Origin of the sequence: Paenarthrobacter sp. AB444 (assembly GCF_028736865.1) — a bacterium.
GTDB classification, from domain to species: domain Bacteria; phylum Actinomycetota; class Actinomycetes; order Actinomycetales; family Micrococcaceae; genus Arthrobacter; species Arthrobacter nicotinovorans_B.
Genome location: NZ_JAQZBY010000003.1, coordinates 55,021 through 166,217, shown reverse-complemented (window position 1 = coordinate 166,217; position 111,197 = coordinate 55,021). Strand labels below are relative to the sequence as shown.

At 63.6% G+C, this 111,197-nt stretch carries 110 protein-coding genes (2 of these 110 only partly in view); 61 read left to right on the top strand and 49 right to left on the bottom strand.

Annotation, left to right across the window (positions count from 1 at the left end; all coding sequences use genetic code 11):
• Nucleotides 1-111: the 3' portion of a VOC family protein gene (locus PQ627_RS05990; RefSeq protein ID WP_274259289.1), read on the top strand. 324 nt of this gene lie to the left of the window's left edge; only the last 111 of its 435 coding nucleotides appear in the window; its start codon lies off the left edge, out of view; it ends in the stop codon at nucleotides 109-111.
• A 26-nt stretch (nucleotides 112-137) separates the two neighbouring features.
• Here PQ627_RS05990 and PQ627_RS05985 read toward each other — a convergent pair whose 3' ends face one another.
• The 4 genes from PQ627_RS05985 to PQ627_RS05970 all read right to left on the bottom strand — a co-directional run bounded on the left by PQ627_RS05985 (nucleotide 138) and on the right by PQ627_RS05970 (nucleotide 4,115).
• Nucleotides 138-1,679 (bottom strand): FG-GAP-like repeat-containing protein, encoded by a 1,542-nt coding sequence (locus PQ627_RS05985; RefSeq protein WP_274259287.1) that lies wholly within the window; start codon nucleotides 1,677-1,679, stop codon nucleotides 138-140.
• A 72-nt stretch (nucleotides 1,680-1,751) separates the two neighbouring features.
• Nucleotides 1,752-2,525 carry a biotin-dependent carboxyltransferase family protein gene (locus PQ627_RS05980; RefSeq protein ID WP_274259285.1) on the bottom strand — a complete coding sequence of 258 codons (774 nt, stop codon included), beginning with the start codon at nucleotides 2,523-2,525 and terminating at the stop codon, nucleotides 1,752-1,754.
• A gap of 38 nt (nucleotides 2,526-2,563) precedes the next feature.
• A complete protein-coding gene (locus PQ627_RS05975; RefSeq protein WP_274259284.1) occupies nucleotides 2,564-3,313 on the bottom strand; it encodes a LamB/YcsF family protein in 750 nt (249 codons plus the stop codon).
• Nucleotides 3,297-4,115 carry a hypothetical protein gene (locus PQ627_RS05970; RefSeq protein WP_274259282.1) on the bottom strand — a complete coding sequence of 273 codons (819 nt, stop codon included), beginning with the start codon at nucleotides 4,113-4,115 and terminating at the stop codon, nucleotides 3,297-3,299. Before PQ627_RS05970 ends, PQ627_RS05975 begins: the two co-directional genes overlap by 17 nt.
• 195 nt (nucleotides 4,116-4,310) lie before the next feature.
• Here PQ627_RS05970 and PQ627_RS05965 point away from each other — a divergent pair, with 195 nt between their 5' ends.
• The gene (locus PQ627_RS05965) at nucleotides 4,311-4,478 is read left to right on the top strand and encodes a hypothetical protein (protein ID WP_186313619.1); all 168 of its coding nucleotides are present in this window, start codon (nucleotides 4,311-4,313) and stop codon (nucleotides 4,476-4,478) included.
• A gap of 70 nt (nucleotides 4,479-4,548) precedes the next feature.
• The gene (locus PQ627_RS05960; protein ID WP_274259278.1) at nucleotides 4,549-5,844 is read left to right on the top strand and encodes an MFS transporter; all 1,296 of its coding nucleotides are present in this window, start codon (nucleotides 4,549-4,551) and stop codon (nucleotides 5,842-5,844) included.
• 15 nt (nucleotides 5,845-5,859) lie between these two features.
• Here the strand turns inward: PQ627_RS05960 and PQ627_RS05955 are convergent, their stop codons facing one another.
• Nucleotides 5,860-6,846 carry a LacI family DNA-binding transcriptional regulator gene (locus PQ627_RS05955; RefSeq protein ID WP_274259276.1) on the bottom strand — a complete coding sequence of 329 codons (987 nt, stop codon included), beginning with the start codon at nucleotides 6,844-6,846 and terminating at the stop codon, nucleotides 5,860-5,862.
• Between the two features lie 479 nt (nucleotides 6,847-7,325).
• Between PQ627_RS05955 and PQ627_RS05950 the strand changes: the two genes are divergently transcribed.
• Both PQ627_RS05950 and PQ627_RS05945 read left to right on the top strand, forming a co-directional pair.
• On the top strand, nucleotides 7,326-8,459 hold the full coding sequence (locus PQ627_RS05950; RefSeq protein WP_274259275.1) for a Gfo/Idh/MocA family oxidoreductase: 1,134 nt from the start codon (nucleotides 7,326-7,328) through the stop codon (nucleotides 8,457-8,459).
• Complete coding sequence (locus tag PQ627_RS05945; protein WP_274259273.1) at nucleotides 8,456-9,250, top strand: TIM barrel protein; 795 nt, start codon at nucleotides 8,456-8,458, stop codon at nucleotides 9,248-9,250. Before PQ627_RS05950 ends, PQ627_RS05945 begins: the two co-directional genes overlap by 4 nt.
• 58 nt (nucleotides 9,251-9,308) lie before the next feature.
• On the opposite strand, the gene PQ627_RS05940 is transcribed toward PQ627_RS05945, so the two are convergent.
• On the bottom strand, nucleotides 9,309-10,304 hold the full coding sequence (locus tag PQ627_RS05940) for a Gfo/Idh/MocA family protein (RefSeq protein WP_274259271.1): 996 nt from the start codon (nucleotides 10,302-10,304) through the stop codon (nucleotides 9,309-9,311).
• Nucleotide 10,305: 1 nt separating this feature from the next.
• A complete protein-coding gene (locus PQ627_RS05935; protein WP_274259270.1) occupies nucleotides 10,306-11,490 on the bottom strand; it encodes a Gfo/Idh/MocA family protein in 1,185 nt (394 codons plus the stop codon).
• Nucleotides 11,491-11,739: 249 nt separating this feature from the next.
• Between PQ627_RS05935 and PQ627_RS05930 the strand changes: the two genes are divergently transcribed.
• Nucleotides 11,740-12,786 carry a LacI family DNA-binding transcriptional regulator gene (locus PQ627_RS05930; protein ID WP_274259269.1) on the top strand — a complete coding sequence of 349 codons (1,047 nt, stop codon included), beginning with the start codon at nucleotides 11,740-11,742 and terminating at the stop codon, nucleotides 12,784-12,786.
• A gap of 41 nt (nucleotides 12,787-12,827) precedes the next feature.
• On the opposite strand, the gene PQ627_RS05925 is transcribed toward PQ627_RS05930, so the two are convergent.
• The gene (locus PQ627_RS05925; RefSeq protein ID WP_274259268.1) at nucleotides 12,828-13,667 is read right to left on the bottom strand and encodes an EamA family transporter; all 840 of its coding nucleotides are present in this window, start codon (nucleotides 13,665-13,667) and stop codon (nucleotides 12,828-12,830) included.
• 68 nt (nucleotides 13,668-13,735) lie between these two features.
• Between PQ627_RS05925 and PQ627_RS05920 the strand changes: the two genes are divergently transcribed.
• Together PQ627_RS05920 and PQ627_RS05915 are read left to right on the top strand one after the other, a co-directional pair.
• Entirely contained in the window at nucleotides 13,736-14,605 is an 870-nt protein-coding gene (locus PQ627_RS05920; RefSeq protein ID WP_274259267.1) for a LysR family transcriptional regulator, read from the top strand.
• Nucleotides 14,606-14,655: 50 nt separating this feature from the next.
• Entirely contained in the window at nucleotides 14,656-16,464 is a 1,809-nt protein-coding gene (locus PQ627_RS05915; protein ID WP_274259266.1) for a thiamine pyrophosphate-requiring protein, read from the top strand.
• A gap of 13 nt (nucleotides 16,465-16,477) precedes the next feature.
• Here PQ627_RS05915 and ilvD read toward each other — a convergent pair whose 3' ends face one another.
• On the bottom strand, nucleotides 16,478-18,340 hold the full coding sequence (gene ilvD, locus PQ627_RS05910; RefSeq protein WP_144661748.1) for a dihydroxy-acid dehydratase: 1,863 nt from the start codon (nucleotides 18,338-18,340) through the stop codon (nucleotides 16,478-16,480).
• An 86-nt stretch (nucleotides 18,341-18,426) separates the two neighbouring features.
• Here ilvD and PQ627_RS05905 point away from each other — a divergent pair, with 86 nt between their 5' ends.
• The gene (locus tag PQ627_RS05905; protein ID WP_144661747.1) at nucleotides 18,427-19,260 is read left to right on the top strand and encodes a helix-turn-helix transcriptional regulator; all 834 of its coding nucleotides are present in this window, start codon (nucleotides 18,427-18,429) and stop codon (nucleotides 19,258-19,260) included.
• Between the two features lie 17 nt (nucleotides 19,261-19,277).
• Here PQ627_RS05905 and PQ627_RS05900 read toward each other — a convergent pair whose 3' ends face one another.
• From PQ627_RS05900 to PQ627_RS05890, 3 genes are all read right to left on the bottom strand, one after another.
• Nucleotides 19,278-20,228: a cation diffusion facilitator family transporter gene (locus PQ627_RS05900; RefSeq protein ID WP_144661746.1), complete on the bottom strand. Its 951-nt coding sequence runs from the start codon at nucleotides 20,226-20,228 to the stop codon at nucleotides 19,278-19,280.
• A gap of 106 nt (nucleotides 20,229-20,334) precedes the next feature.
• Complete coding sequence (locus PQ627_RS05895; protein ID WP_274259265.1) at nucleotides 20,335-21,441, bottom strand: EAL domain-containing protein; 1,107 nt, start codon at nucleotides 21,439-21,441, stop codon at nucleotides 20,335-20,337.
• Between the two features lie 131 nt (nucleotides 21,442-21,572).
• On the bottom strand, nucleotides 21,573-22,160 hold the full coding sequence (locus tag PQ627_RS05890; RefSeq protein WP_274259263.1) for a MarR family winged helix-turn-helix transcriptional regulator: 588 nt from the start codon (nucleotides 22,158-22,160) through the stop codon (nucleotides 21,573-21,575).
• Between the two features lie 85 nt (nucleotides 22,161-22,245).
• Between PQ627_RS05890 and idi the strand changes: the two genes are divergently transcribed.
• Genes idi through PQ627_RS05860 form a run of 6 tightly spaced genes read left to right on the top strand, consistent with a single transcriptional unit; the run spans nucleotide 22,246 to nucleotide 28,006 of the window.
• The gene (gene idi, locus PQ627_RS05885; RefSeq protein WP_274259261.1) at nucleotides 22,246-22,800 is read left to right on the top strand and encodes an isopentenyl-diphosphate Delta-isomerase; all 555 of its coding nucleotides are present in this window, start codon (nucleotides 22,246-22,248) and stop codon (nucleotides 22,798-22,800) included.
• Nucleotides 22,797-23,894 (top strand): polyprenyl synthetase family protein, encoded by a 1,098-nt coding sequence (locus PQ627_RS05880; RefSeq protein ID WP_274259259.1) that lies wholly within the window; start codon nucleotides 22,797-22,799, stop codon nucleotides 23,892-23,894. The genes idi and PQ627_RS05880 overlap by 4 nt, the downstream gene beginning before the upstream one ends.
• Nucleotides 23,891-24,796 carry a phytoene/squalene synthase family protein gene (locus PQ627_RS05875; protein ID WP_274259257.1) on the top strand — a complete coding sequence of 302 codons (906 nt, stop codon included), beginning with the start codon at nucleotides 23,891-23,893 and terminating at the stop codon, nucleotides 24,794-24,796. The genes PQ627_RS05880 and PQ627_RS05875 overlap by 4 nt, the downstream gene beginning before the upstream one ends.
• The gene (gene crtI / locus PQ627_RS05870; RefSeq protein WP_274259255.1) at nucleotides 24,793-26,442 is read left to right on the top strand and encodes a phytoene desaturase family protein; all 1,650 of its coding nucleotides are present in this window, start codon (nucleotides 24,793-24,795) and stop codon (nucleotides 26,440-26,442) included. Before PQ627_RS05875 ends, crtI begins: the two co-directional genes overlap by 4 nt.
• Entirely contained in the window at nucleotides 26,442-26,792 is a 351-nt protein-coding gene (locus tag PQ627_RS05865; RefSeq protein ID WP_144661739.1) for a lycopene cyclase domain-containing protein, read from the top strand. Before crtI ends, PQ627_RS05865 begins: the two co-directional genes overlap by 1 nt.
• Complete coding sequence (locus tag PQ627_RS05860; protein ID WP_274259253.1) at nucleotides 26,789-28,006, top strand: prenyltransferase; 1,218 nt, start codon at nucleotides 26,789-26,791, stop codon at nucleotides 28,004-28,006. The genes PQ627_RS05865 and PQ627_RS05860 overlap by 4 nt, the downstream gene beginning before the upstream one ends.
• On the opposite strand, the gene PQ627_RS05855 is transcribed toward PQ627_RS05860, so the two are convergent.
• Nucleotides 28,001-28,522: a MarR family winged helix-turn-helix transcriptional regulator gene (locus PQ627_RS05855; protein WP_274259250.1), complete on the bottom strand. Its 522-nt coding sequence runs from the start codon at nucleotides 28,520-28,522 to the stop codon at nucleotides 28,001-28,003. The two genes, PQ627_RS05860 and PQ627_RS05855, sit on opposite strands and share 6 nt — an antisense overlap.
• 112 nt (nucleotides 28,523-28,634) lie before the next feature.
• Here PQ627_RS05855 and PQ627_RS05850 point away from each other — a divergent pair, with 112 nt between their 5' ends.
• A complete protein-coding gene (locus PQ627_RS05850; RefSeq protein ID WP_274259248.1) occupies nucleotides 28,635-29,426 on the top strand; it encodes a tryptophan-rich sensory protein in 792 nt (263 codons plus the stop codon).
• A 72-nt stretch (nucleotides 29,427-29,498) separates the two neighbouring features.
• Nucleotides 29,499-30,860: an HNH endonuclease gene (locus PQ627_RS05845; RefSeq protein WP_274259246.1), complete on the top strand. Its 1,362-nt coding sequence runs from the start codon at nucleotides 29,499-29,501 to the stop codon at nucleotides 30,858-30,860.
• Nucleotides 30,861-30,884: 24 nt separating this feature from the next.
• Here PQ627_RS05845 and PQ627_RS05840 read toward each other — a convergent pair whose 3' ends face one another.
• A complete protein-coding gene (locus tag PQ627_RS05840; protein ID WP_274259244.1) occupies nucleotides 30,885-31,637 on the bottom strand; it encodes a class I SAM-dependent DNA methyltransferase in 753 nt (250 codons plus the stop codon).
• Between the two features lie 145 nt (nucleotides 31,638-31,782).
• Here PQ627_RS05840 and PQ627_RS05835 point away from each other — a divergent pair, with 145 nt between their 5' ends.
• Both PQ627_RS05835 and PQ627_RS05830 read left to right on the top strand, forming a co-directional pair.
• A complete protein-coding gene (locus tag PQ627_RS05835; protein ID WP_274259241.1) occupies nucleotides 31,783-32,169 on the top strand; it encodes a hypothetical protein in 387 nt (128 codons plus the stop codon).
• On the top strand, nucleotides 32,170-32,361 hold the full coding sequence (locus PQ627_RS05830; protein ID WP_274259239.1) for a YegP family protein: 192 nt from the start codon (nucleotides 32,170-32,172) through the stop codon (nucleotides 32,359-32,361). It begins immediately after the preceding gene.
• 5 nt (nucleotides 32,362-32,366) lie between these two features.
• Here the strand turns inward: PQ627_RS05830 and PQ627_RS05825 are convergent, their stop codons facing one another.
• From PQ627_RS05825 to PQ627_RS05810, 4 genes are all read right to left on the bottom strand, one after another.
• Complete coding sequence (locus PQ627_RS05825; protein ID WP_274259237.1) at nucleotides 32,367-34,721, bottom strand: glycoside hydrolase family 65 protein; 2,355 nt, start codon at nucleotides 34,719-34,721, stop codon at nucleotides 32,367-32,369.
• Between the two features lie 31 nt (nucleotides 34,722-34,752).
• Nucleotides 34,753-35,484 carry an HAD family hydrolase gene (locus tag PQ627_RS05820; RefSeq protein WP_274259235.1) on the bottom strand — a complete coding sequence of 244 codons (732 nt, stop codon included), beginning with the start codon at nucleotides 35,482-35,484 and terminating at the stop codon, nucleotides 34,753-34,755.
• A gap of 8 nt (nucleotides 35,485-35,492) precedes the next feature.
• The gene (locus PQ627_RS05815; RefSeq protein ID WP_274259233.1) at nucleotides 35,493-36,491 is read right to left on the bottom strand and encodes a LacI family DNA-binding transcriptional regulator; all 999 of its coding nucleotides are present in this window, start codon (nucleotides 36,489-36,491) and stop codon (nucleotides 35,493-35,495) included.
• A 203-nt stretch (nucleotides 36,492-36,694) separates the two neighbouring features.
• Entirely contained in the window at nucleotides 36,695-37,312 is a 618-nt protein-coding gene (locus PQ627_RS05810; RefSeq protein ID WP_144661728.1) for an alpha/beta hydrolase, read from the bottom strand.
• Nucleotides 37,313-37,338: 26 nt separating this feature from the next.
• Between PQ627_RS05810 and PQ627_RS05805 the strand changes: the two genes are divergently transcribed.
• Together PQ627_RS05805 and PQ627_RS05800 are read left to right on the top strand one after the other, a co-directional pair.
• Nucleotides 37,339-37,788 (top strand): helix-turn-helix transcriptional regulator, encoded by a 450-nt coding sequence (locus PQ627_RS05805; RefSeq protein WP_144661727.1) that lies wholly within the window; start codon nucleotides 37,339-37,341, stop codon nucleotides 37,786-37,788.
• Nucleotides 37,789-37,798: 10 nt separating this feature from the next.
• Nucleotides 37,799-38,200, top strand: a complete 402-nt coding sequence (locus PQ627_RS05800; RefSeq protein ID WP_274259230.1) for a VOC family protein — start codon at nucleotides 37,799-37,801, stop codon at nucleotides 38,198-38,200.
• A 71-nt stretch (nucleotides 38,201-38,271) separates the two neighbouring features.
• Here the strand turns inward: PQ627_RS05800 and PQ627_RS05795 are convergent, their stop codons facing one another.
• The 3 genes from PQ627_RS05795 to PQ627_RS05785 all read right to left on the bottom strand — a co-directional run bounded on the left by PQ627_RS05795 (nucleotide 38,272) and on the right by PQ627_RS05785 (nucleotide 40,891).
• Nucleotides 38,272-39,414, bottom strand: coding sequence for a glutamate--cysteine ligase 2 (locus PQ627_RS05795; protein ID WP_373458808.1), 1,143 nt, complete (start codon nucleotides 39,412-39,414; stop codon nucleotides 38,272-38,274).
• A gap of 32 nt (nucleotides 39,415-39,446) precedes the next feature.
• Nucleotides 39,447-39,857, bottom strand: a complete 411-nt coding sequence (locus tag PQ627_RS05790; RefSeq protein WP_274259226.1) for a hypothetical protein — start codon at nucleotides 39,855-39,857, stop codon at nucleotides 39,447-39,449.
• A gap of 260 nt (nucleotides 39,858-40,117) precedes the next feature.
• Nucleotides 40,118-40,891, bottom strand: coding sequence for a GAF and ANTAR domain-containing protein (locus PQ627_RS05785; RefSeq protein ID WP_274259223.1), 774 nt, complete (start codon nucleotides 40,889-40,891; stop codon nucleotides 40,118-40,120).
• A 276-nt stretch (nucleotides 40,892-41,167) separates the two neighbouring features.
• Here PQ627_RS05785 and PQ627_RS05780 point away from each other — a divergent pair, with 276 nt between their 5' ends.
• From PQ627_RS05780 to PQ627_RS05760, 5 genes are all read left to right on the top strand, one after another.
• A complete protein-coding gene (locus PQ627_RS05780) occupies nucleotides 41,168-41,500 on the top strand; it encodes a hypothetical protein (RefSeq protein WP_260842453.1) in 333 nt (110 codons plus the stop codon).
• Between the two features lie 748 nt (nucleotides 41,501-42,248).
• On the top strand, nucleotides 42,249-43,040 hold the full coding sequence (locus tag PQ627_RS05775) for a DeoR/GlpR family DNA-binding transcription regulator (RefSeq protein WP_144661722.1): 792 nt from the start codon (nucleotides 42,249-42,251) through the stop codon (nucleotides 43,038-43,040).
• Complete coding sequence (locus PQ627_RS05770) at nucleotides 43,037-44,023, top strand: 1-phosphofructokinase family hexose kinase (RefSeq protein ID WP_274259219.1); 987 nt, start codon at nucleotides 43,037-43,039, stop codon at nucleotides 44,021-44,023. The genes PQ627_RS05775 and PQ627_RS05770 overlap by 4 nt, the downstream gene beginning before the upstream one ends.
• Nucleotides 44,024-44,025: 2 nt before the next feature.
• Nucleotides 44,026-46,062, top strand: coding sequence for a PTS fructose transporter subunit IIABC (locus PQ627_RS05765; protein WP_144661720.1), 2,037 nt, complete (start codon nucleotides 44,026-44,028; stop codon nucleotides 46,060-46,062).
• Nucleotides 46,063-46,101: 39 nt separating this feature from the next.
• Entirely contained in the window at nucleotides 46,102-46,380 is a 279-nt protein-coding gene (locus PQ627_RS05760) for an HPr family phosphocarrier protein (RefSeq protein ID WP_144661719.1), read from the top strand.
• A gap of 101 nt (nucleotides 46,381-46,481) precedes the next feature.
• Here the strand turns inward: PQ627_RS05760 and PQ627_RS05755 are convergent, their stop codons facing one another.
• Together PQ627_RS05755 and PQ627_RS05750 are read right to left on the bottom strand one after the other, a co-directional pair.
• Complete coding sequence (locus PQ627_RS05755; RefSeq protein WP_274259217.1) at nucleotides 46,482-47,429, bottom strand: DNA topoisomerase IB; 948 nt, start codon at nucleotides 47,427-47,429, stop codon at nucleotides 46,482-46,484.
• 40 nt (nucleotides 47,430-47,469) lie between these two features.
• Complete coding sequence (locus PQ627_RS05750; protein ID WP_274259215.1) at nucleotides 47,470-47,949, bottom strand: Dps family protein; 480 nt, start codon at nucleotides 47,947-47,949, stop codon at nucleotides 47,470-47,472.
• Nucleotides 47,950-48,260: 311 nt separating this feature from the next.
• On the opposite strand from PQ627_RS05750, the gene PQ627_RS05745 reads away from it, so the two are divergent.
• Nucleotides 48,261-48,431: a hypothetical protein gene (locus tag PQ627_RS05745; RefSeq protein ID WP_186313616.1), complete on the top strand. Its 171-nt coding sequence runs from the start codon at nucleotides 48,261-48,263 to the stop codon at nucleotides 48,429-48,431.
• Nucleotides 48,432-48,515: 84 nt separating this feature from the next.
• Here PQ627_RS05745 and PQ627_RS05740 read toward each other — a convergent pair whose 3' ends face one another.
• Nucleotides 48,516-48,737, bottom strand: a complete 222-nt coding sequence (locus PQ627_RS05740) for a hypothetical protein (protein ID WP_144661714.1) — start codon at nucleotides 48,735-48,737, stop codon at nucleotides 48,516-48,518.
• Nucleotides 48,738-48,847: 110 nt separating this feature from the next.
• On the opposite strand from PQ627_RS05740, the gene PQ627_RS05735 reads away from it, so the two are divergent.
• Entirely contained in the window at nucleotides 48,848-49,360 is a 513-nt protein-coding gene (locus PQ627_RS05735) for a DUF6328 family protein (protein WP_274259211.1), read from the top strand.
• A 2-nt stretch (nucleotides 49,361-49,362) separates the two neighbouring features.
• On the top strand, nucleotides 49,363-50,094 hold the full coding sequence (locus PQ627_RS05730; RefSeq protein ID WP_274259209.1) for a DUF6766 family protein: 732 nt from the start codon (nucleotides 49,363-49,365) through the stop codon (nucleotides 50,092-50,094).
• Nucleotides 50,095-50,105: 11 nt separating this feature from the next.
• Here PQ627_RS05730 and PQ627_RS05725 read toward each other — a convergent pair whose 3' ends face one another.
• The gene (locus PQ627_RS05725) at nucleotides 50,106-50,792 is read right to left on the bottom strand and encodes a FadR/GntR family transcriptional regulator (protein WP_144661712.1); all 687 of its coding nucleotides are present in this window, start codon (nucleotides 50,790-50,792) and stop codon (nucleotides 50,106-50,108) included.
• A gap of 246 nt (nucleotides 50,793-51,038) precedes the next feature.
• On the opposite strand from PQ627_RS05725, the gene PQ627_RS05720 reads away from it, so the two are divergent.
• Genes PQ627_RS05720 through PQ627_RS05705 form a run of 4 tightly spaced genes read left to right on the top strand, consistent with a single transcriptional unit; the run spans nucleotide 51,039 to nucleotide 55,421 of the window.
• On the top strand, nucleotides 51,039-52,253 hold the full coding sequence (locus PQ627_RS05720; RefSeq protein ID WP_274259206.1) for an aminotransferase class V-fold PLP-dependent enzyme: 1,215 nt from the start codon (nucleotides 51,039-51,041) through the stop codon (nucleotides 52,251-52,253).
• A 58-nt stretch (nucleotides 52,254-52,311) separates the two neighbouring features.
• On the top strand, nucleotides 52,312-53,610 hold the full coding sequence (locus PQ627_RS05715) for an ABC transporter substrate-binding protein (protein ID WP_274259204.1): 1,299 nt from the start codon (nucleotides 52,312-52,314) through the stop codon (nucleotides 53,608-53,610).
• A 6-nt stretch (nucleotides 53,611-53,616) separates the two neighbouring features.
• Nucleotides 53,617-54,588, top strand: a complete 972-nt coding sequence (locus tag PQ627_RS05710; RefSeq protein WP_274259202.1) for a carbohydrate ABC transporter permease — start codon at nucleotides 53,617-53,619, stop codon at nucleotides 54,586-54,588.
• Entirely contained in the window at nucleotides 54,585-55,421 is an 837-nt protein-coding gene (locus PQ627_RS05705) for a carbohydrate ABC transporter permease (RefSeq protein ID WP_144661710.1), read from the top strand. The genes PQ627_RS05710 and PQ627_RS05705 overlap by 4 nt, the downstream gene beginning before the upstream one ends.
• A 46-nt stretch (nucleotides 55,422-55,467) precedes the next feature.
• Here PQ627_RS05705 and ku read toward each other — a convergent pair whose 3' ends face one another.
• Nucleotides 55,468-56,334, bottom strand: a complete 867-nt coding sequence (gene ku / locus PQ627_RS05700) for a non-homologous end joining protein Ku (protein WP_144661709.1) — start codon at nucleotides 56,332-56,334, stop codon at nucleotides 55,468-55,470.
• Between the two features lie 38 nt (nucleotides 56,335-56,372).
• Between ku and PQ627_RS05695 the strand changes: the two genes are divergently transcribed.
• Nucleotides 56,373-58,955: an ATP-dependent DNA ligase gene (locus PQ627_RS05695; RefSeq protein WP_274259199.1), complete on the top strand. Its 2,583-nt coding sequence runs from the start codon at nucleotides 56,373-56,375 to the stop codon at nucleotides 58,953-58,955.
• A gap of 56 nt (nucleotides 58,956-59,011) precedes the next feature.
• On the opposite strand, the gene PQ627_RS05690 is transcribed toward PQ627_RS05695, so the two are convergent.
• Nucleotides 59,012-59,272 (bottom strand): hypothetical protein, encoded by a 261-nt coding sequence (locus PQ627_RS05690; protein ID WP_262276937.1) that lies wholly within the window; start codon nucleotides 59,270-59,272, stop codon nucleotides 59,012-59,014.
• Nucleotides 59,273-59,322: 50 nt separating this feature from the next.
• Nucleotides 59,323-59,523: a hypothetical protein gene (locus PQ627_RS05685; RefSeq protein ID WP_144661706.1), complete on the bottom strand. Its 201-nt coding sequence runs from the start codon at nucleotides 59,521-59,523 to the stop codon at nucleotides 59,323-59,325.
• Nucleotides 59,524-59,762: 239 nt separating this feature from the next.
• Here PQ627_RS05685 and PQ627_RS05680 point away from each other — a divergent pair, with 239 nt between their 5' ends.
• Both PQ627_RS05680 and PQ627_RS05675 read left to right on the top strand, forming a co-directional pair.
• Nucleotides 59,763-60,539 (top strand): putative protein N(5)-glutamine methyltransferase, encoded by a 777-nt coding sequence (locus PQ627_RS05680; RefSeq protein ID WP_443192741.1) that lies wholly within the window; start codon nucleotides 59,763-59,765, stop codon nucleotides 60,537-60,539.
• Between the two features lie 291 nt (nucleotides 60,540-60,830).
• The gene (locus PQ627_RS05675; RefSeq protein ID WP_274259192.1) at nucleotides 60,831-62,456 is read left to right on the top strand and encodes an MFS transporter; all 1,626 of its coding nucleotides are present in this window, start codon (nucleotides 60,831-60,833) and stop codon (nucleotides 62,454-62,456) included.
• 127 nt (nucleotides 62,457-62,583) lie between these two features.
• On the opposite strand, the gene PQ627_RS05670 is transcribed toward PQ627_RS05675, so the two are convergent.
• Complete coding sequence (locus PQ627_RS05670; protein ID WP_274259190.1) at nucleotides 62,584-63,999, bottom strand: aminotransferase-like domain-containing protein; 1,416 nt, start codon at nucleotides 63,997-63,999, stop codon at nucleotides 62,584-62,586.
• Here PQ627_RS05670 and PQ627_RS05665 point away from each other — a divergent pair.
• From PQ627_RS05665 to PQ627_RS05655, 3 genes are read left to right on the top strand one after another with little or no spacing between them, the layout of a single operon-like run.
• Entirely contained in the window at nucleotides 63,998-64,930 is a 933-nt protein-coding gene (locus tag PQ627_RS05665; RefSeq protein WP_274259188.1) for a DMT family transporter, read from the top strand. The two genes, PQ627_RS05670 and PQ627_RS05665, sit on opposite strands and share 2 nt — an antisense overlap.
• Nucleotides 64,931-64,955: 25 nt before the next feature.
• The gene (locus tag PQ627_RS05660; protein WP_274259186.1) at nucleotides 64,956-65,579 is read left to right on the top strand and encodes an FMN-binding negative transcriptional regulator; all 624 of its coding nucleotides are present in this window, start codon (nucleotides 64,956-64,958) and stop codon (nucleotides 65,577-65,579) included.
• A gap of 9 nt (nucleotides 65,580-65,588) precedes the next feature.
• Nucleotides 65,589-66,008, top strand: coding sequence for a VOC family protein (locus tag PQ627_RS05655; protein ID WP_274259184.1), 420 nt, complete (start codon nucleotides 65,589-65,591; stop codon nucleotides 66,006-66,008).
• A gap of 17 nt (nucleotides 66,009-66,025) precedes the next feature.
• On the opposite strand, the gene PQ627_RS05650 is transcribed toward PQ627_RS05655, so the two are convergent.
• Nucleotides 66,026-66,541, bottom strand: coding sequence for a GNAT family N-acetyltransferase (locus tag PQ627_RS05650; RefSeq protein ID WP_274259183.1), 516 nt, complete (start codon nucleotides 66,539-66,541; stop codon nucleotides 66,026-66,028).
• Nucleotides 66,538-67,008 carry an SRPBCC family protein gene (locus PQ627_RS05645; protein WP_274259181.1) on the bottom strand — a complete coding sequence of 157 codons (471 nt, stop codon included), beginning with the start codon at nucleotides 67,006-67,008 and terminating at the stop codon, nucleotides 66,538-66,540. Before PQ627_RS05645 ends, PQ627_RS05650 begins: the two co-directional genes overlap by 4 nt.
• 134 nt (nucleotides 67,009-67,142) lie before the next feature.
• Here PQ627_RS05645 and PQ627_RS05640 point away from each other — a divergent pair, with 134 nt between their 5' ends.
• Nucleotides 67,143-68,186, top strand: a complete 1,044-nt coding sequence (locus PQ627_RS05640) for an FUSC family protein (protein ID WP_274259179.1) — start codon at nucleotides 67,143-67,145, stop codon at nucleotides 68,184-68,186.
• Between the two features lie 38 nt (nucleotides 68,187-68,224).
• Complete coding sequence (locus PQ627_RS05635) at nucleotides 68,225-68,779, top strand: TOPRIM nucleotidyl transferase/hydrolase domain-containing protein (protein WP_274259177.1); 555 nt, start codon at nucleotides 68,225-68,227, stop codon at nucleotides 68,777-68,779.
• A gap of 12 nt (nucleotides 68,780-68,791) precedes the next feature.
• Here PQ627_RS05635 and PQ627_RS05630 read toward each other — a convergent pair whose 3' ends face one another.
• The 5 genes from PQ627_RS05630 to PQ627_RS05610 form a co-directional block, all read right to left on the bottom strand.
• Nucleotides 68,792-69,571, bottom strand: a complete 780-nt coding sequence (locus tag PQ627_RS05630) for an SDR family NAD(P)-dependent oxidoreductase (protein WP_274259175.1) — start codon at nucleotides 69,569-69,571, stop codon at nucleotides 68,792-68,794.
• Between the two features lie 96 nt (nucleotides 69,572-69,667).
• Nucleotides 69,668-71,509 (bottom strand): IucA/IucC family protein, encoded by a 1,842-nt coding sequence (locus PQ627_RS05625; protein ID WP_274259173.1) that lies wholly within the window; start codon nucleotides 71,507-71,509, stop codon nucleotides 69,668-69,670.
• Nucleotides 71,506-72,096, bottom strand: coding sequence for a GNAT family N-acetyltransferase (locus PQ627_RS05620; protein WP_274259172.1), 591 nt, complete (start codon nucleotides 72,094-72,096; stop codon nucleotides 71,506-71,508). The genes PQ627_RS05625 and PQ627_RS05620 overlap by 4 nt, the downstream gene beginning before the upstream one ends.
• Nucleotides 72,093-73,427 (bottom strand): lysine N(6)-hydroxylase/L-ornithine N(5)-oxygenase family protein, encoded by a 1,335-nt coding sequence (locus PQ627_RS05615; protein WP_274259170.1) that lies wholly within the window; start codon nucleotides 73,425-73,427, stop codon nucleotides 72,093-72,095. Before PQ627_RS05615 ends, PQ627_RS05620 begins: the two co-directional genes overlap by 4 nt.
• Nucleotides 73,424-74,986, bottom strand: a complete 1,563-nt coding sequence (locus PQ627_RS05610; protein ID WP_274259168.1) for a pyridoxal phosphate-dependent decarboxylase family protein — start codon at nucleotides 74,984-74,986, stop codon at nucleotides 73,424-73,426. Before PQ627_RS05610 ends, PQ627_RS05615 begins: the two co-directional genes overlap by 4 nt.
• A gap of 278 nt (nucleotides 74,987-75,264) precedes the next feature.
• On the opposite strand from PQ627_RS05610, the gene PQ627_RS05605 reads away from it, so the two are divergent.
• Nucleotides 75,265-75,633, top strand: a complete 369-nt coding sequence (locus tag PQ627_RS05605; protein WP_274259166.1) for a hypothetical protein — start codon at nucleotides 75,265-75,267, stop codon at nucleotides 75,631-75,633.
• Between the two features lie 47 nt (nucleotides 75,634-75,680).
• Here the strand turns inward: PQ627_RS05605 and PQ627_RS05600 are convergent, their stop codons facing one another.
• The 3 genes from PQ627_RS05600 to PQ627_RS05590 all read right to left on the bottom strand — a co-directional run bounded on the left by PQ627_RS05600 (nucleotide 75,681) and on the right by PQ627_RS05590 (nucleotide 84,188).
• Nucleotides 75,681-76,109, bottom strand: coding sequence for a hypothetical protein (locus PQ627_RS05600; protein WP_274259164.1), 429 nt, complete (start codon nucleotides 76,107-76,109; stop codon nucleotides 75,681-75,683).
• Nucleotides 76,110-76,204: 95 nt separating this feature from the next.
• A complete protein-coding gene (locus PQ627_RS05595) occupies nucleotides 76,205-82,231 on the bottom strand; it encodes a DUF7507 domain-containing protein (protein WP_274259162.1) in 6,027 nt (2,008 codons plus the stop codon).
• 373 nt (nucleotides 82,232-82,604) lie between these two features.
• Nucleotides 82,605-84,188 (bottom strand): sigma-70 family RNA polymerase sigma factor, encoded by a 1,584-nt coding sequence (locus PQ627_RS05590; protein WP_274259160.1) that lies wholly within the window; start codon nucleotides 84,186-84,188, stop codon nucleotides 82,605-82,607.
• 280 nt (nucleotides 84,189-84,468) lie between these two features.
• On the opposite strand from PQ627_RS05590, the gene PQ627_RS05585 reads away from it, so the two are divergent.
• Complete coding sequence (locus tag PQ627_RS05585) at nucleotides 84,469-84,963, top strand: hypothetical protein (protein ID WP_274259158.1); 495 nt, start codon at nucleotides 84,469-84,471, stop codon at nucleotides 84,961-84,963.
• A gap of 10 nt (nucleotides 84,964-84,973) precedes the next feature.
• Here PQ627_RS05585 and PQ627_RS05580 read toward each other — a convergent pair whose 3' ends face one another.
• Nucleotides 84,974-85,336 carry a GNAT family N-acetyltransferase gene (locus PQ627_RS05580; protein WP_144661680.1) on the bottom strand — a complete coding sequence of 121 codons (363 nt, stop codon included), beginning with the start codon at nucleotides 85,334-85,336 and terminating at the stop codon, nucleotides 84,974-84,976.
• A complete protein-coding gene (locus tag PQ627_RS05575; RefSeq protein WP_274259155.1) occupies nucleotides 85,333-86,676 on the bottom strand; it encodes an acyltransferase family protein in 1,344 nt (447 codons plus the stop codon). The genes PQ627_RS05580 and PQ627_RS05575 overlap by 4 nt, the downstream gene beginning before the upstream one ends.
• A 179-nt stretch (nucleotides 86,677-86,855) precedes the next feature.
• On the opposite strand from PQ627_RS05575, the gene PQ627_RS05570 reads away from it, so the two are divergent.
• Nucleotides 86,856-87,275 (top strand): VOC family protein, encoded by a 420-nt coding sequence (locus tag PQ627_RS05570; RefSeq protein WP_274259152.1) that lies wholly within the window; start codon nucleotides 86,856-86,858, stop codon nucleotides 87,273-87,275.
• A 69-nt stretch (nucleotides 87,276-87,344) separates the two neighbouring features.
• On the opposite strand, the gene PQ627_RS05565 is transcribed toward PQ627_RS05570, so the two are convergent.
• From PQ627_RS05565 to PQ627_RS05545, 5 genes are all read right to left on the bottom strand, one after another.
• Entirely contained in the window at nucleotides 87,345-87,731 is a 387-nt protein-coding gene (locus PQ627_RS05565) for a DUF1304 domain-containing protein (protein ID WP_144661677.1), read from the bottom strand.
• Between the two features lie 38 nt (nucleotides 87,732-87,769).
• A complete protein-coding gene (locus PQ627_RS05560) occupies nucleotides 87,770-88,645 on the bottom strand; it encodes a class II fructose-bisphosphate aldolase (RefSeq protein ID WP_274259149.1) in 876 nt (291 codons plus the stop codon).
• Entirely contained in the window at nucleotides 88,645-90,111 is a 1,467-nt protein-coding gene (locus tag PQ627_RS05555; RefSeq protein WP_144661675.1) for a GntP family transporter, read from the bottom strand. Before PQ627_RS05555 ends, PQ627_RS05560 begins: the two co-directional genes overlap by 1 nt.
• Before the next feature lie 112 nt (nucleotides 90,112-90,223).
• Nucleotides 90,224-91,129 (bottom strand): NAD(P)-dependent oxidoreductase, encoded by a 906-nt coding sequence (locus tag PQ627_RS05550; protein WP_144661674.1) that lies wholly within the window; start codon nucleotides 91,127-91,129, stop codon nucleotides 90,224-90,226.
• A gap of 17 nt (nucleotides 91,130-91,146) precedes the next feature.
• Nucleotides 91,147-92,640 (bottom strand): four-carbon acid sugar kinase family protein, encoded by a 1,494-nt coding sequence (locus PQ627_RS05545; RefSeq protein ID WP_274259146.1) that lies wholly within the window; start codon nucleotides 92,638-92,640, stop codon nucleotides 91,147-91,149.
• Nucleotides 92,641-92,767: 127 nt separating this feature from the next.
• Between PQ627_RS05545 and PQ627_RS05540 the strand changes: the two genes are divergently transcribed.
• The 4 genes from PQ627_RS05540 (at nucleotide 92,768) to PQ627_RS05525 (ending at nucleotide 95,410) form a co-directional block, all read left to right on the top strand.
• Nucleotides 92,768-93,571 carry an alpha/beta fold hydrolase gene (locus PQ627_RS05540; protein ID WP_274259144.1) on the top strand — a complete coding sequence of 268 codons (804 nt, stop codon included), beginning with the start codon at nucleotides 92,768-92,770 and terminating at the stop codon, nucleotides 93,569-93,571.
• Nucleotides 93,572-93,641: 70 nt separating this feature from the next.
• On the top strand, nucleotides 93,642-94,343 hold the full coding sequence (locus PQ627_RS05535) for a FadR/GntR family transcriptional regulator (protein WP_144661671.1): 702 nt from the start codon (nucleotides 93,642-93,644) through the stop codon (nucleotides 94,341-94,343).
• Between the two features lie 66 nt (nucleotides 94,344-94,409).
• On the top strand, nucleotides 94,410-95,030 hold the full coding sequence (locus PQ627_RS05530; RefSeq protein ID WP_274259140.1) for a nucleotidyltransferase domain-containing protein: 621 nt from the start codon (nucleotides 94,410-94,412) through the stop codon (nucleotides 95,028-95,030).
• Between the two features lie 89 nt (nucleotides 95,031-95,119).
• Nucleotides 95,120-95,410, top strand: coding sequence for a hypothetical protein (locus PQ627_RS05525; protein WP_274259138.1), 291 nt, complete (start codon nucleotides 95,120-95,122; stop codon nucleotides 95,408-95,410).
• 12 nt (nucleotides 95,411-95,422) lie between these two features.
• On the opposite strand, the gene PQ627_RS05520 is transcribed toward PQ627_RS05525, so the two are convergent.
• On the bottom strand, nucleotides 95,423-96,388 hold the full coding sequence (locus PQ627_RS05520) for an AraC family transcriptional regulator (protein ID WP_274259136.1): 966 nt from the start codon (nucleotides 96,386-96,388) through the stop codon (nucleotides 95,423-95,425).
• 163 nt (nucleotides 96,389-96,551) lie between these two features.
• Here PQ627_RS05520 and PQ627_RS05515 point away from each other — a divergent pair, with 163 nt between their 5' ends.
• The 7 genes from PQ627_RS05515 (at nucleotide 96,552) to PQ627_RS05485 (ending at nucleotide 104,786) form a co-directional block, all read left to right on the top strand.
• The gene (locus tag PQ627_RS05515) at nucleotides 96,552-96,710 is read left to right on the top strand and encodes a hypothetical protein (protein ID WP_186313612.1); all 159 of its coding nucleotides are present in this window, start codon (nucleotides 96,552-96,554) and stop codon (nucleotides 96,708-96,710) included.
• 115 nt (nucleotides 96,711-96,825) lie between these two features.
• The gene (locus PQ627_RS05510; RefSeq protein ID WP_274259134.1) at nucleotides 96,826-97,614 is read left to right on the top strand and encodes an SDR family oxidoreductase; all 789 of its coding nucleotides are present in this window, start codon (nucleotides 96,826-96,828) and stop codon (nucleotides 97,612-97,614) included.
• Between the two features lie 33 nt (nucleotides 97,615-97,647).
• Complete coding sequence (locus tag PQ627_RS05505; RefSeq protein ID WP_274259132.1) at nucleotides 97,648-98,889, top strand: styrene monooxygenase/indole monooxygenase family protein; 1,242 nt, start codon at nucleotides 97,648-97,650, stop codon at nucleotides 98,887-98,889.
• 26 nt (nucleotides 98,890-98,915) lie between these two features.
• Nucleotides 98,916-100,670 (top strand): flavin reductase, encoded by a 1,755-nt coding sequence (locus PQ627_RS05500; RefSeq protein ID WP_274259130.1) that lies wholly within the window; start codon nucleotides 98,916-98,918, stop codon nucleotides 100,668-100,670.
• Nucleotides 100,671-100,685: 15 nt separating this feature from the next.
• The gene (locus tag PQ627_RS05495; protein ID WP_274259128.1) at nucleotides 100,686-102,314 is read left to right on the top strand and encodes a phytoene desaturase family protein; all 1,629 of its coding nucleotides are present in this window, start codon (nucleotides 100,686-100,688) and stop codon (nucleotides 102,312-102,314) included.
• Nucleotides 102,315-102,321: 7 nt separating this feature from the next.
• Nucleotides 102,322-103,113 (top strand): cyclase family protein, encoded by a 792-nt coding sequence (locus PQ627_RS05490; protein WP_274259126.1) that lies wholly within the window; start codon nucleotides 102,322-102,324, stop codon nucleotides 103,111-103,113.
• Nucleotides 103,110-104,786 carry a thiamine pyrophosphate-binding protein gene (locus tag PQ627_RS05485; protein ID WP_274259124.1) on the top strand — a complete coding sequence of 559 codons (1,677 nt, stop codon included), beginning with the start codon at nucleotides 103,110-103,112 and terminating at the stop codon, nucleotides 104,784-104,786. The genes PQ627_RS05490 and PQ627_RS05485 overlap by 4 nt, the downstream gene beginning before the upstream one ends.
• A 79-nt stretch (nucleotides 104,787-104,865) precedes the next feature.
• On the opposite strand, the gene PQ627_RS05480 is transcribed toward PQ627_RS05485, so the two are convergent.
• Complete coding sequence (locus PQ627_RS05480; protein WP_144663102.1) at nucleotides 104,866-105,297, bottom strand: universal stress protein; 432 nt, start codon at nucleotides 105,295-105,297, stop codon at nucleotides 104,866-104,868.
• A gap of 160 nt (nucleotides 105,298-105,457) precedes the next feature.
• On the opposite strand from PQ627_RS05480, the gene PQ627_RS05475 reads away from it, so the two are divergent.
• Complete coding sequence (locus PQ627_RS05475; RefSeq protein ID WP_274259121.1) at nucleotides 105,458-106,264, top strand: SDR family oxidoreductase; 807 nt, start codon at nucleotides 105,458-105,460, stop codon at nucleotides 106,262-106,264.
• A gap of 107 nt (nucleotides 106,265-106,371) precedes the next feature.
• Nucleotides 106,372-106,581 carry a dodecin gene (locus tag PQ627_RS05470; RefSeq protein WP_274259119.1) on the top strand — a complete coding sequence of 70 codons (210 nt, stop codon included), beginning with the start codon at nucleotides 106,372-106,374 and terminating at the stop codon, nucleotides 106,579-106,581.
• A gap of 53 nt (nucleotides 106,582-106,634) precedes the next feature.
• Here PQ627_RS05470 and PQ627_RS05465 read toward each other — a convergent pair whose 3' ends face one another.
• A complete protein-coding gene (locus PQ627_RS05465) occupies nucleotides 106,635-107,513 on the bottom strand; it encodes a helix-turn-helix transcriptional regulator (RefSeq protein ID WP_274259117.1) in 879 nt (292 codons plus the stop codon).
• Between the two features lie 214 nt (nucleotides 107,514-107,727).
• Between PQ627_RS05465 and PQ627_RS05460 the strand changes: the two genes are divergently transcribed.
• The 4 genes in view from PQ627_RS05460 to PQ627_RS05445 are tightly spaced (at most 59 nt apart) and all read left to right on the top strand, a layout consistent with a single transcriptional unit that may run on beyond the window.
• Nucleotides 107,728-108,549, top strand: a complete 822-nt coding sequence (locus tag PQ627_RS05460) for an aldo/keto reductase (RefSeq protein WP_274259115.1) — start codon at nucleotides 107,728-107,730, stop codon at nucleotides 108,547-108,549.
• Between the two features lie 24 nt (nucleotides 108,550-108,573).
• A complete protein-coding gene (locus PQ627_RS05455; RefSeq protein ID WP_274259113.1) occupies nucleotides 108,574-109,545 on the top strand; it encodes an aldo/keto reductase in 972 nt (323 codons plus the stop codon).
• Nucleotides 109,542-110,579: an NAD-dependent epimerase/dehydratase family protein gene (locus PQ627_RS05450; protein ID WP_274259111.1), complete on the top strand. Its 1,038-nt coding sequence runs from the start codon at nucleotides 109,542-109,544 to the stop codon at nucleotides 110,577-110,579. Before PQ627_RS05455 ends, PQ627_RS05450 begins: the two co-directional genes overlap by 4 nt.
• Before the next feature lie 59 nt (nucleotides 110,580-110,638).
• A protein-coding gene (locus PQ627_RS05445; RefSeq protein WP_274259109.1) for an aldo/keto reductase crosses the window boundary here: on the top strand, nucleotides 110,639-111,197 show its 5' portion. The gene runs 272 nt beyond the window's last position; the window shows 559 of its 831 coding nt (coding positions 1-559); the start codon lies at nucleotides 110,639-110,641; its stop codon lies off the right edge, out of view.

Below are 111,197 nucleotides of genomic sequence, written 5' to 3'. Positions count from 1 at the left end.
GGTTGCACCCCGCTGCGTGGTGTGGCCAACTATCAGGACATCTACAAGCTGACGTACCTTCGCGGTCCCAGCGGCATCCTGGTCATGCTGGCGCAGAAGCTGCAGGGCTGACGGACTTCCAGCCCTTTAGTGAGCGGTCAAAGGATTGCGGTCATGATGTTCCACCCCTGCCCAACCTGCCTGGGTGCGAGCCAACCACCGGACCCGTTGCCGGCGTAGAGCCACAGCGTTCCGTTGGTGTCGCGGGCAAGGACATCCGCAAAGCCATCACCATTGAAGTCCCCCGGACCCGTAATGGAAGACATCACATTCCAGCCCTGCCCCACCTGCCTGGGTGCGAGCCAACCACTGGACCCGTTGCCGGCGTAAAGCCACAACGTTCCGTTGGTGTCGCGGGCAAGGACATCCGCAAAGCCATCACCGTTGAAGTCCCCCGGACCCGTAATGGAAGACATCACATTCCAGCCTTGCCCCACCTGCGAGCGAGCCAACCAGCCACCCGCACCATTACCCGGATACAACCAGAGAGCACCGGCAGAGTCCCGGGCGAGGACGTCAGAATGACCATCTCCGTTGAAGTCGCTTTTCGCTGTCGCCGGTCCCGGCGCCACCTGGACGGCTGACACTGTGTTGCTACCGGAGTTGGCCACGTAAGCAACGCCTGTTACCTCGTTGACCGCCACTGCGAAGGGTTCGGTGCCTACCGGAACCCTCTTTGTGGTGTTGCTGGCACCATCCAGAACTGTAACCGTATTGGTCGAGGGATTCACAGCAAAAATCTGATTGGTTGCTTCATTGACTGCAAAGTCCAGTGCAGAATCACCGAAATCTTTTTCGACCACAGAATTGGTGGCGCCATCGATAATGGCACCCCCGACGTGATAGTTACCAGCAAATATCTTGTTGGTGACCGAATTGACAGCCACTCCCAGCGGATGGAACGGCAGGGTGATCGTGGAGGTTGCGTTGGTGGAGCCATCGATGACGGTCACGGACGAACCATAGCTATTGGCTATGTAAACCTTGCCAGTGGCCACATTGACCGCAGGATCCCTGGCGCCACTGCCCGCGGGAATGGTAACGGTCCCATTTGAGGCTCCGTCTATGACCGTCACAGTACTGTCGTTGTAGTTGGTTACATACACTTTGTTCGTCTTATCATTCACCACAAGGTCCGTAGGCCAATTGCCGGTGGAAACCTTTGTCGTTCCCTGGGTAAGGCCGTCAATGACAGTTACCGAGTTATCGAGGAGATTCGCGACGTAGATCTTGTTTGTTTTAGCGTTAAGAACAATATCGTTTGGCTGTGTTCCCACAGGGACCGTAGCTACGGCGTTGGTTGCACCGTCAATTACAGTCACGGAGTTACTGTCCGCGTTAGCTACGTATGTTTTATTGGTGACCGAGTTAACGGCAAGGGCGATCGGCCTCGTGCCAGCACCCACCGCCTGTGTGGCATTTGTCAGCCCATCAATAACTGTTACAGAGTTTCCAGCGGAATTCGCCACATAGACCATATTGGTCTTGGCGTTGACTGCCACTGCACGCGGCAGTTGGCCTGTTTGTATAGTGGCCGGCGTGACCGGCGCGGCATAAGCCGAGGTACTCAATGTGGACAGCGTTGAGCAGGCGACAGCGATCGCGGTTGCGGCCACAACCGCAGGCAATAAACGGGGCATGGTCCTGAGGCTACTGGAGCCGTTGCACTTTAGGCTCTATTGGCCGTCACAAATCGCCGCGTCGACGGACTTTTACCCCAGCAAATGCACCATCTGCCCCGGCCTGGCCTGCCCGATCAAGTCGAGGTCGTCGTCGCGGACCAGCGCAATCACGGGCGACTTTGCGGTGGCCGGTCGGTCTGCGAGGGCGATGACAGGAAGGCCCGACGCCGGCAACACCACAGAGCCTGCCGCCAACGGTTGGGCCTGGGGTGCTGGAGCCGAGGCCACCTCAAGCGGCCGGCCCGCCAGCCGCGCACCGACGCGGTCGGACTCGGGTGAGAGAGTCCATGGTTCCGTGGTCAAGCGAAGCCACAATCCGGCGTCGTAATTTGGCACCCGCGGTCCGCGGGTAATCCGGGCGACCACCGGCCGTTCGGGGTCGAGTGCGCGCCGGGCCGGCTGATGGATGTGGGGGAATCCTTGGCCTTGAGCCTTGCCGAAGGTCAGGGTCCTGCCGGCTTGAATCGCTCCGCGCCCTGTGAATCCGCCGTGCACTGCAACGTAGTAGCGGATCCCGAACCTGGCGGGACCAAAAGCCAGCACGGCTCCGGGAGCCACACGGATCGGTTTGTTCAGCGGAAGTTCCTCGCCGTTGAGGGTCACAACGCCCTCGGCACCGGTGACGGCGATGGCGGAACCCGTGACGAAGCGCAGCTTCAGGCCACCTACCAGGACCTCAAGTCCCGGCGCCGTGGCGGAGTTGCCCAGCAGGGCGTTGGCCAGGTTCATGGACGCACGGTCCAGGACGTGCTCAGGGTCAAGGACCAGGCTCGAGGACCCGGGATCTACCACTACTGCACCCATGCGGCCTCCCTGCTCACGAATTCTGCCTCTCCATAAAATCAGGCAAAAGCCTCGATGTTCACGCCTGCCTGCTCAAGGCCTTCGCGAACGGCTGCTGCCATGTTGACCGCGCCGGGGGTGTCGCCGTGGATGCACAAGGAGTCAGCTTGGACGGGTACAACGGAACCGTCGATGGCTACGACTTCCTTGCGGGTGGCCAGCCGCACGGCCTGCGCCACGACGGCCGCGGTGTCGTGCAGTACGGCGCCTTCCTGTGTACGGGGAACCAGTGTCCCGTCCGGAAGGTAGGCCCGGTCCACGAATGCTTCCCGGAAGACCGGGTGGCCTGCTTCGTCGGCCAGCGTGATCCAGGCGGAGCCGGGCAGGCCGAGCACGGGAAGACCGGGATCGTAGGCGTGGACGGCCGCGACCACAGCTTCAGCCTGCTCAGTGTCGCGGACGATCCTGTTGTACAAAGCGCCATGCGGTTTCACATAGTCCACCGAGGCACCCACCGCGTGGGCCATCCCGTCCAGGGCTCCGAGCTGGTAGAGCACGTCGCCAAACAGCTCATCGAACGTCATGTCCAGCGAACGGCGGCCAAAACCGGCCAAGTCCCGGTACCCGACGTGGGCGCCCACCCGGACATCGAGTTCGAAGGCGGCACGGCAGCTGTCCAGCATCGTGAGGGGGTCGCCGGCGTGGAATCCGCAGGCCACGTTGGCGCTGCTCACGATGCGGAACATGGAAGCATCGTCGCCCATGGTCCAGGAGCCGAACGATTCTCCCAGGTCAGCGTTCAAATCCACTGTTATCGCCTTCCGATGTCGGGTTCTCAAGGACATTCTTGCGTGCGTTGGGCAGCAGCTCGCCTGGAATGGTGTCCGGCAGGGGGCCGAACGCTTCCTTGGCTGTGGCCACAACAGCACGGCCCATCATCATATTGCCGGCACCGCCCACCACTGCACCTACGCCGAACGGCAGTGCGCGGCCCAGGAAGGCCGTGCCCTGCTTCTTTATGAGGTTCTTCAGGAAGGCCCGTTGAATGGCATCCCGGACGACGCCGAAGCCACTGCCCGGAATCTTCCTGGTCAGCGTCTTGCCCCAGGCGTTGGTCACGCCCTTGCCCCGGCCGAGCGACTGGCCGCTCAGGGCGCCCAGCAGGGAGGTTCCTTCCTCGCCGAGCATGATGGCCATGACCATGGTGCGTGCGCGTTCGGGGTCGGTCAGCCGAATGCCGTGCAACTCCGCCAGCGACGACGCGTACAGCGCGGTGGTCTCAAGGAATCCGACAGTGGCCAGGGCGGAGAGTCCCAGCGATGCCGCGGTCCCCAGGCCAGGTACGACGGCGATGGCCCCTACCCCGGCTCCCCCACCTGCCACTGCGGTCAGGTAGTGGCGCTCAAGTTTGGCGGCCAGCTGCGCCGGGGAATCGTTGGGATACCGGCGCTGCAGCCTGCGAAGATTCGCCAGGACCAGCGGGCGTTGGACTTCCACTGCCTTCAGGAGCACGTTGTGCACTCCGGGCTTGGTGTTGCCTTCGGCATCGAAGACCGCGTTGTGTGCCGTCTCTTGGGCGATTCTCACCGCCGGGTTGGGGCGCTTGGGCATGTTCACCTCTCCTTGGCAGCTCTGATTATTCAGGGAACTGATGGTTTTAGCCTATGCCACACTCCCGCGTTGCGAGGCCCGTTCTGCGCCCTATGTGGACAGTATTCCGCGCAGAGCGGACCCCACAATTGGCATCCCCGGCGTAGACTGGGGGCACTTACGGAAGCAGTCCAGCAAGGACAGGGAGTATCCGTCATGAACGCCCCGGACAAGAACGAACACGTCATCCGGCACCACACCGACGCCCCGGCGGAGGGTGAAACTGAAGGCTGGGAACCGCACGATACCGGCCTGCACAGCCAGGACCCGGCCGAAGGTCCGGACATCGACGACGGCGACGCCCCGCCGTCGGGCGCTTCTTGACCTGACGTCCTCCCGCCCCAGGCGCGGGACAACCTTACGCAGCGTCCTGACCCAGGTCTAGGCTGGTGAAATGGCCGCCCTGAGAGCGCTGCGCCCCTTTGTGCACCGGGACTTCCGGGTGCTGATCTCCGCCCTGTCCATCTCCATTTTCGGATCCGGCATGTGGGCAGTGGCCATGGTCTACGAGGTCATCCACTTGGGCGGCGGCCCACTGGAGTTGTCGTTGGTGGCCACGGCGGCAAGCGTGGGGCTGGTGGGATTCGTGCTGGCAGGTGGCATCGCCGCCGACCGGCTCCCCCAACGCCTACTCATCATCGCTGTGGAAGGCGCCAACCTGGCCGTGATCGCCACAGTCACGCTCCTGGCGATGCTCAATGTCCTCCAACTCTGGCACTTGGCCATTGGCGCCTTCATCCTGGGCGTCGGGCAGGCCTTCTTCTTCCCCGCGTATTCAGCCATCCTTCCGCGTATCCTGCCAGCGGAGGACCTCTTGGCGGCAAACGGCATGGAAGGCACTGTCCGCCCCATCCTCCAACAGGCTGCCGGACCCGCCATCGCCGGCATCCTGGTGGCGGCCTTCTCGCCGGCACATGCCGTTGCAGGAGTGGCTGCGTGCCATTTCCTGGCGTTCGCGATCCTGAATTTCCTGGGCCGGCAGCGCCTGGACAGTCCCGAAAAACCGTCCGAGACAGCCGTCCCACGATCCTTCCTCCGCGACCTCCGCGAAGGGTTCAGCTACACCATCCGCACCCCCTGGCTGCTCTGGACCCTCATTTGGGCCTGCCTGTCAGTGCTGTTCCTGATCGGACCCATCGAGGTCCTGCTGCCTTTCGTGGTCCGCGACCAGCTCGGCGGTGACTCCAGGGTGTTCGGCTTCATGCTGGCCGTGATGGGCGTCGGAAGCGCGGTGGCCGCACTGGCAACCGCGTCGTTCCCACTGCCCCGCCGCTACCTGACGGTGATGGTCGTGACCTGGGGGCTGGGCAGCCTGCCCGTTGCCGCGATCGGTTTCATGGACAATGTGTGGCTGCTCGGAGGTGCCATGCTGATTTTCGGAGTCACCGAGGGCATGGGAACCGTCATCTGGGGCACGCTCCTGCAACGCCGCGTCCCACGGCATCTGTTGGGCCGGATTTCGAGCCTGGATTTCTTTGTTTCCCTGGCCTTGATGCCCGTGTCCATGGCACTCGCCGGACCTGTGGCCGAGGTGGTCCCGATCTGGCTGATATTCCTGGTGGCCGGCCTGGTGTGCCCGATAATGGCGTTCGTGGCTGTCTTCGCGGCCCGGATGATGACGGACGAGATCGAGAATCCACTGACGCCTGCTGAGACCGAAACGACAGACACGCAGCCCGACGCCGTGTAGCAGGGTGCTGTCGCCCTAAACGGGCGCGGGCCCCGTGGTGCGGCGGGTCACCAGGTGCGGTGTCCGCACCAGGTGGGTGGCCGGCGTCGTACCCTCCAAACGGTCGACGGCGCGGTCCACTGCGGCGTGGGCCAGCAGCGGCGCGTCCTGGCTGATGGAGGACAACTGCACGTAACTGAGGCGGGCAAATTGGCTGTCGTCATATCCCAGGACGGACACATCCTCCGGGACCCGCAGTCCGGCGGCCCGGAAACTCTCCCAGACGCCCAGCGCACAGCGGTCGTTGAAAGCCACGACGGCGGTGGGCAGCTCCTGCTGCAGCTCACGGCCGGCGCGCAAGCCGTCTTCTTCGGTGGGGCCGCCGGAGATCACGCGGGCGGGCAGCCCAAGGCGCGCCATCTCCTGTTCAAATGCCTTCCTGCGTTGCGGCCCCGAAACTGCTTCGCCGCCGTCCACGTGCGCGATGTTTCGGTGCCCCAGTGAGGTGAGATGCTCTATCGCCAGGCACATGCCGGCATCGTCGTCGCTGCTGACAGAGTCCACGGAATCGCCAACGTCGTCCCGGAGAAGGCTGACCACGGGCAACCGGGCAGCATAGGCGGCCAGCTCCTGCTCTGCGAGGGTCGGGGAAATCATGATGAGGGCTTCGCAGCCGAGATCCAGCAGCGATTCCACGGCCCGATCTTCGGAGCGCCCGTTGGCCACGGCGCTGAGGGCAATGTCGTAGCCCCGGAGAGTGGCACCGGCATAGGCGGCATCCACGATCTCGGCGTGAAAGGCCTGCGCCGTGGAGAAGCTGACCCCCAGGAGCCTGGTGCGGCTACTTCGGAGAAGGCGGGCACGACTGTCGGGTCTGTAGCCGAGTGCGCGGGCTGCTTCACGCACCTTGAGCCGGGTGGCATCCGACGCGCCTGGGGCATCCCTCATCACGATGGAAACCAGCGCTCGGGAAACCCCCGCCGCCTCCGCTACGTCCATCAGGGTAGGCCGTTTGCCCGTCATGGCTCTCCTCTGTTCGGGAGCCAGTCTATAGAACGATCTACCTTGGTGCGGCCGGGCGCAGGCCTTTGACGAGTCGTGCGGTCGGTCGCGACTCAGACGACCGACCGCACTAGCCCGTTCACGCAGCGATGGCGCCCCGGGCGGGCCCCAGAACCCGCCACACCCATCGCTGCCACTGTGCCGATGACACGCGACGCAGCCGAAAAGGGCAACGGCGCTGTACGCGGTCAATGACATGGGCACTGGATATGTACTCCGATACCCCAAAACATGACGCGAAGTTCTGAAGAATATTTTTCGGCACGGACTTCCTCGCAGAAAAATCGGCGTTACCACGGGGACTGCGGCGTATTTTCCGAATCACGGAACGATCCAGGCATGTTTCCCGACGCTTCACTAGAACGATCTAGACAGTCCGGGCATGATCATGCAACCATGGGCTGAGCTAGAACGATCTAGAACATCTAACAGGAGCCCCAATGACGTACCTCCAGCACCCGGCAGCCGAAGACCGCCCCGTCCGCATCGCTGTGATCGGCGCGGGCTGGATCGGCAGGTTCCACGCCGAGTCCATCGCACGCCGCGTCCCCCATGCCCGCTTGGAAGCCATCGTCGATCCCGTCCTCCCTGCCGTTCAGGAGCTTGCCACAAGTCTTGGCATCACCAAGATCAGTACAGACGTTGCCGATGTGCTGGCGGATCCGGACGTCGACGCAGTGCTCATCGCCTCGCCCCTGCGTTTCCATGCCGAGCTGATCACCGCTGCCGCCCAGGCCGGGAAGGACGTCTTCTGCGAAAAGCCGGGCGGACGGACCATCGCGGAACTGGACGCAGCCATCGACGCAGCGGCGAGTGCCGGCGTCGTTCTTCGCTTCGGCTTCAATCGCCGCTACTCACGCGACTTCGCCGCCGCCCGTCGATTGATCGATGACGGCGCCGTCGGCACCCCACAGCTCCTCCGCTCCCTCACCCGGGACCCCGGAACCGAGGCAGGAATCAGCAATCCGGAACGGATCGCGCCGGGCACCATCTTCCTGGAAACCCTGATCCACGACTTCGACACCCTCAACTGGCTCAACCCCGGCGCAATCCCAGTCAAGGTCCACGCCGTGGCCGATGCCCTGGTGGCACCCGAGGCGAAGTCAGGCGGCCTGCTGGATACCGCCGTCGTGACTACCACGTACAGCAACGGCGCCATCGCAGTGGCGGAAGCGAATTTCAACGCGCTCTACGGTTACGACGTCCGCGGTGAGGTCTTCGGCTCCGCCGGCATGGTCACCGCGGGGACGCCGCAGGCCACCAACGCCACCAGCTACACCGCCGCCGGCATAGCTTCGGACACCACGCGCCTGAACATCCACCTGTTCCACGACGCCTACACCGACGAACTGGCGCACTTTACGGACGACGTCGCCGCACGCCGCGGCTTTGGAAGCACGACGGCGGGCGCCTCGCCTACCGCCGCTCCCGGCGGGGTCGACGCCCGGAACGCCCTGGCCGTGGCCTTGGCCGCTTTTCGCTCGGCTGAAACCGGGCTGCCCGTTGAGGTTGCGGACATTGCTGAACTCCGCGCTGCCGAAGGTGCCGTGCAGTTGCAGGGGGTACAGGCATGAGCTTCCGCCTAGCCGTCTGCGCTGAGATGGTCTACGGGGAACTGCCGTTCATCGACCGCGTGCGCAGGATCCACGAGCAGGACTTCGAGGTGGAGCTGTGGGACACCCGCGGGCGGGACATTGCGGCGCTCGCGGCCACAGGCGCCAGGTTCTCATCCATGAGTGGCTACTTCGGCGGCAGCGTGATCGACCCCTTGACCGCGCATGAAGTCCTGGCCTCTGCGGAAAAGCTGATCCCGACCGCCCTGGAGCTCGGAGTGGAGCGGATGGTGGTCCACCCGGCCGAGCTGGGGGAAGGCGGGCGTGCGGTCCGGCCAATCCACCGTTCTTCGGGAGAAATGTGGCTGACCGGACTCCGCACATTGGAGGAGCTCGGAGCTTTAGGCGAAAAGCACGGCATAACCTTTGCCCTGGAGAACCTCAACACGATCCTTGACCACCCCGGCGTTCCGCTTGCCCGGGCGAAGGACACACTCGCCTTGGTCCGGGCCGTGGATCATCCGAACGTCAAGATGATGCTGGACCTCTATCACGCACAGCTCGGCGAGGGGAACCTGATCGAACTGGTACGGGCCGCGCAGCCGTTCACGGGAGAGATCCAGGTGGCCGACGTACCCGGACGCTTCGAGCCCGGGACCGGGGAGATCAACTACCCGATCATCGCCAAGGCACTCCGTGAGGCTGGATATACGGGCGTGATCGGCATGGAAGCCGCAGCCGTGGGCGGGGAGAGCGTCGAAGCGGGAGATGCAGCCTTGGCCGCCTTCCGCGCCGCCTTCTCCCCCAACTAGGGGACAGCAAACGTCGCTACGAGCACCCAGTGCGACATGTGCTGTCCCCTACTTGGGTTCAGTACTTGATGGGTTCCAGTCGTCCGGAGCGGAGGGAAAGCACGGCAGCCTCGGCAATGGCTTGGGCTTTCAGGCCGTCCTCAAGGGAAGGGGCCGGGGCGGCGCCTCCTTCCAGGGAAGACACGAACGCTGCGAGTGCCGCGGCATACGTCGGCTGCACACGCTCGAACCAGCCCGGGTGGAGCCCGTCGTCCACCACGGATGTCCCCGAATACCGGGACACCGCCCCGTTCCGGTGCCGGCGGGCTTCCACCATCCCCTCGGACCCCATGATCTCGATCCGCTCGTCATACCCGTAGCCCGTGCGGCGCACCGAGTCGATCTGGACCAACGCCCCGCCGGGGAGCCGCAACGTGACCGCGGAGGTGTCGACGTCGTCGTACTTGGCGATGCCGGGCTCCGCCAAAGCCGAGCCGGTGGCGAAAACCTCCACCGGGTCCAGGCCGGAGAGCCAACGCGCCAGGTCGAAGAAGTGCACGGTTTGGTCGCGCATCTGCCCACCGGAGACAGCGATGTAGGACAACGGCGGCATGGACGGGCCCCGCGACGTGAGCTGGATGAGTTCCACTGTGCCGATCTCGCCGGAGTCCACTACGCGCTTGAGCTCGGCGTAGTCGCGGTCGAAGCGGCGGTTGAAGTCCACCATGACAGGCACGCCGCTTTCCTGCGCGAAGGCGGCGGCCTCCCGCGCCCGGTCCAGGTCAAGGTCGATCGGCTTCTCGCACAGGGCTGCAATTCCGACGGCGGCTGCCCGGCGAAGGTGCCCGGCGTGCGTATCGGTGGAGGAGGCGATGAAGACGGCGTCGATCGCCTCAGGATCAAAGACCTCCTCGAGAGTCGTTGCGGCCGAGGCGCCATGCGCGTCGGCGAGGGCTTGTGCGCGCTGCTGGTCGACGTCGTACACCAGCCGGAAGTCGATCCCCGGGTGGGCTGCGAGGTTGGCGGCGTGAACGGAACCGATGAAGCCGGCTCCGATAAGGGCGAAACGGGGCATGTCAGACTACTGCTTTCTGTAAGGCGGATGCTGGGACTTTCCAAGCCGAGTCGTCGTGGTGCGAGGCGGCGACGGCCTCGACGAACTGGACACCGATCAAACCGTCGATGCCGGTGGGGAAGGACAGTTCACGCCCGGGCAGATCTGTGCCGTCGCGTCGGGCGCGCAGCACCTCGGCGAGGTCCGAGTAGAAGTTGGCGAAGGCCTCAAGGAATCCCTCCGGGTGGCCCAGGCCGACGCGCGTGAGCCGGGACGCGTCGTCGTGCAGGGTGCTGAGCCCGTGCGTGAGGATGGTGGTGGCGCCGTCGAGGTCCTGGACCGTGAGGTGGTGCGGGTCCTCGTGCTGCCACTCCAGGCTGCCCTTCTCGCCGTACACCCGGATGCGGAGGCCGTGGTTGTGGCCGGTCGCAGCCATGCTGGCCCACAGACGCGCCGGAACATTGCCTGTCAGTTCCAGCTCCACGGTGGCGTTGTCGAAAACGCGACGCCCCGGCACGAACGTCTGCAGACGGCCGGACAGGCGCTCGGCTTCGAGGCCAGTGAGGTAGCGGAGCAGGTGGAAGGCGTGGGTGCCGAGGTCTCCCACGACGCTCGGGAAGCCGGCAATGTCCGGATTCGTGCGCCACTTGGCCTGTTTGTGACCCCCGTTCTCGAGCGGCGTTGCTGCCCAACCGGAGGCATGCTCGACGTCGACAAAGCGGATGGCGCCCAGCTCGCCATCGCGCACCATCCGGGCCGCCTGGCGGACCATGGCGTAGGCCGAGTAGCAGTGCGGGACAGCCAGGATTGCGTTGTTCTCCCCGGCAACCCGGACCAGCTCGGCAGCGGTTGCGGAATCCCGGGTCAGCGGCTTTTCGCACACCACGGAGATGCCCTTTTGCAGGAACGTCCGCGCGATCTCGAAGTGGCTGTCGTTAGGGGTCGCGACCACCACCACATCCACACCGTCCTCCCGTGCGGCTTCGGCTGCGGCCATCGTCTGGATGTCGCCGTAGTTGCGGTCCGGTTCCACGCCGAGTTCGACGGCGGTGGCCTGGGAACTGCTCTTATCCCGCCCGAAGATTCCGGCCCGGAGATCGTAGTGGCCGTCCAGCCGCATGGCATAGCGGTGGGTCTTGCCGATGTCGGCGCCTGGACCGCCTCCGACCATTCCGGCGACCAATTGCCGCGAATTCGGTGCACTCATTGAAAGATCCTCATTGACTCTTTGGAATTTACTTGGACCGGTCCATAATGGATGCAGAAGACCCGTGACGTCAATCCTTTTCGCTAGGGGCCTGAGCTCAGAGGCATTGCTAGAATGTTGGAGGTTTCACCAGTTTCACCTACTTTCACCCGGGACATAGGTAATAGCCCACCAATTGGATAAGAAGGTGGTAGCCCTCTGCCGCTTCGTGGAGATTGATCCGGTCAGCGCGCCTCAGGAAGGTGGCTCATGGACGCCAAAGAGGAAAGCAGCACAGTGACCGACGTGCCGAAAGCGCAGCCCACCAAGCCCACCATCCGCGACGTCGCGAGCGCTGCGGGGGTCTCCAAATCCTTGGTCTCTCTGGTCCTTCAGGGCTCGCCGAACGTGAGTGAGAGCCGCCGTCGGGCCGTCCTGGAAGCCATGGAGCAATTGGGCTACCGACCCAACAGACTGGCCCAGCGCCTTTCCGGCCCGAGAAGCGGAACCATCGGGGTGATGCTCAACGACATCCGCAATCCCTGGTTCGTGGAGCTGCTGGAAGGGCTCACGGCATCACTGCATGCAGCGGGGGTCTCACCGGTCCTGGCGGACTCCTACACCGACAACCGGGTAGGCCGCAGTTCCGTGGAGACCCTGCTGGAGCAGCGGATTGACGGACTCGTGGTGGTCGGAACTACCACGGAGTCTGCCGCGATTGAGAAGGCCGCCCAGGGCATCCCGGTGGTCCTGGCCGGAACGCGGGAGCCGGTGCTGCCCGGCGTCGATATAGTCGTCAATGATGACGACGCCGGTGCGCGCCAGGCCACCGAACACCTCCTTGCACTCGGGCACCGGAGGATCGCACACCTGCAAGGCCCTGCCGAGGTAGGCAGAATCCGGCGGGAATCGTTCGAACGGACCATGCGCGACGCCGGACTCGAGCCGGTCGTGGTGTCCGGCGGCGTGAGCGAGGAAAGCGCCTACGCCGCCGCCAGTCGGCTCTTGTCCGGAAAAGACAGGCCAACCGCGATCTTTGCCTACAACGACATCGCCTGCATCGGCGCACTGTCCGCGGCCGACGACCTTGGCCTGTCCGTGCCCGAAGACCTCTCACTCGTGGGCTACGACAACACCTACCTGGCCAAGATCCGGCACCTCTCCCTGACCTCCGTGGACAACGGCAACCTGGCTGTGGGCGTCGAGGCCGGAAAGTTCATCCTGGAGCGCCTTGCCGCACCGGAATTGCCCGGAAGGCTTCACCAAGTGCCCTCGCAACTGCAAGTTCGGGGATCCTCGGGTGACGCGCCCTCGTAGCCAAGCTCCCTTCCTGGCCACGCCTCTTCATGGCCGAGCCCCTACCGCCGACCCAACAGCAACACCCCGGCGTTGGCGGCCACGATCAAAGCAATTCCCGCCCACTGCATCCACTCCAGCTCCTGCCCCAGCACCAGCGCTCCGATGACCGCGGCGAACACGGGATTGACGCTCATCAGGATGCCGAAGAGGCTCGCCGGGACACGCCGCAGGGCAATCAGGTCCGCCACGTAAGGCAGAACCGAGGCCAGGACGCCCGCCCCCACGGCGCACAGGACCGCCAGGCCGTCCACTGGCCGGCTCAGGAAAACGACGACGGCGACAGGCAGGAAGAGCGTCGCCGACACCCCCGAAGCGGCAGCCGTGCCCTGGATGCCTTGGATGCGACGGCCCACCACCCGGTTGAGGAGAATGTAGGCAGCCCAACTGCATGCTGCCATCAGGCCGAAGCCAATGCCCACGAAGTCGGTGGAGGCTTCGGGGCGGGTAATGAGCACTACGCCGGCAGCGGCGGCGATGGCACAGACGGCACCCGCCTTTTGCCTCGAGCTGATCAGGGCCACAGCCAGGGGTCCCAAAAACTCCAGGGTCACAGCAAGGCCCAGGCCGATCCTCTGGATGGAGGCATACAGTCCGATGTTCATGGTTCCGAAAGAGAGCGCCAACAGGAGCACGGGCCACCATTGCTGCCAGCTCAGATCGCGCAGCTTGGGTCGCACGGTCGGAAGCAGGACGGCTGCTGCCACGAGCTGGCGGACGGCCACCACGCCCACCGGCCCCATCACGGGAAACGCCAGGGATCCTGTCGCCGCTCCTAGTTGGTTGGAGAGAGCACTGGCCACCAGAGTGGCGGTTCCGCCCGCCGCTGCGCTTCTGTTCATGGTGAGAGTCTGCGCCGTAGAGAATCATTCGCTAAATGCATGAATGGCCCTATTTATACGCAAAATGCATGAATAAGATGGACCACATGGATGTGGAAGTGCGGCAGTTGCGGTGCTTGGCAGCAGTAGTTGATGAGGGGACATTTACGGATGCCGCCATCGCCCTGCGTTTGTCGCAAGCAGCCGTTTCACGCAACATCGCAGCCCTTGAGCAGGCCATCGGCGCTACGCTGCTGGAGCGGACAACGCGCATGGTCAAACTGACCCCGGCCGGTGAGCGAGCACTCGCGAAGGCCCGGCGGATCCTGGCGCTGCTGTCAGAACTTGAACGCGAAGCCCGCGGCGACGCCGGACTGGTGCGGATCGGCTACGCCTGGTCAGCGCTGGGTGAGCACACCACCGCGTTCCAGCGCCAGTGGCGGGAACGCTTCCCCGCCACGGAGTTGCAACTTGTCCGCTCCAACACACCCAGCGGCGGACTGCTGGACGGAACCACAGACCTTGCCATCCTTCGTCGCCTTCCGGTGGCGACCGGCGTCGAACATGTCCGGATCGGCGAGGAAAAGCGCTACTGCGCCCTCTCCGCAGACGACCCCCTGGCCTCACGGCGGAGCGTCGGCCTGGCCCAGATTGCCGCGGGTCCGGTGGCAATGGATATGCGCACCGGAAGCACCACCCTTGAGCTCTGGCCCGCGGAGATACGGCCACAGGAAGTGATTTCCATCAGTGACATCGACGATTGGTTGACGGTCATTGGCAGTGGCTCCGCGCGCGGGGTCACGGCCGAGTCCACAGCTCACCAATACCGCCGGCGCGGCGTCGTTTATCGCCCGGTCAGGGACGCTCCAACGCTCCCCGTGTACGCCGCGTGGCTCAGGAAGGATCCCCCGCGGGAGTGCCCCTCGATTGTGCAGCTCCTGGAGTTCGTCTACGCCTGACCGCCGGCTCGCACCTGCCGCAAATCCATCAGTATGCTTACTATGGGGACATGACTCAGCGAACGGTTTCGGATCTGATCGTGGAACGGCTCAAGGCTTGGGACGTTAACCGAGTGTTCGGCTACAGCGGCGATGGCATCAACGGCTTCATGGGAGCCCTGCGCCGCACCGAAGGCGAGGTGGAGTTCGTCCAAGCCCGGCACGAGGAAGCTGCGGCATTCATGGCCGTGGGCCACGGGAAGTACACCGGGGGCGTCGGCGTGGTCACCTCCACCCAGGGCCCGGGCGCAGTCCACCTGCTCAACGGGCTCTACGACGCGAAAATGGACGGCGTTCCAGTAGTCGCGATCATCGGACAACAGAGCCGGACCGTGCTGGGTTCGGCCTACATGCAGGAAATCGACCTGCTCACGCTCTTCAAGGACGTTGCCGCCCAGTTCGCGCAACTGGCCAGCTCCGCGGAGCAGGTTCCGATGCTGATCGACCGGGCCTTCCGCACAGCCCTCGAAACCCGCACACCGTGCGTCGTCATCGTCCCGCATGACCTGCAGACCGCCGAAGCCCCGGAGCTCGAACCCGAACACGGCATCGTGGTGACAGCCCCCGTGTGGCACCCCTCCCGAGTGATGCCCCGCGAGGAAGAACTGGAGGCCGCCGTCGAAATCCTCTCCCAAGGTGAGCGGATTGCCTTCTTCGTTGGCCAGGGCGCAAGGAAAGCCCAGGACGAAGTGATTCAGCTGGCAGAAAAGCTCAACGCCGGCGTCACCACCAGCCTGCTCGGCAAACCCTATGTGGACGAAACCCTCCCCTTCGCCGTCGGCACCATGGGCCATCTCGGCACCACGGCCAGCGCGTATCTCCTGGAGAACTGCGACACCCTGCTGATCATCGGATCCAATGACCCCTGGACCGAGTTCTACCCCAAACCGGGACAGCCCAGGGCGGTCCAGATCGACATCGACGGACGCAAGATCGCCAACCGCTACCCGGTGGAGCTGGGCCTGGTGGGCGACGCAGCGGAAACCCTGCAACAGTTGTCCGTCCGCCTCGATGCCAAGCAGCAGGAGAAGGAAAGCCAGCGCGCCCAGTGGCGTTCCGACGTCGAAACGCAGGTCAGCGCCTGGCGGCACCTTTCAGAGGAACGCGCCAACCTTCCTGCCGAGCCGGTAAACCCGGAGTTGGTGGTCCGCGAGCTCAGCGGAAGGCTCCCCGATGATGCCCAGCTGAGTATCGACGTCGGCAGTTGCGTTTACTGGTACGCACGCCAATTGATCCTCCCGCCGGGAGTCCCTGCCCACCTCAGCGGAACGCTCGCCAGCATGGGCTGCGCCATTCCGTACGGCCTTGCCGCCAAGCTCGCCCACCCCGAGCGGCCACTCGTGGCATTGGCAGGCGACGGCGGCATGCAGATGCTGGGAGTGGCGGAGCTGATCACCGTGGCGCATCGCTGGCGGAGCTGGGCGGATCCACGGTTCGTAGTGTGCGTCTTCAACAACCGTGACTTGGCCGAGGTCTCCTGGGAGCAGCGCGAAACCGAGGCCGAACCGCGCTTCCCCGCCAGCCAGGAGCTCCCTGATTTCCCCTTCGCCGCCTATGGCGAATTGCTGGGCTTGGCCGGGGTGCGCGTGGAGGACCCCGGCAAACTTGGCGAGGCCTGGGACTTCGCGCTTACTGCTGACCGGCCCGTGATCCTGGAGGTCAGGACGGACCCCAACATCCCCCTGCTTCCCCCCTTCCCGGCAGGAGAGGAGAAGCTTGAGGGCATGAGGTCCGCCCTGTCCCAGGAGGGTCCCCTCGGGGAGCATGCACGCAAACTGCTGGACAGCTATGCCGAGGGTGAGACGAAACTCCGGAGCTAGGGGCTTTCCGGTACTAGAGGTTCTCCACCAGGGAGACGTCGCGAACGGCGCCCTTGTCAGCGGACAATGCCATGGCAGCGTAGGCGCGCAGCGCCGGGGACACCTGGCGGTCGCGGTTCTTGGGCTTGTAGCCGCCGTTGACCAGGAGCTTCTCGCGGCGCTCGGCCAGGATCTCCTCGGAGACCTTCAGCTCCAGCGAACGCTGGGTGATGTCGATGCTGATGATGTCGCCGTTCTCCACCAGGGCGATCTCGCCACCGGAGGCAGCCTCCGGTGAGATGTGGCCGATAGACAGGCCGGAAGTGCCGCCGGAGAAGCGGCCGTCCGTGATGAGGGCGCACTTCTTGCCCAGGCCACGGCCCTTGAGGAAGGACGTCGGGTAGAGCATTTCCTGCATGCCCGGACCGCCACGGGGGCCTTCATAGCGGATGACCACTACGTCGCCTTCCTTGACGGTCTTGTTCAGGATCATTTCAACGGCCTCGTCCTGCGACTCGCACACAATGGCGGGCCCTTCGAACTTCCAGATGGACTCGTCCACGCCTGCGGTCTTCACCACGGCACCGTCCACGGCGATGTTGCCGCGCAGCACGGCAAGGCCGCCGTCCTTGGAGAAGGCGTGCTCCACGGAGCGGATGCAGCCACCCTCGGCGTCGGTGTCCAGGGAGGTCCACACGTTCGACTGCGAGAAAGCCGTGGAAGACCGGACGCCACCGGGAGCGGCGTGCCACAGGGCCTGGGCTTCCTCGGTGGCCTTGCCGCCGCGGATGTCCCAGTCATCCAGCCATCCGTCGAGGTCGTTGGAGTGCACCGAGTGGACGTTCTTGTGCAGGAGGCCGCCGCGGTTCAGCTCACCGAGCAGTGCCGGGATGCCACCGGCGCGGTGCACATCCTCCATGTAGTAGGTCTTGTTTCCGGCGACGTTCGGAGCCACCTTGGCAAGGCACGGCACCTGGCGGGACTTGGCGTCCATCTCGGCCAGGCCGTAGTCCACGCCTGCTTCCTGGGCCGCTGCCAGCAGGTGCAGGATGGTGTTGGTTGAGCCGCCCATGGAGATGTCGAGCGCCATGGCGTTGTCGAAGGCCTCTGCGGTGGCGATGGAGCGCGGCAGTACGGAGTCGTCGTCGCCGTCGTAATAGCGCTTGACGAGGTCGACGATGGTGGCGCCGGCCTTCTCGTAGAGCGCCTTGCGGGCGGTGTGCGTGGCGAGCACCGAGCCGTTGCCCGGCAGGGCCAGGCCAATGGCCTCGGCAAGGCAGTTCATGGAGTTGGCCGTAAACATGCCGGAACAGGAACCACACGTGGGGCAGGCGTTCTCTTCGATGAGGTTGATGTCTTCATCGGAGATCGATTCGTCCACGGCATCGGCAATGGCGTTCACCAGGTCAAGGGAGCGCACGGACCCGTCGGTCAGGGTCACGCGGCCGGCCTCCATGGGACCACCGGAAACGAACACCACCGGGATGTTCAGGCGCAGCGCGGCCATGAGCATGCCGGGGGTGATCTTGTCGCAGTTGGAGATGCAGACCAGGGCGTCCGCGCAGTGTGCGTTGACCATGTACTCAACAGAGTCCGCGATCAGGTCGCGGGAGGGCAGCGAATAGAGCATGCCTGAGTGGCCCATGGCGATGCCGTCGTCCACGGCAATGGTGTTGAACTCGCGCGGCACGGCTCCGGCAGCAAGGATCGCGTCGGAGACGATCCTGCCCACGGGTGCCAGGTGCGTGTGGCCGGGGACGAACTCAGTGAAGGAGTTGGCCACGGCGATGATCGGCTTGCCGATATCGGAGTTGGCGACGCCGGAGGCGCGCAGCAGTGCGCGGGCGCCGGCCATGTTGCGGCCATGGGTAACTGTTTTAGAGCGAAGTGCAGGCATGAGTACCATCCTGCTTGTCGTGGCGGGTCCCGGGAAGACGGTGTCGCTACTAGTACTGAAAGTACCAGAGTAATAGTGTTGTCAGCGTGAAGGACGAGAGGCGCAAGGAACTGGGACTCTACCTCAGGACCCGCCGGAACCAGGCACTGCGCTCGGACTACGGGCTCCCTCCTGTGGGGCGCTCCCGCGAGCGTGGGCTCCGACGGGAGGAGGTCGCCTTTCTCTCCGGGGTCAGCGTTACCTGGTACACCTGGCTGGAGCAGGGCCGCGATATCAGCCCCTCCCGGCAGGTCCTGGAATCGGTCGCCCGCGCCTTGCACCTCTCCGATACAGGATTGGGCTACGTGCTCTCGTTGGGTGGCTACTCCTCAGCGTTGCCCAAGGGGCCCGTGGCCGCTGATGCGCCCGCCCACGTGCAGCGCCTGCTGGACGCTCTGGACCCCAACCCTTCCTACGCTCTTTCCCCTGACTGGGGCGTGGCAGGGTGGAACCGCGCCTATGAGGCGCTGTATCCAAACATCGGAACGTTCGACGCCGCCGACAGGAACCTTTTGTGGCTGGTGTTCACGGACCCCTATGTCCGGGACCTGCTGCCGGACTGGGATGTCACCAGCAAAAGGTTCCTCGCCGAATTCCGGGCCGAAACAGGGCAACGCCTGGGTGATCCGGACGTCGCCTACCAAGTGGAACGGCTCAAGGAGGCCAGCCCGGAGTTCCAGGAGAGCTGGGACCGCTATGACATCCTCGGCTTCGAATCCCGTGAACGGCTCTTCCATCATCCGGCCGTGGGAGTGCTGCAGCTCGAGCACCACCAGGTGTCGCCGTCGGACCGGCCAGACCTGCATATCGTGGTCTACACCCCGGCACCCGGGAGTGACGCCGGCGAGCAGATGCAACGGTTGATGGAGACGGCGTCGTAGCGGTTCCTGAAACAGCGCTATAGCTTCAGCGACACTTCATCCGGGGTGGCCAGCGTCAACACTGCCTCCTCCACGGTTTGATGTCCCTCCAGCTCGCTCTCGATCCTGCGCAGCACGACGGCGACCTCATGTTCCGGATGGTCGCCCTGGAGATCCACAGCTGCCACGAGGTAGAGCTTGCGGGGGCCGACGAACTCCAGATGCAGGTACGTGAGCCGGGCGATGTCCTTGTGCTCCAGCAACTGCCGGCCCATGGAACGTTCGATGTCCGGGGTAACCCCCTGGCCCACCAGGAACCGTCGGTTGCGGTCGATCAGCACCACGGCAACAACCGCCAATAGGACGCCAACCACGATCGAGCCGACAGCGTCCGGGACCGGCGATCCCGTGACCTGGTGGAGGAACACTCCGATAAAGGCGATGACCAGGCCAACCAGCGCGGCGGCGTCCTCGGCGAAAACCGCGCGCAGCGTCGGATCGGAGCTGACCAAAACCTGCTCCAAGGTTCTGCGTTCCAACTCCCTGGCCGCCTTCCGGGTCTGGCGGAAGGCCTGGACGAAGGAAAAACCTTCCAGGACAAAGGCCACGGCCAGCACCAGATAGGCAATCAGGAAGTCCGATGCCGGCTCCGGATCAATGATCTGCTGGATCCCGTGCATGATGGAGACCACGGCCCCTGCGGTGAACAGCCCGAAGGCCGCGAACATGGACCAGACATAGGCTTCGCGCCCATATCCCATGGGGTGGCCCTTATCCCGGGGACGTTGTGATCGGCGCTCGGCCATGAAGAGGAACACCTGGTTTCCGGTGTCCGCCCAGGAGTGCGCGGCCTCGGCAGTCATGGACGCAGATCCCGTGAGTGCGGCCGCCACGGATTTGGCGGCGGCAACCAAGGTGTTCGCCGCGAAGGCAATGATGACGGTCAGCAGGGTGGAACCGGTGTCCGCCTTTTCCCGGGATGCAGCCATAGGGATACCGTACCCATCACAAGCCCGGATAAGCGCCGCACAGGCGAGGACCCGCGCAGGTGGGGCGCCGCCCTGGCGAGGACCGGCGTCGTCGTTAGGCCGATAGTCAGCCCGCGCGCTGAGGTTCCGTCTGCGCGCGGACGCTCCAGGCCGACCAGTCCAGCGGATGGACCGACGGGCGTCCCAGCAAGTAGCCCTGCGCAGCGGTAATGCCCAGGGACGTGACTTCCTGGAGTTCCTCGGCCGTTTCGATGCCCTGCGCGTGGACGTCCGCACCGATCTCGCGGGCCAGCGCCACGATGGCACGGGCACGCAGCTTCTGGCCCTCGTTGCTTGCGATTCCTTCGATCAGGTGGCGGTCCAGCTTGATGATGTCGGGTCGGAGTTGCTCAATGCTGTCCAACGAAACCAGGGCAGCGCCCGAGGCACTGATCGAAACCCGCAGCCCCAGGGCACGCAGCTGTTCGAGGCCTTCACCGTCCGGTTGGGCCGCGATCGCTTCAAGGCCACCGGTCAATTCAACAATAATTCTTTCCGGGGCCAGGGCAGCAGCCGCAAGCAGGTTCCGCACCCGGGGATCGCGTGAGGTGGCCGGGGTCAGGTTCAGCGCGACGAACATGTTTTCCGGGACGTCGTGCGCGGCCATCAGCGCGCAATGCAGTGCAGCTATCTCAAGCTCGGTTCCCAGTCCCGCAGCGGCGGCTTCGCTGAACCAGACGTCGGCACCGGCCCCGTCCTCACCAATGAACCGGGTCAAGGCCTCGACGCCGATCGGCTCGCCCTGGGGAAGGGAATGGACGGGCTGGAAAGCGGTCAAGAGAAGCTTGTCTGCCAGGACGGATTGAATGCCGGCACGGACGTCGTGGCTGACGGGAACCAGGACCGTCTTCGAAGCATCGGACGATTCCAGGTGGAGGTTGGCGTGCTCAAGCTGCACCGGGACTGCAGCTGCAGGCTGTGTTGCCTTGCGGGTGAGCAGCAAGTGCTGCAGCAGGGCTCCCTCGGGATCATCCGGACGGGCCTCGAGCAGCTCACGAAGCCTGTTCCTGGCTCCCTCGCTGCGTGGTTCGGCGTCCTCAAGAATGGACTCGATGATGTCCAGGACCTGAGCCCGCATGGTCATTTCGTCCGCGAAGGGCATCTCCCCCGGGCCCTCCTGTTTACTGCCGTGCGCGTCATTATCCGGTGAAAGAGAGCCCGCTTCTTGAGCCATCAATTATTCCTTTTGTGTGTCCCCCGCTGGTCAAGCCAGACAACTGCCGCCCGCCGCATGCGGGCCTTGCCTCGAATCTTACAGAGAAAAATGTCAGCTGGCTCACACTTCTGACCTAAACCGCAGGGTCGCTAGCCGGAGGTCGCAGCCCAGGACGCGTCTCCGACGTCGATCTCCCCCGCCATGTCATCCAGGAACCGCGTCACGACCTCGCGCTCCTCCGGGGCGAGTCGGGCGGCCGCCAGGAACCGCCCGGCCTGCTGCTTGCCTACCGTCCGCATGGCCGCGGCGTGGGTTTCCGGGGTTATGGCGATAGCCAGGGCCCTGCGGTCGGACGGGTGCGCGCGCCTGGCGACGTGGCCCGCGCGTTCGAGCCGGTCGAGCAGCTTGGTGGTGGACGCCGTCGAAATATTCAGGTGGGAGGCTATCGCTCCAGGGGTGGCGATGACGCCCTGGTTGGCGCAGACAATGAGGTAATGCAGTGCGCGCATGTCGGACTGGTTCAACTTCATGTAACGGAGGGAAGCATCGGCGAGCCGCTGTTCGGCATCGCGGAGCCTTCCCAGCGAGGCCATAAGTGCGCTGATCTGCCGGACATCGGCGTCCGAAAGACCGGCTCGGTCAACCAATTGGTGATGGGGATCGTTCGCGTCCAGGTGATAGATCCCGGCCGGCGCCGGGAAGCCGGAAGGCTCCGGCATTTCTTCAGGACTGGACATGCTGAGTATGTTACACCCAACTTCTTACATGGTAGCCTTTCTTCTAGCTTGTCTAGCAATATCAGCATCGGGAGGAAGGCGCAGGATGAACGCGACAGAGATGGTGGTACTCCTTGACGACGCCGGCAGGCCCATCGGCGAGGCCCCCAAAGCCCGGGTGCACACCCGCGAAACGCCACTCCACCTCGCGTTTTCCTGCTACCTCCTCAACGACGACGGCGAAATCCTCCTGACCCGCCGTTCGCCGGAAAAGAAGACCTGGCCCGGAATCTGGACCAACAGCTTCTGCGGCCACCCCGGCCCAGGCGAAGATCCCCTGGACGCGGTGACGCGCCGTGCACGCTTCGAACTGGGAGTGGATGCCAACAGGATTGAACTCGCCCTGCCCCACTTCCGATACAGGGCCGTCGACCCCACGGGCATTGTGGAGAACGAAATCTGCCCGGTCTACATCGCCAAGATCGGCGGCGAGGTGAATCCCAACCCTGCCGAAGTGGCCGACTGGGCCTGGATGTCCCCGGCATTGGTGGCCACGTCCCTGCAGCGAAGCCCGTCTGTCTTCAGTCCATGGCTTGGCCTGCAGTTCCCGCAACTCCTTGAGGCACGGGTACTCCAGCCCGGGACCGGAGCAAAAGCATGACCGTCACCTCCGGCGCTTTACGCAGCCGCACCGAGCTGTGCACCGCGATCGAAAATGAGTTAAGTGGCCTCATTGGAAAGCGCGCCAGCGCAGCCACCGCCTATGGCCCCCACTTCACCAGGCTCTGGGAACTCGCCGGCAACAACGTCCTGGGTGGAAAATTCGTCCGCCCGCTGCTGTTGATGGAAACTTTTGACGCCCTCCGGCAACCCGGGACCAACCACCGCGAAACCGCGATCAGCATTGCGGCCGCGGTCGAACTCCTCCACTACTCCTTCCTGCTGCACGACGACGTGATCGACGGCGACCTCGTCCGGCGCGGACACCCCAACCTCATCGGCTCCCTCCTCGCAGAAGCCCAGGCTCTTCCCCGAAACAGCGTCGAGGGAACCCGTGAAGGCAGCGACCTCCACTGGGCCCAAACCGGCGGCATCCTCATGGGAGACATGCTCCTCGCGGCCACCCACCAAGCCTTCGCCAGGGCAGACCTCCCCCACGCGCTCAGGTTGCGCCTACTGGACCTCCTGGAACACACCATCAACGAAACCGTGGCCGGTGAGCAGCTGGACGTCGGCCTGGGTGACGGCATCATCGACCCCCAGCTCGAAACCATCCTCGTCATGTGCGGCTACAAGACGGCCACCTACACCTTTGAGCTTCCCTTGCGGGCCGCCGCAGCGCTGGCAGGTGCCGACTTCGCCGTCGAAAATGCGCTCGCAACCGCCGGCCGCCATCTGGGCCTGGCGTTCCAGCTCCAGGACGACCTCCTGTCAACGTTCGGGGATCCCCGCCGGCACGGCAAGGATCCCTTTTCCGATCTGCGCGAGGGCAAGGAAACCGCGATCATCGCCCATGCCCGCACCACTGCCTCGTGGGTGGAGATTGAACCATTCTTCGGCAGGCCCGAACTCAATGGCGCCGAGTGCGAGCGTGTCCGCCGCCAACTGGCCGACTGCGGGGCCGAGACCTTCGTTAACGGACTCATCCGGGAACAGATGCAGGCCTTTACCGACCTCCTGGACAGCAACATTCCGCCGGGCGTGTGCCGGGTCTTGCTGGATCTTGCCGGGCAACTGGAAGGACGGCAGTCATGAGCGTCACCATGGACACCTCTTTTAGCCATTTCACCCGGACTGCCGAGCGGGCCGCCAACCAGGTTATTGCGGCCTACTCCACATCGTTCGGCCTTGCCTGCAAACTGCTGGGGCCGCGGCACCGCCAACATGTGCGCAACATCTACGCCCTGGTGCGTGTTGCCGACGAACTCGTCGACGGCGTCACTGCCGAGGCGGGACTCAGTTACCAGGAACAATGCGACGCACTGTCGCACTTCATTGACGAGACCCACCGCGCCGTGAAACTTGGTTACAGCAGCGACCTCATCATCCATGCGTTCGCACAGACCGCCCGGACGGCCCGGATCGACGGTTCCCTGATCGATCCGTTCTTCGAATCGATGCGCACCGACCTCGGCGAGCGCTCTTCCGCCCCCGCCGCTCCCCTGCGCTTCGACGCCGATGCGCACCAAGGTTACGTCCACGGTTCCGCCGAAGTGGTGGGCTTGATGTGCCTGCGCGTGTTCATACGGGATGAAAACATCGACGCCGGCGACGCCGCGGCGCTGCAGTACGGCGCAAGCCGCTTGGGGGCTGCTTTCCAGAACATCAATTTCCTTCGTGACCTGGCCGATGACACCACCCGCCTCGGCCGGAACTACCTGGGCACCTCGGAGCATCTGGAGGACCAGGACCGCATGGAATGGGTGCGCACCATCAGGGCCCAGCTGGCCGATGCCAACGCCGTCATCCCGCTCCTGCCACGTGATGCCCGGGCAGCTGTCCGCAGCGCCCTTTCGCTGTTCACTGCCCTGACCGACAAGATCGAACAGACCACCGTGGACGAGCTCTACCGTTCCCGGGTCCGTGTCCCCGACACGGTAAAAGCCGGTCTCGCCGCACGGGCCGTCGCCTCAACCTGGATGGAGCTGCACCGATGAAACGGACAGTCGTAATCGGCGGTGGCATCGCTGGGCTTGCCACCGCCGCATTGCTCGCCCACGAAGGACACGAGGTCCAACTCCTGGAGCAGCGCAGCGAAGTGGGCGGCCGGGCCGGAAGCCTCGAACGCAACGGTTTCCGCTTCGATACCGGCCCCTCCTGGTACCTCATGCCGGGCGTTTTCGACCACTTCTTCGAGCTCCTGGGCACCAGCACCGCCGAACAGCTGGACCTGCACACCCTCAATCCCGCCTACCGCGTCTTCAGCGAACCGGACGACGACGGCCGGCCGGAGCCGTTGACCGTCCCCTTGGGCAGCGAACAGGTTCTGGCGACGTTCGAAAAAGTGGAGCCTGGAAGCGCCAAGGAGCTCTCCGCCTACTTGGCATCGGCACGGCACACCACAGAGATGGCCGAGCGCTTTTTCCTCTACAACCCTTTCACCAAGCTCCAAGCCCTGCTCCAGCCCGAGGTGCTGCGGAGCCTGCCCAAACTGGCGCAACTTCTCCTGACTCCCTTGGACAAGTACGTGGCCCATCGCTTCGAGCATCCGGTCCTGCGGCAAGTACTGGGCTACCCGGCCGTTTTCCTGGGCACCAGCCCCTCGGACGCGCCGGCAATGTACCACCTCATGAGTGCCTTGGACCTGGGTGACGGCGTGCAGTACCCCATGGGAGGTTTCCGGGAACTCGTCAACCGCCTTGAGGCCCTGGCTCTCCAGGCAGGCGTCCGGATCCACACCGGTGCCGAAGCCCTCAAGATCACCACCCGCGAAACCACGAGGACCAAAAAAGTGGGCCGTTTTGACGGCGTGAAGCTTCCCGTGGCCCTCTCCGGCAAGGACCACCGCGAAGTGACCGGGGTGGCGTGGCGCGATACCTCGGGGAATGAGCACTACAGCGTGGCGGACCTGGTGGTCTCCGGCGCCGACCTGCACCACACCGAAACCCAGCTTCTGGGCGTGCGGGACCGCAGCTACCCCAATTCCTGGTGGCAGCGGCGCACCAGCGGACCGGGCGCCGTCCTGGTGATGCTGGGAGTCAAGGGCAAACTCCCGGAACTGCCGCACCATTCACTGTTCTTCACCCGGGATTGGGAAGCGAACTTCGCTTCCATCTTCGGAGCGGAAACCAGCATTCCCGATCCTGCGTCGATTTACGTCTGCAAACCCAGCGCCACAGATTCCGCGGTGGCTCCCGCCGGCCATGAGAATCTCTTTGTCCTGGTCCCGGTCCCAGCCGATCCGGCACTCGGTTCCGGCGGCCCGGACGGAACCGGCGACATCCTCATCGAACGAACCGCCGACGCCGCCATCGGGCAGATCGCCGAGTGGGCCAACATCCCCGACCTTCGCGAACGGATCGTTGTCCGGCACACGATCGGTCCAGCCGACTTTGCCCGGGACTACAACTCCTGGCGCGGCGGAATGCTGGGACCGGCACACACCCTGGGACAAAGCGCCATGTTCCGGGCACAGAATGCCTCAAAGCGCGTGCAAGGGCTCTACTACGCGGGAGCCACTACCGCTCCGGGTGTCGGCGTACCCATGTGCCTGATCAGTGCCGAGCTGGTCCTGAAAAGAATCCGCGGCGACCACAGCACCGGCCCTGTCAGCGTCAGGCCCGTAGCCAGCAGGATTGGCTGATGGGTGTCCTTTACCTGGTTTCGTTGTTGCTCGGCATCACCTGCATGCTGCTGCTCGACCACAGATTCCGGCTGTTTTTCTGGCACGACGCAAAAGCAGCGGCGACCGTAACCGCCGTCGGGCTGTTGTTTTTCCTCGGCTGGGACGCGGCCGGCATCGGGCTGGGGATCTTCCTCCGCGGAGAAGGGAACATCGCCACGGGTATCCTGCTTGCTCCGGAGCTGCCCATCGAGGAACCCGTATTTCTGCTTTTCCTGACCCTGTGCACCATGGTGCTGTACACCGGTGCCCGGCGGCTCCTGTCCCCTGTGCCGGGAAAGCGTCGCGAGAGGGAGCGTGAAAACGCATGACCTACCTTTGGCTCGCACTCCTCTTCGTGGCCGCGGCAGTGGTGGCGGGGCTGGCTTTCGCCGGTCATGCGTCAGGCCGCGGTGAATCCCGGCGGCATTGGCAAGCCGTGGGCCTGGCTTTCGCGGCACTCGCTGTCCTGACTGCGGTGTTCGACTCCGTCATGATCGGCATGGAGCTCTTCCACTACGACACCTCCCACCTCGTGGGTATCACGGTGGGCCTGGCACCTATTGAGGACTTTGCCTATCCGCTGGCCGGCGTGGTGGCACTCCCTGGCCTATGGATGTGGCTGACCCGACGACGTGCGAGCGGCGGCAGCGAGCGCCGTCACGCGGAGCCCAGGCTCAAGGGCCTCATTCCCCAGGCGCTGCTCGCATCACGCCCCGTCAGCTGGATCAACACGGCCTATCCGTTCGCCGCGGCCATGCTGCTGACCACCCGCGAGATCGACTGGGTTCTGGTGGTGGGAACGTTCTACTTCCTGATCCCGTACAACCTGGCCATGTACGGCATCAACGACGTCTTCGACTACGAATCCGACCTGAAAAACCCACGCAAAGGCGGCATCGAAGGCGCCTTGCTCCAACCACGGCTCCACCGGCCCATGCTGTGGCTCGCCGCCATCACCAACATTCCGTTCCTGCTGGTGCTGGCGCTCGCGGGAGGCCCGTCGGCGTGGCTGCCGTTGCTGGTGAGCGCTTTCGCGGTGGTGGCATACTCCATGGCCGGACTCCGCTTCAAGGAACGCCCGGTCTTGGACTCAGTGACGTCCAGTACGCACTTCGTAAGTCCCGCCGTCGTCGGTCTTGCGATTGCCGGCGCCGAGGTGACGCCCGGACTCATCATCCTGCTGGCCGCGTTTTTCCTGTGGGGAATGGCCGCACATGCTTTCGGCGCCGTCCAGGACATCGAACCCGACCGGCAGGCCGGCATCGGATCCGTAGCGACAGTCATCGGTGCCCGCCGAACGGTGCGGCTCGCCGTCGTGCTGTGGCTGGTAGCCGGCCTGGCCATGCTGGCGACCCCCTGGCCCGGGCCGCTCGCGGCGGTTATCGCCGTACCGTACATCGTCAACTGCGTGCCGTACTGGAACGTGACGGATACGACGGCGGCGCGCACCAACACCGCATGGCGGCGGTTCATCTGGCTCAACTACGGTTCAGGATTCCTGGTGACGCTCATCCTGATCCTGCACTGGAGCCTCACGTCATGAGCCGGCCGGCTCCTCGGGATCCTCATCAATGGTGTCCATCGCCTCCCGCATGTGCAGGAGGAAGTCCACCACGACCCGGGACTCGTCGGGGCTCAGGGCAGAGGCAGCTTCGAGCATCCGGCGGTGCATCCCGCCCAAGGTGTGGCGCACTTCCTGGTCCGACCCCGGCGTCGCCTTCAGAATCAGTGCACGGCGGTCCGTGGGATGCGGCTCCCGCCGGATATGGCCTGACTCCACCAACCGGTCGATCAACGTTGTCATGGATGCCGACGTTATCCCGAGCTTGTCTCCCAAGTCCTTCGGCTTCATTACCTTGCCGGCAGCTTCTGCCTCAAACAGGTACCGCAGTGCCAGCAAGTCTTTCTCGCCCATCCCCATGGAGGAACGTGTCCGGCGGCGCATCGCTTGTTCGGAGGCCCGGTAATCCCTCAGTGCGTTCAGGACATCGATGGCGATGGCCTTCTGTCCAGGGTCTTTTCCGTACCAATAGCCCCTTGCGTGGCCTTCCGTATCCATCCGATGTTCCTTCGATAAGCGTAAAGCTCGCTTCACTAGCAATTTGATAGTAAGTCACGGACCCCCGTGAATGCATGAAACCGCACATCCGAGAAGGAAAGAGGCTAATCACATGGCAACCGGAAGCCCTGATATCAGGCGGCAAATCACTGTGACAGCCAGCCTGGTTGTCTGCATCGTTGGCTCGATGATCGGCGTCGGCGTCTTTGGTGGGACGCCCATTGCGCAGGCCGCAGGCGGCGCCTTGGCAGCCGACTCCACCCTTCTCGCACCGGCTACGCCCGCCTTCTCGATCTGGTCCGTGGTGTACGCAGGGCTCATTGGGTACACCGTGTGGCAGTGGCTGCCATCGCAGCGCTCAAATTCCCGGCAGCGCGCCCTGGGCTGGGTCGTTGCCGCGTCCATGATCCTCAACGCCGCGTGGATCCTGTCCGTCCAAGCTGGTTGGCTTCTTGTCAGCGTTCTGGTGATTCTGGCACTTCTGGTGACGTTGGTCCTGGCCTTTCTGCGGTACAGCCAGACGCGCTCTTACTCGTGGGTTGAAGCTGTGGTGGTGGACGGAACCCTGGGGCTCTACCTCGGCTGGACCAGTGTGGCTGTTTGCGCCAATATTGCGTCGGCGTTGAAGGCCTTTGGTTTCTCCGGCCTCGGCCTGCGGCCCGAGGTGTGGTCGGTCGCCGTGCTGGTGGTGGTGGCGCTGATTGGTGTGGCTTTGGCCGTCAAAGGCCACGGCAGGCTCGCATTGGCCGCTGCCATCGCATGGGGTCTGGTGTGGATCACCGTTGGCCGCAGCTCCGACGCCCCCGAGTCATTCCCGACGGCGATCGCGGCTGCCGTCGCTGCCGCCCTGGTCCTGGGTGCCACGATCACGGTGCGGGCGCGGGTGGTGTTGGCTGCGGCCTAGGGATTGGCTGGCTTTTCCACATAGGGCGGTTGGTGCCTTTTGGGTGCTGTTGTTGGTTGGAAGAGTTGGGGCATGGAGCAGATACACCTTGGGGAGACGAAAAGAACTGGCGCGCCCCTGTCTGATGTAGCTGATTGCATCGTTGCCATCGGTTCGTTTCCCTTGAGCGCCGATACCGGGGAGCTGATAGCCCAGCTTCGAGAGTTGGAGGCTTTGAAATCTGCGATCTGTGGGTTGCAGGCCAGGGTGGCTGTTGCTTTTGATACAGCCCAGCGCGCCAGCGAGGCCGCGCGGGGTGTTCCCGCGGCGGAGCAGGGCCGGGGCGTCGGGGCGGAGGTGGCGTTGGCGCGCCGGGAGTCCCCGAACCGCGGTGCCCGGCTGTTCGGGTTGGCCAAGGCGTTGGTGGCGGAGATGCCGCACACCATGGCTGCCCTGGAGTCGGGTCAGTTGAGTGAGTGGCGGGCCACGTTGCTGGCGCGCGAGACAGCGTGTCTTTCGGTCGAGGACCGTGCCGGCGTCGATGCCGAACTTGCAGCTGACACCGGGACGTTCGAAGGAGCCGGGGATAAGGTCATTGTCGCCGCCGCGAGGGCCGCCGCGTACCGGCGGGACCCGCGGACTGTCGCTCAACGCGCGGGCCGTGCCGTGTCGGACCGGACGGTAAGTCTGCGGCCCGCCCCGGACACCATGACCGTCCTGACCGCGCTGCTTCCGGTGGCCCAAGGCGTGGCGGTGTTTGCGGCCTTGTCCAAGGCTGCGGACACGGCCCGGTCGCGGCCCGGTGCCGTGGAACGTTCCCGTGGCCAGGTCATGGCCGACACTCTCGTTGAGCGTCTGACCGGCAAAGCCGGCGGAATCAACGGGGTTGAGCTTCAGCTCGTCATGACCGACCGTACGTTGTTCCACGGCGACAGTGAACCGGCCCGACTCCAGGGCTATGGCATCGTCCCGGCCCAGTGGGCAAGGGAACTGACAAACCCCGCCCAGGCGACGGCGGGAGGGGAAAAGCCCGCAGTGGACTCTGAGTACAGTCTGTGGCTGCGCCGGCTCTACACCGCACCGGCCACCGGGGACCTGATCAGCACCGACTCCAAAGCCAGGCTCTTCCCACCGAGGCTCAGACGCTTCATCGAAACCCGCGACCACACCTGCCGGACCCCTTACTGCGACGCGCCCATCCGCCACACCGACCACATCATCCCTTGGCACCAGGGCGGACCCACCACCTTGGAAAACGGCGCCGGGCTATGCGAAGCCTGCAACCACAGCAAAGAAATCCCCGGCTGGACCACCACCCCCGGCGAACCAGGCACGAACACCCGCCACACCCTTACACTCCAAACCCCCACCGGGCACGACTACCAGTCCACAGCCCCACCACTGCCCGGCCGCCAGCGCGATGCGGAAGACAGTCGGGACCTCTCACGCGTCTAAGAACCCGGCAGGTCCGCCCTGGCTTCAGCGATCATTAAGCCGGTACACCGATACATGGCTGCGCGATTCAGCCGTAAATTCGCTCCGGTCCCAGTCCGCCCAACGGGCTTCCACGTGGAACCCCGCCAACCTGGCCATGAGGTCCAATTCGCTGGGCCAGACATAGCGGTGCGGCGTCCGGCCTATCCGCGCCACCCGGCTGGAAAGGTCTTCCTCGAACTGGACGTGGTGCGAGACAACGTGCTGGCGAAGAACGTCATAGGTATCCACCAACAGGTACCCTGGCTGGCTCACTTCCACCGTTGCTTTGTGTCCCTGCGGCAGCGAGCGCAGCTGCGGCACCCAAAGCTCAATAACGAAGCAGCCACCGGGTGCCAAATGCCGTGCCGCGTTCTGGAAGCAACGGACTTGCTCCTCTTGGGTCAGTAGATTCGCAATGGTGTTGAACACCAGATAAGCCAGCGTGAATTCCCCCGGGATCCGCGCCTCTGCCATGTCACCTTGGACCACGGGGATGGTTTGATGGTCTACTTTCGTTCGAAGGCGCCGGATCATGGCATGGGAAAGTTCGATTCCGCTCACCGCGACACCGGCTTCGGAGAGAGGCACGGCCACCCGACCGGTACCTATGGCAAACTCGACGGCGGCGCCCCCGCCCGCAAGTTCTGACAGGAACTGCACGGTAGGACCTAGAACTGCCGGGGAGAACATGCCCTCTCCCGGAGTGTCGTAGCGTTGGGCGGTTTCCTCGTCCCACAACTCCTGCTGGTCGGTCATCCTGCCACTATCGCAGGTTCCGTGCCGCAGGGTAATCCATGATGCCGGCAACCTGGCGTAACGATTGACATGACATAACTCACATTCTGTAAGCTACATTTAAGTCACGCAGCCGGCTTCCTTCGCTTCAAACAGGGAGGTCCTGATGGCCCCCAATCCCCCCAAAGCCACCATTGTGCAAATTCATGGGGCAGCAGCTTCCGCCGCTTCTGTAGCTCGACGAAGAGCAGCAGTTCCCCAGGGAAGGCACAGCGCAGCCAACAAACCCGACGCCCTGCTGGGGGCCTTGGCCGTGAGGCAACTGTTTCACCGCTGGCCCTTGGTACCTTCACGCGAACTCGAGCGGATCCGCCACGTGCTCTTGCATTGCGACCAGTTGGGCTCCCCGGACACCCACCACCTTTCCGAACCAGCCCAAGCGCTCCTGGAATTGATCAACAGCGAGTTGGACCGGCGACGAACCCAGGAAGACCACACGCAGCCGCCGGCAAAAGAAGCAGCGGCGGCTGCCGCCCGCAAGGGGGTCGCCTAGGTGGCCGGGCACTTCGAATTGTTCGAAGAAGCAGACGGAGATTGCCGTGTCCGGCTCGTCGATGATGACGGGACGGAACTTGCCCTCTCCGTCTGCTTCCGGGACCGGAAGTCAGCAGCCATGGCCATCTACTCGCTGCGGGAGATCGCGGCGAGCGGCCTGATTGAGGACCACACCTCGCGGGCCACGTAAGTCGACTAACGGATGATCGGAAGTCCCGCCGTCGGGAAGACGCTGGGGAAGATCGACGGCGGAGGCACCGGAACATCGTCCAGCGCCACAGTGACGGTCTCCGCACCGACGGTGACGTCGGAGTCCCGCACCTTCAACAGCAGCGGCCGGTCGCTGTAACCGGGCCCTCCCACGAGGGTGAGTCCAATGGACCCTTGCGCCAGGTCCACGGCGAGCAGTCGTCCCTGGACTTTGAGCTTAAAGGACAGCCCCTCCCATTCAGCGGGCAGCCGGGGGTCGAAACGCAGGACATCGCCTTGGTCGCGCATACCGGCGAAACCGCACACCAGGGAACTCCAAATGCCGCCAGTGGAGGCAATGTGGACGCCATCGATGGTGTTGCCATGGGAGTTGTCGAGGTCGATGAACAATGCCTCGGTGAAGTGTTTCAGAGCAACATCGCCGTAGCCAACCTCGGCTGCCATGATTCCCTGGACACACGCGGACAGAGTGGAGTCCCCTGTGGTGATGGGATCGTAGAAGTCGAAGGCGCGCTGCTTTTCCTCGGCGGTGAAGTCCTGCCACTGAAGGAACATCGCCAGCACCGTGTCAGCCTGCTTGAGGACCTGGTGCCGGTAGATCACCAACGGGTGGAAGTTCAGCAGCAGCGGGTACTTGGACTTGGGCGTGTTCCAGTCCCAGGGTTCCAGCGTCATGAAGTCGTTGTCCTGGCTGAACACTTGAAGGTGGGGATCATAGGGAAGCGACATCCGTTCGGCGGCCTGCCTCCAGACCATGCGCTCGGTTTCGGCGATGCCCTCATGCTCCAGCGCGGCTGCCGCCCGGAGGTTAAAGCGTGCCATGACGTTGGTGTAGAGGTTGTCGTTGACCACAGCCGTGTATTCGTCGGGCCCGGTGACGCCGTGGATGTGGAACATGCCGTCCTTGCCGAAGAAGCCCAAGGAAGCCCACATGCGGGCGGTCTCGATCAACAGGTCGGCACCGAGCTCTGCGCTGAATGTCTCATCGCCGCTGGCCCACTGGTAACGGTTGGCAGCAAAAGCGATGGCTGCGGCAATGTGGAACTGTGCTGTGCCGGCCGCGTAGTAGGCGCTGGCTTCCAGGCCGTTGATGGTGCGCCACGGGAACAACGCGCCGTCCACACTGAGTTCCTTGGCACGCACCCTGGCATCCGGAAGCATCGCATGCCGTGATTCGAGGACCTTCCTGGCACCACACGGGTTGGTGTACGTCAGGTAAGGCAGGAGGTAGACCTCTTGATCCCAGAAATAGTGGCCTTCATAGCCTGAACCGCTCACGCCCTTTGCGGGAATGCCGGCCACTCCGGCACGGGCGGTGGCCTGCGCGAGTTGGAAGAGGCTCCATCGAACTGCCTGCTGCATCTCCGGCTGACCGCCGATCGAGACATCGGCCGTGGTCCAGTACTCGTCGTAATGTGCCTTGCTCTGCGCAAGGATCTCCGGGAACGGCACCAAGTTGGCTTCTGCGTCCGCGGCCAGTCTTTCGCCCCGGTCTTCCGCGTCAGAAGAGCCGGCCACAACGTAACTGACCGACTTCTCGAGACGGAAAGTGTCGCCGTCGTGGATGGCCAAGACATAACGGACGGATGATTCGTCCTCGGCCACCAGCGTCTCGAACGGCTGGCCCTCGGCAGAAATCCAGTGGTCGACAGCCATGGCTACGCGCTGGCGGGACTCCGAGGTTTCCCAGGCAAGGCGCAGCGAACCATCGGCGCCGTGCAGGTGAAGTGGGAGAAGTACCCGGCCCGCGTGCCGGCCGGAACGCCGCGGGTCGTGGACCGAGTGGTCCTCCACAGGCTGGTCCTGGCGGTTTACGACGCCGGAGGTGATGTCAGCGGACACGTCACGGTCCGCGGACAAGGACAGTTCCAGGCCAAGACACCCGCGGGAATCGAACCCAACAGCGCGGCGCTCAACAGTGGTGACCGTAGCCCCCGAGCGGCAGGACCACACGATGCGTTCCTCGTAGATGCCCGTGGAGAAGTCCACGCTGCGGTGGTAGTCCAGCACCGTGGACTCGGCCAGGCTCAGGGCTTCGCCGTCGATGGAAACCGTGAAGTTGTTGGCATCCGGAACGTAGACGATCCGCTGGCCCGTCCTGGCAAAGCCGTAGGCGTTCTCGGCGTGCTTGATGTCCCAGATTTCATGGAAGCCATTGATGAACGTGCCGGGAAGTTCCCCGTCTCCGGCCGTGGAATGTGAACCACGGATGCCAAGATGGCCGTTGCCAAGCGCAAACAGCGTTTCCAAAGTTCCCTCGTCACCGGGAACGTGGATGTTTTCCACAAGCTTCCAGGGCTCGCAGGGGAAACGCAGCCGATCGGAGCTGATGAGTGCCATGGGCGGTTGAAATCCTTCGAAAAAAGTAGGGTCAGAGAAGTTCGTAGAGGTCATCGACCACGAGCGTGGCGCCTGCGTCCAGCAGGGTTTGCCGGCCTGCTCCGCGGTCAACGCCGATCACGGCATGAAACGGAGCCCCCGCGCCGGCCTGCACCCCGGACACGGCGTCTTCCACCACGATGCATTCCTCCACAGGCAGCCCAAGGAGCCCGGCGGCGTACACATAGGTGGCGGGGTCCGGTTTGCCGGGAAGTCCGACGGCGGCGGCCACCTGGCCGTCGACGACCACCTCGAAGTGGTGGTCCAATCCAGCGGCCTTCAGCACCGCTGGGGCGTTCCGGGAGGAGGAAACAACGGCGACTTTGAGTCCCCGTTCCAGGGCCGCGTTGATGAATTTGACGGATCCTTCGTACGGCTCGACGCCTCGAGTGTCCACGATCTCATTGAAGATCGCGTTCTTGCGGTTACCCAGGCCCTGGACTGTCTGGTTCGTGGGCGCGTCGTCGATTGGACCTTCCGGCAGCGCGATGCCACGGGAGGCCAGGAAGTCCCGGACGCCATCGAAGCGTGGCTTGCCGTCGATGTGGTCGAAGTAGTCGCTCTCCTGGTAGCCATCAAGGTGCCCGATTCCGGACAGGTAGCCGTCGAACAGTTCCTGCCACGCTTGCTCGTGCACTACTGCAGTGGGCGTCAGCACGCCGTCGAGGTCGAACAAAAGGGCTGAGGCGCCTGTCCAGGCATTACGAAGATCAGTCATGTGCATGGTTCCGTTCAGCGCTTGTGGCGCGTGGTTTTGCGTTCGATGAGCTTGGTATCGAGCAAGTGGTTCGAGGGTTGATGGGAGGGTTCGTTATTCAGGAGTCGGTCACACAGCAGGTTCGCTGCGAAGGCGCCTTGGTCGGCGACCGGTTGCGCCACGGTGCTGAGGCCGAGGAACCCGCTCATGGGATGGTTGTCTATCCCGATCACGGACACATTCTTCGGCACGGACAAACCGTACTCGCGCAGCGCGGTCATGGCGCCGAACGCAGCCTCGTCGCAATGGGCGAACACCGCCGTGGGCCGGGCACCACGCGTGATGAGCTCAGCCATGGCGCGTCGTCCGTCGTCGATGCTGGGATCACAGGAGACCACAAGGTCCGGGTGGACGGTGAGGTGGTGTTCATCCAGCGCACGGCGGAAGCCACGGAATCTTGGGACGTCGTTCAGAACGGGTTCAGCACTCGAGAGAACCGCCAGATCCCAATGGCCCAGGTCCAGCAGGTGTTGGGTTGCCTGCCAGGCCGCGTGTTCGTCATCGATACCTACATTGTCCCACGGAACATTTCGCATGCCTACGCTGGCCACCGCCAGTCCGCAGGCTTCCAACGCTTCCATCTCTTCGGGGTCGGGGTCAATATTGAGCAACAGCAGCCCGTCCACCCTTTGGGCGAGGTTTTCCAGGTTCCCGAAGAACTGCCTGCGGACACTGTCTTTGTTCCGGAGGCTGATCAGGACCGTGTCGTACCCGCTGTCACCCAGGACTTCCTCCGCGGCTTCCACGGTTTGGGCGAAGAACCACGACGTGGCGGTGGGTGCAACGATGGCTACGGAACCTGTACTTCCGCCGGCCAATCTGGAGGCAGCAGCCGAGGCTTTGTAGCCTAGTTTGCTTGCGGCTTCGGCCACCCTCAACTGGGCCTTTTCGGAAACGTTGGGGAGCTTCCTGAGTGCCCGGGACACGGTGCAAATCGACAAACCGGACAGGACGGCCACGTCCTGGATTGTCACCCTGTCAGTCCTAACCATGCAACACGGCCTCAACCCTTTCCATTCCCGCCTGACGCCTTGGCATACGTCCCGAAGCGGGACAACAGCCAAAAGTGTAAGCGCTTACAATTTTGTCATTCAATAGAGTGCGGCTGAATGCAAAAATGTGACGCGAATCTCACCATGGGTTTGATTACGGGACGGGAATCCCTTCTAATCCGTCGCTAACCCAGCACGTAGAACTTGAGGAACGCACTGACATCTACAAGTTCCGCCGGCTCGATCCTGTGCCCCATCCCTGGGTAGGTCCGCGCCGTCAGGGCCGTATTCGCGTTCAACCACTCCTCCGTATGGGCGATTGCGTCCTCATTGATGACAGGGTCCGCCTTGTCCCTTCCCCAGAAGAACGGCGGCGGAGTGTCGAACGACTCACTCAGGGCCAGGAGGTCATTGTCCAGGACGAACCCGGACAAGCCCACGGTGGCCTTAAAGGACTCGGGACGCAGACGCAGCAGGGTGCTGGCCATGGCCATGCCCTGCGAATAGCCCAGCAAGCTGACACTGCTGTGGTTGTCCTTCACGGAATTGATCCAGTCGAACACTGCGTTGGTGGACGTGATCACGTCGGCAAAGTCGTTGGTGAGGAAGTAGTCCAGCAGGAACCAGCCGTAGTGGTCACCTATAGCTTTCGGTCCGCGCAGAGCAGCACAGGTGAAAGCCGACGGCAGGCGGTCAAAAAGGTCGACCATGCGCTGTTCACTGGTGCCGTAACCATGAAGCATCACAAGCAGCGGGGTGCCTTTGCGCTGGTTTTCGGGCTTTGACCAGACCACTGAATCCATGGGCATGAGCCTAGTAGACTGACGCCATGACTCCGCAGGAATTGGCCAACCTGGCCCATCTGCGGCGCGCCCGCGATTTCATAGACCGCGAGTACGCGCGTCCTTTGGATGTGCCCACCATGGCGGCCGGCGCCCTCATGTCCCCAGCCCACTTCTCCCGCCAATTCAAGGCCGCCTACGGGGAATCGCCCTACAACTACCTGATGACGCGGCGGATCGAGCGGGCCATGGCCCTCCTGCGCGCGGGAACCAGCGTGACCGACGCCTGCATGGAGGTGGGCTGTACGTCCTTGGGTTCCTTCAGCAGCCGCTTTACCGAAATCGTGGGAATCACACCCAGCGAGTACCGTGCCCGGGAGCACCAAGCGGTCAAGGCCATGCCCAACTGCATCGCAAAGCAGCACACACGCCCGGACAGAAAAGGCAGCAACAACCTGAGCAGGATCGAAGAAGCGCCCACGTCACAGCTGCAATAGCGTGGGATTCATGAACATTTCATTGAAGTACGCACACGTCACTGTCAACGACGTAGATGAGTCGCTCGCCTTCTATCGCGACGCCCTTGGCCTGGAGGTCCGCAACGATGTCGGCTCCGACGGCCAGCGCTGGGTGACCCTGGGCAGCGACGCCCAGCCGGACCTCGAACTCGTTCTCTCCCCACCGCATGCCGGCCGCTCCCAGGCCGACGGCGACGCCATCCAGGAACTGCTCACCAAAGGCGTCATGCCGATGCTCGTGTTCAGCACGGACGACCTCGACGGCACGTTCGAAAAGCTCCGTGCCTCCGGAGCAGAAGTCCTCCAAGAGCCCATCGACCAGCCGTGGGGACCGCGCGACTGCGCGTTCCGCGATCCCTCCGGCAACATGATCCGCATCAACCAGGGCTAACCGCCCTGACCCGAATTAAAAGGTTCGACGACGGCGGCTCACGGGGCCGCCGTCGTCGAACCTTATCGTCGTCAAAGGCTCAGCAGGCCGGCGTCGGAAAGTTCCCCGTCCTGGTGCGTGGACGCGATCGCGGCGGACACGACATCGGACAGCCGCTTGCGCCGCGCATAGGCCTGGCGCTGCAGCCGCTCACCTGAACCGCGGCGGAGGATGGTGGCCACACCGGCCCGGGCGGCAGCCAGGTCCCCGGCTTTGGTCAGTGCCGGCCTGATGTGGCGCAGCAACGCGCCGGCAACCTCCGGAGCGGCAACGGGGGTCTGCTCCAGCGGGTGCAGGAGTTCGCGGTTGATGCCGAAGCGGCTGGCTTTCCAGTTGGCCATGCGGATCACATGGGTCAAAACGCTCGACGGCGGCTCGCCGCGCCGCCACTCAGCCGCCGAAGTCTCCACCAATGCACGCGCGATGACAGCCAGAGTGAGCGCGTCCTCGGCGTAAAGGCACACGTCGGCGATCCTGAGCTCAACGGTGGGATGGCCCCGGGACAAGCGGGCATCGAAGTAGATCATGCCTTCGTCCATGGGAACGCCGGTGCCCAGGAGCGACTCAAGCACGTTCCGGTAACCGTCGCCCGAGCCGAAGACATCCATGGGGCCGGCAGTGGGCCAGCGGTTCCAGATCTGGGTGCGGTAGCTCGCGAAGCCGGTGTCTGCTCCCATCCAGAAGGGCGAATTGGCGCTCAACGCCAGCAGGACGGGCAGCCAGTGACGCATGCGGTCCAGGACCGCAACACCCTCCTCAGCTGACTCGATGGACACATGGACGTGGAAGCCACATGTGAGTTGCTCGCGTGAAATCAGGCCAAACTCCGTACCCATGGCCGCGTACCGCTTGTTTCCCGCAGTGGGTGTCGCATGAAAAACAGGCGGGGTGGCCAAGGCCGCCACCCTTGCGCCCAGCGTTCTTGCTGCCTTGTCGGACAAGGATCGTCCGGCACGGATCTCAGCCCTGAGTTCGGCCGCCGTGCGGCACGGGCGGGAGTTGACTTCGATTTGCTCCTGCTTGAATTCTGATTTCAGCGACGCGGCATCATCCGTGGCATCCCCGTTCTGTGCCGCCGCCACGTCCAGGATCTCCGCCGCCATGGCCAAGGGCATACCGTCCGAAGGATCGGCGATCAGCAGTTCCTCCTCCACCCCAAACGTACGCACGATCACCCCTCCCACCCTGGATTAGTCAGAAGCGGCGGTTATCCAATGTGGCGTGGAACCTCCATTTGGAAACCGCAACGGCAATGCAGCACCTGGGTCTGCAAGTACACCTCAAGAAGATTCGGACCTTCAGGATCGTCCGTGCTCCGGGGAGCCTCAATCACGTGTTCAGCAGGCCGGCCCAGTGTCATGGGATCGCCGCAGTGGGTGCAACTGAACCACAGCCCTGCTGCGGCGGTGGAAAGAAACTCCTGTTGAATTGCCGGCACCAGCGTCGCCAAGCGGACGGGGTGGGCATAGAACGTATCGCATTCGCTGCAGGTGTAGCTGACGTCGACCACTTCCGACTGGTGTGGTTCTGACTCCACCACCGTCTCCACGAAAATGTAGGAATCCGTGGCGCATGCTGTGCACCACGGCCGTGCTTCGGTCACAGGGGGCACAGTCATCGACCCTTGTGAAGGTTTAGGGACAGGAAGGGATCCAAGCGTCATTGCCGTTCTCCTTTGCTACTACAAGGAGCCAGCATGCGTTGAAGCTGCCAGCCGGTCGATAGTGACCTCGGCTGAGAGTGCAGTTTTTGGGCCATTCGGGATGGCACCACGTCATGAGGCTCCAAAGGCTATCTGCTTAACCCACCTAAAATGTAGTTCACCAGTGGCGTGGGTCACAAGTCACGGACTGGCCAAGGGCCTGCGGTGGAAGCGCATCAAGGCTCGAAATGGGCGACCGGCGACTCCTTGGCCACGTTCTTGACCAGCCCCTCGGCAACGTCGCGCAGCTTCTGGTTCCGGCTGCTGGAAGCTTTCTTGAGGATCTGGAACGCCTCGTCCTGGGTGCAGCGGTTTTGCCCCATGATAATGCCGCAGGCCAGGTCGATAACGGTCCGCGATTGCATCGCGTCCTTGAGGTCGTCGGCGTGCTGCTGCTTCACACCGATCCGGACAGCGAGGCGCAGCGAGCGCTCCGCCTGGCTGGCGTACAGCTCGCATTCCTTAATGATGGCATCACTGAAGGCGCCGGCCTGCGGAGCGAAAAAGTTCAGGGCGGCGGTAGCCCCTTCATCCAGCTCCAAGGGAACGCAGAGGGCGGAAAGATGGCCACGGTCCGCGATCACCTTGCAGTAGTCCGGCCAACGCAACTCGGTGGACGTATCGGGCACGTGCACGGTGGAGTGCGTCCGCATCGCCTCGAGGCAGGGACCATCACCGTATGCCTGCTGGACTTCGTCGATCAGCCTGGCTTCATGGGTACTGCCCGCCACTGTGGCCGTACGCCTTCGCCGGCTCAGGGTGATGCCGCAATGCACGTTCAGGCCTACGGCTGCCGATACTGCCGCGGCTGAAAACACAGCGAGATCTCCGAGGAATCCACCGACATCCTCGCTGTCAATAACAAGGTCCTGAAGCCGTTCAGGTACCGAAATATCGTCGGGCGCCGAGGCCGGTTCAGGCAGCGCCAATTCAACGTTCATTTCGTCCATGCCTTAGTTTACGGTCGGGGGGAAGCTCCCCGTCACCCCTTCAGGGAATGACATCAGAATCCTTGCATATGCGGTGCACCTATGTGCACAATCTACCTACAGTCCCGCATTCCCAGGACAGGCTTTACGGCTCATGCAGACGGGCTACCCGCATTTTTGATGCCGAGGTACAGACCCATGCCGGCCCAGCCAGCGTCCAGAGTTCCGGACGAAGCCCACCAACCGCCTGACGAGCCCCTTTGGTGCGCCCGGTGCAATACTGACAAGCATCTTTTGGTGAATTCGATCCAATCCCACTATCCACCGGCGCCCAACATGGTGGACGTGGCATATGAGTGTCACGCCTGCCGGTACTCCTACCAGCAGATTGCCTCGGTCCAACGGGTAGCTGCAGTACTCAACCGGCCCGGCATCACCCAAGGCGTACTTCAGTTCGGCGGTCAGTATCTTCACTGCGGCGAACCCATGAAGACCAGCAGTTGCGAACTTCGGAGGATACAAACCCCTTTGGTGTTGAAGCCCGGGGGCCAGCTGCGGATGTACGAGGTCCTCATCAACACGCGAATCCTTGGATGCCATTGCGGCTTCCGGATGGAAATTCCCGACTGACCGCAACGGTGCGGCCATGGAGAGCAGCAGTAGTTCTGGAGCTACCGAAAGGGACAGCATGCACGCGGAATCACATAAGAGGGAATCATCCAGCAAGGCGCGGAGCCTTGGCCGGTATGGACAGTCCGGCAGGCACAAGCTGCCCGATCCTCCGGATCCGGACAACCTGCCCATCGACTACAGGAGCTCCGGATGGGACTCCAGCCGGTACCCGTCCAGCGCCCCGGAAAGTCTCAGGCCGGCCCACTTGCCCCGGAAAAAGAGTGCTTGATGGAGAGCGGTTTTCCGGACCCGGGCCAACCCACCCCGCCTCGCGGACCCGGGCCGACTCCCGAGCCGGTTCCTTTGCCTGAACCAGGCCCGCCGCCCGTCCCGGAACCCACCCCGGACCCGGCTGTCCCGCCGCCCGCAAGGCCGGGCGGCCCAGGACAGGACAGCCCAGGAACGGGCAGCCCAGGACCGGGGAACCCGCCGTCCACCTAGGACGGTTCGCACCCCAAGGACCGGATCCCGGCAGAATTCCCCCAGTCAGGATCCGATACGAGGGCATGTCGCGCTACAGGGAGCGCGACATGCCCTTTTTCATGCCCGGATACCGTTGCGCACCGCAGCAGCAATCTGTGTTTATGTTGGTTTCTATTGACTTACCAACACAAACAAAGATAGAGTCAATCAATTCCACATCGTTGTGACAGCAATCACGCAAGTGGCTGCATCGAAAATCCGGCTTTACCGCAATGGAGGGTAAGTGTTCGCTGAAGAACGCCAACAACTGATCTCCGCACTCGTCGCAGAGCGCGGACGGGTGAGCGTGACCGACCTCGCCGATCGTTTCAGCATCACCACTGAGACCATCCGCCGCGATCTCGCAGCCCTTGAAGTCTCCGGAAACCTCCGGAGGGTCCACGGCGGCGCCGTGCCCTCCGACCGCCTCAGCACCCGTGAGGAAAGCATCCTCGAGCGAGCCGTACAGCGCCAGGCCGAAAAGCTCCGCATCGCAAGCGCCGCCCTCGCCCTGATTCCCGAGCCCACCACGGGCAGCATCCTCCTTGACGCCGGCTCCACGACGGAGACCCTCGCCGAACTGCTGGCCCAGCGGACCCCTTCGGCCAACAGCACGGAAGAGCTGGTGGTGATCACCCACGCCATCCCCATTGCCGGCAAGCTCTCCTCAACTCAGGGCGTCGCGCTCCAGATCCTCGGGGGTCGTGTCCGCGGACTGACCCAGGCCGCCGTCGGGCAGTCCACAGTCGAAGCCGCCTACCGGCTCCGGCCGGACATCGCGTTCGTAGGCACCAACGGGATCCACCCCGTCTTCGGGCTGAGCACGCCCGATCCCGAGGAAGCCGCCGTAAAGGCGGCCTTCGTCAAGTCAGCCCGCCGCGTTGTGGCCCTGGCCGATTCGTCCAAGCTGGATGCCGAAACCCTGGTCCAGTTCGCCACCTTGAAGGATGTTGACACCTTGATTACTGACCAGCAGCCATCGGCTGAACTCTCGGCGGCTTTGGCCGACGCCGGCGTAGACGTGGTGGTCGCATGATCGTCACCCTCACGGCCAACCCGAGCCTGGACCGCACCGTCGAACTCCCCGGCGCCCTGGCCCGCGGCGAGGTGCAACGCGCCGTCGCCGTCCATCAGGAATCCGGTGGAAAGGGCGTCAACGTGTCGCGGGCACTCGTGGCCTCCGGCCTCGAAACGCTGGCAGTCCTGCCGGGCGCGGATGCTGATCCCGTCCTCGCCGGACTGCACGACGGCGGCGTGCCGTTTGCGGCCCTGCCCATCGGTCAGGCGCTGCGCAGCAATGTCACGCTCACCGAACCGGATGGCGTCACCACCAAGATCAACGAACCCGGCCCGGAGCTGAGCGGTGAACAGCAGGAGGCCCTGATCGGGCTGTTGCTGGAGCGCTCCCGTGGCGCCAGCTGGGTTGTTCTCGCAGGCTCACTCCCACCAGGAGTACCTGCGGACTTTTACGCCACAATCGCACGCCGGCTCCGGTCGGCCGCGGATGGAACGGCTGCTCCCGGCATCGCCATCGACTCCTCCGGAGCCCCGCTGGCGGCGGCCCTGGAGGGCGATGCCCTGGGAAAACCGGACCTCCTCAAGCCGAACGCGGAAGAGCTCGCAGAGCTTGCCGCCGCTGCCGGTTTCACGAACGTCTCCACAGCTGAGCAACTGGAAGCAGACCCGGCCAAAGCCGCCGAAGCTGCTGCCGCCGTCGTCGCCAGCGGTGTGGGTGCCGTTCTCGCAACTCTGGGGTCAAAGGGCGCAGTCCTGGTGACCGCAGACGGAGCGTGGCTTGCCACGCATCCGCCAATCAAAGCGGTCAGCACTGTAGGCGCCGGGGATTCCTCCCTGGCCGGCTACCTGCTGGCCGCAACCCAGGGCGGTTCCGCACAGGACTGCCTCCGTCAAGCCGTGGCACATGGTGCCGCTGCCGCTTCGCTGCCGGGCTCCACTGTCCCGGCAGTCCACCAGACAGCCCCCGACGCCGTAACCATCACGGCCCTCCAGAAGGACTAACAGTGACCCAGCTGATCACACCCCAATTGGTCACCCTCGACCAGAACCTGGGCGACTCCCCTGCCGACGTCATCCGCGTCCTGGCCGGCAAAGTTGCCGCCGCTGGCCGTGCCACCGAGGTCGAAGGCCTGTTCGCCGACGCCTTCGCCCGCGAGCAGAAGACCGCTACCGGCGTCCCCGGTGGCATCGCCATCCCGCACTGCCGCTCCGCCGCTGTAGCTGAGCCCGCCCTGGCCATGGCCCGCTTGTCGCACAAGGTGGATTTCGGCGCCAAGGACGGCCCGGCGGACCTCATCTTCTTCATCGCAGCCCCGGACGGCGCGGACCAGGAGCACCTGAAGCTGCTCTCCAAGCTGGCCCGTTCCCTCATCAAAAAGGACTTCACGGCAGCGCTGCGCGCAGCATCCTCCGAACAGGAGATCGTGGAGCTGGTAGATGGCGCCCTGGCGGACAAGCCTGCTGCGCACGCGGCACCTGCCCCTGAAGCGGCTCCCGCAGCGAGCACGACGGCGGCTGCCGCACCCAAGCGCATCGTGGCAGTGACCGCTTGCCCCACCGGCATCGCGCACACCTATATGGCAGCTGATTCCCTGGTTGCCGCAGCACAGGAAATGGGCGTTGACCTGCAGGTCGAAACGCAGGGTTCCTCCGGCGCCAAGCCTCTGGACCCGGCCGTGATTGCGGCAGCGGACGCGGTGATTTTCGCCGTCGACGTCGACGTTCGCGGCAAGGAGCGCTTCGCCGGCAAGCCGGTGATCAACGCGCCGGTCAAGCGAGGCATTGACGAGCCCGCCAAGATGGTCCAGGAAGCCCTTGCCGCCGCCGAGGACCCGCATGCGCGCCGCGTCCCACACTTCGGTGCCGAAGAGCAGGCGGAGCGTGCCGAAGAGGAAAAGGGTGAGCACATCGGCCAGAAGCTCAAGCGCGCCCTCCTCACCGGTGTCAGCTACATGATTCCGTTCGTGGCCGGTGGTGGTCTCCTGATCGCCCTTGGCTTCCTGATGGGCGGCTACCTGATCACCAGCTTTGCGGACAAGATCGTTGTCGAGAACAGCATCTTCAACCTGCCCACCGAGTTCCCGGACAACGCTTGGGGCCCGCTGGGCGCCTACCTCGGCGCTGTCCTGTTCAAGATCGGCGCCCTCTCCCTCGGGTTCCTCGTTCCGGCGCTGGCCGGCTACATCGCCTACGCCATCGCGGACCGTCCCGGTATCGCGCCCGGCTTCGTGGCCGGTGCGGTGTCCGGGTTCATGGGCGCAGGCTTCCTGGGCGGTATTGTCGGCGGTCTCCTGGCAGGCTACGTCGCTTACCAGATCGGCAAGCTCGATGTCCCACGCTGGCTTCGCGGCCTGATGCCCGTGGTGATTATCCCGCTGCTGGCGTCCCTGGTTGCCTCCGGTTTGATGTTCCTGATCCTGGGCGCCCCCATCGTGGCACTCACCAACGCCCTCAATGCCGGACTCTCCAGCCTCACCGGCGCGGGAGCAATCGTCCTCGGCATCATCCTGGGTCTCATGATGTGCTTCGACCTCGGCGGTCCGGTCAACAAGGTCGCTTACGCCTTTGCTGTTGCCGGCCTTGGCGCCGCGAGCGTCTCCAACCAGGCTCCGTGGCAGATCATGGCAGCCGTCATGGCAGCAGGCATGGTTCCGCCGCTGGCCATGGCCCTGGCAACTGTGCTGGACAAGAAGCTGTTCTCCCTTGCCGAGCGCGAAAACGGCAAGGCGGCCTGGCTCTTGGGTGCCTCGTTCATCTCCGAAGGCGCCATTCCGTTCGCCGCAGCCGACCCCCTGCGCGTCATCCCCGCCAGCATGGTGGGCGGCGCCGTAACGGGTGCACTGTCCATGGCCTTCGGAGTTACGTCCAAGGCACCCCACGGCGGCCTGTTTGTCTTCTTCGCGATCGACAACTTCCTGCTGTTCTTCCTCTCAATCGCTGTTGGCGTAGTCATCACCGCACTGCTGGTCATCGCCCTCAAGCGCTGGGCCGTGAAGAAGCCGGTTGAAGCGGAAGCCACCCCGGCAACCGTCAGCGTCTAGACTTCCCACGAAGCCACCCACCACCACAAAGGAGCACCAATGCCCGAACGTACAGCCACCATCGCAAGCCGCGTCGGCCTCCACGCCCGTCCGGCAGCCATCTTCGCTGAAGCAGCGGGAGACCTGGATATCGACGTCACCATCGCCCGCCAGGGAGAGCCGGCCGACGACGCCATGGACGCGGCCAGCATCCTGTCCCTCATGAGCCTGGGTGCTTCCCACGGTGACGTGGTGGTGCTTCGCGCCGAAGGCGACGGTGCGGACGAAGCACTGGACAGCCTGGTGAAGATCCTGGAAACGGACCACGACGCCGAGTAGGGACACCCAAACCCTCAGCGATACGAAAAGAGCCTGGCGGCACCGGAGATGGGTGCCGCCAGGCTCTTTTGGCTTCCGCCCCACTCCCTGGGGCGAATCGTCTAACTGTTCAAGAATGCTGCGACCGATGCCTCGGTGGGCTTCACGTCCTTCAGTTCTTCCGAAAGGTACGCCTCGATGATCCGGGGATCCACGTACGAGGAGCGGGCCACTGACGGAGTGTTGCCCAGAAGCTCCGACGCTTCCTTGATGGCCCTGGTGATGGCCTGGCGGGGAGTCCCCTTGTGGCCGGATTTGATAAGGCAAAGCGCGGCGGCGGCAGTGCCTTTCCACGTCCGGAAATCCTTGGAAGAGTATGCCTCTCCGGCAATGCCCCGGAGGTATTCATTGATCATGGACCCGTCGACGTTAACCCAGGTTCCGTTGTCCTGGTAGGCAAGCAGCCGCTCCTTCCCTGGACGCTCCGCCAAGGGTTCGAGAAAGGCCGCGAGAGCGGGATCGTGAATGGACGTGTCCCACAGATGTCCGCTTTTGCCAGGGAACTTCAGGAAGACATCCGGCCCTGCCACCCTGGCGTGTCGGCATCGAAGCGTCGTCAGTCCGTAAGAGCCGTTTTGCTTCATGTAGACCTCGGATCCAACGCGGAGCGCTCCCAGGTCCATGAGCCGGACCGCTGCTGCCAACGTCTGCTGCTTCGGGTCGGTCTCATCCTGAAGGTGGACCGTCACATTGCGACGGACTGTTGGCAGGACCAGGCCCAGGGTGGCAGCCCGGATGAACTTCTCTGTGTCCTTCCGTTCCCGCCAGCGGGGGTGGTAGATGTACTGGCCGCGCCCGGCACCATCAACGCCGGTGGCCAGGATGTGCCCATGCTCGTAGGGGCTGATCCATACGTCGGTCCACGCAGGCGGGATCGCCAGCGCGTTGATGCGCTGGCGATCCTCTTTGCTGACCAAACTGCCGTCGGGATGGCGGTAGCTGAACCCCGTTCCAACCTTTCGGCGGACGATGCCGGGCTTGGAAAGGTCACTTCTCTTCAGCCGTGGCACGGTCTGGGCCTTGTCTTTGCTGGGCCGTTGGGCTTCTTGCTCAGGCCTCGTCCGGGTCCGTCACGGCTGCGCCGGCGTTCATGATCTCGGCATTGATCATCCAGACCAGCTGCTCAAGGCGGGCGATGAACGCGTGCAGCAGGTCCGCCGTCGTCGGATCTTCCTCGTCAACCTCGTCGTGAACGTCGCGCATGGTCTGAACCGCGCGCTCCACCCGGTCGGTGACCAGCTTGACGGCATTCTTGGTGCTCACCAGCCCGGCCGGGAATTCCTCAAGACGGGTTCCCTTGGCGATGGTTGCGCTGCGTCCGTCCGGCAGGGCGTGGAGGGCACGCATGCGCTCGGCGGTGTCATCAGCGAACTGCCGCGTTGCCAGGACGAGCTCGTCCAGCTGGAGGTGGAGATCGCGGAAGTTCGGTCCCACGATGTTCCAGTGCGCCTGCTTCCCCTGGAGCTGCAGCTCGATGAGGTCGGTCAGGACGATTTGAAGGTTGTCTGCAAGCTGCTGTGACGCTTTCATGTGTTCCTCTCATGGACGTTCATGTGAGCCAAAAACGTGCCGCAAAACGTCTGCGGCAACTGCCCAATCATCAGGTGACGACTGCGATAAGCCTTTCATAAGGGTGCTTAGTAGTACAATGAGGAGTGTTGCTGTTCACAGCTGGCGAACTTCATATCCTAACGAAGCCCGCCGGCTGGTAACGATACGAAGGCACTTCGAGGCTGCGGAAACGCCTCTTGGTACCGGCATAACCACATCGAAGTAAACCGGAATGCATAATCGGGAATCCCGGATTCACCAAAGATTCCCCGGAAAGGAATGTGCTGACCATGAATACACTTCTGATCATTGCTGGTGTAGTAGCAATTGTTCTTCTTCTTGTGGGCGGTTTCTCGCAGGCCCTGAGCTGGTTGCTGTGGGTAGGTGTTGTCCTCCTCGTTATCGCGGCCATTGGTTGGCTGCTGAGCTTCATGTCGAACCGTCGGGGTCATACGGTTTAGAGCGCATCCGAGGACTTCCAACAGGTCAACGGGGGCTGTTCCCCGCGTTCATCAGCTGGACGCGGAGACGGCCCTCTGGCGCACCTACCCTTCGCCGGACTCCTGCCCTGTCGCCGCGGCAGGTGGAGCGGCATCCGGATCCTTGGGTGTGGGAAAGTCGTCGCCCGGTACGTCGGGAACGCCTTGCGCGGGACGCTCGGGGGTTTCGGCTCCGCTGCCACTGCCTGGGAGTTCTTGCTCGGGAGTCGGCGTACCGTAGCCGCCGGGCTCGCTGTCCGGGTCGACCCGGTGCTCGTCATGACTCATTTGTCCTCCTTGGAATCCGCTTGAGGCCCCGAAAAGTTCGAGGGGTGCTGACAGTCCGACCGTAGTCCGGCACACCCCCGGCGTCCACCAATTGCTGCGGAGGCATACGAATGGCAGAGCAGGAACAAGTTCCAAGGATTGGCAGGAACGAGTCCACGGAAGAACGCATGGACCGCAACTGGATGGAACTCATCCAGGAATTGCGGGTCCTCCAAACCGGCGTCCAGATTCTGGGCGGATTCCTGCTGACGCTTCCCTTCCAATCGCGCTTCGGAGAACTGGACGATTGGCAACGGGGCCTGTACCTCTTCAACGTCATGGTGGCAGCCCTTACCACAGTGCTCATCGTCATCCCCGTCAGCGTGCACCGAAGGCTCTTCCGCCGCGGACTTAAAGCAACCCTCGTTTCCAGCGCTGACGGAGTCACCAAGTGGGCGCTGGGAGGTGTCGCTGTGTTGATTGTTGGCTCCGCGACCCTTGTCTTCGACTTCACGGCCGGGAGGACTGCCGGCATCGTGGCCGGCGGCTTCATAGTCCTGATGCTGCTGCTGTTGGTGGTTGGAATGCCTCTGTGGCTTTACCACCGCGGCATGAACGGCAACGGAAACGCCAAGGAGGAGTGAACATGCCAGGACCCGTCCAAAGCCGTGAAGCTTCCAAGGGGAACCACGGCCAGTTGGGCCGACGCGGACCCGTACGCCAGTGGGTAAAGAACCACGGCCTGTTATTGGCAAACCTCGGCCTGTTCGCCGTCTTCTTCGGCGGCATGATTCTCTCAGGAGCCGCGAACTACAGCGAGGAACAACAAACCCACGGCGGGGCCCCTGTCGGCATCTTTGAATACCTGGGCACCGGCCACTTCGTGGAGGCCGTCTTCGAGAACTGGGAGTCCGAGTTCCTCCAGATGGCCATGTATGTGGTCCTCACTGTCTTCCTCTTCCAGAAGGGTTCCTCGGAGTCCAAGCCCATGGGCAAGAAGGCTCCCCAGGACGAAGACCCCCGTGATGCCAAGCCAACGGCCAAAACGCCGTGGCCCGTCAGGCGGGGCGGCTGGGTCCTGAAGGTCTACGAACACTCACTTTCAGGGCTGCTGGCGCTCTTGTTCCTGGCCTCCTTCACCCTTCACGCCCTCGGGGGTACGGCGGCCTACAACGAGGAACAACTTAGCCACGGCCTGCAACAGGTTTCCACGTGGGAGTACATGGCTTCGAGCCAGTTCTGGTTCGAGTCCTTCCAGAACTGGCAAAGTGAATTCCTGGCCGTCGGGGTGCTGGTAGGAGCATCCGTCTATCTGCGGGAGCGCGGTTCACCCGAATCCAAGCCCGTAGCCGAGCCGCATTATGAAACGGGCTCCTAGAAGCCACAGCTTTATAGCCGGGGTTCCGGCCTGAGCTTTTTGAGCCAGATCTCGGTCTGGGCAATGTGGGCGGCCGTCGCCGTAGCCGCCATGGTCGGATCCCGCCGCGCGATCGCAGCCACGATTGCGCTGTGGCCGGCGGTGCTGTCCTCGCGCACGGCCGCACCGTCCTCGCCGTCGAAAATATGGAAGTGCCCGCCGCGCGAGCGGAAAAGCCTGACCAGTGCGTTGAGCGTCGAATTCCCGCTCGCCCGGCAGATTTCCTCGTGGAACTGAGAGTCGAGTTCGGAGTACTCACTGGGGCTGTCGGTGGCCTCCATCCCCTCCACGAGCGCCGTCAATTTTGCGAGGACTTCCGGCGTGGCGTTGGCGGCTGCAGCAGCAGCGGCATGGGATTCCATGAGCCTGCGGATTTCGAAGAGTTCCAGCAACCCGTCCAGTGGCAGCAGATCCACCAGCAGGGCGAAATTCTGGAGGATCACCGTCGGCTCCAAGGACGAGATATAGGTTCCGGAACCGTGCCTGGACTCCATGACGCCCAGCGCGGACATCGCCCGCACAGCTTCCCTCAAGGAACTTCTTGAGACACCCAGCTGGGCCGACAGCTCAGCTTCGGGAGGACACTTCTGGCCTGCAGCGAGTTCCCCCGAAGCGATCTTGTTCCTCAGGCCCTGCATTGCCGTTTCAACAGCACCCATGCGTCCCCTCCTTCACATCCCGGTATCACGCTACCGCACCGGACCGCCCGGGCATCGGTGTGGACACATTGTCATGCCTTCGCATCAAGACATCGTATCTCTTACCCACAGAAGGCCACTATTGCCGGAAATTCTCCGTGAAGTGGCTCAAGTCATCTTATGACTATTTTGAATTGTCCGTTGTCTATGCCCCAGCTGTGATGTAACTTACAGAGCGTTGTCCCATTCCTCCTGACGAAGGACGCCGTGATCCCAGCACCCCTCACAGTCCCCCGCCCGATGTTGACCCCCGAGGGCCAACCCGCCATGGCCGACTGGAGCCTCACACCGTCCAAAGTCCACCTCAACCACGGCTCCTATGGCTCCGTTCCCCGCGCCGCCCAGGCGGAGCAGCTCAAACTCAAGGAACTCATGGACCTGAACCCCTGCCCGTGGTTCATGAATCAGTTCGAGCTGGTGGCCACGGCGCGAAGGGAGGTCGCAGCTTTCCTCAGTGTCGATCCGCAGCACCTTGCCCTGGTACACAACGCCAGCGCCGGGGTGAGCACGGTGTACAACTCGCTGGACTTTGCTCCCGGTGCGGAGATCGTGACCACCAACCATGCCTATGGCGCGGTGCTGCAGGGCGCAGAACGGATAGCCCGCAGATGTGGCGGCCACGTCCGGATTGCGGAAATCCCCCTCGAAGCGGACGCAGAGACTGCTTGTGACTTGGTGATGGCCGAGGTGACTCCCCGCACAGCACTGATCGTGGTGGACCAGATCACCTCGGCTACTGCCCGGGCCTTCCCTGTCGAAGACATTGCCCGCGCGGCTTCCGTCCTCGGGGTGCCCGTGTTGGTGGACGCAGCCCACGCTCCGGGTGTGCTGGAGTTTCCGGTTCCCGATTTTGAGGGTTTCTGGGTAGGCAATCTCCACAAGTTTGCCTGCGCGCCACGCGGAACGGCAGCCCTGGTGGCACGGGGACCACAGGCAGAGTCGCTGCAACCGTTGATCGATTCCTGGGGCTTTCCCTACAGCTTTCCGGAAAACTTCGACCACGTCGGGACCCAGGATGTGACCTCCTGGATGGCAGCCGGAACAGCCTTCGACACCATCGAAGGGCGATACGGCTGGGGCACTTTCCGGAACTACGCCAGGGAGCTCTGCGACTACGGCCAGTCACTGATCGGCGAGGCGTTCACCAACGCCACGGGCCGCAACGCGGCGGTCGACGTCGGCATGCCGGTAGGGCCGCTGCGCCTCATCCGCCTGCCGGACGGACTCGCCACTACCCACGAGGATTCCCACACCGTGCGCGGCTACATTTCCGAGCATCTGGACATCGAAACAGCCATCACCACTTTCAACGGACAGGGCTACCTGCGGCTTTCCGCCCACCTGTACAACTCCCCCAAGGACTACGAAATATTCGCGGAGAAGGCGGTTCCGGAACTTGTCCGGCTCGCCCGATCCCTCTAGACCCCACCCGCACCCGCTCAGCCGGTGCAAACACTCAACCAATCAACGGAGGACCCACGTGAAATCCAGAATTATGGCGTCTGCGGCAGCAGGCCTGGCGGCAGTTCTTGCACTTGCCGGGTGTGGAGGCGGCCAGCAGCAGGCGGCCGATGGCAAAGTCACCTTGAAGATGGTGGAAAGCCTCACCAACCCCACCCGAACGGAAACCTTGAAGAAGCTCATCTCGGGCTTCGAGCAGGCAAACCCCGACATCAAGGTGGAGCTGATCTCGCCGCCGACGGATCAAGCGGACCAGAAGATCCAGCAGATGCTCCAATCCGGCAAGGGCGTTGATGTTGTGGAGGCCCGCGACATCACGGTGGGCTCGTTCGGCGCCAACAACTGGCTGTACGACATGACCAAGGACCTTGATGGCTGGGACGGATGGAACAACCTGACCGAAAACGCGGTCAAGTATTCCAAGCAGAACGGCAAGACCTACTACATCCCCTACGGTTTCTACGGCCTCTCCCTCTTCTACCGCTCGGATCTGGTCAAGCAGGCCGGCTTCGACGGTCCTCCCAGCAGCTGGGAGGAGATGGCGAAGCAGGCCGAGGCCCTCAACAAGCCGTCCGAGAACAAGTTCGGCTACGCGTTCCGTGGAGGCACCAACGCCAACTCCAACGCCGTAGCGATCATCGAGGCCTACGTGGCTGACGAGATCGACCGCGAGAACGCCTTCAAGTTGAGCAACGGCAAGACCATCTTCTCTTCCCCCAAGGCCCAGCAGGCCATGGATCTCTACATTGACCTGTTCAAGAAGGGCTCGCCGCCCTCATCCGTGGCGTGGGGTTACCCCGAGATGGTCCAGGGCTTCAGCAACGGCTCCACGGCTTTCCTGCTGCAGGACCCGGAAGTGATTGCCACGGTCAAGGAGTCGCAGGCCATCAAGCAGGATCAGTGGAACGTCGCCCCGCTCCTGGTGGGTCCGGGCGGCAAAGCCATCCAGCCCGTCGCTTCGGCTGGCTGGGGTATCGCCGAATCTTCAAAGGCCAAGCCCCAGGCCGTCAAGCTCATCAAGTACTTGGCGCAGGGTGACGCTGCCACCACGTTCAGCAAGGACAACAGCTTGGTCCCCACCCTGAAGTCCGCAGCCCAGGACCCCTTCTACAGCACCGGCCCTTGGGCTGCCTACGTCAAGATGACGGAGAACCCGGACACGTACGTCTCCGCGATCCAGCCGCGCAGCGTTTCCTGGTGGACGGAGTGGATCAAGAAGTCCGACGGCGAACTTCAGCGGGTCCTCACGGGCCAGATGTCCACGACCGAGCTGCTGTCCAGCTGGGACAGCTACTGGACTGAAAAGATGAAGGGGTAACCACCCGTGACTCTCGACGTCAAGCAAGCCGCACCGCCCCCATCGGGGCGGAAAGCCGCGCGGCCGGAGCCGGGCAGGGGCAGCTCGTCCAAAAGACGGTTCAATGGCCGGACAGCGTTGACCCTGTTGGCCTTCCTGGCACCGGCAGCGGTGTTCGTGGGGATCTTCACGTACTACCCCATGATCGCCGGCAGCCAGATGGCGTTCCGGAACTGGAACCTGAATGATCTTTCCGATACCTCATGGATTGGCTTCGGGAACTTCCAGAGCCTGTTCGATGCTCCCGAGTTCGGTACGATCGTCCGCAATACCGTCGTGTGGGTTGTCGGATCGCTGGTCCCGCAGGTAGTCATCGGGTTCGCCGTGGCGCTGTTCCTGAAGCGGCGGTTCCGGATGCGCGGGGCGTACCAGGCCATGATCTTCTTCCCCTGGGCGGTGTCCGGCTTCCTCATCGGCATGCTCTTCCGGTGGATGTTTAACGCGGAATTCGGCGTGGTGAACGACCTCCTCATGAAGGCGGGAGTCATCAGCTCGCCCATTCCGTGGTTGTCGGATCCCGGCTTCGCCATGACTGCGATCATCATCGCCAACATCTGGTACGGCGTGACGTTCTTCGCCATCATGATCCTCGCCGCCCTGCAATCGGTGTCGGACGAGATGTACGAGGCCGCCGCTTTGGATGGTGCGGGCAAGGTTCGGACGTTCTTCAGCATCACGCTGCCGAGCATCTCCACCACGCTCGCGTTGACCATCCTGTTGCGGGTGATTTGGATCTTCAACTTCCCGGACATCATCTTCGCGATGACCGGCGGAGGTCCGGCCGATCAAACCCACATCATCACCACGTACATGATCAAAATTACCCAGGAAGGCGACTACGGCAAGGCGTCCGCCCTGGGTTTGATCGTCATGGTCACCCTCATGCTTTTCGCTGCCTTCTACCTCATGGCCGTCCGCTTCCGAAAGGCAGACCGATGATCAACACTCCAACGCTCATGGGCCGCATTTCGAAGGTGGTTTTCCTTGGCCTTTGCCTGATCGTCACTGTCTTTCCGCTGTACTGGATCGTGGTGACGTCCCTCAAGGAGCCGGGTGCCATCTACTCGCTGCCCTTGGATTACTGGCCGCGGCAGTTGTCGTTGGATAACTACGTCGGGCTTTTCACAAAGTCCGACTTCGGCCAGTACATGCTCAACAGCCTGGTGGTGGCGCTGGTTGCCGCGTCGGTGGCGACGCTCATCTCGCTGCTGTCCGCCTACGTCCTGGCACGGTTCCAGTTCTCCGGTCGAGGGGCTGTGCTGGGTGCTTTCCTCATCACGCAGATGATCCCGGGGTTCATCGCCCTGGGGCCGCTGTACCTGATGATGACCGACTTCGGCTTGGTGGATTCCAAGACAGGACTGATCCTGATCTACATCGCCATCTGCATCCCGTTCTGCACCATCATGTTGCGCGGTTTCTTCGAGAACGTCCCTGATGCCCTGGAAGAGGCCGCCATGATCGACGGTTGCTCCAGGCTGGGTGCGCTCTTCAGGGTGATCGTGCCGGTGATGTTGCCCGGTATCGCTGCGAGTTTCGTGTTCAACTTCGTGAACTGCTGGAACGAGCTGTTCCTGTCGGTGACCCTGATGAACAGCGACAGCAACAAGACCATCCCGACGGCGTTGGCCGGCTTTATCTCCAGCTTCAACATTGACTGGGGTTCGATGTCCGCTGCCGCGGTTTTGACGGTGGTACCCACGCTGGTGATCTTCGCTTTTGCCAGCAAGTTCATCGTCCAGGGACTGACCGCGGGTTCAGTAAAGGGCTGACGCGAGCGCCGACCGTCGGGCGCCCCTCAAGGCGCCCGACGGCGGTTCACGCCTTCTTCTTGGCCCGCGCCTTTGGCTTGCTGTCGGCTTTGCTGGCGGCAGCGTCGTCGTCGGACGCTTTTTCCTTGCCGCGCTTCTTGTCCAGGCTTCGCTTCAGTGCCTCCATGAGGTCGATGACGTCGCCGCCCTCGCCTTCGCCTTCGACGTTGCCGAAGGTGGCCTCGGTATCGAGCGCCTCGCCCTTTTCCAGCTTGGCTTCGATAAGTGTCCTCAACTGGGCCTGGTAGTCGTCCGTGTATTCATCGGGGTCGAAATCATGGGCCATGGATTCGACCAGGGCGGACGACATTTCCAGTTCCTTGTCCGAGATCTTGATGTCCGTTTCCAGGGACGGGAACTTGGCCTCGCGGACTTCATCGCCCCACAGGAGGGCCTGCAGCAGCAACACGTCACCGCGCACGCGCAGCGCACCCAGCCGGGTTTTTTGCCGCAGCGCGTATTGGACGATCGCGATCCTGTCCGTGTCCTCCAGCGTCTGCCGCAGCAGCATGTAGGCCTTGGGCGACTTGGAATCCGGTTCCAGGAAGTAGCTGCGCTCGTACATGATGGGGTCCAGCTGCTCGGCGGGAATGAACTCCACCACCTCGATTTCGCGGCTGTTTTCCTCAGGCAGGGACTTCAACTCGGCGGCGGTGAGGACCACCGTGCGGCCTTCTTCCTCGTAGGCCTTGTCAATATCCTCGTAAGCAACAACTTCGCCGCAAATTTCGCATTTTCGCTGGTACCTGATGCGCCCGCCGTCCTTATTGTGGACTTGGTGCAGGCCAATGTCGTGATCCTCCGTGGCACTGTAGAGCTTCACTGGTACGTTGACCAGACCGAACGCGATAGATCCCTTCCATATGGCCCTCATACACCCAGTCAACAGCACAACCCAGCGGAGGAGAAGAGGTGGCAGGCAAGCAGCAGGAGCGCGTGAACGTGGAAGGCCACGAACTCACGCTCACCAATCTGGGCAAAATCATCTACCCGGAGACCGGCACCACCAAGGCTGAGGTGCTTGAGTACTACGCCACTGTGGCCCCTTTCCTCATCCCGGCTGCGGCCAACAGACCCGTGACGCGCAAGCGCTGGGTCAACGGCGTGGGGACTGTCGAGCACCCGGGGCAGGTGTTCTTCCAGAAGAACCTGGAGGACTCCGCGCCCAGGTGGATTCCGCGGGCTGCCATCCAGCATTCGGACCACACCAATGTCTATCCCATGGTGAACAACCTGGCTACCCTCACGTGGATGGCACAGATCGCTTCCCTGGAGATCCACGTACCGCAGTGGCAGGTGGACGGGTCCGGGACGCCGTTGAGGCCGGACCGCTTTGTGTTGGACCTCGATCCCGGTCCCGGCGCAGGCCTCCCCGAGTGCGTGGAAGTTGCCATGCTGGCCCGTTCCATCCTGCAGGACATGGGGATGGAGCCCGTCCCTGTTACCAGCGGGAGCAAAGGTATCCATCTGTACACGGGGCTGGACGGCACCCTCAAATCCGAGCAGGTCTCCGCTTTCGCCCACGAGCTCGCCCGGGCTCTGGAAACCGACCACCCCGATCTCGTGGTCAGCGACATGAAGAAGTCCCTGCGCAAGGGCAAAGTGCTGGTGGACTGGAGCCAGAACAGCGGCAACAAGACCACGATCGTGCCCTACTCCCTCCGCGGCAAGGCCCACCCAACGGTCGCGGCACCCCGGACATGGGAGGAACTTGAGGACCCTGACCTGGACCACCTTGACTACACGGAAGTGATGGAGCGGGTCAGCACGGGCGAGGACCACTTCGCCCCCATTTCGGAACGGCACCTGCCGCCCCACACCGAGGACGGGAACGACGACGGCGGTACTCCCGGCCCGTCGGCCGGCGCCCGCGAGCGCGTGGTGACGGTCGAGAACCGTCTCGCCAAGTACGTCGGGATGCGCGATCCGGAGAAAACCCCGGAGCCGTTCCCGCCGTCGTCGGCCGCTTCCACAGCGGTGTCCAGCGGAACGTCAGCCGGGCAGCCCAAACCCGGCGACCCGGCACCGCCCGGTGGCATCTTCGTGATCCAGGAGCATCATGCACGCCGGTACCACCTGGACCTGCGGCTGGAACACAACGGGGTCCTGGCATCCTGGGCGCTGCCGCGTGGAGTCCCGGAGACGCCGGACCGGAACAACCTGGCCGTCCACACGGAGGACCACCCCATGGAGTACGCCACCTTTGCGGGGGTGATTCCCAAGGGCGAGTACGGGGCAGGAACCATGACCATTTGGGACCGCGGGGAGTTCACGTGCGAGAAGTGGCGCGATGACAAGGAGGTCATCGCGACGCTCACAGGTGAGCCTGGAGGTGGCCTTGGTGGCACCAAACGACTCGCGCTGATCAATACAGGGGACCGTTGGCTCATTCACCTGATGAAGGAGCAACCGGGCGGCAAGCGGAGCGCCAAAGCCACGCCTGCTGCCAAGCCTGCCACCACGCCTGCCGCCAAGCCGCGCGAACCGGAGCCGCAACCCATGCGCGATTACGCCCCCATGCTGGCTACCTCCGGAACAACTGCCGATCTCCGCGGCGGCAACTGGTTGTACGAACTCAAGTGGGATGGCATCCGGGCCATCATCACCAGAACCGAGGGGCGGATCCGGCTGATGAGCCGCAACGGGAACGACCTCACGGCCACCTACCCCGAGCTCACCGACCGCGCCTGCTGGCCCGAAGGTGATTTTGTGGCCGACGGCGAAATCGTCGCCCTGGGCAAGGGATCCAAGCCGGACTTCGGCCGTCTTCAGCTGCGCATGAACCTGGTCAAGGCCGCCGACATAGAGCGGGCGCGGGCCTCGGTTCCGGTACAGCTGATGCTCTTTGATCTGTTGTACGACGCCGGCACGGACGTGAGCGGGCTGCCTTTGCTTGAGCGGCGCAAGCGGCTGGATGCGTTCGCGGAGCGCTTGCCCGGTGGATGCCCGCTCCATGTGTCAGCGGTGCTGGACCACGACGTCGAGGACCTCATGACCAGCGCTGCCGATCTGGGCTTGGAGGGGGTCATGGCCAAGAAGGCCGACAGCCGTTACACCGTGGGTCGTCGCAGCGGGTCGTGGATCAAGCTCAAGCTGGAGCAAAGCCAGGAAGTGGTGGTGGGCGGTTGGCGCCCCGGAGCCGGGGCCCGGAGCGGGACTTTCGGGGCGTTGCTCCTGGGCATTCCCGACGGCGATGCCTTGCACTATGTAGGCAGGGTGGGCACGGGGTTTAAGGACTGGCAGCTGCGGGAGATCATGGACCGGCTGGAACCGCTGGCGGTGGACGCTTCACCCTTTAAGGACATTCCGAGGGAGGACTCCGCCGGTGCGCGCTGGGTCCGACCCGAGCTGGTGGCCGAGGTGACTTTCGGTAACTGGACTGGTCCTGGCAGGCTGCGTCATCCGGTGTGGCGGGGTTGGCGCCCGGACAAGTCCCCTTCCGACGTCAGCCAGCCCAACCAGGGGACAGATAACGCTCCTACGAGGCCTCAGTAGTGCGTTAACTGTCCCCCAGTTGGGCTGGCGGGGTGTCGGTTGGGTGCGGTGACGGGTTAGGACGAGTGCGGCATCTGCGGACGGCTGGTCCGGTGGATTGCCGTTACCGCCGCACCCTGGCCCATGCGGCCGTGGGCTTGGTCGCGGTCCTTCGGGTGCCGGCGTTTGCCGTTGCCGTCCGGCCATTGATTGCCTTGGTCCGCTCCCAAAGCCAGGGGCATGCCTGTTGTCTCGGGCATCGGTGCCATGTCCATGGACTCCACCAAGTGGCTTGCAACCTCAGGATCGATGCCCTCAGCGTTGTGATTCGCAGTCATGGTTTTTCCTTTCCAGTGCGCCTGTTTTCCTATGGGCCTGTCCGCCGGAGTTACCAGCGGACCTTCTTCTCGGTCTTGGCCATCTTGCCGCTGGCAGCGGTGGGCTTGTGCCCCTTGCCGGTGCTTTGCCAGCCGGCCGGAGCGCCGCCGCCCGACTTCCTGGCGAGCATTGCCCGTTGGGCGTCGGTGAGCTTGGACTTGATGCCGCCGGAGGCGGGCTGCTTGTTGTCGTCTGAAGGGTTGGCAGTCATATGGACTCCTAAAAGTGTGTGAGTCCTGAAGAGACACGTATCCCGTGACATGCGGTTTAAGAAAAGGCGTCGACAACGGGAACGGCGTGGAGGCAAGCCTCAACAGGCGTGGATTTTTGTCATCTGAAACGCAGCTGCATGCTCAAATCAAAGAGCACGGCCGGTCTACTCAAAAATCAGTGTTCCCATGCGTCATACCCTAACCATCATCCTGCACATTTGTGAACCCCTCGATTAGCATGGCTCTCGTGAGCCGGAGCAGTTTGATCGTCGCCGCCCTTCGCGATGCCGGCTGTGTTTTCGCCGAGGACGAGGCCCGGCTCCTGATCGACGCTGCCGCCCATCCGGACGAACTGGACCGCATGGTAGCCCTGAGGGTGGGCGGTCTGCCGCTGGAACACATCCTCGGCTGGGTGGACTTCTGCGGGACACGCATGGCTGTTGCCCCGGGCGTCTTCGTGCCGCGGCGTCGCACGGAGTTCTTGGTGCGACAGGCGGCGCTGACCGCCAAAGCGGGTGCCATCGTCGTCGACCTCTGCAGCGGCTCCGGCGCCATGGGTGCCGCACTTTACGATCTTCTGGGCGGTTGCGAACTCCACGCGGCCGACATCGACCCCGCCGCGGTTGCGTGCGCGCAACGGAACCTGGGGCCTCGTGGGGGAACTGCTTACCTCGGCGATCTCTTCACGCCGCTCCCCCGCCGGCTGCTGGGACGGGTCGACGTGCTCCTGGTCAATGCACCGTACGTCCCCACGGATGCCATCAGCCTGATGCCGCCGGAAGCGCGGGTGCACGAGCCGGTGGCAGCGCTCGACGGCGGCACTGACGGTTTGGGTATCCAGCGTCGCGTCGCGCTGGGGGCACCTCCGTGGTTGTCGCCGGGCGGGCTGCTTCTGATGGAAACTTCCCGGCAGCAGGCCACCGCGACGGCGGGGCTCCTGGCACGGTCCGGGCTGACTGTGGACGTGGTGACGGACCCGGATCTCGATGCCACACTGGTGGTAGGCGGCCACTGAGGGCCGTACTGGATTCGTCACTTTCAGGGCCGGGATTGGGCCCGTTACGTGGGCATAGCTAAACAATTTGGTAACAACGTGCTTCGCGGGGCAAAAACTGCAGGACATCCGCGTCCTTGCAGGGCAAAAGCCGGTAATGAGATGCAACACACCTAGGCAATTTGCACCCCTGAGAGGGCCAAAAATCGGATCTCAACTCGGGTTTCAGGCCCAAACCGCGTAAAATTGAAACCCTGCCCAGAGCGGGGCAGCAGAAGTCGCAAGCAAATGACCTCCCTAGGAGAAGCCCAAATGCCCACAGACCAAAGCAACACCGTCTCTCCGGATGGCGCAAGGAACGCCTCCGGAAACACAGTATCGGCAGGCCACACCCCGGCCGCCACCAACGCATCAAAGAACGCAGCGAAGAAAGCGAAGCTCCGCCCGAAGCGCCGGTTGAAAGAATCGGATGTCAACGTGGTGGACAAGCCCATGCTGCGCAAAGCACTCGGCGGAACCATCGTCGGCAACACCATGGAATGGTACGACGTCGGCGTCTTCGGCTACCTCATCACCACCATGGGGCCGGTCTTCCTGCCCGAGGCTGACAAGTCGGTCCAGACACTCTTCCTCCTGGGCACTTTCGCCGCGACCTTCATCGCACGCCCCCTCGGCGGCGTCGTGTTCGGTTGGCTCGGCGATAAGGTGGGCCGCCAGAAGGTGCTCGCCGCAACACTGATGCTGATGGCGGCAAGTACGTTCGCCGTCGGACTTCTTCCCGGCTATGCGCAGATCGGCATCTGGGCCGCCGCATTGCTGGTGATCCTGAAGCTCGTCCAGGGCTTCTCCACCGGTGGTGAGTACGCCGGTGCCACAACGTTCGTGAGCGAGTACGCGCCGGACAAGCGCCGTGGCTACTTCGCGAGCTTCCTTGATATGGGCAGCTACATTGGCTTCGCCTTGGGTGCCGCCCTGGTCTCCATCCTGCAGCTCACGCTCGGACAGGCTGCCATGGAGGAATGGGGCTGGAGGCTTCCGTTCCTGATCGCTGGTCCGCTCGGCCTGATCGCTGTGTACTTCCGTAGCAAGATCGAGGAATCCCCCCAATTCCAGGCCGCCCTGGACGCGCAGGAAGCAACCGCCAAGGACGCAGCGTCCCACGATGCCGCTGTCGCCAAGGGTCCCGTCGGCATCATCAAGGCTTACTGGCGTCAGATTGTGCTGGCCATGATCCTGGCTGCTGCTGCCAACACTGTCGGCTACGCGCTGACCTCCTACATGCCGACGTACCTCACGGATTCCAAGGGTTACGACCCCGTGCACGGCACCCTGCTGACCATCCCGGTCCTGGTGATCATGGCCGTGTGCATCCCGCTGACGGGCAAGCTTTCGGACCGCATCGGCCGCCGCCCCGTACTCTGGATCGGCGCAGGCAGCACCATCGTCTTCGCGGTTCCGGCGTTCATGCTGATCGGCATCGGGGACATCTGGTCCACTTTGGCCGGACTGGCACTCATCGCCTTCCCCGTGACGTTCTACATCGCCAACCTGGCATCGGCCCTTCCCGCGCTGTTCCCGACCTCCAGCCGCTACGGTGGAATGGGCATTGCCTACAACTTCTCCGTGGCGATCTTCGGTGGAACCACCCCATTCATCGTGCAGGGCCTCATTGAGGGCACGGGCAATGACATGATGCCCGCGTACTACCTGATGGCGACGTCCATCGTGGGCGCCATCGCCATCTACTTCCTGCGTGAATCGGCCCAGCGTCCGCTGCCGGGCTCCATGCCCAGCGTGGACACGCAGGCCGAAGCCCGCGAACTCGTGGAGACGCAGGACACCAACCCGCTCATCAACCTGGACGAGATGCCGTTCGACGGCCAGCCCATCGATGATGCCGTGTTCGGCTCAGGCAAGAAGGACATGACCCCCGCGTAGGAACCGTTTGCCTGCAACTTCTGCACAGCGACGCTTACCCAAGCGACACGGATAGTCCGCGGCAATCCGCCGCCCACTGTACCCACCAGCCCCAAGGCGCTCTCCTTGGTGCTGGTGGCTACGGGCGTTAAGACCCCAGCTGGGCCGCGACAGCCTCACCGATGATCCGCGCACCATCCGGGAAGCGGCCCGGGTTCGGCCCGGCGTAGTTGAGCCTGATGTAGGGCCCCTCCGGTTCCGCGGGAAACCACTCGGATCCAGCGGCGATCAGTACACCGGCCGCCTCGCAATCCTTGGTGAGCCGGTCGACGTCGAACCCGTCCGGCATCCGCAGCCAAAGGTTGAGGCCGCCCTTGGGCAAGTGGCTGAGGTGCGCCTGCGGGACGAACTCCTGGAGGCTGGCGACGAGCAGGTCGCGTCGCGACTGCAACTGGTGGCTCAGTCCGCGGAGGTGCGTTTGCCACCCGGGCTGCGTGACGACGTCGAGCGCCGCCGCCTGCAGCAGGCCGCTGACGTACATCGACTCCGCCGCTTGCGCACCCATGATCCGTTCGCGTGCCGGGCCGCGGGCGATGATCGCGGCGACGCGGATGGACGGCGAGACGCTCTTGGTCAAGGAGCGGATGTAGACCACATGCCCCGAGTCGTCCTTGGCGGCAAGCGGAACGGACGGCGAGGTGATGCCGAAATCGTGGGCCCAGTCGTCCTCCACAAGGAAGGCCCCATGCCGTTGGACAATGCGCAGCACTTCCTCCCCCCGCTCCGCGGACCATTGTGCTCCGGTGGGATTCGCGAAGTTGGGCTGGGCGTAGAACAGCCGGGCACCGGATTCCTCGAAGGCCCTGTCCAGTTCGTCCGGGTCCGGGCCCTCCGGCCCGCTGGGGACAGGGATGACGTTCACACCCGCCTGCCCCGCAGCCAGCAGCGCACCCCAATAGCTAGGCGACTCCACCAGCAACGGCTGGCCGTGTCCCACCAGTCCGCGGAAGATGGAGCTGAGTCCGCTTTGGCTCCCGGGAAGTACGACGACGTCGCTCGGCTGCGGTGGCGTGACGCCCACCGACGTCGAGGTGCTGAGTTCGTGCGCGAACCAGGATTGCAGTTCCGGAAGGCCCTGCGCCGGCGGCCGCGATAATGCAGCATCTCCCCGTGCTGCGCGGGTCAGCGCGGCGCGGACCAGCCTTTCCGGGAGGAGCTCGCGGTCCGGATAACCGGAATGGAAGGCGATGACATCATTGGAGGCACTGCGCATGGCGGCGGAGTTCAGGGGCCTGGCAGCCTGGGCCGAACGAAGGGCTGCGGTCTGCCAGCCGTAGTCTGATGGCCGGGCCGTGCGGTAGGCGCGGACAAAGGTTCCGACGCCCGGACGGCTCTCGATCAAGCCCTGGGCGGTGAGGGTTCGCAGCGCCTTTTGCACCGTCACGGGGCTCACTTGGTACTCGGCCACGAGTTGCCGGGTGGATGGCAGCTTTGCTCCGGGGGCGGCTCCCGCGATCCATTCTTTTACTCGCGAGACGATCCGGGAACTGCTATCGTTGTTCATGAGTCATAATAGTAGCGCTACTCTTATTTCCACGCCAGCGGTATCCGCCCGTACATCAAGCGGCGTCTGGTGGGGCCTCCTCGGCGTCGTTGCCTTCTCCTTCACTGTCCCGCTCACGCGCGTGGCCGTGGAGGGTATGTCGCCGCTGTTCATAGGCGCGGGTCGGGCAGTGGTTGCTGCCGTGCTCGCGGCCCTGGCCTTGGGGTTGACGCGTCAGCGCTTTCCCCGCGGTGTCCAGTGGTTCAGGCTGGCCGTCGTGGCGGGCGGTATCGTTGCGGGATTCCCTTTGCTGACCACCTTCGCACTGACCAGCACGTCCGCCAGCCATGGCGCCGTCGTGATCGCGCTACTGCCAGCTGCCACGGCGACGATAGCGGTGATCCGTGGCCGGGAACGTCCCCGCCCCTTGTTCTGGGTCCTTACCGCGGTGGGAGTCGCGGCCGCGTTGGTCTTCGCGCTGGTTCAATCCGGCGGTTTCGGTTCGCTCCACTGGGCTGATCTGCTGCTGCTCGGAGCCGTGCTCGCAGCCGCCATCGGCTACGCGGAGGGCGGCTTGCTGGCCCGTGAGCTGGGCGCCTGGCAGACCATCTCCTGGGCTTTGGTGGTCGCTTCTCCCGTGATGATCGTGCTGACGCTGGCAGCGCTTGCTTCCGGACTGCCCGAGGCATCCCCCGTCCAATGGTTGTCCTTCGCCTACCTCGGAGCGGTGAGCATGTTCCTGGGATTCTTTGCCTGGTATCACGGACTTGCGATCGGACCCATGGCGCAGGTCAGCCAAATCCAACTGGTACAGCCCGTCATGACCATCGCCTGGGCCGGCCTCCTGCTGGGCGAGCCGATGACCTGGACCACTGTCGTAGGCGGGCTGGCCGTGATCCTCTGCGCAGGCGCCGCCGTCCGTGTCCGGCTTAACCCGCCGTCGAAGTCCTGAAGCGAAACCCGAAAGGAAGAAAGCAATGTACACCCCAGCGCATTTCGCCGCGTCTGACGAAGCCCTCACGGCCCTTCTTACCCACAGCGGCGCCGCCAACCTGGTCACCATGTCTCCAAACGGCTTGCTCGCCACACTTCTGCCGTTCGTCTACGAGCCGTCGGTGGGTGGGCACGGCGCCCTGCAAGCACACATGGCCCGCAACAACACCCAGTGGTCCTCCCCCGTTTCCGGTGAGGCGTTGATGATCGTTCAGGGTGCGGATGCCTATATTTCGCCGTCGTGGTACGCCTCCAAGGCAGAACACGGCCGGGTGGTGCCCACGTGGAACTACTCGACCGCTCACGTCTACGGTGAGCTTGTTGTCCACGACGACGCCGAATGGTTGGGCAGGCACGTCCGCCGCCTCTCGGATCAGCACGAGTCCGGCATGGACCGGCCGTGGTCCGTCGATGAAGCACCCGGGCGGTTCATCGCCGGGCAGCTGAGGGCGATTGTCGGCGTCGAACTTGTGATTACCCGGGTGGAGGCCAAGACTAAACTCAGCCAAAACCGCAACGCTGCCGACGTCGACGGGGTTATCGCCGGGCTCCGCGCGGCAGGCAAGCCCGAGAGCGCAGCGGATGTGGAACGCGCCCGGACCTCGTAGACTCGGCGCATGCGTGATGAAGCCGCCGAAACCCGTGCCCCCAGGGGATCCATCCACCACCTGGAGATCTGGGTGCCATTCCTTGAGCGTGCGAGGGAGGAGTGGGGTTGGCTCCTGGGACAGCTCGGCTACGAACCGTTCCAGGAATGGCCCACGGGGTGCAGTTGGAAGCTCGATGGAACGTATGTGGTGGTAGAGCAGACCGATGCCATCACGGGCACGGCCCATCGCCGGACGGATCCCGGGGTGAACCACGTGGCGTTTCATGCAGGCACCCGCGAGGACGTGGACAGGATCCGGGCGCTCGGCGCGGACGCGGGCTGGTACGAGATGTTCGAGTCGAAGTACCCGCACGCAGGCGGACCGGACCACTACGCCGCGTACCTGCTGAACACTGACAGCTACGAGGTTGAACTGGTAGCTGACTAGCGGGCGCGGCCAAACTGCTAGGTCGGGGGAACAGCCGGACGCCACATGGCCACCCTCGGCCAACGGGTCAGCCCCAGCTCGGCCTCGTGTTCCATCAGGCGGGCCAGCTCCGGACCCCAGCTGCCGGCGTCGAGTACTTCGAACCCAAGGCGGCGGTAGTACGGCGCATTCCACGGCACGTCCCGGAAGGTACTGAGGGTCTGGCGATGCATCCCGTGCCCCCGGGCCCAAACCCGCGCGGCGTGCAGCAACTCCCGGCCCAGCCCTTGATGCGCATGCTCGGGATGGACACTGACCTGTTCGACGTGGCACTCCCCATCAACCACGTCGGCCAGCAAGTACGCCACCGGATAATCCAGCCCGTCCACGGACACCCAGGCCCGGCCGGCAGCGGCGTAGCCGTACAGCTCCTCGACGGACAGTGGCTCATCGTCGGCGACCGAATCCATCCCCAATGTCCGGAATGCCTCGCCCGCGGCGCGTTCGATCTCCTGCAGGATCACCAGGTCGTCAGCGTGCGCGAGCCTGATCATGGCCGTGCGTCCAACGTCGGCGGCGCTTGGGCCACCAGGAATTCATTGCGCTTTTCGATCAGGTTCTGAAGGTAGCGGCCCAGGACCAGCTTCTCCACGAGGCGGCCCAGCGGACCAAAGGGAGCGGCGAATTCCACAGTGTCCACCATGAGCGTGCCGCTGCCGTCCGGCCGGAACTCATGGGTGTGGCGGAGGTACTTGAAAGGGCCCTGCACCTGCTCATCAGTGAACGACGCCGGAGCCTCCATCCGCACGATCCTGCTGGTCATGCGGAATCGGACGCCCAGGTGCCAGGCCTGCCAGGTGACAGTTTCACCTTCCGAGATGAGGCCCGTGGTGGTCCCGGCGATGGCCTTTTCACGGCTCTTTGTCATCGAGCCGACATGGGCATCAATGTTCCTCGACAGGTCGAACAGCTCCTGCGGCGGCATGCTGGAACGGGTACGGCAGACAAAAACAACGGGCATACCTCGATTTTCCCAGACCTGCCCCATTTCCGGGTTTCCGGGCCCGCTACGGGGTGTGACCGGGCTTATGGCGGCGCGACTGGCTGCCCTGATAACTTCGAAAACAAACCCTGAACGATTGGTGGTGTCCGCCCATGCCCGCACTCCTGAGGCATGCCCGCGAACTCCACAGGCTTGGTCCGGCGAACAACGACCGCCTGTCAGCCGTCCGCGTCGCGCTGAGTGTTGCGCTGCCGGGGCTTTTCCTGATTCTCCTCGGCCGCCCCGAGCTCATGCTGTATGCCGTCTTCGGCGCGCTGACGGGGATGTACGGCCGCAACGAAAGCCACCAACTCCGGCTCAAGCACCAGGCCCAGGCCGCGCTGATCCTGGTTGGCGGCCTGACCATTGGCGTGCTCCTTTCTGTCAACCACATCCACTCGTGGTGGTTGGTGCTGGTTGCCACCCTGTTCGCCGGCGCGGGATCCTTGTATTCGGACCGGGTGCGTCTGAAACCGATCGGGCCATTCTTCGGCATTCTGGCTTTGGGCGCCTGCGCTTCGGTCCCCACCAGCGTCCCATTCACGACGGCGGTACTCGTCGGGGCGGCTTCGGCCGCCTTTTCGATGCTGGTTGGCTTCGCCGGATGGTTCCGGCGCCGCGCCTGGGTAGCCGGAGCCGGCCGGGATCTTCCTGCCCTCCGGGGTCCGCTTCGAACCGCCGCCCTGATCCACGCTGCCCGCTATTCCCTGGCGGTGGGCTTGGCCGGTGTCATTGGTGTTATTAGTGGCAGCGGCCATCCGCACTGGGCCATGGCAGCAGCAGCCGTACCGCTCGCCGGTGCCGACCTCCCAAGCCGGGTCCACCGCGGTATCCACCGCATCGTGGGGACGTTCCTCGGGTTGGTGGTGGTCGCCGTCGTTCTTTTCCCCACCCCGCTGTCTCCCCTGCAGTACTTCCCGGGCCACGAAGCCGTGGTCCTCGCCGTCGTGGTGATGCTGTGCCAGTTCCCCACGGAGTTGTTCATGGCCCGGCACTATGGGTGGGCCATGGTCTTCTTCACTCCGGTGGTCCTGTTGATCGCACAGCTTGCCTCGCCGATGGACCCGGGTGTGTTGGTGATGGAGCGTGCCATTGAGACCTTTGTGGGTGCCGTGGTGGGGATCGCGGTGGCCGTGGTGGTTCAGCGGCGTCGCTAAGCGCCTGGGATCCGGGACATCTGCGCCATACTGGTTCAATGCAGGCCACGACTGTCCTTGTCGAAGGCGAGAGCGACCGCCTGGCGGTCGAAATGCTCGCGCGTCGATGCGGCCATGACCTGGATGCCGAGCATGTGGCCGTCGTTCCCATGGGAGGTGCCACCAGCATCGTCCGTTTCCTGGAGCACTATGGCCCGGCCGGCGCGAATCACAGGCTCCTTGGGCTTTGCGACGAGGGTGAGTCCCGGGGCATTGCCCGTGCGCTGGCCCGCGCCGGAATAGGATCAGGCCCCCTGGACGACCTCGGCTTCTACGTTTGCCGGGCGGATCTGGAGGACGAACTCATCCGTAGCCTAGGCATCGACGCCGTGCTCGACGTCATAGATGGCCAGGGTGAGCTGGCGTCGTTCCGGCTCCTCCAGCGCCAGCCCTCACAGCGCGGGCAACCAGTACCTGCGCAGCTGCGGCGCTTCTTCGGTGGTCGCAGCGGAAACAAGATCCGCTACGCACCCTTGCTCGTGGGTGCTTTACCGGTGGGCCAGGCGCCCGAGCCACTCACGCGGCTCGTCGAAGCTTTCGCGCGTGAAAATTAGGGTTCCTGAAAATTAGGGTTCCAAAGGTCGGCGCGGAGGTCCCGACGTCAACTTCGCCGGCAGGACGCGCGCGAAGAAGCTGACCACTTTGTAGCGTTTGGTCGGAATGGACACTCCTTTGCCCTTGGCGTTGTCCTCCAGGCCCTCGCGGACCACCCGCTCGGCGGTCAACCACAGGAAACGCGGGGCCACGGACTTGTCCACGCCCATGCGGTCGTGGAACTCCGTGTGGGTGAATCCGGGGCAAACGGCAGTGACCTGGACCCCCGACTTCGCGTACGTGGTGTTGGCCCAGCGGCTGAAGGTTACCTGCCACGCTTTCGCCGCCGAGTAGGTTCCCCGGTTCGCAAACGCGGCCACGCTGGCCACGTTGATGATCCGGCCCTTGCCGCGCGCCAACATCACTTCCAGCGCAGCGTGCGACAACTCCATGGGCGTCTGGACGTGGAGGCGCAAATGGCGGCGTTCCTCGTCCAGATCGTTGTTCTCGAAGGACTTCAAGAGGCCGATCCCGGCATTGTTGACCAGCACGTCAACGGGTCGGGTTGCGTCTTTGAGGCGGTCGGCAACCGCTGAAACCCCGACGTCGGTGGTCAGGTCCGCGGACAGCACCTCCGCCGAGATACTGAAGTCGCGTTCAAGTTCCTCGGCTTTGTCCTTGAGCCGCTGCTCGTCGCGGGCCACCAGAACCAGGTGGTGCCCGGATTCGGCCAGTTGACGGGCGAACTCGGCACCAAGCCCGGCCGTTGCTCCAGTTACCAGGGCAGTAAGTTCATTGGCTCGAGTGGTCATGCGCCTAGACTAGCCCTCCCTCTCCCCCGCGAGATGGCATTTAATGACAATGTCCCGGCATGGGATTGTCATCAAATGCCAACTCGGTGCGGGTTGCTAGGCGAATTTCGCCAGCGGGTTGGCGAGGCGGCCGGCCATTTGGAGACCTCCCGAAGGATCCGAAATGTCCAGCATCTGCTGGTTGTTCCGCAGCTGCAGCCGGTTGAGGCAGGACAACTCAAAGTCCGGAGCGAAGAGATCATGCATGGCAAATTGATCGGCGAGCTCCGGGTGGCGCTGCTGGTACTCGTGCAGTACCGATGCTGCGGTTGCCCAGAACTCGTCTTCGCGCATTGTTCCGTCCTCAACGAGGATCGCTGACAGGAAGCGGAAGATGCAGTCGAACACATCCGTGAAGATCGCAAGGACCATTTCCTCGGCGGGGATCTCGGCCTTGATGCGGGAGACCTCCTCCGGGAGCTCCAGCCTGTCCCCCATCACGACGATCTCCTCTGCGAGGTCCTTCATGATCGCCCGGACCGGTACGCCGTCCTCAAGGATCAGGATGACGTTTTCGCCGTGGGGCATGAAGGCAAGTTCGTATTCGTAGAGGCAGTGAACCAGCGGCACGAGGTAGGCCTCGAAGTAGCGCCGCAGCCACTGGACAGGCTCCAGCCCGGACCTCGAGATCAGCGCGGAGACAACCGAGGCTCCGGACTGGTCCACGTGCAACAGCGATGCCATGGTCGCCAGCTGCTGCCCGTCCTTAAGCAAGGGCAACGGACTTTCCCTCCACAGGGCAGAGAGCATCTTCCGGTAGGGAGAGCCTTTCGCGGAGGCTGCCTCGTAGTAGTGGTTGTGGTAGCCGATGGCAGCGCTTTCCTTGATCATGGCCAGGCCCCGGTTCTGGAGCTCCTGGTCATTGCCGATCAGTTCCTGCAGCCAATCGTTGATGGCCGGCGTGGCCTTCATGTATTGCGGCGAGAGCCCCCGCATGAAGCCCATGTTCAGCACCGACATCGCCGTCTTCACATACGCCTTCTCCGGCGAGGTGGTGTTGAAGAACGTACGGATGGACTGCTGCGCCTGGTAGTCGTCTTCGCCGGCACCAAGGTGGACGATGTGGCGCTGGGCGATTTCTGCCGCGAACGTCACAGTGAGCTTGTTGTCCCACTGCCAGGGGTGCACCGGCATCAGGAGATAGTCTTCGGGGTCCAGCCCGGAAGCGGAAAGCTCCGCTTGGAACCACGCCAACGTTGCGGGGCCCAGTTCCGCCTCGAAGTGGGTCCGGTAGTCCAACCCGGCGCTCGATGTGAACACGGCCTTGCTGCGGTGCACCGCGATCCATTGCAGCTTCACCGTCGCACCCGCTTCCGGAGCGAATGCGTGATAATCGGCAATCCCAAAACCAAGCCGGCCATTGTTGGCAACGAAGCAGGGGTGGCCTTCGGTCATGCTGTGCTCGATCGCTTGGAAATCCGCCGCGCGGTCCTCCCCCTTGGTCACCCCTGCCACCAATTCGGTCGAGCTGAAAGGCTTGCCCTGCTTGTACGCGTGGCTGGCCAGGGTGCTGCTGATTTCCTCGAGATACACGGGGAGCATGTCCTGCTTGATAGCCAGGGCCTCATGGAATTCTGCGATGAAGTCCAACGCGTCGATCGGCAACCCGGCGCCGTCACGCAGCCTGGCAATGGATTCCGGCACCACGGACCAGTGCTCAAGTTGAAGCACACGGGCCCGGAAACGGTACTCAACGGTGTCGTCGTCGCTGGCGATCCTGTAGAGCCCAATGCCCTCCCCCTCGTCACGGATCAAGTCCGGGACCAGGATGCGCTCGTGCGCGAACTCGGCGATGGCCTTGCGGACAAGATGCCGGTTGGCTATGGACCACCGCTCGGGGGTCAGATGGGCGACAGGCGCCACTGCCTCATGGACGGGCGTCTCGATGCTTGTGGTCACAGGGATGCTCCTCTGGTCGCCGCGGTGGGCGCGGCGAGGATCGGGGTCAGGGTGGCCAGGAAGTCTTCGCGGGTGCAGAAACTCAGCAGGGCCTTCTTGTGGTCTTCGGCAGGGTCGACGGCGGGAAGGGTTACCACGCCGTGCGGGCGGAAGCCCACCTTTTCGTTGAGCACATGGATCTTGTGGTTACGGGCATCAGGCTCGACGACGACCCGCTGGGTTGCGGGGTTGGCGAACAGTTCGGTCATGACTTCCTGCATGACGGCGGTGGTGTAGCCCGGTTGCGGGTCACCGTTGGGCGGCGACACCAGGAGGTGCATGCCGACGTCGCCCGGCCGGACTTCGTAAACGTCCGCCAACGGCGACGCTTCCGGAAGGTACCGCTCCATCAAGAAGGTGGGGACGCCGTCGTCGAGCCCCAAGAACGCTTGGTGGTGATCGGTGGCAGCAATCCTGGAGTATTCCTCCACAACGTCCTGCTTTGTGGATGAAACCATGCCCCAAAAACGTGCATACTCCTGGCTGACCCAGCTGTGGAGGACGGGTGCGTCGGCCACGGGATCTACGGGTCGGAAGGTGAAGCTCATACTGCTGCTCCTGCGGTCCGGGCAGCAACCGGAGCGGGTGCCCCGAACTGCTGGAAGGCGATGCTGCGCTCGATCGGGTAGATCTCGCGGCCGGTGATTTCGCGCAGGATCACGGAGTTCCGGTAGGCGGCCATGCCGAGGTCCGGGGTGACGAAACCGTGGGTGTGGAGTTCGGCGTTTTGGACGAAGATTTCCCCTGGTTCGACGCCGGTTCCATAGTTGCGTTCGACGTCGAACCGGCCCTTGTCGTCGCGGCGGATGCGATCCTGGATGCCTCCCAGGAAGGCTGGCTCTTTGTAGCTGTAGCCGGTCGCCAGCACCACGGCTTCGGACTGCAGGCTGTAATCGCGGCCGTGCTCTTCATGGTGCAGTTGCAGGGTGTGGGTGCCCGTGGCAGGGTCCCACTCGGCAGCCGTCAGCGATGAGTGGGTGTGCAGCTGCGTGTCCACCATGCCGGTGAGGCTCTTGGTGTAAAGGAGATCGTAAATGTCGTCGATCAGGTCCGAGTTGATGCCCTTGTAAAGGTTCTTCTGGTTTTTGATAAGAGAATCCCGCTGCTCGCCCGGGAGCGAGTGGAAGTAATCCACATACTCCGGAGAGGTCATCTCCAGTGTGAGCTTGGTGTACTCCAGCGGGAAGAAGCGCCCGGAACGCGTAACCCAGTTGAGCTGGTAGCCGTACACATCGATCTCCTGGAGAAGCTCGTAATAGAGCTCCGCGGCACTCTGTCCGCTGCCCACGATGGTGATGCTGCGCTTGGACTGCAGCTCGCTCTTCCTGGACAGGTAGTCGGCGTTGTGGAGGACCAGTCCCCCGGCTTCGACTATCCCTGCACAGGAGTCCGGAACATAGGGAGAGGTGCCGGTACCCAGGACCAGGCGGCGGGCGCGAAGTACCTCAGCACCGTCCGGGCCTTGTACCGAAAGGCTGTATACGCCGTCGTCGTAGCTCACATCCAGCACATCCGTGCTAAAACGAACCGATTCCAGTTGCCCCGCCACCCACTGGCAGTACTGGTTGTACTCAGCCCGCAGGGGATAGAAGTTCTCGCGGATATAGAAGCGGTACAAGCGGCCGGTCTGCTTCAGGAAGTTCAGGAACGAGAAGTGAGACGTCGGATCTGCCAGCGTCACGAGGTCCGCCATGAAAGGAACCTGCAAGTGCGCCGGCTCGAGCATCATGCCGGGGTGCCAATCGAAGGATTCGCGGCGGTCGAGGAACACGCAGTCCAGGTTTTCCACCGGCTCGCTCAAGGCTGCCAGCCCGAGGTTGAAAGGCCCGACGCCGATACCCGCGACGTCGTAGATCCGGGTGTTGTTGGGGGTGCTCATGCTGCTGCCTCCGTGGTGTTTGCGAGGAGGCTGGCACCGGTCCTGCGGATGCGTTCGATGATTTCCTGAATGTCCCTTAGGGAGGCCTCTGCGTTGAGGAGGGTGAACTTGAGGTAATGCCGTCCGGCCACCTTGGTACCGGCCACTACGGCTTCGCCGGAGGCGAAGATGGCGGAGCGGATGGCAGGGTTGAGGGCATCGGCTGTGTCTTCGTCCAGCTGTGAACCGTCAACGAAAGGCCGGTACCGGAATACCAAGGTGCTCAATTGCGGCGCAGCCGCGAGCTCGAACTCTGCATCGTCGGCAAGCAGCGAGCCCACTCGACCCGTCAGGTCAATGGCCTCGTCGAAGAGCGCACCAATGGCATCGGCACCCATGATGCGAAGGGTAAGCCAGAGCTTCAGCGCGTCGAAACGGCGGGTGGTCTGGATGCTCTTGTCCACCTGATTGGGGATCTCGGCCTTCGCGGCACTCTCCGGGTTCAGGTAGTCGGCGTAATACGTGACGTGGCCGAGCATGGACCCGTTGCGGACCAACACTGCGCTGGAGCTGACGGGCTGGAAGAACGTCTTGTGGAAATCCACGGTCACGGAATCCGCCAGCTGGATGCCTTCCAGGAGATGGCGGTACCGGCCGGAGACCAGCAGGCCGCCGCCGTAGGCAGCGTCTACGTGGAGCCAGGAATCGTAGGCGCGGACCAGCGCTGCAAGCTCGGACAGCGGATCCACGGAGCCGAAGTCGGTGGTCCCGGCAGTTGCCACAACCGCCATGGGTACCAGCCCGGCGTCGTGCGCTTCGGCCAAAGCAGCCGCGAGCGCGGCAGGGTCCATGCGGTGGTCTTCGGCGGTGGGGACGGCGATCACGGCGTCGAAGCCAAGGCCCAGCATGGAGGCTGATTTTTGGATACTGAAGTGGCTGTCCGCAGAGGTGAAGATGCGGAGCCGGTCCAGCAACTGCGGCAGGCGGGCTTCGGTGTTGCCTGCACGGAGCTTGGCCACGGCATGGTTGCGGGCGATCAGCAACGCCTGGAAGTTGGATTGGCTGCCCCCGGAAGTGAAGACGCCGTCAGCTTTGTCCGTGAAACCGATTCGCTCTGCGGTCCAATCGATCAGGCGGCGTTCGATCATGGTGGCACCTGCGCTCTGGTCCCAAGTGTCCATGGATGAGTTCACCGCGGAGAGCACGGCTTCGCCCACAAGCGCGGGGATGACCACGGGGCAGTTCAGGTGGGCCGCGTAGCGGGAATCGTGGAAGTAGATGGCGTCCTTGAGGTACAGCTCATCAAGCTCTTCCAATGCCGCGGCAGTGTCCGGAAGCGGCCGGTCGAGGTCCACGGCACCCACCTTCGCTTTGAGGGCTGCGTGTCCGATGCCGGTGAAGGGCTGCGTGGTCCGCTGGATCTTGGTGGAGACGGCATTGACTCCTTGAAGCACCTGAGCCACATAGCTGGGCGAATTGCGGGCGTTGAACAGCTGGTTGGTGGCAGCGAGGGCCAGCTCCACTTTGGAACCGAAATCCGGTTCCTGAGCAATCCGCTCTTCGACACTGGGTGACGTCACGACAGCTTCCTTCCGTTTGCGTTGGGGCGCTTGTTAGCAAAGGCAAGCCTTACTTAGGTAACCCTTTCCGTCAAACTTTTGTGACCTATTTCGCTCTAGAAGCTGTTTTTCGCAGGGTCGCTGCCCGATCCTGCGTCATTGACTTTCCCCGCAGGGCGTTTGGGTGCAGAATTCGGCCCTCGTTTGGCCACAGTCTGTCCGGAACTCCTTCTCCCAGGGGCCGTTCCGCCCTGGGAGTAGAGTGCAAGGACTATCCCGTTAACGGTTGGGGGGACCTCTTGAAAGACCACGTCCACGAACGGATCGGCTTCCGCGAAATCGACGAGCACGGGAATGCCGTGCAAGCGGTCAGCCCCCACGTACCTGAGGCGCCGGCCCCGCCGCGGAAGGGCTTCCCGGTGAATCCCTTCATTGTTGCCCTGTGGGTCATTGCAGCTGGACTGCTGTGGCTGGGATTGTGGGCAGTCGCCACCGCTGCCGGGGCCATGACCTCACCGGCTCCTTACCAGTCCACCCAGTCCACACAGTTCATGTACATGATGCTGTCCAACGCGCCCTACGCCCTCCTGGCCGGCATTCTGATTACAGCGGCTCTCTTGTTCTGGCATGGACTCCAATGGCAAAAGAAGCGGTCAGCCAGGCAGTAGCTACCTGGTTGACCGCTTCTCTGTTGTGGTGAGGGACGTGCCTGCAGCTAGAGCACAGCCGCACCAAGAACGCATGTGATGTCCTTGGCCGGCTTGGTCACCTCGGCGTTGGCTACCCAGTCCAGCGGCTTGCCGGGCTGGGCGTCGTTGAAGGTCTGCTCTCCACGGGCAAGGACGGCGGAAGTGCCCGGATCAACCCAACTGACGGTGATCTTGACTGCACCCTTGGTGCCCGCCGGAGGGGTCACCGTACCCTTGGCGGTTACCTTCCCGGGTGCGGTGTCGCAGGAGGTCATGGTGGTGGCCTGGATGATGCCAGTGCCCGGATTGGCCGGTTTTGCCTCGCCTGTGGTGGCTGGCTGGGTTGTGGTCGTCGACGGCGGGTTCCCCGCTTGGTTGCTCTCCGGAGAAGTGCAAGCGGAGAGCGCTGAAGCTGCTACCAGCAAGCCAACGATCCACGCTACTGGTTTCTTCATGTGATGGCTCCCAGGATCTTTTTCGTGATGCGTACGTGAACGGACGAATGCGCGGTAACCGGGCGATTGAACCCGGTTACCGCGCACTCTGCTACCTAGACCTCAGAACGCTTGCGGCGTCCAACAAGGAAGAGGAAGATACCCGCACCAACTACCAGCAGGCTGATGGGCAGGACGGTGAGAACAACACCAGTGCTTGCCAGTGATCCTCCGGTATTGCTCCGGGATCCTCCCTGGTTGTTGTCATGGGATCCTCCGGAGTTGCCCGGATCCGACGGCCCAGCCGGCGGGAGGGTCACCACAGCGGTGGCAGGCGGCGTATTCACCGACGGCCCCTTCGGCGGAGTACCTGTGGCAATGGCCGAGTTGGCGACCTTGCCGGCGTTGATGTCGGCCTGGGTAATGGCGTACGTTGCCGTAGCCGTCACCGTCTGGCCGGGCAGCAGGGTTCCCGCGGCACCTGGCCAGTTGTAAACCAGAGCCGACAGGCCAGGCATACGGTCATTGACCTCAACGCCCTTCAGCTCCACATTCCCGGTGTTCTTCACCGTGAATGTGTAGGTGATCAGGTCGCCCACATGGGCGGGATCACCGACGGCGGAAGCGTCAGCGTTCTTGGTGAACTCCAGCCCAGCCGCAGGGGTCAACGGGGTATCCGTGTTTCCCGGAGGCGGCGTGACCGAAGGACCTGTGGGAGGAGTTCCCGTCGTGGTCGCCGAGTTGGCCACGTGACCGGCGTTGATGTCCGACTGGGTGATGGCGTACGTTGCCGTAGCCGTCACCGTCTGGCCGGGCAGCAGGGTTCCCACAGCACCGGGCCAGATGTAGCTCAGTGCGGACAGGCCAGCCAGGGGGTCGTCGATGGTGACGTTGGCCAGCGTGACGTTGCCGGTGTTCTTGGCCGTGAACGTGTACGTGATCACGTCTCCCACCTTGGACGGCGAGTGAACTGCGGATGCGTCAGCCGTCTTGGTGAACTCCATGCCCGGCGCCGGAGTCAACGGAGTGTCCGTTTCACCCGGAGGAGGCGTCACAGCGGGACCCGTGGGAGGTGTTCCCGTGGTCGTGGCCGTGTTGGCCACGTGACCGGCGTCGATATCGGCCTGGGTGATGGCGTACGTTGCCGTAGCCGTCACGGTCTCACCGGGCAGCAGGGTTCCTGCAGCACCAGGCCAGACGTAGGTCAAAGCCGAGAGGCCCGCCAGGGGATCGTCAATGACGACGTTCTTCAACGTGACATTGCCGGTGTTCTTGGCCGTCAACGTGTAGGTGATCGTGTCGCCAGCCTTTGACGGATCCTGGAGTGCCGAGGCATCTGCGGACTTGGTGAATTCCATGGCCGGAGCCGGGGTCAACGGGGTGTCCGTGGTTCCCGGAGGAGGCGTCACAGCGGGACCCGTGGGAGGTGTTCCCGCGGTGGTCGCGCTGTTGGCCACATGACCGGCGTCGATATCCGCCTGGGTCACTGCATACGTTGCCGTTGCAGTCACGGTCTGGCCCGGAAGCAGCTCGCCGGGCGTGCCCGGCCAGGTGTACGTCAGGGCCGAAAGACCAGCCAACGGATCCGTGATGGTGACATTCTTCAGCGTGACGTTGCCGGTGTTCTTGGCCGTAAACGTGTACGTGATCGTGTCGCCTGACATGGTGGGGTTCTTGATGGCAGAAGCGTCCGCCGTCTTGGTGAACTCCATCGCCGGAGCCGGAGTCAACGGAGTATCCGTGGTTCCCGGAGGAGGCGTCACAGCAGGACCAGTGGGCGGAGTGCCCGTGGTGGTCGCCGAGTTGGCTACGTGGCCGGCGTCGATGTCCGCCTGGGTAACCGGGTACGTTGCCGTAGCCGTGACCGTTTGTCCGGGCAGCAGGGTTCCTGCAGCACCGGGCCAGACGTAGCTCAAAGCCGAGAGGCCAGCCAACGGATCCGTGATGGAGACGTTCTTCAGGGACACGTTGCCGGTGTTCTTGGCCGTGAACGTGTACGTGATCACGTCGCCCACCTTGGTGGGGTTCTGAACCGCCGAGGCATCAGCCGTCTTGGTGAACTCCATCGCCGGAGCCGGAGTCAACGGAGTGTCGGTGGTTCCCGGAGGAGGCGTTACAGCAGGACCGGAAGGCGGAGTACCCGTGGTGGTCGCCGAGTTGGCGACATGGCCGGACTCGATATCCGCCTGGGTAACCGCGTACGTTGCCGTCGCGGTCACGGTCTGGCCCGGAAGCAGCTCTCCAGCAGTCCCCGGCCAGGTGTACGCCAGGGCGGACAGGCCGGCCAGCGGATCCGTAATGGAAACGTTCTTCAGGGACACGTTGCCGGTGTTCTTGGCCGTGAACGTGTACGTGATGACGTCGCCCACCTTGGTGGGGTTCTGGACCGCTGACGCATCAGCCGTCTTGGTGAACTCCATGGCCGGCTTAGGGGTCAGCGGGGTATCGGTCGTTCCCGGAGGAGGCGTTACAGCAGGACCGGAAGGCGGAGTGCCAGTGGTGGTCGCACTGTTGGCCACATGACCGGCGTCGATATCCGCCTGCGTGATGGCGTATGTCGCCGTTGCAGTCACCGTCTGGCCCGGAAGCAGTGTGCCCGGGGTGCCCGGCCACGTGTAGCTCAAGGCAGACAAACCGGCCAGCGGATCCGTGATGGACACGTTGGTCAAGTCCACGTTGCCGGAGTTCTTCGCAGTGAAGGTGTACGTGATGACGTCACCCACCGTTGAAGGATCCTTGATGGCAGACGCGTCGGCCGTCTTGGTGAACTGCATTGCCGGAGTCGGGGTCAACGGGGTGTCCGTCGTTCCCGGAGGAGGCGTTACAGCGGGGCCAGCGGGCGGAGTTCCCGTGGTGGTGGCCGAGTTGGCAACATGGCCGGCGTTGATGTCGGCCTGCGTGATGGCATACGTTGCCGTGGCGGTCACAGTCTGACCCGGAAGCAGCTCGCCCGCAGTGCCCGGCCAGGTGTAAGCCAAGGCAGACAGACCAGCCAGCGGATCGGTGATGGAAACGTTTTTCAGCGTGACGTTGCCCGTGTTCTTCGCCGTGAAGGTGTAGGTGATGATGTCACCGACGACGGACGGATCGTGGATCGCCGACGAGTCGGCGGACTTGCTGAACACCATCGCCGGGCCGGGAGTCAACGGGGTATCCGTCGTTCCGGGAGGAGGTGTTACTGCCGGACCAGTAGGCGGAGTGCCCGTGGTGGTCGCACTGTTGGCCACATGACCGGCGTCGATATCCGCCTGCGTGATGGCGTATGTCGCCGTGGCCGTGACGGTCTGACCGGGCAGCAACTCGCCCGCAGTACCGGGCCAAGCGTAGGCCAAGGCCGAAAGGCCAGCCAGCGGGTCAGTGATGGAAACGTTCTTCAGCGTGACGTTGCCCGTGTTCTTCGCCGTGAAGGTGTAGGTGATGCGGTCACCGACAACTGACGGGTTCTGGACACCGGAAGCATCTGCCGTCTTGCTGAACGTCATCGCCGGAGCCGGGGTCAACGGGGTGTCCGTCGTTCCCGGAGGAGGCGTTACTGCAGGACCCGCGGGAGGAGTACCCGTGGTGGTCGCCGAGTTGGCCACGTGGCCGGCGTCGATATCCGCTTGCGTGACGGCGTATGTGGCAGTGGCAGTGACCGTCTGGCCCGGAAGCAGTTCACCGGCGGTACCCGGCCAGGTGTAGCTCAGGGCCGAAAGACCAGCCAACGGATCCGTGATGGAAACGTTCTTGAGCGTGACGTTACCGGTGTTCTTGGCCGTGAACGTGTACGTGATCACGTCGCCAACTTTGGACGGGTTACCCACGGCCGAGGCATCAGCGGACTTGCTGAATTCCATGGCCGGACCGGGAGTCAGCGGCGTGTCCGTGGTTCCCGGCGGAGGCGTCACGGCAGGACCCGTGGGAGGAGTACCCGTGGTGGTCGCCGAGTTGGCCACGTGGCCGGCATTGATGTCAGCCTGCGTTACCGCATACGTTGCCGTAGCGGTCACGGTCTGCCCCGGAAGCAATTCACCTGCGGCACCGGGCCACGAGTAAGTCAGCGCCGAGAGGCCGGCCAAGGGATCGTTGATCACAACACCAGTCAGCTTCACATTGCCGGTGTTCTTGGCCGTGAAGGTGTAGGTGATGATGTCGCCAACTGCCGACGGGTTCTTGATGCCCGAGGCATCAGCCGACTTGCTGAACTCCATGGCCGGGCCAGGCGTCAACGGGGTGTCGGTCGTGCCAGGCGGCGGTGTGACCGGAGGTCCGGTCGGAGGATTACCCGAGGTGGTGGCCGAGTTGGCTACGTGCCCGGCATCGATGTCCGCCTGCGTCACGGCGTATGTTGCCATCGCCGTGACAGTCTCGCCCGGAAGCAAAGTGCCCGGAGTTCCCGGCCAGGTGTATGCCAGCGGGGAAAGACCTGCCAGGGGATCGTTGATCACAACGTTCGTGAGGGCAACGTTTCCGGTGTTCTTCGCCGAGAACGTGTAGGTGATGATGTCACCCACCTGCGCCGGCGAGTGGACGGCTGAAGCATCCGCGGACTTGGCAAACTCCATCCGCGAAACCGGCAAGGCCGTGTTGGTCAAGACGCAACTGATGTCCGCACCGGCGACGGGGGTGAGTGCGAAGGACTGGTCGAAAGCGGCACCGGAGGGAAGACCCGGCTGCAGACCGTTCGCGTCCGTGCAGGTGATCGACTTGTCGTAGTCGGCCAAATTGGCGGCAGACTCCGTCAGGTAGTACGTGGTGGCGGTGTCGGCAACATACTTGCCTGTAACGCCCGTCCCCACGGTTACCGTGGAGCCAGTTCCCGCAGTGGTGGAATTGGCCGTGCTGTTAACCACGGGTCCGGTTGCCGAACCGGAGTGGATGGCAGTGGTGAACTGATCCGAATCAACCAGACGCGGAGAGTTCAGGGCCTTGCTCAACTCGATGCGCGGAGCCTTTACCACCAAGGTGGCATCTGCCGGCGGGTTGAGGTTGGTCTCGATGTTCGCAGGACCGTTGACGTAGGTACCCTCGGTATCCGATGTGACGTCAACGGTGATGGTGCAGGACGCCATGCCCTTGGCCAGGTCTCCACCGGTGACGGCAATGACGTTGCTGCCCGCAGCCGCAGTGGTGACCAACGGGTTGCCGGCCGATTGGACACACGTGCCGCCAATGTTCGGCGCACCGGCTACTTTGAGTCCGGCGGGCAGGGTGTCAGTAATGGACCAGTCGTCCTTGGCATTAAGTTCGCTGGTGTTCGTTACGGTTAGCGTCAACGTGGACGACTGGCCCGGACCGATCAACGACGGCGAAAACGACTTGTCCAACTGGGGCGTGACATCCACCAGGCGTACGTTGTCGAAAGCTCCATCGTTGCCGTTGGAGGTGCCGTTGTTGTTCCACATCTCAAGTCCCAAGGAACCACCAGTTGACTGGAAGGCCTGGTTGGTGAGCATGGAGTTGATGTTGACCGTCTTGGTGATGGTGCCGAAGGAACCGCCGGCGTCGCTGGTGACCTGCTGCTGGTAGGCCTGGACGTTGGGATCGGACGTCGCTTGGCAGCCGTTAAGCGGATCCCCAATGGGAGTCACCGTTCCGTCCGCGTCAACGCGGGCGAATTGGTACGACGGATCAGCGGCTCCACCGAAGCAGTTCATGTAAGCCGTGTCCACACCGAAGGTGTAGTAGTGGCCCGCAGTGGTTGCCAGCGGGTTGGCCGTCTTGAACATGACGCCGTCACTGGGCCCGGCGGGCAGTTTGGCGCAGAAGCCACCGGCCGTATCCGTGGACAGGCACTCGGTGTAGGAGCTGGTGACGTGGTTCGTGTCGGGCGAACTTGGAGTGAACTGCTGGCCCATGGCTTTGGCCAACATGCGAAGGAACTGGTAGCTGCGACGTGTGTCGACGTCCGCGCAGCGGTTCTCGGTACCGGATCCTGCGGCGCCGGAGATAGCCCACGGCGGTGTATCGGTGTTGTCATAGCTCAGGATGACGCCGTTGCAACGGATGCCATTGATCCAGTACGGCGACCCCGTGTAGGTCTGCCCAGTAGCCCCGACGTACGTCGTGGAACCCGGCGCCGAGTAGGACTGGGCGCCGAGGGCGGTGTTGTCGGTCCCGTTTTCGAAATCTTCATTGAAAACGACGGTTCCAGGCTGCGTCACTCCTGGTGTCCCGGGGACGGTGGCCAGGGATGGTGGAGCCAAGGCGCCACCCACCCCCAAGGTGATTATTGCTGTAGCGAGCACACCCGCTAACAGCTTTCGTGGACGTGAATATTTCATATGTTCTCTTGCCTGTTTGGATCACCCCGGGGACCGGTCGAAGCACGGAGTTCCTCGCGTGATGCTGTGGATGCGAACGGCTGCTGCCAGTAGTGCTGTGCAGCTCCACGGCACTTCATGACGCGAAAAGTGCGGATTTCTTTCGTAGAGTCGGCAGGCACACAGCGGCCCAACCTTTTAGTGGGCGCAGTTCGCGATTCGTGACGCAAAAGCGAGAATTTTTTTGGGCTTGGCGAAACCTCGCCACGGCTACCTAGTGGAACGTGCTGATGAACGACTTGGGGACGATCCCTTGGCCACCAAACCAGTAGTCCAGTGTTCCACTCTCAGCGTTCTCAGGCAGGGTCACAGTCAGGACAAACGTCAGCTCGTTTGGGTCCAGCGCATCAGAGGTGCACCTTAACTCCTGCGCTCCGGACGGATTGCACTCCCAGCCCGCCGGCACCACAGCGTCCCCGGCAACGAACGTAACGCCATCAGGCAACGTGAAAATGGCTTCGCCGGAAGTCAGGGAACCGTCGCCATCAAGGGAAAACTGGATTTGCAGCTCCCGTTCCTGGGGAGCCGAAGCCTTGCCGGCCGAGAACGTCGCCTCAACCGTGCGGGACAGAGGTGGCGCCGCAGCGGCAGTCTCTGGCGCCGTCGTCGAAGAGACAACACCTGGATCCACCACGACAGCGCTCCTTCGCAGCGGTTCTTCGGGCGGAATCACGACGGCGGACGGCTGGCTTACGGGTGCCGGCGGCACGGGGGCGGCACTTGGGACGGGGTCAACGGTGCTGCTTGGAACGGGCAGGGGTGCCGGCGTTTTGATCGCAGGGACACTGGCAGGAGCTTCCGCGACGGCAACACTTGAACCGTTGTTTGGTTGCGGCAGCAACGTGAGGACACCGGCAACAGTCCCCACGCCGACCACAACGGCCGCCGCGAGTTTCCAGCTGATTCCGTGGAGCCCCACGGCAGCGGCTTTGCCTGAAGCCGCTGTGGCTCCGGCTGCGGCTCCAGCCCCGGACCACCCCGCAGACGCGGCTGCCGCCGGGGTAAAGACGACGCCCGCAACCAAGGGGAAGAGGATGGCGCGCATACCGCCTTGGACATCGTTCAGTTCCATCAACAAGGCCGTGCACTTGGCACAGCCCGCCAGATGCGCGTCGACTTTTTCCCGCGACGTGCGTTTGAGGGCATCGCGCACGTATTTGCCGAGCTGGCTGGCGAACTCGTCACAGGCTTCATCAACGCTTCGGCTGATGTGGTGCTGCAGGTACGCCTGGCGGAGGCCCTCCCTGGCACGGATGGCCAGGGATGACACGCCGTTAGGGGTAAGGCCGACCAACGGCGCGACGGCAGCAGGCTTCAATCCTTCGATATCCAGATGGAACAAGACGGCCTGCCATCGTTCGGGCAGGGACTTGAAGGCTTGAGCCATGATGCTTGACTCAAGGTCACCCACCACGTGGTCATCATCATGGACCACAGCGTCCAGTACGGCGTCGTCCGCGGCCGTCTGCGTGAGCCTGGCTTTCCTGTTGCGCTCGTGCGCGGTGCGGCGCACAACAGTCAGAAGGTACGAACGGAAAAACTCCCGAGGGCCCTTGCCGTCCTTCAACGACTGGAAAATGGAAGCGAAGGCCTCGGCGACGACGTCATCGGCGTCGCTGGGGTTGTCCGACTGCGCGCGGGCAACGTACTGGGCGATCTGCGCATGCCTCAGGTAAAGAGTGTCGAAAGCTTCCGTGACGCCTTGGCGGACCAGGTTTAGGAGGTGGGGATCGCTCTCGCTGCCGGCCGCCGATTTTGGGCTCGCCCCACCGGCCCCAGCCACTAATAGTTGATCCATAAACAGTAGTGTGACATCGGATTGCGACTTGACTTGAATCACAGGTTACTTAGGACTATAAGGGGCGAAAAGTTTCGTCGAATTCGCGACATAAAACTGTCCATAAGCGCACTAAAGAAGCATGAAGTTTTACACCCCGGGTAGGGCCCGGGCAGTCACGCGTTTCAGGGGAGGGTCTTCTGTGGCCAGAGGAGTCCGTTCGATGCGGACAGGGGCGGCAACCCGTTCACGAAGTGCGGCAACGGCTGCTCCAGGCGCCCGTCTTTACGGGTGCAGATCCATGGGCGGCCAGTCGAAATGCATCACGTTGGTCCACGGGGCGGACAAGCCCACAGCCGTACCTGGAGAGACGGTGATCTTCACGGCCTGGATCATGAATGAGTCCACCTGTCATCTTCGTAACATTCGACTTATTCCGCGGTCCTTCACCAATGAGGCCATGGAAACCCTCGCCTACACCTCCAGCCCGGACCGCCGCCACCTGTCTGTTGGCTCGTTGGCTCCCGGCGAAGGCGTGATGCGCAGTTTCTCGTATCGAGTCACAGAGGCCGACCACGTCCACGGGGGAAGCCTCGTGAGTGCGATGCAGGTCAGGGCATGGTGCCTCGGCCAGGAAGTTCTCGACGAACACGACGCCATGGTGGCGCTTTCAGGCGCACGCCCCACCTTGCCAACCCCTCCGACACGCCCAGGGTTGGGCTTCTGGAGCTCCACGATCGTCACGTCGGTTTCGCCGCGCCGGAAACCATCTTCCCCGGGCGTTCGAGGAGACTGATTCCGGGCGGCTAGTTGTTACCAGATTCTGATTCGACCGGGGGCTTCTCCTTGGGCCAATCAACATCCTGCTCGTAGCCCTCATGCCTTTTCAGGTAGCCGGCGATGAAGGGGCAGTGCGGAATGATGCGTTTTCCGGATGCCACGACGTCATCCAGAGCAAAGTGGGCCAGGACGTTGGCCAAGCCCTGTCCTTTGAACTGGGGCTTTGTCTCAGTGTGGATGAAATCGATGTGCCCGGGCTTGTCCATGAACTGAGAAATCACCGCCAATTCCCCGTCCACATGAAGCTCGTAGCGGTGAAATTTGTCGTTCCGGAGGGTGGTAACACCGGGGCGGAACGACTCGGCCAGTGAATCGGTATTCTCGGTCATGTCTCGAGGTTTGCACGTAAATCGTGCGCTGGCAACGTAACGCCCCGCACCTCCGCCGGTGCCGCTTCAGCCGGCGACAGCACCGGCGTCGGGACCCGGCCCAGCAGCAGGACGGACAGCGCGAAGCAGGCCGCTCCGCCACCCAGCAAGGCAAGCGTCAGCCCGTTCAGGGCCGCGTCCGTTACCGGCACAAAGACCACGACGGCGGCCGTCACCACTGCCGCCCGGGCCGGGCCACGCGCGTGGCTGGCTGCCATCGGACGATCCTCAAGGCGGCCGAAGAGCAGCACCACAGGCACGAGCAGCGCAACGACGGCGAGGAAAACAGGTATGCGCGCCCACCACCAATCAGCTGATTCGGGCAGCGGCTTAGGCACATCGGTGAGCAACAGCAGCCCGGACATGCCAACCAATACGGGAAGATGCCACAAATACACGGTCATCGAGCGGCGCCCTGCCACGGCAATCACTGCGCGGATCCACCGGACTTCGCCCAGCCACCGCGTACCCGGGGTCAGAAGTTGCAGCGTGGCGGTCTGGGAGATGCCCAACAAGACCAAGCACAGATTGGGCGGATTGATGTTCACCACCATGTTCCCCGCGTACACGCCAACGCCTGTGACAAGCCCCAGCACGAGATTGCTGGAAACGATGGTACCCACCAGCCATGTACGGCTGCGGTCCTCGAAAAAGCCGTCAGCTTTCATGAAGCCAAGCTCTTGGACGGCGCACCACACAAAGATCATGTTGGTGAACGCGAGCACTGGGATGGTGCCGCGGAGGGAATCGATGGTGATGACCGCAATCAGCAGTGACACGAACGTCAGCAGCGGCGCTCGTTCATGGAACCTGGCCATGAGCGGGATGCTGAGCTGGGCGGTGAGGTACGCGGCCAGGAACCACAGAGGCATGGCGGCTCCGGTAGTCATCAGCTGGATAACTTGCGGGTGGACACCAAGCAGCAATGCGATCCATAAGCCTCCCCACATGACAGCAAGCAAGGCCATGGCGGGACGGACCAGCCGGAGAAGCCGCAGCTGGGCGAAATCGAACCCGGTTCCACCGGCAGCCGTCAAGCGCCGCCACGACTGGAGACCGGTAACGCCGCCGAGCACAAAGAACAGGGGAACGATCATCAACACCCACAGCACCGGGGTGAACCACGCCTGCTCCATCAACACGTTGCGCGTCTCCACCGTGCCGTCCTTGTGGAGGACAGGACTCACCATCATGCAATGGGCAACCACCACCAGGAGCAGGCAGGTGAAGCGGACAAGGTCGATCGCCGGATCCCTCTGCGCAGCCGTTGGGCCGACTACAGGAAACGCCTCCCGCTTCATGGCTCTCCCTACCAGGCAGGCACCCGCGGGCAGGCTCCCCCGGGTGTTGACTCCCACATGCTGACTCCATTGTCCGCCAGGCGGACGGATCGGGCCAGAAGGCTGGCCGGGTCCTGCTTCATCCACAGACGCGCGCGGAACTCTGGACGGAACGCCCAAACACCGGCAGGATCAGACGCATGACTACGTCCATTTTCGTGAATCTGCCCGTGAGCGACCTCGAGGCGTCCAAGGCTTTCTACACAGCGCTCGGTTACGCCATCAACCCGAACTTCACCGACGAAACCGCGGCTTGCGTGGTCTTCAGCGACACGATCTACGCCATGCTGCTGACCCACGATAAATTCAGCCAGTTCACCAAGCAGCCGATCGCGGATACCAAGAACTCGACAGCGGCCATCGTCGCCATTTCAGCCGACAGCCGTGAAGCGGTGGATGAGCTGGCCAACAAGGCCCTCGAAGCGGGAGGCGCGGAAACCTACGAAGCCCAGGATCTTGGCTTCATGTACAACCGTGCGTTCATGGATCTCGACGGCCACCATTGGGAAGTGCTGTGGATGGACGAGGCCGCAGCCCAGGCGGGCCCCCCGGAGCACTAAGGACAACGCGGGGTCACTTATGGCCGATGTTGGAAGGAAACATGGGCCATAAGTGACCCCGCGTTGCTTTTAAACGAGGGCGAGGATTCCAAGCACGACGGCGAGCAGCGGCGTCGTGCCCTGGATGGCCGCCGCGCGGAGGTACTTTTTGCCACTCGCCGCCAGGACCAATGCGGCAAGAAGCATGGACCCGCATGAACTGAAGACGAGGGTCCAGCCCACCTGCGGGGAGCCGGCCCACACTGCGATGATGCCAACCAAGGCTCCAATAGCGAGGAACAGGTTGTAGAAGCCCTGGTTATAGGCAAGCGGTTTGGTAGTTTCTGCGTCAGCCTGGGAGGTGATGCTGAACGTCTTCCATGTCTTTGGCTGGGTCCAGGTGATGGACTCCATGGTGAAGATGTAGACGTGGAGCAGGGCCGCAATCAGGGCAAAAATTAGGGAGGCCAGGATCATGTTTTGATCCTAGCCTCCCTGTATTCCCGGGCTGTGCGTCAGGCCCTGAGCAGCTCCAGCGTGGCGCCTGCGAAGGCCGCAGCGGAACCATTCCAGCGGGCCAGCAATCCTTGCAGATTCTCGCCGTCCGCACGGAAGGTTGCCGTTTCGGACTCCAGCGTGGACAGGATCCCGGTCCTTAGCTCAGTGTTGAAGTTCACTTTGCCAACGTTCAGGGAAGGCGACTTGGCCAACTCCGCGGCAGGGATGCCCGAGGCACCGTGGAGCACCAGCGGAACCTCCGTCCGTGCGGCGATCTCCCGCAGCACGTCCCAGCGGATGTTGGGCTCGCCCTTGTACTTCCCGTGCACGTTCCCCACCGCGACGGCGAGCAACTGCGCGCCGGTGCGTTCAACGAAATCAGCCACCTGTGCAGGGTCCGTCAGCCCCGCGACGGCGGGACCGGCGTCGGGCTCTTCCGCGGAGGTGCCGAACGCTTTGTCCTCATCGCCCGCAAGGCCACCAAGTTCCGCTTCAATTACGACGTCGGCATGGCCGGCCGCGTCCAGCGCGGCTCGGACTTCGCGGACCAGGGCGATGTTGTCCGCGTAGGCAAGGGAGGAACCATCCGCCAGCACAGCGTCGGCGCCCGCGTCTACGGAAGCAAGAATCACGGACACGTCCGAAGCGTGGTCCAGCTGGACTGATACCGGAACGGCGGCGGAGTCAGCCAGACCGCGGAGGGCAGAAATGAGTCGCAGCCCGTTCCGGGTGGAAGCAGTCTTCGGAGCCACCAGCAGGATCACGCCATGCCCGGCTTCCTCCGCTGCGGACACGACGGCCAAAGCTGTCGTGAAGTCGTAGCAAGTGAACGCGGGAACAGCCGATCCGGAAGCCAGGGCGGAGCCGACAAGCTTGTCCAAGGAAGCTCGCATCAGTGGGCCAGGCCTCCCACCAGGATCCAGGCGACGTAAGTAAGAACGAAGCCCGCCAGGCCCAGGATGGTGGTGAGGACGGTCCAGGTCTTGAGGCCGTCGGACACCGTGAGGCCGTAGTAGCGGATCACGGTCCAGAAGCCTGCGTCGGTGACGTGGGACAGGCCCAGTGCGCCGAAGCCGATGGCGATGACGATCACCGCGATCTGGGCGGGCGAGTAGCCGCCTTCCATGACGGCAGAGGTGAGCAGGCCCGTCGTCGTGACGATGGCGACAGTGGCGGAACCCTGGGCAGCGCGCAGGGCGAGCGAAATGATGAAGCCGAGCACGATCACCGGAAGGCCAAGGCTGTCCAGGGTGTGCGACAGCGCCGCGCCGATTCCGGACGTGCGGAGGACCTCACCAAACACGCCGCCGGCTGCGACCACCATCAGGATGGAAGCGATGGGCGGGAGGGCGCCTTCGAAGATCTCGCCGGTTTCCTTAAGCGACCAGTGCCGGCGGACAGCCAACAGGAAGAAGGACAGGGCTACAGCAACGAGCAGCGCGAAGAACGGGTTTCCAATGAAAGAGGCAACGCCGTACCAGTAGTTGTCCTTGGCAATGGTGAGCGTACCCACCGTTCCGAGGAGAATCTGGACAATCGGAGCGGCGATCAGGAACATGATCAGGCCCGGACGCGGCGGAGCAACGGCGCGGGCACCGGGGCCATCGTGTCCAACGTGCACCAGGGAATCGGAGCCGAACTCCTCAACTTGGGCCTTGACGCCGGGGAGCAGTTCGTAATCCTTGCGGTTCATGATGCTGGCAACCCAGTAGGACAGGAAACCGAGGGGCACACAGATGATCAGCGAGATGAGCGTGATGAGTCCGATGTCGGCGCCGAATACGCCGGCGCCTGCCACGATGCCCGGGTGCGGCGGGACTGCGACGTGGATCGAGAGCATGATGCCGGCCATGGGCAGGCCGAACTTGATCGGGTGGACCTTGGCAATCTTGGCGAAGGCGTAGACGATCGGGACCAGGACGATGACGCCGACCTCGAAGAACACCGGGATCGCGACGAGGAAGCCGACGGCGGTGAGGGCCACAGCTACCCGCTTGGCACCGAGCTTCTCGGTGAAGTGGGTCGCCAACGACTGCACGCCGCCGGAGACCTCGATCATGCGGCCAAGGATGGCGCCGAGGGCAATGAGCAACGCCACCTTGCCCATGGTGCTGCCCACGCCGTTGGTGACCACCGTAAAGATGTCCTTGAGCGGGATCTGCGCGGCAACACCCACCAGGATACTGACGGCGAGCAAGGCAACAAATGCCTGGATTTTGAAGCGGATGATCAACACCAGCAACAAGGCGATGCCTGCCGCGGCGATGGTCAGCAGAAGGGGTGTTCCCAGTTCCACTGCGGGCTTGATGGCGGGGGCGTCAGCGGCCCCGACCAGAAGCGGGTTGACGAGGGGATTCATTGGGGCGGTGTCTCCTTTGACGAACCGGTCCGCTGAGCAGACCGGCGGGAGGTGGCGGCGACGACGAAGGGGGGATCGCCGTCGTCGCGCGTTCTGGGGTGGGCTGAGTTGTTTAGGCGGTGCGCTTGGCGGGTGCTACAACCTTGATGACGGCGGAGTCGTCAGCAGCGGCGAGGCCTTGGGCCTGCCCGAGGAGGTAAAGCTGTTCTGCGGCAGCGGCAACGGGTGCGGCGAGTCCGGCGGCACGGGTAGCCTTGCCCACGATTCCCATGTCCTTGACGAAGATGTCCAGGCGGCTGAGGACTTCGGCGCCTTCTTCGTCGTAGGCCTCAAGGATACGCGGGCCCCGGTTGGAGAGCATAAAGGAACCGGCCGCTCCGGCTTCAAGGGCTGCCAGGGTCTTGGCTTGGTCGAGTCCGAGGGCGTCGGCGAGTGCCAGGGCTTCAGCGGCTGCGGCGATGTGGACGCCGCACAGCAGCTGGTTGACCGTCTTGAGCGCCTGGCCGTCGCCGGGCTTGTCTCCCACGATGGTGAGGGTGGAGGCCAGCAGTTCCAGGGCGGGACGGGCCTTTTCCAGGGCCTCCGGTTCGGCGCCCACGACGATGAGGAGATCGCCTTCGCCCGCGCGCTTGGGGCCGCCGGACAGTGGAGCGTCAACGAGTGAAACGCCATACTCGGCCAGTTTGGCGACTGTGGCCGGGATGGCTTCCGTACCGACAGTGCTTCCGAGAATCACGACGGCGCCCGGCTTCAGGACGGGTGCCACGCCGTTTTCACCAAAGAGGACGTCGTTGAGCTGTTCACCGTTGCGGACGGCCAGAAGCAACGCATCCGCATCCTGGGAGGCTTCGCGGGCGGAAGCGAACGTCTTGATGCCGGCCGCAGCGGCGAGATCGAGGCGTGCCTCGGCGATATCGAAGCCGTGGACGGTGACCTCGGACGCGAGCCGCGTCGCCATGGGCAGTCCCATGGCACCCAGGCCGAGGACGGTGACGGTGTAGTTGCTGCTGGTGGTCATGGTGTTCTCCGTTGAATCTAGAAAGTGGCGCTGAGTTTGCGGGTGACCTGGGTCAGTGATTGGTCGTCGCCGACGTTGCCGGCAAAGACGATGTAGGGAATGCCCTTCGCGGGCCCGTCAACCGGCTCCCACAGCGAGACGATGCCCGGCAGCATGGGGCCCCGAACGATTCCGTGCCGGATTTCCAGGCCGTGCGCTGCTACGTCCGAGGACGTGATGCCGCCCTTGGCTATGACGAACCGTGGCGGGAAGGTCTTGAGCGTACGGTTCACGACAGCCACGACGGCGGCGGAGACGGTGCGGGCAATCTTCAGGCTCGCTGCGGGGTCGTCGGTCTTGATGAGGAGGCGGCTGGTGTGGACGATGACATCACCTTGGCGGAGGGCGTCGACGACGTCGGACACAACAGTTGCGATGTAGCCCTCGGCTTCCGCCTCGACGGCCAGAAGCTTCTCGACATCGATTTCGATGGTCCGGGCCGAGCCGTGCTGGGAGGTGAGGTCGTTGAGCTGGCGGGTGGTCACGCCAACGTGGGAGCCGACAACGATCAGTCCACCGGCTGTGGAGGGGGTGTTGCCGGCGAAGGCTTCCTCTCCCGTCAGGGCCTGGCGGATGTCTTGGCCGATGCGGCCCCGGACGAACGGCGGGCCCACGCGGTACAGGAGCTTCTTGCCGCGGCGTTCCGCTTCTTCCAAGCCCAGAGCGAGGGCGCGGAAGTCGTTTTCCGTGACAATGTCGGCCACGATCGGGGTGGAATCGGTGGCGGACTCGATGGCGTCGGCGATCGCTTTGGCGGAGATGGCGGGGTCGTTGGCTGCAGCGCCGGCACGGATGATGTTGAGGTCCAGGACGATGACCTCGTTTGCCGGGTATCGTCCCTGCGACTTTTCCTCCACGTAAAGGGCCAACTCGGAGTTGGCGAACCCGAAGCTGGCATCCTTGGCGAATTCCGTCTCGGCCACCGGGGTGAGGGTGCCGGCGTCGCCACGCATGTAGTGCACGCCGCCGATGGTGACGCGTCCGGCGTCGGGGAACGCCGGAACGATCACGACGCCATCAGTGGTCTCGCCGGTTTCGGCGGCGACGGTGGCGGCAATGGTGTCCGGCTCCAGCGGGTAGTGCCCCCGGAGGGTGGAATCGCTGCGGCTGACGAAACCCAGGCGCAGGCCATCCGCGGAAGCGGCGGCAGCGGCGAGCGCGTTGCGGACGATTTCCTCGTTCCGCGCTGCAGCCTCCGCGGGGTCAAGGCTGCGTGTGTTGGTCAGTACGTAGACGGCTGGCTTGGTGTTGTTGTCCTGGATGTGGCCAAAGGCCCAGGCGAAGTCGGCTACGTCCCAACTGGTCAGGACAGCGAGATCTGCAACGGACTGGGTGCCCGTGGGGTCGTCGTCGAGGACCACCAGGATGCGGGGGCTGCTCGCCGAGGACGCGGCAACGGCGTCGGCCACGAGCTGGGCGGGAATCCGGACCTCCGCCGGGAAGGCGGCCAGAACGTCGGCTTCAAGGATCACTGTGCACTCCATTGTGAAAATCTCTGCTGCGGGTTTATGAATGTCAGATGTCAGACATCTAACATTTGAACAGTGTGACATACGCATTCACACCGCGCAAGGAGACGCCCGTCACTAGGCTGGGGGCATGGCAGAGAGCATGAACCCGCTATCGTTCGTGGATATTCGCGAGCCACGTGTTTCCGCAGGTGAGGCCATTCCTGCCGTCCTGATCCATGGCTGGGCTTCCACTTCTGCCTATTGGGAACCTCTGGCGGAAAAGCTGCTCGACGCCGGGACACAGGTCTGGATCGTGGACCTGCCCGGGTACCATCCAGGGGAGATCCTGCCGTCGGAGTTTCAGTGGAGCCTGGACTCGGCGGCCGCCTCCGTGGCCGCGACCCTTAATGCCACGCGCAGCGTGCCCGTCCATCTGGTCGGACACTCGCTCGGCGGCAGCGTAGCCCTGACACTGGCCGCCAATTATCCGGAGTTGGCCGCAACCGTGACGCTGGTTGGCATGGCCCCGGCACCTCCCAACGACGGTTTCCGATCGCTGCTGGAGTCACAATGGAAGCAGGGCTTCATCGATGGCGAAGCCAAGGACCGCTGCATGAAGGCTTGGTACGGAACGCTGCCCCGACGGGAGGAAGAACTGCTCAGCCGGGGGTTTGACGTACCTTTCGAGGTGTTGGGCCCGAGCGGCAAAGCGGCCATGACCGGCGTCGATCCTTCAATACCCGGGCGGGTTCACGCGCCACTGCTGGTGCTGGCCGGAACAGAAGACCGGGTTCGCTCGATCGACCAGATGTCCGCCTTTGTGGACGCCGGGCCGGGGAGGATCCTCAGGGCCATCCCGAACGCCGGCCACAGCGTCCACTGGGAACAACCTCGGCAATGCGCCGAAACGTTGCAGGAGTTTTGGAGAACCAACCGGCCATTGCCAGCGTAAGATGTCTGACATCCATCCCGCCCGGGGTTACGCGGGCACAAGATGGGCGGGAATACAGGAGTGGGGATACATGGCACGCAAGTCGCTGGTCGGCGTCGTAGCTGATGAGTTGCTGGACCGGATCATCGCGGGTGAATTCCCGCCCGGCACCGTGGTTCCAGGAGAACTGGAACTCAGCGCAAAGCACGAGGTGAGCCGGATGACCGTGCGTGAGGCCATGAAGACCCTGGAAGCACAACGGATCCTCAGTGTCGAGCGTGGCCGTGGAACGTTTGTGAACCCGTTGAACCAGTGGGCATCGCTTGAAGCAGTGCTCCGCGCAGCATCGGAGGGCACCAAAGACGCCGCCGCGGCGGTCCAGTTGATCGAACTTCGCCGGATGCTCGAGACCGGCGCGTGCGAACTGGCCGCGGAACGCATCTCGGACGACGAGCTCCGCACGCTCAACGAGCACGTCGACAAGATGCAGTCCTCACATGAAGTCAACGACCTCGCCGGCTTCGTGGAAGCGGACCTTGCCTTCCATGACGTGATTCTCCACGCGTCCGGCAATGTCTTCGTGGCGGTGCTATTTGAGCCCCTGCACCGGGTGCTCGAGGCGCGCCGGGCGGAGACCTCCGCGTTCCCGGAGATCCAGGCGCACGCCATCGGGCACCACAGGAAGATCGCGGCCGCCCTTGAGTCCCGGAATCCCAACGAAGCCCGGTTGGCCATGGATGCCCATATGCAGCAGACGCTGGATGACCTGAAGACGTACGTGCTGGAGGCGTAGTCAGTCCGCACGGCTGATGTCTACTATTGTGTCTATAGATGCACAATAGTAGATCCGGAGGCAGTGATGAGGCTGCAAAATCCATTGAGTGCCATCAGCCCGACGCTCGATATGGGCGTGCTGTTCGTTCTCGCGCGGGCGGATGCAGAGTTCACTGCGCCCACCATCAACGCCCTACTTCCTGAAGGCGGCTCGCTGGCGGGAGTTCGCAAGGCGCTGGGAAGACTCGTGGAGCAAGGCATTGTCGCGGATAAAGTTGCCGGGCGAACGCATATGTATAGCCTCAACCGCGAACATCTGCTCGCGGAGGCTGTTCTTGGGCTCGCGTCGGCGAGGGATCGGCTTTCCGAGAGAATTCGCCTCGCCATTGACCTGTGGGAATTCAGTCCAACTGTCGTCACAATCTTCGGTTCCGCTGCACGTAAAGACATGCGGACTGATAGTGATATTGACCTGTTTGTTGGCCTCTCCGATGAAACGGATGACGTGCTGGCGGAAACTTGCGTTGCGGATCTCGCCGGAAAAGTGAGTATCTGGACCGGAAATGATGCCCGCCCCCTTGTGTACAGGGCATCGGAAATCGCGCCAGCGCCAATCTTCGATTCCATCGTCGCCGAGGGGCTCACTGTCTACGGTGACACGAATTGGCTGGGTCGCAGGCTACGTGAAGCAAAGGCCGCGTCCTGAAGACGTCGAAGGGGAACGAGAACATCCGCAGTGGTCGCCTGGGCAAAGCCCTGCAGTTTCAGCGCGTTGCCATCGATGCGCTTGATCTCGTGGACGAACATCGCGAGGTTGCCGACGCCGTCGTGACGCTCTGCGTGCACGCGGGCATCGCCGCTTCAGATGCGATCTGCATAGCGGGCCTGGGTCACTTCTCCCAAGGTCAAGACCACAATGATGCGGTGAACCTGCTGAAGTCCGTTGACGGCAACGCCGCCAGGCAGCTCGCGGCGCTCCTTCACATGAAGACCCGCGCAGGGTATGGGTTTGACCCGGTGACACCGGAGCAGTTGAAGAGGGCAACCCGGGCAATGGACGCGCTCATCGAGCGAGCCAAAGCATAGCCGTTTCACCCCTCACCGCCGCAGGCTCTCCGACGGCAACTCACCGAACGTCTTCAGATACAGGGCCGAGAACCGCCCCTGGTGCGTAAAACCGCACAACTCGGCGACCGCCGTCACGCTTTGCTCGCGGGGATTTGCTTCGAGCAGCATCTCACGCGCCCGGTCCAGGCGGATGCTCCTGAGCAGGTCCGACGGCGTCGCTCCGGTTTCGGCCCGAAGCGCGGTTTGCAGGGTGCGGACCGAGACGCCGAGCCGTTCCGCGATATCCGGCACCGTCAGTTCTTCGGAGGCGTGCCGCTCCAGCAGCTCGCGGCACTCCCGGACCAGGCGGCTTTCCTTGTCGCCATCCGGCACCACCTCAGAGGCGGGTTCAAGGGCCATCAAGAGCCGCGACATCATGCTGGCCGCCAGCAAACCCTGAACGAAAGCCGGGGATTCGGACTGCGGCTGGCTGATCAGGTCGTCATGAAGTTCGACGACGGACCTCAGGAATGCCCGGCCGGCGGCGGTTGAAAGGTCCATGCCGTAGCCCAACTCGCCTGGAGCGGTTCCGTTGAGTTGGTAGGCCACACGCTCAAGAGCCTTCCGGCGGACATAGACAATCAAGTGCGGACTGCCGATGTCCCAGCTCATGGAAAACGGCCGGTCGATCGGCGGCACGCTGGCCAGCGTCGGGCTGGACTCCACCGTGGTGGATCCCACCTGCATGGAAGCATGGCCGGCCAAAGGAATCTGGACCAGGTGGAAGTCCTGCAAACCCTCCGGATTAATCCTGACGTCCCCACCGTAGTCAAGGAATTCGATACCCACGTCCCCGCGGTGCAACGACCGGAGCTTCATGTTCACGGTCGACTTGCGGGTGCGGGGAGCCAGCTCATGCCCACAGAACAATTCAGCGATCCTGGCATGCGCTTCATCCACGTCGGTTGTGGCCGTTGTTGGCCGACCCCGCAGGACATCCCGAGGAAGAATCCGCACTTTCAACCACCTGCTTTACCTGGGTTTTCGCAGCTTTTCGCCTTTCGGATGTTCCCCGCGCCAATTGGATATTCCGGAGTGCAGCGGCTGTCTAGAGTCGCTTTCAGGACAAGTATGACGCAGCTCACACCACCGAAACAACGCAGAAGGGAGGTGGGAACAAGTGAAGAACATCAAGCTCGTGCACGACCGCCGGGACGAATGGGACCGGAACCACTTCGAACTGTGGGCAGCAGAACTGCAGAAAAAGGACACCCTGGTGACTCATTCGCCGTGGGCCGGCTGGCATCAGGAGGACGAGGACGCTGCGCACAACGGATAGTCCCTGCGCTAATTGGATAGTCCGGACGCCGCGGGACTCCCTAGAGTCACTTCCAGAGTAAATATGACGCACGTCATATTTCCGTAACAACATCCCACAGAAGGAAGGTATGGCCATGTCAGGACTTCACGGCAGGACAGCAATCGTCACCGGCGGCGTCACCAAGGTGGGCCAGGGCGTGGTGACGGCGCTGCGGGACGCCGGCGCCGCCGTCGTTGTTGCCGACATAGACCCCGACGGCGGTTCCGTCACCGCCGGGCTGGGCGAACGCGTCACGTTCTCCCACACGGACATCACCGACGACGACGCCGTCAACGGGCTGATGACGCGTACCGTGGAGGAACACGGCGGCCTCGACATCCTGGTCAACCTGGCCTGCAGCTACAACGACGCAGGCGCAGCTTCCGGACGCAGGGATTGGCTGGACGCACTGAACGTCAACCTGGTCAGCGCAGTCCTGGCCAGCAACGCGGCCCGCCCGTACCTGGCAAAGTCCGGCCACGGTGCCATCATCAACTTCACCTCGATCTCCAGCTCGGTGGCCCAAACGGGACGCTGGCTCTATCCCGCCAGCAAGGCCGCGCTGGTGCAGGTCACCCGGAGCATGGCCGTGGACTTCGCTGCCGACGGCATCCGCGTGAATTCAGTCAGCCCGGGCTGGGTCTGGAGCAACATCATGGACTCCCTCAGCAACGGAAGCCTGGAAAAAACGGACTCCGTTGCGGCACCGTTCCACGCTTTGGGCCGCGTCGGACGCCCCCACGAGGTGGGCGACGTCGTCGCGTTCCTCGCCAGCGACCAGGCGAGTTTCGTGACGGGCGCCGATTGGGCGGTCGACGGCGGCTATTCCGCCTTGGGCCCGGAGCGCGCCGAAGAAACCATCCCCCTGCTCGCCGCCAATTGACCCCAACGCCACCCGAAAAGGAAAGAGAACATCATGACGCAACGCCACATCACGATCGTGGGCGCCGGGCAATCCGGCCTCCAGCTGGGAATCGGCCTGCTCGACGCCGGCTACCAGGTCACCACCATCTCCAACCGGACGCCCGAGGAAATTGCCGGGGGCAAAGTCGCCTCCAGCCAATGCATCTTCCACAACGCGTTGGAACATGAACGGGCACTGGGGCTGGACTTCTGGCCGGACGCGCCCACGGTAGATGGGATCTCCTTCACAATCCCGCATCCGGAGCTTCCCGGTGAGAAGGCCATCAGCTGGGCATCACGCCTGGACCACCACGCCAAGTCCATCGACCAGCGGGTGAAGTTTCCCCGGTTCATGGAGGAGTTCACCGCCCGTGGAGGTGAGCTGGTGTTCGAGGACGCTGGCGTCGAGGAGCTGGAGAAATACGCCCGCAATTCGGACCTGGTCATTGTCGCCGCCGGCAAGGGCGAGATTGCGCAACTCTTTACGCGCGACGCCGAACGCAGCACCTATGACGCTCCCCAGCGCGCCCTGGCGCTGACGTATGTAAAGGGCCTGACGCCGCGCGGGGAGTACTCGGCGGTCTCGTTCAACCTCATCCCCGGCGTTGGCGAGTACTTCGTATTCCCGGCACTCACCACCACCGGCCCCTGCGAAATCATGGTCTTTGAAGGTGTGCCCGGCGGACCCATGGATTCCTGGAAGGGCCTCTCCCCCGAGGAACACCTGGAGAACTCCAAGAACATCCTCAAGACCTTCCTGCCGTGGGAAGCAGAACGCGCCAAAGACGTTGAACTCACCGACCCCAACGGCGTTCTCCAGGGCCGCTTCGCCCCCACCGTTCGCCACCCCATTGCCGCCCTGCCCAGTGGCGCGCAGGTACTGGGCTTGGCCGACGTCGTGGTGTTGAACGACCCCATCACAGGACAGGGCTCGAACAACGCAAGCAAATGCGCGGCGTCGTACCTGGACAGCATCATCCAGCAGGGCGACCGGGTCTACGACGCAGAGTTTATGCAGGCCACCTTTGAGCGCTACTGGGACTACGCACAGCACGTTGCCCATTGGACGAATGCCCTGCTGGCTCCGCCGCCACCCCACGTCCTTGAACTCCTGGGCGCTGCCGGCAGCGAGCCCGACATCGCCCACCGCTTCGCCAATGGTTTCAACCACCCACCGGAGTTCCAGGACTGGTTCATGTACCCGGACAAAGCGGCCAACTACCTGGCGGACTTGGCTGCGGCCAAAGTTTCCTAGCACAGCCCTGCTAAAAAGGACTTACGATGCGAAAAATAGCAATCATCGGAGCCGGCGAATCCGGCGCCCAACTGGCACTGGGCCTGCAACGGGAGGGGTACGCGGTGACGCTGCTGTCCGACCGTTCCGCCGCCCAAATCCGCGTAGGGAAGGTCATGTCCAGCCAATGCATGTTCTCCACAGCGCTGGACGCCGAGGCCCAGCTGGGTACGGCGCTCACGGACTACTACGAATCGGGATCGGTACCGGCCATTGGTTCCATCCGGCTTCGGGTGCAGGCCGAACAGCCCATTGAGTGGGAAGCACCACTCGATGGCCCCGCCCGCTCCATCGACCAGCGGATCAAGAGCGCCTTGTGGATCGAGACCTTCGTTGCGGCCGGCGGCGACTTCCGCATCGAGAAGGTCACTGCACGCATGCTTGAGGAGCTCGCCCGGGACTACGAACTTGTCATCGTGAGCACCGGTAAGGGCGAAATCGGCCAGATCTTCCCGCGGGACAAAAGCAAGTCGCCGTTCGACCGCCCGCAGCGCGTCCTGGCCCTGAATTACGTCAAGCCCGACGCCGCTGCTGCCGCCGGCACCGGCGCGGACGGCACCGGCACTGCCGGTGACCCCATCCGCATGTCCATGGCCCCCGGCGTCGGCGAATTCTTTACCTTCCCCGGACTGACGGTGTCCGGCCCCTGCCGCATGATGGTGTTCGAGGGCGTGGTGGGCGGCCCCATGGACCGTTGGACCGACGTCGGAAGTCCGCAGGAGCAGCTCGAGCGTTCCTTGGAAATCCTGCGCGAGCATTTCCCGCACGAGGCGGAGAACTTCGCCGGGGCGGAACTGACCGACGACGGCGCCACGCTCCTGGGGCGCATTACGCCAACCGTGAGGTCCGCCGTCGGGGAACTCGGCAACGGAAAGCTGGTGTTCGGCCTGGGTGACGCGGTCGTCCTCAACGATCCCCTCACAGGGCAGGGCTCCAACAACGCAACCCTCGCAGCCAAGTACTACCTTGACTCGATTGTCCGCCGCGGCCAGCAACCATTCGACCGCCTGTGGATGGAGCGCACCTTCGACGAGTTCTGGCGCGGGTGGGGACAGTGGGCCGTGGAATGGACCAATGACCTGTTGAAGCCTCGTCGGGACCACCAGAAGACGCTCCTCAGCGAAGCGGCGGAACATCCGGCGCTGGCGGCGAACATCGTGAACGGCTTCGACGACCCGCGAACCTCGTACCCGTGGTGGTTCGACTCCACCGCTGCCGCCGACTTCATGCAGGCCAGGAAGGAAGAAGACACCTCCTCCTTCGACGTCCGCGACTTCAGGAGTGCGCTGGGGCAATTCGCCACCGGCGTCACCGTGGTCACCACCGTCTCGGCGGACGGCCGGAAAGTGGGAATGACGGCGAACTCCTTCACGTCCGTCTCCATGGAACCGCCCCTGGTCCTGTGGTGCCCCAGCAAACGCGCACCCAGCCTTGTCGACTTCGAGGAAGCCACACACTTCGCCATCAACATCCTGGCCAGCGACCAGCACGTGTTGTCCCGGCAGTTCGCCACACCGGCGACCGACAAGTTCGCGGGCGCGGAAACTACCGAAGGCATCGCCGGTGTTCCGCTGCTGGACGGCGCGGTCGCGACCTTCCAGTGCCGCACCGTCTCGCGACATGACGCCGGGGATCACGTCATCTACGTCGGTGAGGTGGAAAGCTACAAGCACGACGGCGGTGCTCCCCTGGTGTTCCACGGCGGCAAGTACCACGCCACTGCCAGCCACCCCGACTTCTGAAAGGAACAGCACCGCATGGACTCCGTTGACGTCGCAATCATCGGCTCGGGCATCAACTCGCTGGTCGCAGCAGCCGAGCTCGCCCTGAAGGGAAAGCGGGTGTGCCTCATTGAGCGTGCAGACCGTTTGGGTGGCTTCATCGAATCCTCGGAGCGGACCCTGCCGGGCTTCATCCACGACACTTTCTCCTCCTGGCATCCATTGTTTGTATCCGGGGGCGCCTATGGAGTGTTGGGCAAGGAACTGCACGCGAGGGGCCTGGAGTACTGCAATACCTCCGGCCCTGTAACCGCCGCGGTCGCTCTGGACCCTGCCACTGGAGAACAAAGGGTGGCCATTGCCCACCGGGATCCGGCGGAGACGGCGGCAGCATTCACTGAGCCCCGTGACCGGGCAGCGTACCTCGCCATGCTGGATGATCTGGGCAAGCATGCGGCAACTGTGTTCGGGGCTTTCGGCGCGGAACTGCGTTCGTTCCCGGACTTGGCCAAGCTCGCTGTCGGAGCGCTGCGAACCGGCAAGATCAAGGGCAATGAAGCCTTCATCCGGGACTCCCTCATGAGCGGCCGGAACTACCTCCGCAGCCGCTTTGACGGTTGGGAAACGGATCAGCTGTGGTCTGCGTGGCTCATGCATGCGGGGTTGGGCCCTGACCAGGCGACAGGTGGCGTGATGCTGCCCGTGATGGCCATGAGCATGCACGGGTTTGGGCTGCCGGTAGTGAAAGGTGGCGCTTCCCGCTTTGTTGAGGCGTTCCAATCCCTGCTGGAAGACAACGGTGTCCGGATCATGCTGGGTACAGAGGCCCATGAGATTCTCTCCACATCCGGTTCCGTGACCGGCGTCCGGACCTCCGAGGGCGTTGTCTCCGCGACCACCGTTTTGGCCAACGTTTCACCGCAAGCCCTCTATACCCGGCTGCTCCCCAACGCTCCCGCAGGCCTCGCCGAAGCAGCGGGCAGGTACCAGAACGGCCGCGGGGCCATGCAGATCCACCTCGCGTTGGACAAGCCCGTGGCATGGTTGGATTCCCGCCTGGACCAAGTGCCGCTGATCCACATCAGCAACGGTTCGGACAGCACGGGCATCGCCTGCGCCCAGGCAGAGGCCGGGCTGCTGCCCGCTGAGCCTAGTGTGGTGGTGGGGCAACAGTACGTGCTGGATCCTTCCCGTGCGCCGGAGGGCAAAGCGACACTCTGGCTGCAGCTTCAGGAAGCGCCGTTCATGCCCGTGGGCGACGCCGCCGGTGAGCTGGACGTGGCCAACGGCTGGGATGAGGGACTGAAAAAAGGCTATCTGGAACGGGTCCTGTCCCGACTGGAACAGTTCGCCCCCGGGACGCGCGCGAGTGTCCTGGCCTCTGACATTCTGGCTCCGACGGACCTTGCCTCCATCAATCCCAACGCTGTGAACGGCGATCCCTACGGTGGTTCGGCCGAGCTCTTCCAGAATCTGCTGTGGCGGCCCTTCCCGGAGGCCGCCGGTCATCAAACGGCCATCCAAGGCCTCTGGCATATCGGCGCCTCAACCCACCCCGGCCCGGGGCTCTCCGGCGGTTCGGGGCACCTGGTGGCGCAGAAGCTCACCTCGCCGCCTTCACGTTTTTCCCGTATTCAAGCAGCACTGACACCACGCAAGCGATAGGAGAACAATGTCTGTTCTGGCCGGGCTCACAGCAGCCCTTTCGAATGGTTCGGTGGAAATCATCGACCTCACCACTCCCTTGAGTTCCGAGACGCCCATCCTGAATCTGCCGCAGCCGTTCGCCAACACGGTGGGGCTCTCTGTCTCCCCGGTAAGTAATTTCGACGACGCCGGTCCGGCGTGGGCGTGGAACGACGTCACCGTGGGTGAACACGCCGGGACGCACCTGGATGCCCCCGTGCACTGGATTACCGGCAAGGACGGCAAGTCGGTGGACCAGATCGAGCCACACCGTCTGGTGGGGCCGTTGGTGGTTATCGACAAAACCACCGAAGCCGCTGAGAACCCCGATTTCCTGCTGGAGCCCGAGCACTTTGAGCAGTGGCAGTCCGAACATGGGTTGTTCCCTGAGAACTGTTGGATCATTTTCCGGACCGGTTGGGCGGCCCGCGGCGCGGACGCTGCGGCTTTCGTCAACGCGGACGACGCCGGACCCCACACTCCCGGGGTCTCTGCGGCAGGTGCCAAGTGGCTCGCCGGAAACGCTTCGATCAGTGGTTTTGGCGTGGAAACCGTGGGGATCGACGCCGGGCAGGCCGGATCGCTGGATCCGATGTTCCCCGTCCACTCCTTCCTGCTTGGAGCGGACAAGTACGGCGTGACCTCCCTGCGGAACGTGGACCGGCTCCCCGTTACGGGTGGCACGCTGGTGGTGGCTCCCCTGCCCATCGTGGGCGGCACCGGCAGCCCGAGCCGTGTTTACGCGTTGGTGGAAAAGGGTGCGGTGGAGGGTTCATGAGTGCGGACGTACGCGTTTCCACCCTGGTCGGCAGGACGCTGGCTGCGCTGGGTGTCGGACATGTTTTCGGCGTGGTGGGGTCCGGCAATTTCGATGTCACCAGCACCCTCATGGCCGAAGGAATCCCGTTCACCGCGGCCCGGCACGAAGGCGGCGCAGCAACCATGGCCGATGCCTACGGTCGAATGTCCGGCAAGGTCGGCGTGGTCACCACGCACCAAGGATGCGGACTCACCAACGCCATCACCGGGGTTGGTGAAGCGGCGAAAAGCCGGACACCCATGATCGTGCTGACCGCCGACACACAGGCCGCGGCCACCAGGTCCAACTTCAAGATCGACCAGGATGCCTTGGCCCGCAGTGTCGGCGCGGTGGCCGAACGGATCCACTCCCCCGCGACAGCCGTCGCCGATACCGTCCGAGCTTTCAGGACAGCGGTGAACGAGCGGCGCACAGTGGTGCTCAGCTTGCCGTTGGACATCCAAAGTGCCACCGCCGCAGACGAGGTGGGCGCCGTCGTCGTACCTCAACCGTCGGTGACGAGGCCCGATCCGGCGGCAGTTCACAAGCTGGTGGCCTTGATTGCCGCCGCGGAGCGGCCCGTGTTCGTCGCAGGACGGGGTGGCCGTGGCGCGCGCAACGAAATCCTGGCCCTGGCCCAACATGCCGGGGCACTGGTAGCTACCTCTGCCGTGGCGAGCGGGCTGTTCAACGGCGACCCGCACAACCTCGGAATTTCGGGTGGTTTCTCGTCCCCGCTGACCGCTGAACTGATCAGCGGCGCGGACCTGATTGTGGGATGGGGATGCACTCTGAACATGTGGACCATGCGCCACGGGCGGCTCATTTCGGCCGGTACGGCAGTGGTCCAGGTGGATGTGGAGGACTCATCGCTGGGAGCCAACCGGCCCATCTCGCTGGGCGTTCTGGGCGATTCGGGGCTGACCGCCGTCGATGCGTTGGCCGTTCTGCGCAGTTCGCAGCCTGAGCCGGCGGAAAAGTACCGCACGGAAGCCAACGCCCTCGCCATCAAGGGAGGCTCGCGGTGGCGGGACGTCGAAACGCCCGACCTGTCCACGGCGCGGTCCATTGATCCGCGCGTGCTGACCCGTGAACTGGATACCCTGCTGCCGGCCGAACGGATCGTGTCCGTCGATTCCGGCAACTTCATGGGCTACCCCAGCCAGTACCTCGCCGTGCCGGACGAATTCGGTTTCTGCTTCACGCAGGCTTTCCAGGCAATCGGGCTGGGGCTGTACACGGCGATCGGCGCCGCTGTTGCACAACCGGGCCGGTTACCGGTGCTGGGTGCGGGTGATGGCGGGTTCCTCATGGGCATCAGCGAGCTCGAAACCGCCGTCCGGATGAAGCTGCCCCTGGTGTGCATTGTCTACAACGACGCCGCCTACGGAGCCGAAGTGCACCACTTCGCCGGGCAGCATTCCGAACAGGACCTCGCCAGCGTGGTCTTCCCGGATACCGACATTGCTGCGATCGCCCGGGGATTCGGGGCCGATGGAGTGACTGTGCGTTCCGCGGCCGACCTCGCCGCCATCCAACCGTGGCTCGCGGCCTACGACGCCGGAACCCAGGACCGCCCCTTGGTCATCGACGCAAAAATCGCCTCCGACGGCGGTTCGTGGTGGCTGGCTGAGGCGTTCCAGGGCCACTAAGTGCCGGGCTCCCCGACTAGGGGACAGCACGTGTCGCTACGAGCACGCACTGCGACATGTGCTGTCCCCTGGTTGGGTTCTACGCGTCTACTTCGGTGTTCACGATGTACACGTCGCACGGGGCGCCGTGTGCAACGCTGTTGGCGATGCTGCCCAGTACACGGCCCAAGCCCTTCATGCGCTTGTTGCCGACCACGATCAGGGAAGCGTTGTTCGTCTCGGCATAGTTGATCAGGGCGTTGGCCGGGTTGCCGCGGGCAGCGAAGTACTTGACCTTGTCCGCTGGAACGTCGAGGTCTTCGGAGACTTTGCGGGCCACGTATTCGGCGGAGTCGGCCGAGGACACAGTGATGCGGTCGCTGCCGCTGCCGAATTCCTCGATGCGGTCATCGGAGAAGCCGCTGATGACGTGCAGTTCAGCGCCGAGGGCGGTGGCGAGTTTCGCTGCCGCTACGGCTGCCCGCTTGGCAGTTTCACTGTTGTCAACGCCGACCACAATAACTTCTGACATGAGTACTCCTGGTTCTCGGATTCGCTGGGTGCTGCTGCAGAGAAATCTACACTCCACAGCCATTCACCGGGATGACCCTCTTGCGCCGGGAGTGTTTGCCGCGGCGACGTGAGGGTAGGGATACATCATCGGAACCATCACGTCACTGAAAGGCAGGACCATGAGCGACGCACCATTTGCCCCGCAGACCGCCATCGTCACAGGCTCGGATTCAGGGATCGGGCGTGCCACGGCGGTGGCGTTGGCCCAGGCAGGCATGGATGTAGGGATCACCTGGTACTCGGACCAGCAGGGCGCCGAAAAGACGGCGGAGGAGGTCCGTTCCTTGGGCCGGAAGGCAGTTGTCCAGCAGCTGGATACCACTGACGCTCCCGGAACCGCAGCCGCGGTGGACAAGCTCGCTGAAGAGCTCGGCGGCGTGGACGTCTTCGTGAACAACTCCGGAACGGGCGACGGCACCAAGTTCCTGGATCTCGACTACGAGACGTGGATGTCCACGCTGAACACCAACCTCAACGGCGCCTTCGTCGCCATGCAAACCGCTGCCAAGCGCATGGTCAAAGCGGGCCGCGGCGGGCGCATCATCGCCGTCACCAGCGTCCACGAATTCCAGCCGCGGGTTGGCGCCTCGGCCTACGACGCCTCCAAACACGGCCTCGGCGGACTCATCAAGACGATGGCCCTGGAACTCGCCGAACACGGCATCACCGCCAACAACGTGGCTCCCGGCGAAATCGCCACCCCGATGACCGGCCAGGAGGACGAGGACCCCACCACCAAAGACCGTCCGGGCGTGCCGTTGGGTCGCCCTGGAGATGCCCGGGAAATAGCCGCCGTCATCGCTTTCCTGGCATCCCCGGCTTCCAGTTACGTCAATGGAGCCTCATGGCCCGTTGACGGCGGAATGCTGCAGATGGGACCCCAGGCTGGCTCCCACATCACCAGCCACGACTGGCGTGAAAGCTAAGCCGCACCACCTCTGGCCGCACGGAGTTCCGTGGGCTAGTCTGCATGAACGGCCTGCCCCGCAGGCCTGGATTTCCCAATATTCGTAACACGTTGATGAGGAGCACCATGGCTGGCCACACCTATAGCGTTTCCGAGATTGTAGGAACTTCCACCGATGGCGTTGACGACGCCATCAAGAACGGCATTGCGACAGCGTCCCAAACACTGCGGAACCTCGACTGGTTCGAGGTCAAGGAAATCCGCGGACACCTCGAGGACGGCGCAGTCGCCGACTGGCAGGTCACCATCAAGCTCGGCTTCCGGCTGGAGCGCTGACTCTCCCTACGCGAGTTGGCAGTTAGTGCAAATGTTCACCTGGAACATTGGCATTAACTGTCATCCCGGCGGGCCGGCTCAGGTTGGGGAGCCACTGCTTCCACCGCGCCCAAGCTGAGCAGCATCAAAGCGTCCGACGACGGCGAACCGGCCTTCGCCGAATAGACCCGAAGGTGCTGGTCGGGATCGTCCGGGAGACTGAGCGTTTCGAAGTTCAGTTCCAGGTCCCCCACCACCGGGTGGTGCAGCCTGACAGTGCCTGCGGCGCGCGTGGCAACCCTGTGCCCCGCCCACCACTGGCGGAATTGTTCGCTGTGGACTGCGAGCTCGCCTACCAACTGGTTCGTTTCGGGATCGTTGGGGTGCCGGCCGACATCCATGCGCAGAGCGCCCACGGCCTCGGCAGCAACGGTCTTCCAATCACGGAATAACGCACCGGCAGCGGGGTCCAGGATCAGCCAGCGCGTGAGGTTGCGCTCAGCCGCCGGTAACAAGGAGAAGTCCGTGAATAGCAGGTGCGCCATGCGATTTCCGGCCAGGACATCAGCACGTCGGCCGAGGACCATGGCGGGAACATCCCCCACCGCGTCCAGCAACTGCCTCAACCCAGGCCGGACCTTCTGCACGGGACCGGGGTTGCCCGCGGAACTGGCGCAGTGCTCCAGCAGGTCCATCATGTGCGCCTGCTCCCCGGGGTCCAGGCGAAGTGCCCTCGCCACCGAGTCCAGGACTGCCTTGGAGGGGTGGATATTGCGGCCTTGTTCCAGGCGGGTGTAGTAGTCCGTGCTCACGCCCGAGAGGCGTGCGACCTCTTCACGGCGTAGCCCCGGGACCCTTCGTGAACCGCTGGATTCCTGCGCTCCGGCGTCCTCGGGCTGGAGGCGGGCACGCATGACTTTGAGGAATTTGCCGAACTCGGCGCTCTGACCCATCCGTCCATTCTGCCGCCCAGGGTGTGTGAAAGGCCACTGTTGTGGGTAGGACTACCAGACCTAGGAAAAACAGGATCAGGCTGTAGTGCTGACTCTGCCCCCAAAACTGCATAGGCTCAGAGCAGAGCCTCCGAAAACGCTTTCTGATGCCCGGCCCACGGGACAGAAGCGACGGAGCGCCAAGGCCATAACCATCCCGTCGAAGGAGACCGTCATGCCAGAGCTGACACTGAACAACGGCGTCACCATCCCCCAGCTGGGATTTGGTGTCTTCCAAGTGCCCGCCGACGAAACGCAGAAGGTGGTGGAAGATGCCCTGGAAACGGGGTACCGCCACATAGACACCGCGGCCGCCTACCGGAACGAGGCCGGAGTTGGTGCCGCGATCAAAGCCTCGGGAATTCCCCGGGAAGAACTCTTCATCACCACCAAGCTTCGCAACGGCGAGCAGGGCGAGGCCTATGACGCTTTCCAGCGAAGCCGCGATGCCCTGGATCTGGAAGTGATCGACCTTTACCTCATCCACTGGCCGGTCCCTTCCCAGGGGCTCTACACGCAGGCCTGGAAGGAGATGGAGAAGCTCTACCAGGACAAGCAGATCCGGGCGATCGGCATCTCCAACTTCCTCACCGAGCATGTGGATACGTTGCTGCGCGAAGCCGAGGTAGTCCCCGCAGTAAACCAGATCGAGCTGCACCCAACCTTCCAGCAGGGCGAGTTGGCCAACAAGTGCCGCGACCTCAGCATTGCCGTTGAGGCGTACAGTCCGCTGGGGCAGGGCAAGGACCTGAATGCGGAGCAGGTGGCCCTCATCGCAGCGGCACACGGCACTACTCCTGCACAGGTGATCCTCGCTTGGCACCTGGCACAAGGAACCATCGTGATCCCCAAGTCCGCCGACTCAACCCGGATGCGGGAGAACTTCGGCGCCGCCGACCTCACCCTCACCGAATCCGAACTCGCGGCCATCACCGCCCTGGAGGCGGGTGCGCGCATCGGTTCCGATCCCGCCGTCGCCGCTTTCACCCAGCTCTAAGACCACACAAAAGGACCAACAGAAATGCAGTACACCCATCTGGGCCGTTCCGGCCTGAAGGTTTCACGCCTCTGCCTTGGAACCATGAACTTCGGCCCCCAAGCCGACGAGGCAACCGCGCACTCCATCATGGATTCGGCGCTGGACTCGGGCATCAACTTCTTCGACACCGCCAATGTCTACGGCGGGGTGGAGCACCGCGGCTGGACGGAGGAAATCATCGGCCGCTGGTTCGCCAAGGGCGGCGAGCGCCGTGAGCGGACCGTGCTCGCCACCAAGCTGTACGGCACCATGACGGACCGGCCGAACGAGTCCAAGTTGTCCGCACTGAACATCCGGCGGGCACTGGACGCGAGCCTCAAGCGGCTGCAGACGGACTACATCGACATCTACCAGTTCCACCACATTGACCGGGATACTCCGTGGGACGAGATCTGGCAGGCCATCGAGGTGGCCGTCCAGCAGGGCAAGATCCTTTACTCGGGCAGCAGCAACTTTGCGGGTTGGCACATCGCCCAGGCGCAGGAAGCGGCCCGGCGGCGGAACTACACCGGCCTGGTCAGCGAGCAGTCCATTTACAACCTCTTCAAGCGTGAACTGGAGCTTGAAGTCATTCCGGCGGCGCAGCAGTACGGCCTTGGCTTGATCCCGTGGTCTCCGTTGCAGGGTGGCCTGTTGGGCGGCGTACTCAAGAAGGAAGAGCAGGGCGTCCGCCGAACCGAAGGCCGCGCACTGGAGACCCTGAAGAAGCACGAGGACCAGATCCGCCACTACGAGGATTTCGTGGACGAGCTCGGTCAGAAGCCGGGCGACGTCGCGTTGGCGTGGCTGCTTCACCAGCCGGCGGTGACCGCGCCGATCGTGGGCCCGCGCACCCAGGAACAGCTGGACGCAGCCATACGCGCCCTGGACGTTTCCCTGAACGAGGACGCGCTCAAGCGGCTGGACGACATTTTCCCGGGCCACCGTCCCGCGCCCGAGGACTACGCCTGGTGACCGCCCTCCTCCCCAAAAGCCTTGGGGCGGAGGCGGACACCGTCTCGCCGCGGAACATCCTGTTCATCGGCGGGACCGGGGTCATCAGCGCGGCGGCGGCTGAACGCGTCGTCGCGCTGGGCCACCGGCTGACCATCCTCAACAGAGGACAGTCAGCCGGCCGGCCGGTACCTGACGGAGCCGAAGTCCTGCACGCAGACATTCGGGACGCTGAGGCAGTGCGTGGGGTACTTCAGGGAAAGGAGTACGACGCCGTCGCGGACTTCATCTCATTTACACCGGATCACGCCCGGGTCGGGTTGGAATTGTTCCGCGGGCGGACGGGACAGTACGTCTTCATCAGTTCCGCTTCGGCGTACCAAAAGCCGCCCACGACGTTGCCCATCCGCGAATCCACGCCGCTGAAGAACCCGTTTTGGAAGTACTCGCAGGACAAGATCGCTTGTGAAGAGCTGCTGTTCGGGGCATACCGGGACTTTGATTTCCCACTGACCGTGGTACGTCCCTCCCACACGTATGACCGGACCAAGATAGCGATGGTGGGCGGCTGGACCGACATCCACCGGATGCGGGCAGGCAAGCCGATCATGGTCCATGGCGATGGCACCTCACTCTGGACCCTCACCCACAGCCGAGACTTTGCCAAGGCCTTTGTGGGGCTTTTGGGCAGGCCTCAGGCGGTGGGCGGGAGCTACACCATTACCTCTGACGAGTTCCTGCCCTGGAACCAGATTTACCGGCTGTTTGCCCGGGCTGCCGGCGTTGAGGAGCCCGAACTGTTCCACGTTTCCTCGGACACGATTGCCAGGCACAGCCCGGAGCTCGGGCCCAATTTGTTGGGCGACCGTTCGCACTCGGTAGTTTTCGACAACTCCAAGATCAAGGCCCTCGTTCCCGATTACCGGGCCACCATCCCGTTCGCGGATGGTGCCAGGGAAATCGTCGAGTGGCATGACAACCACCCTGAGCTGCAGGTGGTGAGCGGGGACTACATGGAACTGAGTGACCGGCTCTTTGATTGGTCCCGGCGATAACGGTTGCCAAGCAGTGAACGGCCAGCGTAGAAACGTAGAAACCCAGAGGAGAGCAGCCCATGGAACTTGCCCCGCTTATCGAACTGAACGATCACCACAAGATCCCGCAAATCGGCCTTGGGACCTGGCCACTGAATGATGCGGAAGTTGCCGATGCCGTCGCGGAAGCTGTTTCCTGCGGCTACCGGCACATTGATACCGCGGTGAAGTACGGCAACGAAAAGGGCGTGGGCAACGGGATCAGGGCGGCCGCAGTGGACCGTTCGGAGCTCTTCATCACCACCAAGCTCGACGGCGAATTCCAAGGTGCAGGCAGGGCGGTGGAAGGCTTGGACGGTTCGTTGGAGCGCCTGGGCCTGGAATACGTTGACCTGCTCCTCATCCACTGGCCCCTGCCCCGCCGGGGTGAGTTCATCTCCACGTGGAAAACCTTTGAGGAGCTCCAGGCATCGGGCAAGGTGCGCTCCATTGGAGTGTCCAACTTCAAACCGGCTCACTTGGACCAGTTGTTCCACGAAACCAATGTTGTTCCCGCTGTCAACCAAATCCAGGTCAGCCCTTCGATCCCCCGTCCCGCTGCACGGGCTTACAACGAGCGGCACGGCATTGTCACCGAGT

Excerpts from the sequence above, each read along its gene's own strand:
- PQ627_RS05785 (WP_274259223.1), bottom strand. The coding sequence starts at position 40,891 with ATGGACGAAATGAACGTTGAATTGGCGCTGCCTGAACCGGCCTCGGCG.
- crtI (WP_274259255.1), top strand. The coding sequence starts at position 24,793 with ATGAAACGGACAGTCGTAATCGGCGGTGGCATCGCTGGGCTTGCCACC.
- PQ627_RS05660 (WP_274259186.1), top strand. The coding sequence starts at position 64,956 with ATGTACACCCCAGCGCATTTCGCCGCGTCTGACGAAGCCCTCACGGCC.
- PQ627_RS05490 (WP_274259126.1), top strand. The coding sequence starts at position 102,322 with ATGTCTGTTCTGGCCGGGCTCACAGCAGCCCTTTCGAATGGTTCGGTG.
- PQ627_RS05800 (WP_274259230.1), top strand. The coding sequence starts at position 37,799 with ATGAACATTTCATTGAAGTACGCACACGTCACTGTCAACGACGTAGAT.
- PQ627_RS05565 (WP_144661677.1), bottom strand. The coding sequence starts at position 87,731 with ATGATCCTGGCCTCCCTAATTTTTGCCCTGATTGCGGCCCTGCTCCAC.
- ku (WP_144661709.1), bottom strand. The coding sequence starts at position 56,334 with ATGAGGGCCATATGGAAGGGATCTATCGCGTTCGGTCTGGTCAACGTA.
- PQ627_RS05690 (WP_262276937.1), bottom strand. The coding sequence starts at position 59,272 with ATGACTGCGAATCACAACGCTGAGGGCATCGATCCTGAGGTTGCAAGC.
- PQ627_RS05950 (WP_274259275.1), top strand. The coding sequence starts at position 7,326 with ATGACGTACCTCCAGCACCCGGCAGCCGAAGACCGCCCCGTCCGCATC.
- PQ627_RS05925 (WP_274259268.1), bottom strand. The coding sequence starts at position 13,667 with ATGAACAGAAGCGCAGCGGCGGGCGGAACCGCCACTCTGGTGGCCAGT.
- PQ627_RS05940 (WP_274259271.1), bottom strand. The coding sequence starts at position 10,304 with ATGCCCCGTTTCGCCCTTATCGGAGCCGGCTTCATCGGTTCCGTTCAC.
- PQ627_RS05740 (WP_144661714.1), bottom strand. The coding sequence starts at position 48,737 with ATGAGTCATGACGAGCACCGGGTCGACCCGGACAGCGAGCCCGGCGGC.
- PQ627_RS05880 (WP_274259259.1), top strand. The coding sequence starts at position 22,797 with ATGACCGTCACCTCCGGCGCTTTACGCAGCCGCACCGAGCTGTGCACC.
- PQ627_RS05585 (WP_274259158.1), top strand. The coding sequence starts at position 84,469 with ATGGGCGGCCAGTCGAAATGCATCACGTTGGTCCACGGGGCGGACAAG.
- PQ627_RS05600 (WP_274259164.1), bottom strand. The coding sequence starts at position 76,109 with ATGAAGAAACCAGTAGCGTGGATCGTTGGCTTGCTGGTAGCAGCTTCA.
- PQ627_RS05730 (WP_274259209.1), top strand. The coding sequence starts at position 49,363 with ATGCCAGGACCCGTCCAAAGCCGTGAAGCTTCCAAGGGGAACCACGGC.
- PQ627_RS05920 (WP_274259267.1), top strand. The coding sequence starts at position 13,736 with ATGAATAAGATGGACCACATGGATGTGGAAGTGCGGCAGTTGCGGTGC.
- PQ627_RS05575 (WP_274259155.1), bottom strand. The coding sequence starts at position 86,676 with ATGAAGCGGGAGGCGTTTCCTGTAGTCGGCCCAACGGCTGCGCAGAGG.
- PQ627_RS05680 (WP_443192741.1), top strand. The coding sequence starts at position 59,763 with ATGGCTCTCGTGAGCCGGAGCAGTTTGATCGTCGCCGCCCTTCGCGAT.
- PQ627_RS05535 (WP_144661671.1), top strand. The coding sequence starts at position 93,642 with ATGGCACGCAAGTCGCTGGTCGGCGTCGTAGCTGATGAGTTGCTGGAC.
- PQ627_RS05615 (WP_274259170.1), bottom strand. The coding sequence starts at position 73,427 with ATGAGCACCCCCAACAACACCCGGATCTACGACGTCGCGGGTATCGGC.
- PQ627_RS05945 (WP_274259273.1), top strand. The coding sequence starts at position 8,456 with ATGAGCTTCCGCCTAGCCGTCTGCGCTGAGATGGTCTACGGGGAACTG.
- PQ627_RS05530 (WP_274259140.1), top strand. The coding sequence starts at position 94,410 with ATGAGGCTGCAAAATCCATTGAGTGCCATCAGCCCGACGCTCGATATG.
- PQ627_RS05845 (WP_274259246.1), top strand. The coding sequence starts at position 29,499 with ATGGAGCAGATACACCTTGGGGAGACGAAAAGAACTGGCGCGCCCCTG.
- PQ627_RS05770 (WP_274259219.1), top strand. The coding sequence starts at position 43,037 with ATGATCGTCACCCTCACGGCCAACCCGAGCCTGGACCGCACCGTCGAA.
- PQ627_RS05725 (WP_144661712.1), bottom strand. The coding sequence starts at position 50,792 with ATGGGTGCTGTTGAAACGGCAATGCAGGGCCTGAGGAACAAGATCGCT.
- PQ627_RS05555 (WP_144661675.1), bottom strand. The coding sequence starts at position 90,111 with ATGAATCCCCTCGTCAACCCGCTTCTGGTCGGGGCCGCTGACGCCCCC.
- PQ627_RS05510 (WP_274259134.1), top strand. The coding sequence starts at position 96,826 with ATGTCAGGACTTCACGGCAGGACAGCAATCGTCACCGGCGGCGTCACC.
- PQ627_RS05580 (WP_144661680.1), bottom strand. The coding sequence starts at position 85,336 with ATGACCGAGAATACCGATTCACTGGCCGAGTCGTTCCGCCCCGGTGTT.
- PQ627_RS05865 (WP_144661739.1), top strand. The coding sequence starts at position 26,442 with ATGGGTGTCCTTTACCTGGTTTCGTTGTTGCTCGGCATCACCTGCATG.
- PQ627_RS05965 (WP_186313619.1), top strand. The coding sequence starts at position 4,311 with ATGAACGCCCCGGACAAGAACGAACACGTCATCCGGCACCACACCGAC.
- PQ627_RS05640 (WP_274259179.1), top strand. The coding sequence starts at position 67,143 with ATGCCCGCACTCCTGAGGCATGCCCGCGAACTCCACAGGCTTGGTCCG.
- PQ627_RS05465 (WP_274259117.1), bottom strand. The coding sequence starts at position 107,513 with ATGGGTCAGAGCGCCGAGTTCGGCAAATTCCTCAAAGTCATGCGTGCC.
- PQ627_RS05935 (WP_274259270.1), bottom strand. The coding sequence starts at position 11,490 with ATGAGTGCACCGAATTCGCGGCAATTGGTCGCCGGAATGGTCGGAGGC.
- PQ627_RS05790 (WP_274259226.1), bottom strand. The coding sequence starts at position 39,857 with ATGACTGTGCCCCCTGTGACCGAAGCACGGCCGTGGTGCACAGCATGC.
- PQ627_RS05820 (WP_274259235.1), bottom strand. The coding sequence starts at position 35,484 with ATGCACATGACTGATCTTCGTAATGCCTGGACAGGCGCCTCAGCCCTT.
- PQ627_RS05895 (WP_274259265.1), bottom strand. The coding sequence starts at position 21,441 with ATGGCTCAAGAAGCGGGCTCTCTTTCACCGGATAATGACGCGCACGGC.
- PQ627_RS05750 (WP_274259215.1), bottom strand. The coding sequence starts at position 47,949 with ATGAAAGCGTCACAGCAGCTTGCAGACAACCTTCAAATCGTCCTGACC.
- PQ627_RS05930 (WP_274259269.1), top strand. The coding sequence starts at position 11,740 with ATGGACGCCAAAGAGGAAAGCAGCACAGTGACCGACGTGCCGAAAGCG.
- PQ627_RS05860 (WP_274259253.1), top strand. The coding sequence starts at position 26,789 with ATGACCTACCTTTGGCTCGCACTCCTCTTCGTGGCCGCGGCAGTGGTG.
- PQ627_RS05675 (WP_274259192.1), top strand. The coding sequence starts at position 60,831 with ATGCCCACAGACCAAAGCAACACCGTCTCTCCGGATGGCGCAAGGAAC.
- PQ627_RS05840 (WP_274259244.1), bottom strand. The coding sequence starts at position 31,637 with ATGACCGACCAGCAGGAGTTGTGGGACGAGGAAACCGCCCAACGCTAC.
- PQ627_RS05890 (WP_274259263.1), bottom strand. The coding sequence starts at position 22,160 with ATGTCCAGTCCTGAAGAAATGCCGGAGCCTTCCGGCTTCCCGGCGCCG.
- PQ627_RS05620 (WP_274259172.1), bottom strand. The coding sequence starts at position 72,096 with ATGAGCTTCACCTTCCGACCCGTAGATCCCGTGGCCGACGCACCCGTC.
- idi (WP_274259261.1), top strand. The coding sequence starts at position 22,246 with ATGAACGCGACAGAGATGGTGGTACTCCTTGACGACGCCGGCAGGCCC.
- PQ627_RS05590 (WP_274259160.1), bottom strand. The coding sequence starts at position 84,188 with ATGGATCAACTATTAGTGGCTGGGGCCGGTGGGGCGAGCCCAAAATCG.
- PQ627_RS05900 (WP_144661746.1), bottom strand. The coding sequence starts at position 20,228 with ATGGCTGCATCCCGGGAAAAGGCGGACACCGGTTCCACCCTGCTGACC.
- PQ627_RS05960 (WP_274259278.1), top strand. The coding sequence starts at position 4,549 with ATGGCCGCCCTGAGAGCGCTGCGCCCCTTTGTGCACCGGGACTTCCGG.
- PQ627_RS05500 (WP_274259130.1), top strand. The coding sequence starts at position 98,916 with ATGCGAAAAATAGCAATCATCGGAGCCGGCGAATCCGGCGCCCAACTG.
- PQ627_RS05985 (WP_274259287.1), bottom strand. The coding sequence starts at position 1,679 with ATGCCCCGTTTATTGCCTGCGGTTGTGGCCGCAACCGCGATCGCTGTC.
- PQ627_RS05455 (WP_274259113.1), top strand. The coding sequence starts at position 108,574 with ATGCAGTACACCCATCTGGGCCGTTCCGGCCTGAAGGTTTCACGCCTC.
- PQ627_RS05850 (WP_274259248.1), top strand. The coding sequence starts at position 28,635 with ATGGCAACCGGAAGCCCTGATATCAGGCGGCAAATCACTGTGACAGCC.
- PQ627_RS05560 (WP_274259149.1), bottom strand. The coding sequence starts at position 88,645 with ATGCGAGCTTCCTTGGACAAGCTTGTCGGCTCCGCCCTGGCTTCCGGA.
- PQ627_RS05540 (WP_274259144.1), top strand. The coding sequence starts at position 92,768 with ATGGCAGAGAGCATGAACCCGCTATCGTTCGTGGATATTCGCGAGCCA.
- PQ627_RS05745 (WP_186313616.1), top strand. The coding sequence starts at position 48,261 with ATGAATACACTTCTGATCATTGCTGGTGTAGTAGCAATTGTTCTTCTT.
- PQ627_RS05810 (WP_144661728.1), bottom strand. The coding sequence starts at position 37,312 with ATGGATTCAGTGGTCTGGTCAAAGCCCGAAAACCAGCGCAAAGGCACC.
- PQ627_RS05505 (WP_274259132.1), top strand. The coding sequence starts at position 97,648 with ATGACGCAACGCCACATCACGATCGTGGGCGCCGGGCAATCCGGCCTC.
- PQ627_RS05970 (WP_274259282.1), bottom strand. The coding sequence starts at position 4,115 with ATGCCCAAGCGCCCCAACCCGGCGGTGAGAATCGCCCAAGAGACGGCA.
- PQ627_RS05495 (WP_274259128.1), top strand. The coding sequence starts at position 100,686 with ATGGACTCCGTTGACGTCGCAATCATCGGCTCGGGCATCAACTCGCTG.
- PQ627_RS05685 (WP_144661706.1), bottom strand. The coding sequence starts at position 59,523 with ATGACTGCCAACCCTTCAGACGACAACAAGCAGCCCGCCTCCGGCGGC.
- PQ627_RS05670 (WP_274259190.1), bottom strand. The coding sequence starts at position 63,999 with ATGAACAACGATAGCAGTTCCCGGATCGTCTCGCGAGTAAAAGAATGG.
- PQ627_RS05460 (WP_274259115.1), top strand. The coding sequence starts at position 107,728 with ATGCCAGAGCTGACACTGAACAACGGCGTCACCATCCCCCAGCTGGGA.
- PQ627_RS05855 (WP_274259250.1), bottom strand. The coding sequence starts at position 28,522 with ATGGATACGGAAGGCCACGCAAGGGGCTATTGGTACGGAAAAGACCCT.
- PQ627_RS05825 (WP_274259237.1), bottom strand. The coding sequence starts at position 34,721 with ATGGCACTCATCAGCTCCGATCGGCTGCGTTTCCCCTGCGAGCCCTGG.
- PQ627_RS05955 (WP_274259276.1), bottom strand. The coding sequence starts at position 6,846 with ATGACGGGCAAACGGCCTACCCTGATGGACGTAGCGGAGGCGGCGGGG.
- PQ627_RS05665 (WP_274259188.1), top strand. The coding sequence starts at position 63,998 with ATGAGTCATAATAGTAGCGCTACTCTTATTTCCACGCCAGCGGTATCC.
- PQ627_RS05915 (WP_274259266.1), top strand. The coding sequence starts at position 14,656 with ATGACTCAGCGAACGGTTTCGGATCTGATCGTGGAACGGCTCAAGGCT.
- ilvD (WP_144661748.1), bottom strand. The coding sequence starts at position 18,340 with ATGCCTGCACTTCGCTCTAAAACAGTTACCCATGGCCGCAACATGGCC.
- PQ627_RS05705 (WP_144661710.1), top strand. The coding sequence starts at position 54,585 with ATGATCAACACTCCAACGCTCATGGGCCGCATTTCGAAGGTGGTTTTC.
- PQ627_RS05630 (WP_274259175.1), bottom strand. The coding sequence starts at position 69,571 with ATGACCACTCGAGCCAATGAACTTACTGCCCTGGTAACTGGAGCAACG.
- PQ627_RS05470 (WP_274259119.1), top strand. The coding sequence starts at position 106,372 with ATGGCTGGCCACACCTATAGCGTTTCCGAGATTGTAGGAACTTCCACC.
- PQ627_RS05655 (WP_274259184.1), top strand. The coding sequence starts at position 65,589 with ATGCGTGATGAAGCCGCCGAAACCCGTGCCCCCAGGGGATCCATCCAC.
- PQ627_RS05760 (WP_144661719.1), top strand. The coding sequence starts at position 46,102 with ATGCCCGAACGTACAGCCACCATCGCAAGCCGCGTCGGCCTCCACGCC.
- PQ627_RS05980 (WP_274259285.1), bottom strand. The coding sequence starts at position 2,525 with ATGGGTGCAGTAGTGGTAGATCCCGGGTCCTCGAGCCTGGTCCTTGAC.
- PQ627_RS05875 (WP_274259257.1), top strand. The coding sequence starts at position 23,891 with ATGAGCGTCACCATGGACACCTCTTTTAGCCATTTCACCCGGACTGCC.
- PQ627_RS05635 (WP_274259177.1), top strand. The coding sequence starts at position 68,225 with ATGCAGGCCACGACTGTCCTTGTCGAAGGCGAGAGCGACCGCCTGGCG.
- PQ627_RS05570 (WP_274259152.1), top strand. The coding sequence starts at position 86,856 with ATGACTACGTCCATTTTCGTGAATCTGCCCGTGAGCGACCTCGAGGCG.
- PQ627_RS05550 (WP_144661674.1), bottom strand. The coding sequence starts at position 91,129 with ATGACCACCAGCAGCAACTACACCGTCACCGTCCTCGGCCTGGGTGCC.
- PQ627_RS05650 (WP_274259183.1), bottom strand. The coding sequence starts at position 66,541 with ATGATCAGGCTCGCGCACGCTGACGACCTGGTGATCCTGCAGGAGATC.
- PQ627_RS05835 (WP_274259241.1), top strand. The coding sequence starts at position 31,783 with ATGGCCCCCAATCCCCCCAAAGCCACCATTGTGCAAATTCATGGGGCA.
- PQ627_RS05480 (WP_144663102.1), bottom strand. The coding sequence starts at position 105,297 with ATGTCAGAAGTTATTGTGGTCGGCGTTGACAACAGTGAAACTGCCAAG.
- PQ627_RS05645 (WP_274259181.1), bottom strand. The coding sequence starts at position 67,008 with ATGCCCGTTGTTTTTGTCTGCCGTACCCGTTCCAGCATGCCGCCGCAG.
- PQ627_RS05805 (WP_144661727.1), top strand. The coding sequence starts at position 37,339 with ATGACTCCGCAGGAATTGGCCAACCTGGCCCATCTGCGGCGCGCCCGC.
- PQ627_RS05735 (WP_274259211.1), top strand. The coding sequence starts at position 48,848 with ATGGCAGAGCAGGAACAAGTTCCAAGGATTGGCAGGAACGAGTCCACG.
- PQ627_RS05475 (WP_274259121.1), top strand. The coding sequence starts at position 105,458 with ATGAGCGACGCACCATTTGCCCCGCAGACCGCCATCGTCACAGGCTCG.
- PQ627_RS05485 (WP_274259124.1), top strand. The coding sequence starts at position 103,110 with ATGAGTGCGGACGTACGCGTTTCCACCCTGGTCGGCAGGACGCTGGCT.